The sequence below is a fragment of the Stenotrophomonas maltophilia genome, from assembly GCF_047782825.1.
Classification (GTDB): domain Bacteria; phylum Pseudomonadota; class Gammaproteobacteria; order Xanthomonadales; family Xanthomonadaceae; genus Stenotrophomonas.
In genome coordinates, this window is the sequence record NZ_CP180589.1 from 3,830,587 (window position 1) to 3,941,211 (window position 110,625).

The window sequence follows — 110,625 nt, forward strand, 5'->3', positions numbered from 1 at the left end:
CCGACACCGTCAGCGCCTCGCGCGCGGCCCTGCACCAGATCCTGCATGGCCGTGACGACCGCCTGGCCGTGGTGGTGGGCCCTTGCTCGATCCACGACCCGCACGCGGCCATCGAATACGCCCAGCGCCTGAAGCCCCTGCGCGATGCGCTGGCCGGCGAACTGGAGATCGTCATGCGCGTGTACTTCGAAAAGCCGCGCACCACGGTGGGCTGGAAGGGCCTGATCAACGACCCGGACCTGGATGGCAGCTTCAAGATCGACAAGGGCCTGCGCATCGCCCGCGGCCTGCTGCGCGACATCAACAAGCTGGGCCTGCCGGCCGGCGTCGAGTTCCTCGATGTGATCTCGCCGCAGTACATCGCCGATCTGGTCGCCTGGGGCGCCATCGGTGCGCGCACCACCGAAAGCCAGGTGCACCGCGAACTGGCCTCGGGCCTTTCCTGCCCGGTCGGCTTCAAGAACGGCACCGATGGCAACGTCAAGATCGCCGCCGATGCCGTGGGCGCAGCGTACAACCCGCATCATTTCCTGTCGGTGACCAAGCAGGGTGGTACCGCCATCGTGTCGACCACCGGCAACCCGGATTGCCATGTGATCCTGCGTGGCGGCAAGCAGCCGAACTACGACGCGGCCAGCGTCGGCGAGGCCTGCCAGGCACTGGCCAAGGCCAAGCTGCCGACGCGCCTGATGATCGATGCCAGCCACGCCAACAGCCTGAAGAATCCGGACAACCAGCCGAAGGTGATCGAGGACATCGCCACCCAGCTGGAAGACGGCGAGCAGCGCATCGTCGGCGTGATGGTGGAAAGCCATCTGGTCGGTGGCCGCCAGGAACTGGTGGATGGCCAGCCGCTGGTCTACGGCCAGAGCATCACCGATGGCTGCATTGATTGGGACACCACCGTGGACGTGCTGGAGCGCCTGGCCGCTGCCGTGCGCGCCCGTCGTGAAGTAAAGGTGTCCGAAGCCGCTTGATCGCGGCACGTGTGTGGATGGCGGCCAGCGCCTGCGGGGGTGCGGCCGCGATCAGGGTCGGTCGGAGTTGGAGACCGACCCGTCCGCACCGGCGATGCGCCTGGCGCTGCGTAAGTGCGACAGCGCCAGGTACATCGCCGGGGTGGTGATATTGGTTTTTGTAGAGTCGAGCCATGCTCGACTGACGCAGTAGATCCACGCCATGCGTGGATGAACCGCCCGCCCGCCAATGACGGCTACGACCCGTCGGCGGCCGCGCCAGCGCCGACAGCGCGCTCCCGGCTATCAATGATCCTGCGTCTGGCAGGCATTCATCGAAACCGTACCTCACTGATTCCACTGAAGAATCTGCAGGCTGCAGACGGGTCTCGACCGTGCCCGGCGCTGCCTGCCGCAAACGACCATTCCCCTTGCCCCACCTCCGCCCCACGGTAATCCGTCCGGGCGTCGCCACCCCAGGGCGGCAGGAGCGGAAGATCGGCCATGGACTTGACGAAACTTATCACGGTGATAAATTGAAGCCGATGCTGTGGAGGGTTGATCCAACACAGTTGCAGCGGCACAAGGACTCCGGGACGTCGCGCCGGGCGATCAATGTCCGCGGGTCAGCCTTGATTGATCTGTCGGCCTTGCAGCAGTGCGTCCGCACGGGTGCGTTGCGGCCTGATGACGTCTGGGTCGCTACCCACAAAGCACAACGGGATCTGGAAAACCTGCGCTGGACATTGGGTGATCTGCTGGACTGTCTGCTGTGCCTGCAGGCGGAGGACTACAAGGGATCAGAGTGGTGCAAGGATCAGCTGGGCACCTGGCATCCGTGCGACGCATACGCCGTCCGCTACGACGATGTGCGGAAGCGTCGGCTCCACCATTCGGACATCAACTACTACCTCAAATTTTCCATTGGCAAGAATGGAAGTCTGCGAATCGTTCTGCTCAGTTGCCATCTGTAGCTCGCCATACGTCTGACCGGAGCACGCCATGAATAAAGCCAACCCTCGGATGTGTCCCGCCTGCCAGCAAGCGCAACTGGTCGCATCCAAGCGCGAACGGCACTTCAGCCCGCGCGGAAATCCTGTGGTCGTCGAGCTGCTGGCGCTGGAGTGCCCCGCATGCGGCGCAACGGCAACCAGTGCCGAGCAGCAGATCGAGAACCTCAAGCGGCTTGCCGCGCGGCGCGAGCACTACGGCGGCCTGTTGCTCGGCGAAGACGTCCTGGCATTCCGCCGCCGCTATGGTTTGACCCAGCGCGCAGCGGCAACGCTGTTCGGAAAAGGCCCGATCGCATTCTCCCGCTACGAGAACGAGACGACCTATCCGGACGATGCCACCACGATGCTGCTGTCACTGGCCATCGAGAAACCCGAAGTCGTTCGCTGGCTCGCCGAGCGTACCGGCACGGCGGTCCCGCTGCTGGACAGGCCACAGGACGCTGCAGCCGCGTCCACCCGACGTGTGGCGCGCAGCCGTCGCGCCATGTCCGGCACGCCAGGTAGTCCAATCCGCTCCGCGCGCTGACCCGCCGTTCTGTAGAGTCGAGCCATGCTCGACTGACGCAAGAAGCAGCCGAGCATGGCTCGGCTCTACAGTAGATCCACGCCACGCGTGGATGATTACCCCGCCGCATTCACCGCTTCGCGCGAACTCTCGCCAGCGCCAGATACATCGCCGGCGTCGTGTACAGCGTCAGCCACTGGCTGACCAGCAACCCGCCCACAATCGCGATGCCCAGCGGCTGTCGCAGCTCCCAGCCTTCGCCATTGGCCAGCATCAGCGGCAGCGTGCCCAGCAGCGCCGCCAGCGAGGTCATCAGGATCGGCCGCAGGCGAAGCCGTGCCGCGTCCATCACCGCATCCTGCGCGCTCAAGCCACGCCGCTCACCGGCCAGGGCGAAATCCACCAGCAGGATGGTGTTCTTCATCACCACGCCCACCAGCAGGAACAAGCCAAGCAACGCGATCAGGTTCAGTTCGTTGCCGAACACCCACAGCGCCAGCAGCGCGCCGATGCCGGCCGAAGGCAGGGTGGACAGGATCACCAGCGGCTGCAGGAAACTCTCGTACAGGATGCCCAGCACCAGGTAGACCGCCAGCGTGGCGCCCAGCACCAGCCACAGCTGCCGCGCGCGCAGGCTGTCCAGGCCACCGGCTTCACCGGACAGCTTGGCCTGCACGGTGCGCGGCAGCATCAGCTTGGCCATCGCGGCGTTGATCGCCTGCGTGGCCTGTTCCAGGCCGACGCCCGGGGCCAGCGAGAACTGGATCCAGATCGAGGCGAACTGTTCGCTGTGGTAGATGCGGTCCGGTGCCATGCCATAGCGCCAGCTGGCGATGGTCGACAGCGGAATGCGCTGGCCGCTGCCGTCCACTACCTGCAGGCGCGCCAGCGTGCCCGGGTCCTGGGTGTGCTTCGGGTCCAGCTCCATCACCACGCGGTACTGGTTGAGGCTGTCGTAGAGCGTGGCGACCTGCCGCTGGCTGAAGGAGTTGTTGAGCATGTTGGCCACGGTCTTCAGGTCCACGCCATGGCGCGCGGCAGCCTCGCGGTCGATGTCCAGCACCACCTGGCGCATGCCGGCCTCGCCCTGTGCTTCCACGTCCACCAGCTCGGGCAGGGCGCGCAGCGCGGCGCCGACCTTCGGGGCCCACTCGCGCAGCGGTGCCATGTCCGCCGACAGCAGCTGGAACTCGTACTGGCCACTGCCGCCGCCTTCCAGGCGGATGTCCTGGTCCACCCACAGGTACAGGTTGCCGCCGGGCAGCTTGGGCAGGCGCGCGCGCAGGCGGTCGATCACTTCCTGGCTGGACACCTTGCGCTCGGCCAGCGGCTTCATCTTGATCATGATGAAGGCGTTGTTGACCCCGTTGCTGCCGCCGATATAGCCGATGATGTCCTCGATGGCGGGGTCGGACAGCAGCAGCTTGCGGTAGGCATCGATCTTCGGCTGCATGGCCTGGAACGAGAGACCATCGTCGCCACGGGCGAAGCCGCGCAGCTGTGCGGTGTCCTGCTTGGGCACCACGCCCTTGGGCACCTGCTGGAACAACCAGGCGTTGAGCGCGATGACCGCCACGAAGGCAAGCAGCGGCCAGCGCAGCCGGCGCAGGCAGGCCTGCAGCGTGCGCAGGTAGGCGGCGCGGACGCGCTCGAACAGCGCGTTGCTGCCACGCTGCCAGCGCGAGGCGTGCTGCGCGTCATCGACGAACAGACGCGCGCACAGCATCGGCACCAGGCTCAGCGCAACGACCACCGACACGCTCATCGCTGCCACCAGGGTCAGCGAGAATTCGCGGAACAGGCGCTCGACGAAATCATCCAGGAACAGGATGGAGACGAACACCACGGCCAGCGCCACGTTCATCGACAGCAGGGTGGCGCCCACTTCGGCCGCGCCGCGGACCGCAGCCTGCCAGCGGTCGGCGCCCAGTTCGCGGTGGCGGGCGATGTTCTCCAGCACCACGATGGCATCGTCCACCACCAGCACCGCAGCCACGATCAGCGCCATCAGCGAAAGCGTGTTGAGCGAGAAGCCCATCAGCGCCACCAGCGCCAGCGTGCCGAACAGCACCACCGGGATGGCCACGCTGGGCACCAGCGCCGCGCGCCAGTGGCCGAGGAAGCCCAGCACCACCAGCACCACCAGGGCGATGGCCAGCACCAGGGTCAGTTCGGCTTCGTGCAGGGTCGCGCGGATGACCGGCGAGCGGTCCATCACCAGCCGCATGTCTACGCTGCGTGGCAGCAGCGCATGCAGCTGCGGCAGCTGCGCCTGGATGGCATCGACGGTGGCGATGATGTTCGCGCCGGGCTGGCGGCTGACGATCAGCAGCACGGCCGGGCGCTCGTTGTGGAAGCCGCTGGCATAGCGGTCTTCCACCCCATCGGCCACCATGGCCACATCGCCCAGGCGCAGGGTGCGGTCGTCGCTCACCTTCACTGCCAGTTCGCGGTACTGCGCGGCCTGGCGGAGCTGCAACGGCGCTTCCAGCTGCCACTGCTGGCGATCATCACCCACCGCACCCAGCGGGCGCATGGCATTGGCGCGGCCGATGGCCTGGGCCACGTCTTCCAGCGCCAGTCCGGCGTGGTTCAGTGCATTCGGGTCCAACGACACACGCACTGCCGGCAATGCGCTGCCGCCCACCTGTACCTCCCCCACGCCCGGTACCTGCGACAGCTTCTGCGCCAGCACGGTGGAGGCCAGGTCGTACAGCTGGCCCGGTGGCAGCGTGTCCGAGGTCAGTGCCAGCGCCAGGATCGGCGCCTGCGAGGGATTCACCTTGCGGTACTGCGGCATGCCCGGCATGCCGCTGGGCAGCTGCCCGCGTGCGAGATTGATCGCCGCCTGTACCTCGCGCGCGGCCTCGTCGATATCGCGGCCGAGCACGAACTTCAGCTCCACCGACGTCTGGCCCTGGGTGCTGGCCGAATCGATGCGCGAGATGCCGGGCAGGCTGCCGAGGGCGCGTTCCAGTGGCGTGGCCACGGTGGCGGCCATCGACTCGGGCGAGGCACCGGGCAGGCTGGCGCTCACTTCGATGGCCGGGTAATCCACCTGTGGCAGCGGTGCCACAGGCAGCAGGCGCAGCGCCAGCACGCCGGCCAGCACCAGCGCCACCGCCAGCAGGATGGTCGCTACCGGTCTCTGCACGCAGGCCTGGGCCAGGCGTGCGATGGGGCTCATGCGCGCGCCTCTTCAGGCGTGGCGAGTGTGGCCGAGCGTCGGCGCTGCAGGCGGTCGAAGGCCAGGTAGATCACCGGCGTGGTGAACAGGGTCAGCACCTGGCTGACCAGCAGGCCGCCGACCATCACCCAGCCCAGCGGCTGCCGCAGCTCGGCGCCCGAGCCACTGGCCAGCATCAACGGCACCGCACCGAACAGCGCGGCCAGCGTGGTCATCAGGATCGGCCGGAAGCGCAGCAGCGCCGCCTGGTGGATCGCCTCGCGCGGGCTCATGCCGCGCGTGCGCTGCGCGTCCAGCGCGAAGTCGATCATCATGATCGCGTTCTTCTTCACCAGGCCGATCAGCAGCACGATGCCGATCACCGCGATCAGGTCCAGGCTGCGCCCGCTGACCCACAGCGCGGCCAACGCACCCACCGTGGCCGAGGGCAGGGTGGAGAGGATGGTGATCGGGTGCACGAAGCTCTCATAGAGCACGCCCAGCACGATGTACATCATCACCACCGCGGCCAGGATCAGCCACAGCGTGGACGACAGCGAGCTGCTGAACGCCGCCGCCGCGCCCTGCAGGCGCAGCTCGATGCTGGCCGGCAGAGCGACCTGCGTGCGTGCGGCCTGCACGGCGTCGATGGCTTCACCCAGCGACGCGCCCGGTGCCAGGTTGAACGACAGCGTGGCCGCCGGGAACTGGCCCACGTGATTGCGCAGCAGGGCCGCCGGCCCCAGTTCCACCCGTGCCACCGCGCCCAGCGGCACGGTCTGCCCGGCGCTGTTGCGCACGCGCAGGCCGCTGATCGCATCCGGCCCGGGCTGCCGTGACGGGTCGGCTTCCAGCACCACGCGGTACTGGCTGGCCTGGGTGAAGATGGTGGAGATCTGCCGCTGCCCGTACGCGTCGTACAGCGCATCGGCCACGGCTTCCACGCTGACATTCAGGCGCGCGGCGGCATCGCGGTCGATGTTCACCCGCGCCTGCCGGCCCTGCATCTGCAGGTCGCTGGCCACATCGCGCAGCGCCGGCTGCTGGCGCAGCGCCTGCAGCAGCTTCGGCGTCCACGCTTCCAGCATGTCCAGTTCCGGCGTGGTCAGGGTGAACTGGTACTGGGTGCGGCTGATGCGGTCTTCGATGCCCAGCTCCTGCACCGGTTGCAGGTACAGGGTGATGCCGGGAATCTTCGATACGCGCTGCTGCAGCCGTTCCATCACGACGGCGGCGCCGTCGCGGTCACCATGCGGCTTCAGTTCGATCAGCAGGCGGCCGGTGTTGAGCGTGGCGTTGTTGCCGTCCACGCCGATGTAGGACGACACGCTGGCCACCGCCTCGTCGGCTTCGATGGCCGCCGCCAGCGCCTGCTGGCGCTCGCGCATGGCCTGGAACGAGATGGCCTGCGGTGCTTCGCTGATGCCCTGCACCAGGCCGGCGTCCTGCACCGGGAAGAAGCCCTTGGGCACGGCGAAGTACAGCGCCACGGTCAGCGCCAGCGTGGCGACGGTGGCCAGCAGCATCAGTGGCTGGCGCTGCAGCACCCAGTGCAGCTGGCGGTCGTAGATGGCAATGATGCGGTCGAACAGATCTTGTTTTGGGGTCGGAGCCCCTTGGGGCTCTGACCCCTTTGCGTGCGGCTTGAGAAACCGCGCACACAGCATCGGCGTCAGGGTGAGCGACACCAGCAGCGAAATACCGATCGCCACCGCCAGCGTCACCGCGAACTCATGGAACAGCGCACCCACCAGGTCGGCCATGAACAGCAGCGGGATCAGCACCGCGATCAGCGACACGGTGAGCGAGACCAGCGTGAAGCCGATCTCGGCCGCGCCCTTCAGCGCTGCCTCGCGCGGGCTCTCGCCTTCTTCCAGATGGCGGGCGATGTTTTCCAGCATCACGATGGCATCGTCCACGACGAAGCCGGTGGCGATGGTCAGTGCCATCAGCGTGAGGTTGTTGAGCGAATAGCCGGCCAGCAGCATCACCGCGAAGGTGCCGATCAGCGAAAGCGGCACCGCCACACTGGGAATGAGCGTGGCCGGCAGGTTGCGCAGGAACACCCAGGTGACCAGCACCACCAGGCCGATGGCCAGCACCAGTTCCTTCTGCACGCCGCGCACGGAGGCGCGGATTGATTCGGTGCGGTCGCTCAGTACATTCATCTGCACGCCGGCCGGCAGCGTGGCCTGCAGCTGCGGCAGCAGCGTGCGCACCTGCTCGACCACGGCGATCACGTTCGCGCCGGGCTGGCGCTGGATGTTCACCAGCACCGCCGGCGTGGTGCCGCTCCAGGCGGCCAGCTGCCGGTTCTCGGCACCATCGGTGATGGTGGCCACATCGCCCAGGCGCAGCGGCGCGCCTTCGCGCCAGGCCAGCACCAGCGCGCGGTACTCATCGACGCTGCGCATCTGGTCGTTGGCATCGAGCATCACCGCGCGGATCGGGCCATCGAAACTGCCCTTGGGCAGGTTGACGTTGGCCGCGGCGATCGCGGTGCGGATGTGGTCCATGCCCAGGTTGTTGGCCGCCAGCGCAGCCGGGTTCACCTGGATGCGCACCGCGGGGCGCTGGCCACCGGCCAGGCTGACCAGGCCGACACCGGGCAGCTGCGCCAGGCGCTGCGCGATGCGCGTATCCACCAGGTCGTGCACCTGCGGCAGCGCCAGCGCCTGCGAGGTCACCGCCAGGGTGAGAATGGGCGTGTCGGCCGGGTTGACCTTGCGGTACACCGGCGGCACCGGCAGATCGCCGGGCAGGAAGCTGCTGGCGGCGTTGATGGCCGCCTGCACATCCTGCTCGGCCACGCCCAGCGACACGTCCAGGCCGAACTGCAGGGTGATGACCGAGGCGCCGCCGGAACTGGTGGATGACAGCTGCTTCAGGCCGGGAATCTGCCCCAGCTGGCGTTCCAGCGGCGCGGTGATGGTGCGCGTGGTCAGTTCCGGGCTGGCGCCCGGGTACAGCGTGGTGATCTGGATGATCGGGTAATCGACCTGCGGCAACGCCGCCACCGGCAGCAGGCGGTAAGCCAGCACGCCGGACAGCAGCAGTGCCACCATCAGCAGCGTTGTTGCGACCGGGCGCAGGATGAACGGGCGCGAAAGGTTCATGCGCCGGCCTTGGCCGCCTTCGCTGCAACAGCGGGCTGTTCGGCCACGATCTCCACGGCGGTGCCATCTTCCAGGCCGTCGATGCCTTCGATCACCACCTGGTCGCCGGCCTGCAGGCCGGAACGCACGGCGACGCGCCCATCATCGGCTGGCCCGAGCACCACGGTGCGGCGCTGTGCCTTGTTGTCCTTGTCGACGATGTGCACGTAGTTGCCTTGGCTGCCGAACTGCACGGCGGCATCGGGAATCAGCAGCGCTGGTTGTTCGCCCAGCTGCAGGCGCACGTTGACGAACTGGTTGGGGAACAGGGCCAGGCCGGCGTTGTCGAACTGCGCGCGCAGCTTCAGCGTGCCGGTGGCGGTATCGATGCGGTTGTCGACGCTGGACAGCGTCCCCTGCGCGAGCGCCTTGCCTTCGCTTCGGTCCCAGGCCTCCACGGCCAGCCTCGGCTGCGCCTGCACGGCGTCGAGCAACGCCGGCAGTTCCGGTTCGGGCACGGTAAACAGCACGCTGATCGGCGCGGTCTGGGCCAGGGTCACCAGGCCTTCGGTATCGCTGGCACGCACCAGGTTGCCGACATCCAGCCGGCGCAGGCCGACGCGGCCGCTGACCGGCGCGGTGATGCGGGTGTACTGCAGCTGCAGGCGCGCTTCATCCACCGAGGCCTGGTCGCTGATGCGGCGGCCCTGCAGCTGCCGCACCTTGCTCTGCTGGTCGCTCAGTTCCTGCCCGGACACGTAGTTCTGCTTCTGCAGTTCGCGGTAGCGCTGTAGCTGGCGTTCGGCGTTCTCGAGTTCCGCCAGGTTCTGCTGCTGGGTGCCCTGCGCCTGCGCCAGCTTCACTTCATACGGGCGCGGGTCGATCTGCGCGAGCAGGTCGCCGGCCTTCACCTGCTGGCCTTCCTGGAAGTGCAGGCGCAGCAGTTCGCCATCCACGCGGCTGCGCACCACCACGCTGTGCAGCGGGGTGACGGTGCCCACCGCCTTCAGGCGCAGCTGCAGCGGTTCGGCACTGGCACGGGCCACACGTACCGGCACCGTCTTGCCCGGGCCTTCGGCCACGGTCGCTTCGGCGCGCGGCCACGCCCACCATGCGATACCGGCCGCAAAGGCGATGGCGGCCACGACCAGCAGCGGGCGGGCACGACGGAAGCGGGAAGTTTCGGCGACAGACATGGGGCATCCTGCGCCCTGCGCGCGCAGGGACGTGCGGGCCCATCGGCGCCTTGTCAGCACCACGGGCAGCGGGGGAGGGGAGTGTCTGGCGGGGCCGCGGGCGCGGCGTGGCTGGATGCCGTCGCGCGTGCGACGGGGCGTCAATGGTAGCCAATCAGCCCGGCGATTGCCGCATGACCAAGGTCATGCCCGACTGCTCCTGTAGAGTCGAGCCATGCCCGACTGCTTCTGCCGGGAACAGTCGAGCATGGCTCGACTCTACAAAGAGCGATCAATGCACTTCGTCGTGGTACACGAACTTGGGCATTTCCCAGCGGTAATGGATCGCCAGCAGACGCAGCGCGAAGCCACCGCCCAGGCAGCACAGGATGGCCGTGGCATCGGCCACGCCCCAGCGCAGCAGCAGCAGGTACACCGCGCCGGTCAGCAGCGAGATGATCGCGTACAGCTCCTTCTGGAAGATCAGTGGCACCTCGTTGCAGAGGATATCGCGCAGCACGCCGCCGAAGGCGCCGGTGAGCATGCCCGCGATCAGCACGATCGGCAGTGCATGGCCGGCTTCGCGCGCGATCGAGCAGCCGATCAGGGTGAAGGCAATCAGGCCCAGCCCGTCCAGCACCAGGAAGGTGCGGCGGAAATGGTGCATCCAGCGCGCCACCCAGGTGGCAATCAGTGCCGCGCACACGGTGAAACCCAGGTACTCGGGGTGCTTCACCCAACCCAGCGGGTAGTGGCCGAGCAGGATGTCGCGCAGCGAGCCGCCACCGAGGGCGGTGACGCAGGCGATCATGACCACGCCGAACAGGTCCATGCGGCGGCGGCCTGCAGACAGGGCGCCGGTCATGGCTTCGGCGGAAATGGCGATCAGGTAGATGATGGACAACAGCATGGGCAGGCTCCGGGCGCGGTGGGGCCGGCCATGCGCGACCACCGCCACTGCCTGCGCAATGACGGGATGACGATGACCGGTGCCGCTCCCGCTGTCCTTTTGCCTGAGAGTTCAGCGGCGTGAGCCGCGTGCCCCTTCGGCGGATCGTCCCGGGCATGCCCGGTGACCTCTCTCCAGCTCGGCGAGTCGAATGCATGGTTGGTGGGATTCCAGTCCACCGGCCTGAGCGATCATGGGAGCCTGCGCCTTCGGCGGGCGCCAGCGCGGCGCCTCTCTCCTGCATTCGGGCGCCAGTATATCCGCTGCAGTGCAGCACGCCATAATCCCGCCCATGGCCCGTCCCTCCGCCCCGTGGTTCCTGTACCTGCTCGAATGCCGGGATGGCAGCTATTACGCCGGCATCAGCACCGACGTGGCCGCCCGTTTCGCCGCCCATCTGGCCGGCAAGGGCGCCCGCTACACCCGCGCCCGGCCGCCGCTGCGCATCCTCGCCGTGCGCGAATACCCGGATCGCTCGGCCGCCTCCCGCGCCGAATGGCAGCTCAAGCAGCAGCCGCGCGAACGCAAGCTGGCCTGGCTGCAGGCCCCGGTCCTGTAGATCCACGCCATGCGTGGATGGGGCACCCGGCCCATGCCATGATCGCCGCGCGCCCCAGAGCTGGAGACCCGGATGTCCACGCTTGCCCTGCTGTTCGCTGTTGCCGGTGCGACGAGCCCTCCCGCCGACCCGGCCACCATTGCGGCCATCGAGGCCACCTGTCATGACTATGTCGATGGCCAGCTGGAGCCCGACCCGCAGCGCGTCGCGCGCTCGCTGCACCCGGACCTGGCCAAACGCGCGGTACTTGGCGATACGCCCGACGAGCGCCTGGGCCTGCGCCGGATGTCGAAGGACGAACTGGTGGCACTGACGAAGCAGGGCGCGCTGAAGACGCCGGAGCAACAATGGGACCGCCGCTGCACGGTGCTGGATGTGACCGGCAATGCGGCCTCGGTACGGCTGGAGACGCCATGGTTCGTCGACTACTTCCACATGGGCCGTTTCGACCAGCGCTGGGTCATCGTCAATGCGCTGTGGTACCCGAAACCGAAGGCGAAGTGAGCGCGATGCGGGCTGCCGGCAAGGCATGGATCTCCGTCGTCGTATTGGTCGCCGGTATCGCGCTGCTGCCTGGCCTGCTGTATCTGCTCGGGCTGGCGCTGGTGGAGGGTCGGCCGAAGCCGGCCGACCGCGCGCCCAGCGGCGTGGCGGCATGCAGCAGTGAACCGCGGGCTGGATACCAGCCGATGAACCCCTGGCACTTCACCGCCCAGTTCTTCGACAAGGATGCGAGGAAAGCGAAGGTGCCCGTGGTCGAGCAGGAGGCCTACTGGGTTGCCCGCCGTCACCTGATGCAGCAGCCGCGGCACGGCATGCTGCGCTGGCAGTTGAGCAGCACGGCGCTGACGATCTGGATCACCCGGCATTGGAGTGCCGCGCAGATTGCCGACACCGCGAGGAGGGAAGACTTCTGCAGCAAGTGAGTGCGTGGCACGATTGTGTAGAGCCGAGCCCATGCTCGGCTGCTCTCCATGCGCCCCGCGCAGACATTCATCCACGCATGGCGTGGATCTACCGTACCGGTTTTCGAGGAGCCATTACTTCGGCCGGCGATCTTCCTGGTCATCACCAAAAATGATGCGCGCGCTGCGCTGGTAGCTCCAGTACGCCACCGCCCAGTTCAGCAGCACCACCACGCGGTTGCGGAAACCGATCAGGAAGAACACGTGCGCGGCCAGCCAGAACCACCAGGCCAGCACGCCGGACAACTGCAGCTTGCCCAGGTGCACGATGGCGGCCATGCGGCCGATGGTGGCAAGGTTGCCGTAGTCGGCGTACTTGAATGGCCCCGGTGCCGGCTTGCCATGCAGGCGCGCGCGGATGACATCGGCCACGTACTTGCCCATCTGCTTGGCGGCGGGCGCCACGCCGGGCACTGGCTTGCCGTTGGCCTGGTTCACCGCGGCCAGGTCGCCGGCGACGAACAGTTCGGGATGCCCGGGCAGGGTCAGGTCGGGCTGCACCTGCACGCGGCCGGCGCGGTCCAGTGGTACGTCCAGCGTGCGCGCCAGCGGCGAGGCGGCCACGCCGGCAGCCCATACCACGGTGCGTGCGGGCACGAACTGTTCGCCCAGCTTGAAGCCGAGGCTGTCGATGTCGCTCACCGGGGTGCCGGTCAGTACTTCCACGCCCAGCTTCTCCAGCTGCCGCCGTGCCTTCAGCGAAAGTACCTCGGGGAAGGAGGACAGCACACGCGGGCCGGCCTCGACCAGGCGCACCTTGGCGCTGGCCGGGTCGATGTGGCGGAACTCGTTGCGCAGGGTGTGGCGGGCGATCTCGGCCAGGGTGCCGGCCAGTTCGACGCCGGTGGGGCCGCCGCCGACGACCGCGAAGCTGAGCCATGCGGCCTTCTTCGCCGGGTCCGGTTCGGCCTCGGCGCGCTCGAACGCCAGCAGCAGCTTGCGGCGCAGGGCGATGGCATCGTCCAGGGTCTTCAGGCCCGGCGCATCCGCGGCCCAGTGGTCGTTGCCGAAGTAAGCGTGGGTGGCGCCGGTGGCCAGCAGCAGGCTGTCGTAGCCTACGGTGCTGCCATCGGCCAGCTGCACCTGGCGGGTGGCCTTGTCGATGGCCACGACCTCGCCCAGGCGCACTTCCACGTTGCGCTGGTGGCCAAGGATGTGGCGCAGTGGCGCGGCGATATCGGGGGCGGACAGGCCGGCGGTGGCGACCTGGTAGAGCAGGGGTTGGAACAGGTGGTGGTTGCGGCGGTCGAGCAGGGTGATCCTGATCTTCTCGCGGGCCAGGGCCCGGGTGGCCCAGAGGCCCGCAAAACCGCCGCCGATGATGACCAGGTGGGGGACTGGTTCGCGGCTCATCGACGTACTCCAGAGGGGGATGGATGTCGCCCTGCATCATCGCACGTCACATGGCTGCCAGTGGCCATGGGCGATACTCCGCTCAGCCTGCAGCCTGACGAGGAAATCATGTCTGAACCCGAAAAGCGCATCGCCCTGCTGATCGACGCCGACAATGCGCCGGCCTCGAAGATCGACGAAGTCCTGGCCGAGGTGGCCCGCTACGGCGTGGCCAACGTGCGCCGCGCGTACGGAAACTGGAAGAGCCCGCGGCTGAAGGGCTGGGAAGCGGTGCTGCACGAATACGCCATCCGCCCGATCCAGCAGTTCGCCTACAGCAAGGGCAAGAACGCGTCGGACATGGCCATGGTCATTGATGCCATGGACCTGCTGTACGCACGCAACCTGGATGGTTTCGCCATCGTGTCCAGTGATGCCGACTTCACCCCGATGGTGATGCGCCTGCTGACCGACGGCGTGAAAGTCTATGGCTTCGGCGAGAAGAAAACGCCCGAGCCCTTCGTCAACGCCTGTTCCAAGTTTACCTACCTGGAAGCACTGGGCCAGACCCATGCCAGCGTGCCGGACGTCGAGGCCGAAGCCGAGGTCGGGCAGGCACCGGGCGGGCAGGTGGCCAGCGATGAAGTGCGCCCGCGCAAGAACAGTGCGGAACTGCGCAACGACACGCGCCTGGTGAAGATGCTGCGCCGTGCAGTGTCGGCGGCCGAGGGCGAGGATGGCTGGTCACACCTGGGCCCGGTCGGCAGCCAGATCGGCAACCAGGCCTCGTTCGACCCGCGCAACTATGGCTACGGCAAGCTGAGCGATCTGCTGGCGGCGATCGGCCTGTTCGAGCTGAAGAAGGACGGCAAATCGTCCTACGTGCGCGCGCTGCCGAAGAAGAACCGGTAGTGCCGGCCGCTGGCCGGCATATCGACGCCGCGATTCAGATCACCCGCGCATCCGAACCCGCATAGCCGTCGGCAAACCCGGCGGCGAAATCCTCGACGCCATTGAAGGCCAGCAGCAACAGCCCGGCGCACAGCAGCTGGTTGCGGCTGGAACGGCGGTAGCCCAGCACCAGCATCACCAGCCCTGCTGCCAGCAGAACGTAGTTCAAAGCATCCCATGCAGTCACGTCGTCTCTCCCTGTGGATGGGCGTATCGTAGCGTTTCCGCGCCACCGTGGCGCACCGCTGCAGGCAGGGAAATCCGCAATGTTGAAGATCTGGGGCCGCCGCAATTCCAGCAATGTCCGCAAGGTGCTGTGGTGCGCCGAAGAAATCGGGCTGCCGTACGAATCCATCGAAGTGGGCGGCAGCCATGGCGGCACGCAGTCGGCCGAATACGTGGCGATGAATCCCAACAGCCTGGTGCCGGTGATCGAAGACCACGGCCTGCCGCTGTGGGAATCGAACACCATCGTGCGCTACCTGAGCGCGCGCTATTCGCTGGGCACGCTGTACGCCGAAGATGCGATGGAACGCGCGCAGGCCGAGAAGTGGATGGACTGGAGCACCTCGCGGATGGCCGCGCTGTACTCCGAACTGATCTGGGGCATCATGCGCACCGCGCCGGCCGACCGCGACGAAGCGCGCATCAACGCCGCCATCGTGCGTGCCGGTGACTACCTGAAGATGGCCGATGAGACCCTGGGCAGGCAGCCGTGGCTGTCGGGCGAGACGTTCGCGATGGGCGACATTCCGCTGGGCTCGTTGATCTACGCCTGGTTTGAACTGCCGATCCAGCGCCCCGAGCTGCCGCACCTGGCCGACTGGTATGCCCGCCTGCGCGAGCGCCCGGCCTACCAGCGCGGCGTGATGTCGCCGCTGACGTAAGTGGCAGGGCCGTTGGTAGAGTCGAGCTTGCTCGACTGCTTCTGCATGAGGCAGTCGAGCAAGCTCGACTCTACGCAGCATCGGGCAAGCCTCAATACAGATCCGTCGGATCCACATCCAGCGACCAGCGCACCTTGCGCGCCTCCGGCAGCGCGTACAGCTGCGGCACCAGCTGGGCCAGCACGCCATGCAGCGGCGGCCGCTGCAGCGCAGACAGCAGCAGCTGCGTGCGCTGGTAACCGGCGCGGCGTGGCATCGGCGCCGGCATCGGCCCATAGGCTTCCACCACGTTCTGCTCGCCCAGCAGCTGCCGCGCCGCCAGCAGGAAGGCGTTGGCATGTTCAAGCTGCTGCGCTTCGGCACGCATCAGCGCCAGGTGCGCGAACGGTGGGAAGCCGGCGGCCTGGCGCTGGTTCAATTCGGCCTGCGCGAACGGGTGGTAGCCACCGCTCACCAGGGTTTCCAGCAACGGGTGCCCCGGGTGGTGGGTCTGCAGCCAGACCTCGCCGGGATCGCGCGCGCGACCAGCGCGGCCGGCCACCTGGATCAGCTGCTGGGCCAGCTTCTCGCTGGCGCGGAAGTCGGCCGAAAACAGGCCTTCGTCGATGCCCACCACCACCACCAGGGTCAGCTTGGGCAGGTCGTGGCCCTTGGCCAGGATCTGCGTGCCGACCAGGATGCCGGGCTGGTCGCCCAGCTTCGCCAGCTGCTGTTCCAGCGCATCGCGGCGCGAGGTGGTGCCGCGGTCGATGCGCACCACCGGGTAATCGGCGAAGGCGCTGACCAGGTGCTCTTCCAGGCGCTCGGTGCCGATGCCCTGCGGCTGCAACGCGAGGCTGCCGCAGGCCGGGCAGGCCAGGGGCGCCGGCTGCCGCGCACCGCAGTGGTGGCACTGCAGGCGACGGCCGCCGCCATGCACGGTCATCGGCGCATCGCAGCGCTGGCATGGCGCGGTCCAGCCGCAGTCGTGGCAGAGCAGTACCGGCGCGTAGCCACGGCGGTTCTTGAACACCAACACCTGCTGGCCACGCTGCAGGTGTTCGCCGATCCCGGCCAGCACATCGGCGGAGAGGCCATCGTGCAGCGGCCGCTTGCGAACATCGAGGATGCGCACGCGTGGCGGCCGTGCATCACCGGCGCGCTGCTTCAGGCGCAGGTGGGTGTAGCGGCCGGCATAGGCGTTGTGCAGGGTTTCCAGCGAGGGCGTGGCGCTGCCCAGCAGCACCGGGATGCCCAGCGCCTTGGCCCGCACCAGGGCGAAATCGCGGGCGTGGTAACGGATGCCGTCCTGCTGCTTGTAGCTGCCGTCGTGTTCCTCGTCGACGATCAGCAGGCCGGCCTGCGGCAGCGGGGTGAACACCGCCGACCGGGTGCCGACGATCACCCGCGCTTCGCCGCGCGAGGCCGCGGCCCAGACGCGCGCGCGTTCGTTGTCGTTCAAGCCCGAATGCAGCGCATGCACCGCGATGCCGAGGCGGCCACGGAAGCGCGCCAGGGTCTGCGGGGTCAGGCCGATCTCCGGCACCAGCACCAGCGCCTGTTTCCCCTGCGCCAGGCAGTGGATGATGGCCTGCAGGTAGACCTCGGTCTTGCCGCTGCCGGTCACCCCGTCCAGCAGGAAGGCATGGAAGCCGTCGGCCGCGGTGATCGCGGCCACGGCCTCGGCCTGTTCCGGGTTGAGGGTGGGGCCGGGCAGGGGTTGCGCATGCTGCGGCGCCACGCTGAGGGCGACCCGCTCGGCCAGTTCGCGCTTGGCCAGGCTGCGCGCGGCGGTGCGCCAGTCGTCCATGCGCGAACCCAGCACGTCTTCATCCACGACGGCCTCGCCCAGCAGTTCAGCCAGTTGCCGCGGGCGGGTGCCGGCGCGCAGCTTTTCGCGTTGCGCCTGGCCGGCGGCGGTCAGCTGCCAGCCCCAATGGTGGGTGTCGGGCAGGGCCTCGCCGTGGCGCAGTGGGCCGGGCAGGGCGGTGTTCACCACTTCGCCCAATGGGGAATGCGTGTAGCGGGCCAGCCATTGCAGGCTTTGCCACAGTTCGCCCTGCAGCAGCGGCTGCGGGTCGCACCAGGCCAGCGCCTGGCGCAGGCCCTGGCCATCGTCCACCTGGCCGTGGCCAGCCACCACGCCCACCAGTTCACGGTTGCCGAAGGGCACCTTCAGCCGGCAGCCGACCGGATCGGCCGGGCCGTGCCCTTCCGGTGGCAGGTAATCGAACAGGCGCGGCAGGGGGACGGGCAGGGCGACCTGCAGGGTCGGGATGGGGTCGAGCATCGGGGCAGTGTAACGGTCCGTGCGGGGGCCGATGGCAGAGGCATTGGCGTCGCCACGGACGCCGGCTGAATCATAAATGTCACCTAAATATCGGTGTCCATTAGAGATTCAGTCTTATCCACATCTTCTGTGGATAACGTTGTGCGTTACCGGTCGACGGGAGCGCGTGAGGCCGATGGCGACAGCTTTACACTTGGGTTGGTCAAAAAATAGCCATACTTGAAATTCCATTATAATCAACAACTTGAGTGTGAAACATTGCTGAAACAGGGTGAATGCAGGCGCAGAGCCCGATTCACCGCCGCAGGCGCTTGATGCTGTGCACAACCTGCAGCACGAAGTGCCCGTGGGCGCAAGTCCTGCCGACTGCCGATGGGCTGCCGCTATCATGCCGGTAGACCTTTGGAGTGACCGATGACGGCTGTGCCCGCCCCTGTTTCCTCGACCGCGGCCGGCGCGCTGTCGGCGTTCCTGCGTGGCGTCGAGCGCCGTGCACTGGTGGTTGCCGAGCTGCAGTGCGGCGACCCCGCCCGCGCCGAGCAGACCCTGGTCGCGGTGATGCGCGCCTTCGCTGCCGTGGCCAGCGACCTGCCGATGGCGCAGTGGCCCGCCCGTTTCTGGTCCCTGCTGGGCCAGCGCCAGGCCCTGCGTGAACCGGCCGCCGGGCAATGGCCGCCGTCGCTGGCCGCCTTGGGCGGGATGCCGCCGCTGCCGCGCCTGGCTCTGTTGCTGCGGGTCGGTGGCAGCCTGGATGAGAGCATTGCCACCCGCGTACTGGATACCGATGAAGACGGCTACCAGCAACTGCTGGCCGCCGCCTGCCCGCGCGATGCACAGGGCCAGCCCGACGCCGCCGCCTGGCGCGGCCTGGCCGAGCAGGTGCAGCTGCGTATCCGCGACCTGCCGGCCAAGCGCCTGCAGCAGCTGCAGCAGCCGGCCGCCGCGGCGGCCAACAACCAGGCCCCGGCCAGCAGCTGGCGCACGCCCGAACGCGACGAGCGCAGCGCGCCCAAGCGCCGCCGTAGCGGCGGGGCACCGCGGTGGCGCGGCCCGGCCATCCTGCTGGCCACCGTGGCGGTGCTGCTGGCGGTCGCACTGGGCTGGCGGTACTGGCAGGGCCATTCGTTGGCCGGTGATGCGCCGCTGCCCGAAGGCGTGGTGGGCGAAGCCGGCCCGGTCACCGTGGAGGCACTGCCCGCCACCGATGTGAAGCCGGCCGCGGGCACCGATGCACAGGCCGCCGACGATGCCGCCATGCTGGCCGACCGCGACTTCCCGCTGGTGGCCGATGCCGACCTGTATGCCTGGAGCGCTGCCGGCGGCCCGCTGCCGGTGGACGAATCCGAACCCAAGCCGACCCGCCCCGAGCCGGTGGGCGCCGCGCTGGAAACCTCTGCCGCCGATGAATAAGTTCCTGCTTGCCAGCGTGCTGCTGGCCCTGCCGCTGGCACTGGCCGCCGCCCCGCAGCAGGTCAGCGTGCCGTTGCCACCGGCCGCCCCTGCGGCGGCGCCGGCCAGCGCGACCGCGACCGCGTCGCCCGCTGCCTTCGCCCAGTTGGACCCGCAGCAGCAGCGCCAGCGCCGTGCCGACTACGCCACCTGGAAGTCCTTGCCGGAGGGCGAGCGTGAGCGCATCCGCCAGGCAGCGGCCCGCTTCGCGGCGCTGCCGGCGGCACAGCAGCAGCATCTGCGCGAACAGTTCCAGGCCCAGGACCAGGCATTCCGCGACGGCTGGCGGCTGGGCCCGCAGCTGGGCATGGAATTCCCGAAACTGCATGGCCTGTTCGGGTTGGTGCCGCCGGAACAGCGCGAGGCGGCGCTGGCCGCGCTTCGCCAGCTCAGCGCCGCGCAGCTGACGCAACTGACCCTGGTCGCCCAGCGCACCCCGCCGCAGCAGCGCGATGCCGTGCGCAGCGCCTTCCTGGCCGTGCCCGCCGCCGAACGCGATGCCTGGCTGAAGCGACAGGCCGGCCAATAACCCCGAATGGGGGCGGAGGGGATGACGGCCACGCAACCCCACCATCCCCTTTTTAGGTGGCAGTCATGGGAATGCCGGGCCTGCGCGCGTAAGATGACCGGCCCCAACCCGGTGCCTGTGCCCTTCGCGCGCAACCGTAGTTGGCGTTCCGCATTTCCATGTCTACTGCAACCTCCACGCCGCGCTTCAGCAAGGAAGTCGGCGCGACCGGTCTGCTCGCCCTGCCGTTGGTGCTGGGCCATGTATCCACCGGTCTGATCTCCTTCGTCGACAACGTGATTGCCGGCCACCACGCCACGGCCACCCTGGCCGCGGTGACCATCGGTACGGCCCTGCTGTGGCTGCCGATGCTGATCCCGATCGGCACGCTCATCTCGCTCACCGCATCGGTGTCGCAGCTGCACGGCGCCGGCCGCGAGCGCGAGATCGGCCCGCTGTTCCGCCAGGCCTTGTGGCTGGCACTCGGCCTGGGCCTGATCATGTTCGCCTTCCTCACGGTGGTGCCGCCGCTGCTGCCGGCCTTCGGCATCGCCCCGGACATCGTGCCGGGTGCCACCGCGTTCCTGCATGCGGTGCGCTGGGGTGGCCCGGCGCTGACCCTGTACTTCTGCATGCGCTACCTGAGCGAGGGCATGCATTGGACGCTGCCGACCATGCTGCTCGGCTTTGGCGGCCTGCTGGTGCTGGCGCCGATGGGCTATGTGCTGGCCAACGGCAAGCTGGGCTTCCCGGAAATGGGCGCCGAGGGCCTGGGCATCGCCTCGGCGGTGATGATGTGGCTGCAGGCCATCGCCTTCGCCACCTATCTGTGGTTCACCAAGCGCTTTGCCCACCTGCAGCTGTTCTCGCACTTCGAAGGCCCGCGCGGGGCAGCCATCTGGGATCTGCTGCGCACCGGCCTGCCGATCGGCATCACCGTGCTGATGGAAGGCGGTCTGTTCATCGTCACCGCGCTGCTGATCGGCCGCCTGGGTGCCAACGAAGCGGCCGCGCACCAGATCGCGATCAACGTGGCGCAGTTGTGCTTCATGATCCCGATGGGCGTGGCCGAGGCCACCACCGTGCGCGTGGGCCATGCGGTGGGTCGTGGCGATGGCTTCGGCGTGCGCCGCGCGGCCTGGGCCGGCTACGCGATCATCATGGGCACGCAGACGCTGTCGGCGGCGGCGCTGCTGTTCGGCCACGATGCCATCGTCGGCGTCTACACCAACGATCTGGCGGTGGCCGGCCTGGCCTCGACCCTGCTGCTGTACGCGGCCACCTTCCAGTTCCCGGACGGCATCCAGGTGCTGTCGGCCGGTGCGCTGCGTGGGTTGAAGGACACCCGGGTGCCGATGTTCATCGCCATGTTCGCCTACTGGGGCCTGGGCATGCCGCTGGGCGCGGGGCTTGGCCTGGGCCTGGGCATGGGCCCGCAGGGCATGTGGATCGGCCTGATCGTGGGCCTGACCGCCGCCGCCATCCTGATGGGCTGGCGCCTGCGCCGCAGCAGCCTGCGTATCGGGCAGTCGGCTCTGTCCTGAACCTGGTGCCCGTCACGACACACCGTGACGGGCGATCCCCTGACTTGTGTCCGATGCCGCCTCACGCGGCACCGGCTATGCTGTTACCACGGCAAGAAGCCATCCGGAGCGCTCCATGAACCAACCCGTGCCCCCGCTGCCCCCGGCGCATCGTAATCCTGTCGCCAGTTTCTTCATCGGGCTGTGGGACGTGATGAATTTCACCCGCAGGCTGATCCTCAACCTGGTGTTCTTTGGCCTGCTGCTGTTCGTGGTGGTGATGTTCATCGTCGCTGCGGGCATGGGCGCCGGCGCCAGCAAGTCGCTGCAGGACCGCACCACCCTGGTGATCGCGCCGGAAGGCCGGCTGGTCGAGCAGTACAGCGCCGACCCGGTGAGCCGCGCGCTGGCCAAGGCGGTGGGCGACAACGGTGCCGAGGAAGTGCAGCTGCGCGACCTGCTGCGGGTGATCGAGTCGGCCAAGAACGACAAGAAGATCGAACGCGTGGTGCTGGAACTGGACAAGCTGCAGCCGTCCGGTTTTGCGTCGCTGCGTGAAATCGCCGGTGCGCTGCAGGACCTGCGCGCCTCTGGCAAGCAGGTGGTGTCCTTCAGCCAGAGCATGGGCCAGTCGCAGTACCTGCTGGCCGCGCAGGCCGACGAGGTCTACCTGGACCCGATGGGGTCGGTGGTGCTCGAGGGCCTGGGCCGCTACCGCCAGTATTTCCGCACCGGCCTGCAGGACAAGCTGGGCGTGGACGTGCACCTGTTCAAGGTGGGTGAGTACAAGTCCGCCGCCGAGCCGTACGTGCTGGACGCCGCCTCGCCGGCGTCCAAGGAAGCCGATCTGTTCTGGATGAACGATGTGTGGCAGCGCTACCTGGGCGACATCGCCAAGGCACGCCGCCTGGATCCGGCGCAGCTGGCCGCGGGCATCGATACGCTGCCCGAAGGCGTGGCTGCCGCCGGTGGCGACCTGGCCAAGTTCGCCCTGCAGCAGAAGCTGGTGACCGCGCTGAAGACCCGCGAGGAATTCGAGGATCTGATGATCGACCGCGGCGTGGCCGATGAGGACGCCGAGGGTGGTTTCCGCAACATCGACTTCGGCACCTACCTGGGCCAGCTCGATGCGCGCCGCAACCCGGTCGACAACCGTCCGCAGGTGGCCGTGGTGGTCGCGTCCGGTGAAATCAGCGGCGGCGATCTGCCGGCCGGCCGCATCGGCGGCGAGTCGACCTCGGCGCTGCTGCGCGCTGCGCGCGACGATGAACACGTCAAGGCCGTGGTGCTGCGTGTGAATTCGCCGGGTGGTGAAGTCTTCGCTTCCGAGCAGATCCGCCGCGAAGTGGTGGCCCTGCAGGCTGCCGGCAAGCCGGTGGTGGTGTCGATGGGTGACCTGGCGGCATCGGGTGGCTACTGGATCAGCATGAACGCCGACCGCATCTATGCCGATCCGTCGACCATCACCGGTTCGATCGGGATCTTCGGCATGATCCCCAACTTCAGCCGCGCGCTGGACAAGTTCGGCGTGCATACCGACGGCGTGGGCACCACCCGCTTCGCCGGTGCCTTCGACGTGACCCGCCCAATGGACCCGGCGGTGGGCCAGGTCATCCAGTCGGTGATCAACAAGGGCTATGCGGACTTCACCGGCCGTGTTGCCGAGGCCCGCAAGAAGCCGGTTGAAGCCATCGACGAAGTGGCCCGTGGCCGCGTCTGGAGTGGCGCGCAGGCCAAGGACCGCGGTCTGGTCGACGCCTTCGGCGGCCTGAAGGACGCCGTGGCCGACGCCGCCGGCCGCGCCAAGCTGGGCAACGCGGAAAAGTACCGCGTGCGCTACATCGAGAAGGCGGCAACCCCGTTCGCGCAGTTCGTCAGCGGCTTCGCCGGCAGCCGTGCCGGTGCCTGGATGCTGGCCGATTCGGGCATGGCACGGGTGATGCTGGCGCGCACGATGCCGGAAGTGGATACGCAGCTGCGCTTCGTCGAGAACGCTGCGCGCGAGAAGGGCAATGGCGCACCGGTGAAGGCGCTGGCGTACTGCTTCTGCGGGTTCTGACCAGGCATCGCCGCAACTGAAAACGCCCGGCTTCGGCCGGGCGTTTTTGTTTGTGCGGGGTCGGATCCCTTTGCAATGCAAAGGGCTCTGACCCCATGCATTACTGCGTCGCCTCAGCCTCGGCCTTGCGCTCGCGCTCGGTACCGTCATCCAGGGTCTGCTGTACGCCCTTGGCGCGGTCCAGCGGCTGGTTGATGGCCTTGGCCAGCGCCTGCGGTTCCGGCGGCTTTTCCGGGTTGGGCGGTGCCGGCTTCTGGCAACCGGCCAGCAGCGCGGCCGACAGGCAGAGCGGAATCAACAGGCGCATGGGGGTTCTCCGGAGCGGGCGTTGTGGCAGTGTCGCACTGTCTGCAACCGCCTGCTGTGACGCGTATCCTTGCCGCATCGAAATACAGCGGGCGCGGCCCGGGAGAACGCATGACCCAGCAACGGTGGCGCCTGGATGGGCAGACGGCCCTGATCACCGGCGCCAGCGCCGGCATCGGCCTTGCCATCGCGCATGAACTGGCCGGTCTCGGTGCGGACCTGATGATTGTCGGTCGTGACCTGGACATGCTGGAGAGCGCCCGCGACGAGCTGCTGGACGTGTATCCACAGCACGAGATCCATGCGCTGGCTGCCGATGTATCCGACGACGACGACCGCCGGCAGATCCTCGACTGGGTGGAGGACCACAGCGATGGCCTGCACATTCTGGTCAACAATGCCGGCGGCAACATCACCAAGCCGGCTACGGAGTATTCCGAGGACGAATGGCGGGGCATCTTTGAGACCAACCTGTTCTCGGCGTTCGAGCTGTCGCGCTATGCGCACCCGCTGCTGGCGCGGCATGCGTCCTCGGCCATCGTCAATGTCGGCAGCGTGTCCGGCCTGACCCATGTGCGCAGCGGCGTGGTGTACGGCATGACCAAGGCGGCGATGCACCAGATGACCCGCAACCTGGCCGTGGAATGGGCCGAGGATGGCATCCGGGTGAATGCGGTGGCGCCGTGGTACATCCGAACCCGGCGCACGTCGGGGCCGCTGTCCGATGCCGATTACTACGAAGAGGTGATCGCGCGCACGCCGATGCGGCGCATCGGTGAGCCGGAGGAAGTAGCGTCGGCGGTGGGCTTCCTGTGCCTGCCGGCATCGAGCTATGTCACCGGCGAATGCATCGCGGTGGATGGCGGATTCCTGCGCTACGGGTTCTGACCGTGGCCCGGGGTCGGATCACTTTCCGCAGGAAAGGGCTCTGACCCCATCGCCGCCGGTGGTCGGGCAACACCACGCGGGTAGTGCCGGCCGCTGGCCGGCAGCAACCGTGTGTGCAACGCCTACTCCGGTACCCGGCAGTTGCTGGCTGCCAGCACGCCCTGCAGGCGTTCGCGATCCCGCCGGGCGGCGTCGCGGTTTTCCGCTGAGGAGAAACGCTCGCGGCCGCGGGCATCGCGGAAATGCTGCTGCCAGCTGCCACAGCGCTGCGCTTCGGCCACTTCACTGCAGCGGTCGCTCACCACTTCGCAGCTGGCGGCGTTGACCGGGGTCGCCCCGCCCAGGCCGCTGACATTGAGCAGCTCGCACCGGCCGGGTGAGGGTTCGTACTCGTGCAGGTACTGGCTGCCCTGCGAATCCATGCACTGGTAGATCGGCGGCAGGGGCGGCCGGGGGGGAGCATTGGGATCGACCGCTGCCGAATCGCTGGGGCGGGCGAGCAGCGCACTGTCGAGTATCGCGTTGTCGCCTTCGCGCTCGACCATGCGCGCTTCGCTGATGATGCGTTCCTGTCCCGCCCGCGGGGACTCGGGCGCCGGCGGGGGAGCGCTGGTGCTGCGGCTGGGGGCGCTGGCAGCAGGCGCCGGGGGGGCGCTGTCCTGCACGGGCGCTGCAACCGGCACCGGGGTAGAGGCCGCAGGCGCGCGCACGCGCTGGATCTCCTGCCGGGTGCCTTCCGCGCAGGGGGTGCGCTGCAGGGTGGGCACATCGCTGCTGCTGCTTGTGCAGCGGTAGATCACCATGTCATCGGCCAGCGCGTAGCCCGGCAGCAGGCACACGGCCAGCCAGATCAGCTTCTTCATGCCAGCAGCCTACAGTGGAGGGCCAAACCCCGCCAACGGCACAGACCCGGCAGAGCGCGGTGCGCGCCATGGCGCCGACTCAGCGGCCGCCGCAATCCTGGGCCAGGCGGGCGTCGATGCCGCGCTGTTCGTTGCTGATCGCGGTGCGCTCGCTCTGCAGTGCGCTGTTGTAGCGCCGGTCCAGTTCCCAGCGGCGGTCGCGCAGGCGTGAGCACACTTCCTGGGCGGGCAGGGGGGCGCAGCTGTCGCGCACCAGCACGCTGCCGGCGGGGACCTCCACCGCGCGCCCGAACGAGGGGCCGCGATACACCGGCGGCGCCCCGCCAACCGAGCCACCGATGCCCGCATCACTGCCGGCCGGACGCGGGCCGGGCTGTGGCCGCGAGGGATACGGGTAGGGCCCACGATGGCCGCCGGGGTGCCAGAACGTGGTCCATACCTGCACCCAGCGCGGATTGCCTTCGTTGCTGTCGCTGGTGTAACGGCTGCCATCCTCGCGCACGCATTCGTACATCGGCTGCGGTGGCTGGATGTAGACGTGGCGTACCTCGCGCACGCCCATGTCCGGCGCGGCGGCTGCTGCGGGCAGGGTGTCGTCGCTGCTGACCACGCGCGGCGGATCGCGCGGGCGCTGCAGGTCGCGCACCTCCTGGCGGCCACTGCTGCAGGGCTTGTCCTGCAGCGCGACGGCACCATTGCTGCCTACGCAGCGGTAGACCCGCACGTCATCGGCAGCGAGCGCCGTCATCGACAGCAGCAGGGCCAGGCACGGCGCTAGACGCAGCAGGTTCATGGGCGCAGCCTGCGCGATTTGCCGGGGCGACGCAATCGCCGCTTCAGGAGCGCAGGATGCTGCCGCTGAGCGCGTCGCGGATGGGGGTTGGCTGGGCCAGGCCGCTGGTCTGGCCATCCAGCACGCCGTCCAGCAGGCGCAGCAGGCGCGGGTCCAGCTCCTCGCGGCTGCGTGCCGGGGGTTCGCCGGCCAGATTGGCGCTGGTGGAGACCAGCGGGCCACCCCAGGCGCGGCACAGCGCAGCGACCAGCGGGTGGGCACTGATCCGCACGGCGATGCCGCTGTGTTCGCCGGTGACCCAGCTGCGTGCACGCGGGCCGGCCGGCAGGATCCAGGTGTTGGCGCCCGGCCAGCTGGCCAGCACCGCACGCTGGCGTGCGTCGGGCAGGGCGTCCAGGCGTACCCAGCCTTCCAGCTGCGGCAGGTCGGCGGCGACCAGGATCATGCCCTTCTCGATGGGGCGCTGCTTCAGGCGCAGCACCATGTGCACCGCCGCCTCATGCGCAGGGTCGCAGCCCAGGCCCCAGACCGCTTCGGTCGGGTAGGCGATCACGCCGCCGGCGCGGAGCATGGCGACAGCGGTGTCCAGGGTGAGTTCTTTCATGGCGGCGACCGGCCCGGCGTGGGGCATCATTATCCCCCTGCCGCGTGCAGATGGGGTGGAACGGTGGCGCCCGGTCGTGCCGGCCAGCGGCCGGCACGATCCTCATCGACGCATGGCGTGGCAGATCATCCACGCATGGCGTGGATCTACTTCTTGGCTGCGGCCTTCTTTACTACTTTCTTCGCCGCTTTCTTCACCGCCTTCTTGGCGGCCTTCTTCGCCGGCGCCTTCTTGGCCGCGGCCTTCTTCGGCGCGGCTTCCTTCTTCACCGCCGCCTTCTTGGCCGGGGCCTTCTTCGCAGCGGCCTTCTTGGCGCCGAAGCCTTTGCGCACCGGCTTGCCGGTTTCTTCCATCAACTGCTGCACTTCGGCCAGGGTAAGCGAGGCCGGCTCGCGATCCTTTGGGATCTTGCCGTTCATCTTGCCGTCGCTGATGTACGGGCCGAAGCGGCCGTTCAACACCTGGATGTCGCTACCGTCGAATTCCTTGATAATCCGGTTGCGCGCGATCTCTTCCTTCTCTTCCACCAGGAACACGGCGCGGGCCAGGTCGATGGTGTACGGATCGTCTTCCTTCTTCAGCGAGGCATAGGTGCTGCCGCGCTTGGCGAACGGGCCGAAACGGCCGATGCCGACGCTGACCGGTTCGCCCTTGTCCTCACCCAGCGCGCGCGGCATCAGGAACAGTTCCAGCGCGTCTTCCAGGGAAATGGTGTGCATCGACTGGCCGGGGCGCAGCGAGGCGAACTTCGGCTTCTCCTCGGCATCCTCGGCGGTGCTGCCGATGGCGGCATACGGCCCGAAGCGGCCCAGGCGCACGCTGACCGGCTTGCCGGTCTTGGGGTCCGTACCCAGCTCGCGGGCACCGCTGGCTTCGGCGCGGTCGACCGATTCCTTCTTGTCTTCGACCAGTTCCTTGAACGGCTCCCAGAAGCGGGCCATCAGCGGGATCCACTCTTCCTCGCCGCGCGAGACGGCATCGAGCTCGTCCTCAAGCTTGGCGGTGAAGTCGTAATCGACGTACTGGGTGAAGTGGCTGGACAGGAACTTGGACACTGCGCGGCCGACATCGGACGGGCGGAAGCTGCGGCCTTCCATTTCCACGTACTTGCGGAACAGCAGGGTCTGGATGATCGAGGCGTAGGTCGAGGGACGGCCGATGCCGTACTCTTCCAGCGCCTTCACAAGCGCCGCTTCGGTGAAACGCGGCGGCGGCTGGGTGAAATGCTGTTCGGCCAGGATGCGTTCCAGCGGAATGCGGTCGCCGGGCTTCATGGCCGGCAGTTTGCGGCCTTCGTCCTCGTCTTCTGCGCTCTTGTTGTCCTTGCCTTCCTCGTACACGGCCAGGAAACCGGGCACGACCACGGTGGTGCCGCTGGCGCGGAACACGTGATCGCTGCCGGCCGACAGGTCGACGCTGACGGTGTTGAGCGTGGCCGGGATCATCTGGCAGGCCACCGCACGCTTCCAGATCAGCTCGTACAGGCGGCGCTCGTCGTCGGTGAGGAAGCGGGCGACCTGGGCCGGGGTGCGCAGGGCCGAGGTCGGGCGCACGGCTTCATGCGCTTCCTGGGCGTTCTTGGACTTGGTCTGGTAGGTATTGGGCTGGTCCGGCAGCGAGGCGATGCCGTAGTCGCGGGCGATCACGTCGCGGATTTCGGCCAGCGCGTCCTGCGACAGGTTCACCGAGTCGGTACGCATGTACGAGATCAGGCCGACGGTGCCTTCGTCGCCGATGTTCACGCCTTCATACAGCTTCTGCGCCACCTGCATGGTCTTGCGGGTGGTGAAGCCGAGTTTGCGCGAGGCTTCCTGCTGCAGGGTGGATGTGGTGAACGGCGGCGCCGGGCGACGCTTGCGCTCCTTGCTGGCCACGTCGGTGACATGCAGCGAGCCCTGCGCGGCCTGCTGGATGCGCAGGCGGGCGGCTTCGGCCGTGTCGCCGTCGGTGACGGTGAACTGTTCGAACTTCTGCCCGTCCAGCTTGATCAGCTTGGCGTTGAAGTGCTGGCTGGGGTGGGCGCACTCGGCAGCGATGGACCAGTATTCGCGGGCGATGAAGGCTTCGATCTCTTCCTCGCGCTCGACGATCATGCGCAGCGCCGGGCTCTGCACGCGGCCGGCGGACAGGCCGCGCTGCACCTTGCGCCACAGCACCGGCGACAGGTTGAAACCGACCAGGTAATCCAGCGCGCGGCGTGCCTGCTGGGCGTCCACCAGGTCGCTGGCGATGGCACGCGGCTGGTTGATCGCTTCCTTGATGGCGCGCGGGGTGATCTCGGTGAAGACCACGCGCTGCATCGGCTTGTCCTTGACCAGCCCGCGTTCCTTCAGGATCTCGGCGATATGCCAGCTGATCGCTTCACCCTCGCGATCCGGGTCGGTCGCCAGCAGGATGTCGTCGGCGCCCTTGGCGGCCTTTGCGATCGCATCGACGTGCTTTTCGTTCTTGTCGATCACGTCGTAGTGCATGGCGAACCCGTTGTCCGGGTCGACCGCGCCTTCCTTCGGGATCAGGTCGCGCACATGCCCATACGAGGCCAGGACGGTGTAGTCCTTGCCGAGGTATTTGTTGATCGTCTTGGCCTTGGCCGGCGATTCGACGATGAGCAGGTGCTTGGGCATGTCGGGAAAGGTCTGTGGGCGGACCGGGGGAAGGGGCCGCTAGGGTGGAGCAAACGGCCGCATTAGTGAAGCGGCCACGGGCAAATCCATAAACTGAACGCCCGGTAATGTGCCGGGCGTTCAGGTTTCCTTATTAGAGGAATCACGCCCGGCCAGCCCCTGTCAAGCAGCCAGACGTGATGATGGCCGTCCAGGACGGCCACCTGGCCCGATCAGGAGGCCATGTTGGCGATGACGCCAACGGCGAAGATCATCACCACGAAGCCGCCCAGGATCAGCAGGCCGCCGATCACCAGGACCACGGTGGTCACCGCGCCCAATTCCCGGCGCTGCAGCTGCGGCTGGTCGGTGAAGGCCCAGCGGTCGACCACCACGGTGTCGCAGATCAGGTCGTGCAGGGCCTGCTTGCGGTCGGTGAAGGCCGCCATCAGGTAGCCGATCAGCAGGGTCAGGCTGCTGAGGATGGTGGCGAAGTAGCGGCCGATGCTTCGGCCCAGGGTCAGGCGCTCGCCGTTGCCGCGCACGACCTTGATGCCGATGGCCATCTTGCCCAGGGTGGCGCCGCCGGCCGAGGCGTGGAACCAGCCGTAGTAGGCCAGGGAGATGACCAGGCCGGCCAGGCCGCTGACCACCTGGGCGATGACGCCCGCAGCGGTATCACCGCTGCCGGCTGCGCCCAGACCGGCGCCGATGCCGACACCGAGGATCGCGCCGACGATCCAGCTGGGGATCAGCAGCACGAAGTAGTCGATCAGGTAGGCGGCAAAGCGCTTCCAGAAGCCGGCGTAGACCACTTCGCCGCCCTGCACGGCCTGCGAGTAGTCACTGCTGGTCGTGCCCGGGGCGCTGTACGGCGAGCTGAGCGGGCCGGTGCCGGGCAGCGGTGCGGTGCCGTTGTCGATGGCCGCGTAGTCACCGCGCAGGTCGAAACCGCCGCTGGTGCTGCTGGCCGTGCTGGCATCGGCCAGGGTCTGCAGGCCCAGTTCGTCCACCACCTGGCGCAGGGCCGACCATTGCCCCATGCCTTCACGCCAGACCAGTGTGTCCAGGGTCAGCTGGCCGCGCTGGAAGCGCTCGCGGATCTCGGTGACGGCCAGCGGTCCCTGGCGTTGCTGTCCTTCGGCGTAGTACCACTCGGTCATTGCATTCCCCTGTTGGGTCGTCCTTGGTTGTCTTGCAGGCCAGGCGGCCGACGGCTCAGCCGTGGCACTGCGTGGGCAGGTATTTGTTGTCGCTTTCGCCGCTGCACTCCCAGCGGCCGCTGTCGCGGTCGTACTCCTGCCACAGCAGGTCGCCATCGATCGTCTTGCCAGGTACGGACAGGGTCGCTTCGATGCCGCAGTGGCCATTGTTGAAGCGGCCGATGTGCACGGCCGACAGGCCCTGGGCGGCAAAATCGCCCGCGGCGGGGAAGCCGGCGTCGTTGGCACCCGGGCAGCGGCCTTCGTTGTCGGCGAAGCGCTGGACCTGGTCCTTGATCGGCTGCAGGGCGGTGATGGCCGCGGCCACCTTGGCCTTGAGCGTGTAGTCGTTGTAGGCCGGCAGGGCGATGGCGGCCAGGATGGCCAGGATCGGCACCACCACCACCAGCGCCACGCCACCGATGATGGCGGTCAGCGCGCAGCCGGACAGGCCCTTCCTGGGCGGCGGCAGCGCGGTGCTGGCCGTTGCGCTGTAAGGCGCTTCGGGCGGCAGGATGGGCGGTTGCGGGGCAGCCGGGGGCGCAGGCGGCACGGTGGCCGGTGCGTCCATTGCCGGCACGATCAGGCCCAGCTCGTCGACCACGCTGCGCAGGGGCTGCCATTGCGGCAGCCCATCGCGCCAGACCAGGGTGTCCAGGGTGATCTCGTTGCTGCGGAAAAGCTCGATCAACTGTTCCGCTGGCAACGGGCCTTGCTGGCGGTTGCCTTGGGCGTGAAACCACTCACTCACGGGGACGCTCCTGAATGCGCACGGCCCCCAAGTGTACGGTCAGTGCAGGGGTTCTGGCTCGTCCATGAACATCTGGGTTTCCATCCAGGCGTAGGCCGCTTCAGCCCCCGGCTGATTGAACAGCACCATCAGCACGACCCACTTCAGGTCGTCCAGATCCAGTTCGTCCTGGTCCAGCGCCATGGCACGGTCCAGCACCAGCTCGCGCTGGTCGGCATCGAGGATGCCGTGTTGCTCCAGGTACAGCAGGAAACCACGGCATTCCACGTCCAGCTTGTCCAGCTCGGGGCCATGGAAAATGCGCACGGGACCATCGACCCGGGCCTGGGACACGCTCGGACGCTGGGCGGCCAGGGCATCGAGCCAGTCGAATGCCTTGTTGATTTCGGTTGGGCTGAACCCGGCCTGGATCAGGCCGTTCTGCAGCGAGTCGCGGTCACGGATCAGGTCCGCATCTTCGCTGAAATAGTGTTCAAACAGGTACAGCAGTACGTCCAGGATGCTCTCTTTCATTGCCCCTCGGCCTGCGTCGCGCGACGCTGTGGAGGTGAAGAAACTAGGGAGTTCGACAGTAGCGGCCGTGTACGCACACCACGATTCCCGCCAGTTCCATGGCCAGCAGCATGGAGGACACCTCAGGCGCCGTCAATCCACAGCGCGTGATCAATGAATCCATACCGCTTGGGTTGTGGTCCAGCGCCCGCCACAAGCTCTGGTAGTGAGCGTCGTTCGCCCAGCGTGCCGGCAAGGCTGCCGGCGATGCCTGTTCAGTGGGGGTGGCAAGGCGGCTTTGCAAGCCGGGCAGCTGATGGCGCAGGGCGGGGGCCAGCAGCTCCAGCATGTCCTCGGGGCGCTCGACCAGGGCCACCCCTTCACGGATCAGCCGGTGGCAGCCGGCCGCGCGCGGGTTCAGCACCGAACCGGGCACCGCGCCGACCTCGCGGCCGGCCTCGGCGGCCAGGCGGGCGGTGATCAGTGCGCCGGAGCGGTGTGCTGCCTCGATCACCACCGTGGCCAGGGCCAGCCCGGCCACCAGCCGGTTGCGTGCGGGGAACTGCCCGGGCCGCGCCGGCATGCCGGGCGGATATTCGCTGAGCAGGGCGCCTTCGGCGGCAATGCGGGCCTGCAGGCGGGTATTGCCGGGGGGATAGGCCTGGTCCGGGCCGGTGGCGATCACCGCCACGGTGCAGCCGCCGGCCTCCAGGGCCGCAGTGTGGGCAGCCGCATCGATACCGGCGGCCAGGCCGCTGGTCACTGCCAGACCCGCTTCGACGAAGCGGCTGGAAAAGCGCGCGGCCAGTGCGCGCCCGGTGGGGGTGGGCGAGCGGCTGCCGACCACGGCCACCGCCGGGTGCCAGGCGCGCATGGGGTCGCCTGCCACGAACAGGGCCAGTGGCGGCTGCGGCAGTTCCTGCAGCAGCGGCGGAAAGGCCGGGTCCAGGCAATCCAGCAACTGCTGGCCCGGTGCCTGCAGCCAGCGCAGGGTGGTGGCCAGCGCGCGGGCATCGGGCCGCAGCAGGGCGGCGCATTGTTCGGGCGTGCAGCCGTGGGCGCGCCAGCTGGCGGCGCCCTGGGCCAGCGCGGCGCTGGCGCTGCCAGCGGCCTGCAGCAGGGCGCGGCGGGGGGCGAGCGGTCCACCGGCCAGGACCAGCTGGGCAAGGGCATCGGGATCGGGCATCGGCCGACTATCGGCCAGAAGCAACGAAGGCGCCCTAGGGCGCCTTCGCGAATTGCTGTCAGGGTTGTCCGGCGTGTGCCGTGCGCCCTTACTTGGCGTCCGGGTGCTGCGCGCCGTAGCCCACGTGCACCGGCTTCACGCCCTGCATCACCAGCGCGTAGCTGACGTTGTCGAAGGTGCGGAACACCATCGCATGGGCAGCATACTCGTCCGGCAGGCTGACCCGGCCGGCGCCGGTGGACGGTGAATCGTCCATGCGCGAGGAACCCGGGTACTTCATGCGGTGGGCGACATGGCTGCCTTGGCGCCACAGCGAGAACACCGTGCCGTTGTCCACGCCCTGGTTGCGGCCGGCCGACAGGGCGACCACATCGCGCGGGCCGCCGGCGTTGAACATGTCGGCAATGGCCAGCACGCGGATGTCCAGGCCTTCCAGGCTGGCGGCCGGCACATGCGGGAAGAACTGCAGGTCGTACGGCTGGGCCTCGACCGGCACCAGGCGGTCGCCGGCGCGGATCTCGCGGCCGCTGGTGGACCCGTCCAGCACCAGGGTGGAGGCTTCGGTCTTGCCGCCGGCTACCTGGGTGATGGTGCCCAGGCCGACCTGGGCCAGTTCGTAGCCCAGCACGCCGCGGCGGTGGTTGGGGGCGTTGTAGGCCTTCCACAGGTTGCCGCTGCCGGGGGTGACATCGCCATTGGCGGTCAGGTCCTCGGTGGGCTTGGGCTGGCTGTAGCGCACGGTCGGGCGGACCACGGCCCAGCGCTGGCCGACCTGGGCATCGGCCAGGCGGACATAGGCGGTCTGGCCGGCGGTGGCACGCAGGCGGTTGTCTTCCAGGCCCACCACGTAGGGCAGCGCGTCGATGCTGTCGACCACGCTCAGCTGCTTCAGGAAGGGCTCGACCTGGGACAGCGGAACGCCGGTCACCGGGGCGTCCGTGCGCGGGCCCGGCTTGGCCGTCACGCGGTCAAGGTAAGCCAGGCTGAGCACGTCGCCGGGGTAGATGAGATGCGGGTTGGCGATCTGCGGGTTGGCCTGCCAGATCTCCGGCCACAGCCAGGGTTTCTGCAGGAACCGGCCTGCAATGTCCCACAGCGTGTCCCCTTTGCGGACCACATAGGTGTCCGGGTGCCCGCCATTCACTTCGACGGCGGTAGCATAGGCAGCCACGGTCAGCATCGCCGCAGCGACGACCGTACGAAAACGAAGCAACATAGGTGTGAAGCCCTGATTCCCCAACAGGTTCGCGCACTATAGTCCAGAAACCGGGGCGCAAGGCAAGCGTTGCAGATAGAATCTGCGACGTATGCCGGCGTACCCCGGCCCCCAACCCGGAAACAGCCATGGCCCTGCTCCCCATTCTTGAGTTCCCCGATCCGCGCCTGCGTACCAAGGCTGCGTTGATCGACGCTGCCGAGGTCACCACCCCGGCCTTCCAGACCCTGCTCGACGACATGTTCCAGACCATGTACGACGCACCGGGCATCGGCCTGGCCGCCAGCCAGGTGGACGTGCACAAGCGCTTCATGGTCATCGACGTGAGCGAAGAGAAGAACGAACCGCGGGTGTTCATCAACCCGGAAATCGTCGCCAAGGACGGGGGCCAGGTGTACCAGGAAGGCTGCCTGTCGGTGCCGGGCATCTTCGCCGACGTGACCCGCGCCGATTCCATCACGGTGAAGTTCCTGGACCGCCAGGGGCAGCCGCAGGAGCTGAGCACCGACGGCCTGCTGGCCGTGTGCGTGCAGCACGAGATGGACCACCTGGACGGCAAGCTGTTCATCGACTACCTGTCGCCGCTCAAGCGCGAGATGGTCCGCAAGAAGCTGGCCAAGCAGCGCAAGCACGTGGCCTGATCGCAAGCCAGGGTCGCCCTCCGGGGTGGCCCCTGCCTGCGCCCCTGGCGCGGGCTGTACGGCGCCGGCCGACGGCGCCTTTTTATTTCCTGCACGTTTTTTTCCTGCACGAATCCATCCTGCAAGTGGGGTAGCCATGAGGATTGTCTTTGCCGGTACGCCGGAATTCGCGGTGTCGTCGCTGCGCGCGGCTGCGCGCCATCACGAGGTCGTGGCCGTCTATACCCAGCCTGACCGCCCGGCCGGCCGTGGCCGCGGCCTGGCGCCGTCGCCGGTCAAGCTGGAGGCGGTGGCCCGTGGCATTCCCGTCTACCAGCCGGAAACGCTGAAGGACGAGGCGGCGCAGCAGCAGCTGCGCGACCTGCAGCCGGACCTGATGGTGGTGGTGGCCTATGGCCTGATCCTGCCGCGCGCGGTGTTGAACATCCCGACCCATGGCTGCTGGAACGTGCATGCTTCGCTGCTGCCGCGCTGGCGTGGCGCAGCGCCGATCCAGCGCGCGATCCAGGCCGGCGATGCCACCAGCGGCGTGTGCCTGATGCAGATGGAAGCCGGCCTGGATACCGGCCCGGTGCTCCTGCACCAGGAACTGCCGATTGCCGCCACCGATACCGGTGGCGATCTGCACGACAAGCTGGCCGAACTGGGCGCGCAGGTGCTGTCCGACGGCCTGGGCCTGCTGCGCGCAGGCATCAAGCCGATCGCGCGGCCGCAGCCGGAACAGGGCGTGACCTACGCGCACAAGCTGGATAAGGCCGAAGCGAAGCTGGACTGGGCGCAGGATGCACAGGCGCTGGCGCGCACCGTGCGTGCCTTCAACCCGTGGCCGATCGCCGAAGCGCAGCTGGCCGGCGAACGCGTGCGCATCCACGGCGCGGTGGCGCTGGACCTGGCCCACGGCCAGGCGCCGGGCACGGTGCTGGCGGCGGCCCGCGAAGGCATCGACATCGCCTGCGGCCAGGGCGCCCTGCGCCTGCGCGTGCTGCAGCGTGAGGGCGGCAAGGCGATCACCGCCGCCGACTACCTCAACGCCCGTCGCGACCTGCGCGTGGGAGCGTAAGCCGGTGTCGAAGCAGAACGATTTTTCCATCGCCAAGGCGGCGCCGGGCGCGGCCACCCGCATGCTGGCCGCGCGCGTGCTGGCCCAGGTGTTCACCCGTGGCCGCTCGCTGAAGGCCGAACTGGCCTGGGCCCTGCCCAAGCTTGCCGATACCCGCGACCGCGCGCTGCTGGAGGCGCTGTGCTTTGCGGTGCTGCGCCGTCGCAGCACCTACGATGCTGCCCTGCAGGCGTGGATGCAGAAGCCGCTGTCGGCGCGTGACGCCGACCTGCGCACGCTGTTGATGGTGGGTTTCGCCCAGCTGGACGTTCTGGAGCTGCCGGCCCATGCGGCGCTGTCGGCCACGGTCGATGCCGCGCGCGCGCTGGGCCGTGAGCGCCAGGCCGGCCTGGTCAACGCGATCCTGCGCCGCGCCCAGCGCGAAGGCTTCCCCGAACAACCGGCGCGCGATGCGTTCCCGGCCTGGCTGGCCGAGGCGGTCGAGCGCGACTGGCCGCAGCAGGCCGAGGCGATCTTCAGCGCCAGCCTGCAGCCGGCACCGCTGTGGCTGCGCGCCAACCGCCAGCATGGCGGCCGTGACAAGGCGCTGGCTGCGCTGGAAGCGGCGGGCATCGCCGCCGAGGCCAGCCCGCTCAGCGCCGATGCGCTGCGCCTGGCCGTGGCGACCCCGGTCAACCAGCTGCCGGGCTTCGCCGACGGTGCGCTGTCGGTGCAGGACCTGTCGGCGCAGTGCGCCGCCGATGCGCTGGCCCCGCCGGCGGGCGCGCGCGTGCTCGATGCCTGTGCCGCCCCCGGTGGCAAGTCCGCCCACCTGCTGGAACGTGACCCGAGCCTGCGCCTGCTGGCCCTGGACATCGATGCGCGGCGTCTGGCCCGGGCCAAGGACACCTATGCCCGCACCGGCGTGGGCGAGCGCGTGCAGACGCAGGTGGCCGATGCCAGCGATACGGCAGCCTGGTGGGATGGCACCCCGTTCGACGCGATCCTGCTGGACGCCCCGTGTTCGGCCACCGGGGTGATCCGCCGCCAGCCGGATGTGATGTTCCACCGCCGCGCCGAGGACATCGACGCGCTGGTGGGGGTACAGGCGCGCCTGCTGGAAGCCTGCTGGTCGATGCTGCGGCCCGGCGGCGTGCTGCTGTATGCGACCTGCTCGATCCTGCGTGCGGAAAACGTGGACCAGGTGCGTGCCTTCCTGAAGTGGCACCCGGACGCGAGCGCCGCGCCGCTGGGCGACGCCTTCGGTCTGGATTGCGAGGGTATCGCACGCCAGCGCCTGCCCGGTGCGGACGATGCTGACGGATTTTTCTACGCGCGTCTGCTAAAAACAGCCTGACCTTTCCGCTGTCCGAGTTCCCATGCTGAAAACCCGCGCGTCACGCGAGACGTGGTTGTTCGTAGTGATGGCCCTGTTGGTGCTCGGCGCCGGGCTTGGACTACGCGATCCGTGGCCGTCGGACGAGCCGCGCTTCGCCCTGGTCGCCAAGCAGATGGTGGACAGCGGGCAGTGGCTGTTCCCGCACCGCGGGCTGGAGCTGTATTCGGACAAGCCGCCCATGCTGATGTGGTGGCAGGCCACGCTGTACAGCGTGATCGGCCACTGGCGGGTGGCCTTCCTGCTGCCGTCGCTGATTGCCGCGCTGGGCACGCTGTGGTGCGTGGTGGACCTGGGCCGGCGGCTGTGGACGCGCCGGGTCGGCCTGTACGCCGGCTGGGCGCTGCTGTTCGCCCTGCAGTTCACCTTCCAGGCGAAGAAGGCACAGATCGACCCGCTGGTGGTGCTGTTCATCACCCTGGCCAACTATGGCCTGCTGCGGCACCTGCTGCTGGGCCCGGCCTGGCGCTGGTGGTGGGCCGGCTGGTTCTTCGCCGGCATCGGGGTGATCACCAAGGGCGTGGGGGTGATCGCCCTGCTGATGATCCTGCCGGCGGCCATCGCCTCGGCCCTGCAGTGGCCGCGGGTACGCCTGCACGCGCGTGACCTGCGCTTCTGGCTGGCCCCGCTGGCCTTCTTGCTGGCCGTCGCGCTGTGGCTGGCGCCGATGGTGCTGACCGCGGTGGCGACGAAATCGGGCGAATACCACGCCTACATGGACGACATCCTGTTCCGGCAGACCGCCAAGCGCTACGCGCAGTCCTGGGACCACCATCAGCCCTGGTGGTACTTCCTGGGCACCATGCCGTCGATGTGGATCCCGGCCTTCCTGCTGGTGCCGTGGGCGATTCCGGCGTGGCGGCGGCGCCTGCAGCGGCGCGATGCGCGCTACCTGCTGCTGCTGGGCTGGTGGCTGATGATCGTGCTGTTCTTCTCCATTCCCCACGGCAAGCGCGATGTCTACATCCTGCCGTCGCTGCCGATGTTCTGCCTGGCCCTGGCGCCGCTGCTGCCGGGCCTGCTGCGCCGGCGTGACGTGCAGTGGGTGCTGGGCGGCTTCACCCTGCTGCTGGCGCTGGGCACCTTGGCCGCCGGCGCGTCGGCGCTGCTGGGTACCCCCGGCTTCGAGGCGCGGCTGGTGCAGGAGCGCGGGCTGGCACCGGGGGTGATGGACTCGATGGCCTGGGCCGCCCTGGCGATGGGCGGGTGGGGCGTGGCCAGCCTGCTGCTGTGCGGGCCCGGGCGGCGCCACGTGGCGCTGGTATCCACCCTGACCGTGATCTGGGTGCTGTACAGCCTGGTCGGCTACCCGCTGCTGAACGATTCCAGTTCGGCGCGGGGCCTGATGCGGGATGTCGGCGCGCGCATCGGCGCAGACGCCGAACTGGGCCTGGTGGCGTGGAAGGAGCAGAACCTGCTGATGGCCGACCGCCCGGCGGCGACCTTCGGTTTCAACGTGCCCTGGCACGACCAGCTGGTGGCGGGCACGCAGTGGCAGCAGCTGGCGCCGCAGCGGCGTTGGCTGCTGGCCCATGAGGATGCGCTGCTGCCGTGCGTGGACCGCAGCCAGGCGATCCTGGCCGGTGTCGCCAACCGTCGCCGTTGGTGGTTGGTGCCGGCGGCGGCAGTACACGGGCCCTGCGTGGCCAGCGATGCCGAACTGAAACGTGAACGAAGCTTGCAGAACAATGAGTAACAACGCCGCCGGCGGCTTGTCCAGACTGCCCAAGCGCGGGCAAAGGCAGTAAAACATCAGCTGGGCGGCCGCAGACCGGGCCGACCGTACTTTCCGCAGGACCGCAGCGATCAATTCCCACGTGCCAGCGTCACCGGACAACCTGAAACCGACGGCCAGCGATCCGCTGCCCGCTCCCGTTGGCGGCCGTCACGGCGTGGCGCACTGGATTGCCCAGGTCGGGCTGTTCTGCATGCCGGCACTGGTGCTGACCGTGCCGATCAACCTGCTGCCCTATGCACTGACGCTGCTGGTCAGCACGCTGCTGGCGCCCGGGCTGCTGTGGCGCGCGCGGCCGATGGGCGGCGTGCCGGTGCGCGTGCTGACCTGGCTGATCCTGGCGGCGGTGGCATTGGGCCTGGTATCGGTGGTGCTGTTCGAGCAGGGCCTGCGCGATGTCGACAACCGATCGCGGTTCCTGGTCATTCCCTGGCTGGTGCTGTGGGTGTGCGCGCTGCGCCCGGACCTGCGCTGGCTCTGGCGCGGCGCACTGGCGGGGCTGATCGGTACCTTCGCGCTGTCGCTGCTGCAGGTGCTGCAGGGCGCACCGCGGGCCGAACTGTCCACCAATGCCATCGTGCTTGCCGATATCGTGGTCATGCTGATGGTGCTGCTGGTGTTCTGCCGGCCGTCCCGACGCTGGTCGCTGGTGATCGTGGGCATGGCCGCCGGCTGCGGCACCATCGTGCTGACCGGAAGCCGTGGCGTGTTCGCCGCGCTGCTGGCCCTGCTGGTGGTGCTGGCGCTGAGCCTGCGCTGGCGGACCGGCGTGGCCCGGCTGTCGGTGTTGGCCGGCATGCTGGCCATCGCCGCCACCCTGCTGCTGTCGGTGCCCGAGCTGCGCCACCAGGTGCGGCTGACCGAGCTGCACAGCGATGTGCAGAAGCTTGAACAGGGTGACGTTGACTCCTCGGCTGGCGCGCGCGTGGAGCGCATGCAGGTGGCCTGGGAGACCTTCCTGGACCATCCGTTGACCGGCGTGGGCATCGGCCACTTCGACAGCGCCATGCAGCGCGTGCCGGTCTGCCGTGCGGACCCGGAAGAACAGCGCTGCCACCTGGGGCATGCGCACAACGATGTGGCTGAATGGGCCGCGACCCAGGGCCTGCCGGGCCTGCTGATGCTGATTGCCGTGTATGGCGTGCCGCTGTGGGTGTTCGTCTACCTGCACCGGCGCAGCGGGCGCATCACCTTCCGTGGGCCGGCCGCGGCGGGGGTGATGATCGTCATTGCCTACGTGCTGTGCGGCCTGACCCAGTCGATGTTCGCCCACCAGATGACGGCCAGTTTCTACGTGACCATCGTGGGCCTGCTGACCGGCCTGTCATTGCTGGAAGGCGCGCGCCATCGGGCGATGGCCTGACGCAACTTGTGGCTGCCGACCCTTGCGCTCATCCACGCATGGCGTGGATCTACTGGTGGGTCAATCGTTGCGCGGGGGATAAGTAGATCCACGCCATGCGTGGATGGGCCATGCCCGGCGAATCAATCGTTGCGCGGGTCGGCCACCGCCTGGCCGTTGCCCAGCATCCACAACATGATGGTCTTCTGCCGCACGTAGTTGGCGCGCACATACGCATAGACCAGGCCATGCCAGCCATCGCGGAAGCCGCCGCGGAACAGGAAGCCGCGCCAGAACCGCCAGGCCGGGGCCAGTACCAGCTTGCCCAGGGTGGCCCGCTTGCCGCGTGCGAATTCGTGTTCGGCCATCATCCGCGCGTACTTCTCGGTCTTGGCCAGCTGCTGCCGCAATGAACGGTAGGGGTAGTGGATCAGGTCGCCGCGCAGGGTGCCTACGCTGCCATCGACGCTGGCGGCCTCGTGGATCTCGCGCTTGCCGCGCCAGCCCCCCTGGCGGCGGTCGAACAGGCGCATCACCCGGTCCGGGTAAGCGTTGCCGTGGCGCAGGAACCTGCCGAAGTACTCCGACAGGCGGGCGAAGCGATAGCCGGCGTGGCCGCTGAAGCCGCCGTTGCGGGCCTGCTCGATGGCCGCGCGCAGTTCCGGGCTGATGCGCTCGTCGGCATCCAGGCACAGCACCCAGTCGTGGCTGGCCTGCTCGACGCAGAACGCCTTCTGGCTGCGGAAACCCTCGAACGCACGCTGCAGCACGCGGGCACCGGCGGCCTCGGCGATGGCCACGGTGGCATCGGTGGAATACGAGTCCACCACCACGATCTCATCGCAGAAGGCCAGGGAGGCCAGGCAGTCGCCGATGCGTCCGGCCTCGTTGAACGCGATAATGCACGCCGAGATGCGAGGCCGTTCGATGGGAGCGGTCGTGGAGGACATGATGGCCGGGTACCTGTTGTTTGCGACGGAGCGTTATGCGCTGCCTATTCTCGCCCCGTTGGCGCAGGCCTTGCACGCCTCCGGGCAGGAGGTGGCGGCCTGGTTCGAGGGCGGCGCGGCCGGCGGCAGCCTTCCGGGGGTGCCCACGGTCGGCCTGAAACAGGCGCTGGCAATGCGTCCGCGCGCGGTGTTCAGCGCCGCCAACTGGGTGCCGACCTTCCTGTCTGGAGCCAAGGTACAGCTGTTCCATGGCTTCAACGTGGAGAAGCGCGACAGTGCGCGCGGCCACTTCCGGGTGCGCGGCATGTTCGACCTGTACTGCACGCAGGGGCCGGCCACCACCGCACCGTTCCGCCAGATCGCCGAGCAGCAGGGCCACTTCGCGGTGGCCGAAACCGGCTGGCCGAAGCTGGACCCGCTGTTCCGTGATGACGGTGGCGAGAGCGCCGCACTGCGCGCGCCGGCCGGCGACCGCCCGGTCATGCTGTTTGGTTCTACCTTCACCGAGCGGCTGAGCGCGGCCCCGCACCTGCTGGAACCGATTGCCGCCGACATCGCTGCCGGCGAGCGCTATTGGCTGCTGACCCTGCACCCGAAGTGCCCGCCGGAACTGTTCGAGCGCTACCGCGCGCTGGCCGGCGTCAATGCGCGCTTCATCGAACCCGAACAGGTGATGGCCGCGCAGCGCGCGGCCGACGTACTGGTGTCGGACACCTCGTCGATCGTTTCGGAGTTCATCGTCCAGCACAAGCCGGTGGTGACCTTCCGCAACCGCGTGCCGAAGCCGCACATGATCGACTTCGACGATGCCACGCAGCTGCCGGCGATGCTGCAGCGCGCGCTGCATCCGGATGCCGCGCTGCAGGCGGAAATCGTGCGTTATGCCGATGCGATCCACCCGTACCGCGATGGCCTGTCCAGCGAGCGTGTGATCACCGCCACCGAGGATTTCCTGTCTGGCGAAATGGGAGCATTGCGCCGCAAGCCGTTCGGCAGCTGGGTGCGTGACCTGCAGATCCGCAAGGATCTGGGCTACTGGGGCCCCTCGCAGCGGTGACGGGAGGCGCCAGGTCTACTGGGTGGCGCCGACTGGGTAGAGTCGACTGTCAGTCGACTGCACTTCCATTGGTCGCGGAAAACCCCGCGCTGCGCGCGACAGTCGACTGACAGTCGACTCTACCGTCGGGCGTCCACGCAGGCAGTGATGTCCAGTAGATCCACGCCATGCGTGGATGCCCGCCTCACCAGCGCAGCTTGCGCCGCGCCAGCGCTGCCGCCAGCTGCTCCATCACCTGCTGTGCCTGTGCCTGCGGAAGGTAATGCAGGGTCAGTGCCACGTCGCCATGCGCGCCGGCGGTATCCAGCTGCAGGCTGCTGGTGCCCAGCAGCTTGTCCAGCGGCGAGCGCTGCAGGCGCAGGCCCTGCACCTTGTCCAGTTCGGCCCAGCGCCACCAGCGCTTCCACCAGCCGCCGCGCACGGCCACGTAGTGGTCGTCCAGATACCAGCCCATGCGTGCCATCTGCCGTTGCGCGACCCACAGCGCCATCGGCAGCCAGGCCAGCACCAGCAGGCCCCACTGGCCCCAGCGCCAGTAGCCGGCGGCGGCCAGCAGCGGCACTACCACCAGCGCGCCCAGGCACAGCCGCCACCAGCCACGCTGCGGAATGGACTGCCATTGCGTTGGCGGCCAATGCAGCTGTGGCAGCAGATGCTGCACCAGCTGCGTGCAGCGCTCGCTCGACGCCAGCGGTGCGAGTTCGCGCAGGGCGCGGTCCTCATCGCGCGAGGGGCCACCCGCGGCGCTGTCGATGCGCAGCTGGCGCAGACCGAACCAGCGCTGCAGGGTGCCTTCGCGCAGCGTCCAGGCCTGGATGCGGCGACGTGCGACACTGCTGCGGGTACGGCTGAGCAGCCCGGCCGACACGGTCAACCGGCGTTCCTGCTCGCTGAGGGTGAAGCCGTGGTAACGCAGCAGGGTCAGCACCACCGACAGCACGCGCAGCCCCAGCCAGCCCAGCAGCAGCGCGCCGGCCAGCAGCAGGAACGCGCCGGTCATGCCCGGATGCAGGTGGCTGACATAGCCGAAAGCCTCGCGGCCGCCACGCTGCAGGGCATCGTCCATCACCGGCCGTGGCACGGTCTGGAACAGTACGCCGAAGGCGGCGATCGCCAGCGCCCAGCCACGGTTGGACAACAGGCCCATGCGCACCACGTCCCAGCTGGACAGGCGCAGCAGCACGTGTTCGCTGTCGACATCGGCAATGGGCGGCGCATCCACGGCGTCGACGGCCTGCGGCGCCTGCCCGCGCTGCCGCACAAGCCGTTCCAGTGCCAGCGCCTGGTCCAGCTTCAGCACCCGCATCTCCGCTTCAGGGCGCACACCGCCGGCCGATTCCAGGCGCAGCTCGGCCACGCCGAACAGCCGGTGCAGCGGGTTCTGCCGCACCTCGACGTTGTGGATGCGGGCGAACGGGATCTCGCGACGGTTGCGCGCCAGCAGGCCGCTGCGCACGGTGATCGCATCACGGCCGATGCGGTAACGGTAGCTGAGGTACTGCAGCACCGACACCAGTACCAGCGCCGCGATTGCGGTCAGCGGGATCAACTGTGCCCACATCGGGTCGCGGTCGCCGCGCTGGCCGAACACCAGCAGCGCGACCAGCGGCAGGAAGTAATGGCGCAGCTGCATCAGCAGCACGAACAGCCACGACCACGGGTGCAGACGTTGATCCTCGCCGCCGGCAGGCGACGGTGCAGGCAGGGGAGGCGGCAGGCTCACAGGGCGTCGGCGTCCTGGTCCAACTGGTGCGAGAGGGTGTCGCGCAGACGCTCGGCGTCGGCTTCGTCCAGGCCACTGACGGTGACCGCGCTCATGCGGGTGCCGGCGGTGTGCACGATCAGCGTGGCCAGGCCGGCGCGGCGCTCCAGCGGCCCCCGGCGCAGATCCAGGTGCTGCACGCGCGAAATGGGAATGCGCGTTTCCAGCTGCCACATCAGGTCGCGGCGCAGGCCCAGGCCCTGTGCGTCCAGCCGCCAACGGGTGCGGGTCAAACGCCGATGGCCGAGCCATGCACCGAAGGCGATGCCCAGCACCAGCCCGGCCGCAGCGGTCCACAGGCCGCCGGGCAGATCGAAGAACCATGCCGCTGCCGCCAGTGGCAGGCCCGGGACGAACAGGCCGCCAAGGGCGCCTTCCAGCGCGGCCAGGCGGGCGGCGCGTTGCGGCAGTGCCTGCCAGTCAGAGGGGGGCGGTGCAGGAATCGATGCGTCGGTCACGCGGGCTCCGTCAGGCGGCAGGGCGGGCTGGGGCGGCCGTGGCCACACCGCGCAGACGGTAGCAGGTCGGCTGCGTTACTGGGCAGCCTGGATCAGCGCATCGACATCCAGCATATGGCCGGCACGGTCGGCCTTGGTGCGCAGGTAGTGCTCGTTCTCGGCGGTGATCTCGCCGGTGACCGGAATGCAGTCCAGTACCTCGATGCCGGCATTGCGCAGGCGCTGCGCCTTGGTCGGGTTGTTGCTGAGCAGGGCCACGCGCGAAATGCCCAGGCCGTGCAGCATCGCCACCGCGCTGCCGTAGCGGCGCTCGTCGGCACCGAAGCCCAGCTGTGCGTCGGCGTCGATGGTGTCCAGGCCGTCGTGCTGGTAGCCGTAGGCGCGCATCTTGGCGGCGATGCCGGTGCCACGGCCTTCCTGGTCCAGGTACAGCAGCACGCCGCCGCCCAGTTCCTTCAGCTTGCGCAGGCCGCGCCGCAGCTGGTCGCCGCAGTCGCACTTGAGTGAACCGAACAGATCGCCGGTCAGGCACGAGGAGTGCACGCGTACCGGCACCACCGCCGACAGGTCCGGCTCGCCGACGATGATCGCCACCTGGTCGCGCTGCGCCACGCCGCCGCGGAACACCGCGAAGGTGGTCATGCCGACATCGCGCAGCGGCACCGGCGAACGCGCCACCAGTTCGTAGTCGTGGGCCGCATGTGCTGCGCCTTCGGCCAGGTCGCACAGCGCCACGTCTGCAGCGCCGTCGAAGGTGCGGTCATCGGCATCCAGGCGCACCGCAACCATGGCCGGCAGCAGCAGGCCCAGGCGGGCCAGCTCCACCGCGCCGGCATCGAAGGCGTCACCGGCGCTCCAGCCCTCCGGCATCGGGCCCGGTTCGCGCAGGTAGCCCAGCGAGGGCAGGGCATCGAAGGCGACGCCGGCCAGCGGCAGGCGCGCGCCCTCGGGAGACTCCACGCCGAGCACGCGGGCACGGGTGGCGGTCAGGAACAGGTAGTGGCGCTCGCGGGCGGCAGTGGCGAAGGCGGCGAAGCTGCTGGCCGTGGCGCTGTCCAGCGCGATCACTGCCAGGCGCTGGCCCTGGCCATCGTGGAGCAGCACCGGGCGACCGGCACGCAGTTCGGCCACCGCGCGCTCGCAGCGGATCGCGGCCGGATCGCCGAACAGGGAAGAAGCAGCAGACATGGCAGGACCGGGGGAGGCGGACATCGCAGTCTCTATGGGGGCGACGGCGTCGTATTCAACGTGGTGCGGCCGCGGGTCGCAGGGACCGGGCGGCCCTGGGTGGGCGGCCGTCAGTGGGGATGCTCGTCGGTCGCGTAGGGGTCTTCCTCGTCGCTGCCCGGTGGTCGCAGCGTATAGCGCTTGTAGGTCCACTGGTACTGCGCCGGGTCGCGGCGGGCGATGCGTTCGATGCCGGCGTTGAGGGCGGTGGCCGCCACCAGCGGGTCCGGATCGGCCACGGCCGGGTCGGTCGGCTCGATGTGCAGGGCGAACTCCATGTCCGGCCCGATGCGCTCGCACCAGCCATAGAGCACGGTGGCACCGGTGCGCTCGGCCAGGCGGTTGACCAGGGTCATGGTCAGCGCCTGCACGCCGAAGAACGGCACGAACACGCCGTCGCCGGCCTTGGGCTGCTGGTCGGGCAGGATGCCGGTGGCACCGCCCTCCTTGAGCACCTTGAACAACTGGCGCACGGCCGGGCCTTCGGCGCGCACCTGCTGCACGTTCTGGCCGCCGCGCACCAGCTGCAGGAAGGCATCGCTGGCCTCGTCCTCCGGCGGCTTGTAGACGATGGCGATCTGCCCGCGCGAGGCCAGCCACTGGTTCAACAGCTCCCAGTTGCCGAAGTGCGGGGCGGCCACGATCACGCCCTTGCCGCTGGCCAGCGCCGCGTCGTACAGGGCTTCGCCATGGCGCTGCTTCAGGTGCAGGCGCAGGTTGTCGGCCGGCCTCTGGCTCCACAGGCGCAGGGTCTCGATGGCCTGCAGGGCGGTGGAGCGCAGCAGTTCCCGGTGCAGGCGGTCGCGGGCAGCGCCGTCCAGCTCGGGGTAGGCCAGCTCCAGGTTGCGCCGGGTGACACGGCTCTCGCGGGCATTGAGGGCGATCCACGCCCACGCCAGGGCGCGCGCGAACGCCCGCAGCAGCGGCCAGGGCAGGCGGGCGAACAGGGTGGTGGCGCGGTAGACCAGCCGGGCTTTGCGTTGCGGATTCATCGGCGCCAGTTTAGCCAAGGGCGCTGCTATCGTGGCCGGCCCTGTTCATTGGAAGCCCACGATGCTCGTCCTGATCCAGCGTGTCAGCCAGGCCGCCGTCCATGTCGACGATGAGGCCGTGGGGCAGATCGGTCCCGGCCTGCTGGCCCTGGTCGGCATGGAGCCGGGCGATACCGAGGCCCAGCTGCGGCGGATGGCCGAGCGCCTGCTGGGCTACCGGGTATTCGCCGACGAGGCCGGGAAGATGAACCGGTCGCTGCGCGATACCGGCGGCGGCCTGCTGCTGGTCAGTCAGTTCACCCTGGCCGCCGACACCCGTTCGGGCATGCGGCCGAGCTTCACCACGGCCGCGCCGCCGGACGAGGCTGAACGCGGGTTCAATCGTTTTGTCGGGATCTGTCGTGAAAATCACGCGCCCGGGGTGGAAACGGGCCGATTTGGTGCCCATATGGTCGTCAGCCTGGTCAATGACGGTCCCGTGACCTTCCTTCTCAGGCCCTGAGCCTGCGGGACCACCGCCCGGCAGGCGGGGCCCCGGGCTGGTATAATGCTACGTTCCCTATTTCTCCCTAGCCGGTGGCGCGAGCACTACATGGCCAACGAACGTCCTGCCCAATCCGAAATCAAGCAACTGATCAGCAAGGGCCTGGAACAGGGCTACCTGACCTACGCCGAAGTCAATGACCATCTGCCGGACGACATGGTCGACCCGGAACAGATCGAAGACATCATCGGCATGATCAACGGCATGGGCATCGATGTCCATGAAGTTGCGCCGGATGTGGAAACCCTGCTTCTCAACGACGGCAACACCGGCAACCGCGAAGTCGATGACACCGCGGCCGAAGAAGCTGCCGCCGCGCTGAGCGCGCTCGACACCGAAGGTGGCCGTACCACCGACCCGGTGCGCATGTACATGCGCGAAATGGGCACCGTCGAGCTGCTGACCCGCGAAGGCGAAATCGCCATCGCCAAGCGCATCGAGGAAGGCCTTTCGCAGGTCCAGGCGGCCCTGGGCCAGTTCCCGGTCTCGGTCGAATCGCTGCTGTCCGACTACGAAGCCCACAAGGAAGGCAAGAAGCGCCTGGCCGAAGTGATCGTTGGCTTCAACGACCTCTCCGACGAAGTGCCGGCGCCCGCCGCTGCTGTGTCCGATGACAGTGACGACAGCGATGACGACGCCGACGAGGACGAGGACGATGATGTCGACGGCGGCGATGAAGAAGCCGCACCGACCGGTCCGGACCCGGAGGAAGTCGCCGCACGCATGCAGGCGCTGACCGACGCGTTCAATGCCTTCAAGAAGGCCGCCGCCAAGGGCGACAAGAAGAACCTGCCCAAGCTCCGCGAGGAGATGTCGGCGGTGTTCGTCACCCTGAAGCTGCCGCTGCCGCTGACCGACGTGCTGACCAAGCAGCTGCGCGACACCATGGCCGACATCAAGTCGCATGAGCGCCGCGTGCTGAACCTGGCCACCGTCACCGCCCGCATGCCGCGCAAGGACTTCATCCGTTCCTGGGAAGGCAACCAGACCAACCTGGAATGGGTGGAAGACGCACTGAAGCGCAAGCAGAAGTGGTCTTCGGCGCTGCGTGAAGTGAAGGACCAGATCGTGTCCGAGCAGCAGGCCACCATCGATATTGAAAAGCTGACCCTGCTGGACCTGGACGAGCTGAAGGAAATCAGCCGCGCCATGGCCTACGGCGAAGCCAAGGCCCGCAAGGCCAAGAAGGAAATGGTCGAGGCCAACCTGCGCCTGGTCATCTCCATCGCCAAGAAGTACACCAACCGCGGCCTGCAGTTCCTCGACCTGATCCAGGAAGGCAACATCGGCCTGATGAAGGCCGTGGACAAGTTCGAATACCGCCGCGGTTACAAGTTCTCGACCTACGCCACCTGGTGGATCCGCCAGGCGATCACCCGCTCGATTGCCGACCAGGCACGCACCATCCGTATTCCGGTGCACATGATCGAGACGATCAACAAGTTGAACCGCATTTCCCGCCAGATGCTCCAGCAGTACGGCCGCGAGGCCACGCCGGAGGAGCTGGCCAAGGAAATGGACATGCCGGAAGACAAGATCCGCAAGGTGATGAAGATCGCCAAGGAGCCGATCTCGATGGAAACCCCGATCGGCGACGACGAGGATTCCCATCTGGGCGACTTCATCGAGGACACCAACGTGGAGTCCCCGATCGAGAACACCACCAACATCAACTTGTCTGAAACCGTGCGCGACGTGCTGGCCGGCCTCACCCCGAGGGAAGCCAAGGTGCTGCGCATGCGCTTCGGCATCGACATGAACACCGACCACACGCTGGAAGAGGTCGGCAAGCAGTTCGACGTGACCCGCGAGCGCATCCGCCAGATCGAAGCGAAGGCCCTGCGCAAGCTGCGTCACCCGAGCCGCTCGGAGCAGCTGCGCAGCTTCCTGGATATCGACTGATACCCGGCGACGGCTGATGTGTTGAGAGAAACCCCGCTTCGGCGGGGTTTTTCTTTGGTAGCGGTGGGGCGTGGGCGGTGGATTCGTAACGGGATTCGTATTGGTTACGTAACACAATTCCGTCGGTCCAACGTCCGGGTGTGGATCTATTTCATTTCCAGACAATGGCTTGCGAAATGTCGCCACTGTGTCGCGCGGATGGGGTACTGGAAATTACGTAACACTATTCGTCCCGCGCCCCCGCCGGTAGCGCCGGGCCGTGCCCGGCGGACCGGCCCGATGTCGCATCTGCCATTTGTAGACGCGCAGCAGGCCACAAGCACGATGTGCGCACCGCTGCTCTGCTTCGTCATGTATGTGGCGCTACGCCATGAAGGATCAACATGCCTGATTCCCTGCAGGTCGATTTCCCAGCGCTGCTGGACGGGGATGAGGTGCTGAAGGAGGAGCGTTTCGCGGGGATTGCCGGGGGGCGACTGGAGCAGGTTGCCAGGTCACTGGCAGTTGATGCCTGAGTAGCCGGGCGGGGGTACGCTCCACTACACTGTGGCGCTGCGCAGGGCCTATAGCTCAACGGTTAGAGCAGGGGACTCATAATCCCTTGGTTCCAGGTTCGAATCCTGGTGGGCCCACCACAAAGAAGGATTGCGCATTACGCTCGCGTCCAGCGAATCATTCGTGCGCTCATCCCGCCGCGCGAGGCCAATCTCCGGAATTCATCCATCTGTGCCTGGGCGTTGAACCATGCCTTCGGGAATACCTCGAACATGACGTCCGAGTGGTAGAGGAGCAGCACTTCCTCGTTCTCCCGCAGCTTGATGTAATCCGACCATCTCCGTTTTGCCTGCACATGCTCGGACGCAACACTGAGCCACTCTTCGTCCCAGCTATACGTGTAGTGGGCGTGCAGACTCGCCTGTTGACGGTGGATCCTGGCCACCTGACGGGGCAGGGTCAGCCTGGACTGGCCGAACGCACCGAGCGCGCCGCCGACGCCGCCGCAGACCACGACAAGACCAGGGAAGTGATGGCCCGTGGCAACAGCGACAACGCCGATCACCGCACATGCCAGCAGGACCCCTACCAGCACCTTTACCGCCTTCCGCCGGTGCAGGCGAAGTGCGTGAAGATGCTGCTCTTGAGTAAGCGTGCCGGAGATCATCTGCCTTTCCCTGTGGTATCGCTCTGAATCGAGACATTCCGGAATCCTGCTGCTCCCCGTCGCAACATCGCTGCGATGAAGTGGCAAAACGGAGTAATTCCATTGTGCCATTCCGTTGATCCGCCGAAAATGAAACTGTTCCAAAAACCTGGATCGAACACGTACCGGACAAGTGTGCTCCGTATGCGCGGCATGTGAATCCCATGGCATCATCAGGCCTGCTTCCGCCGGGCGGTATGGAGTTGCTGGATGAACTATCTGGCTGTAATTTTCCTGGCGGTTTCCACTTTCGGTTTGAATGCTGCCGAGCGCGTTGATTCCGTACCCGCCCGTTTTCTCGGTGAGTGGAGCGCGGGGGGGGCAGAGCCTGCGGTGCCGATTGGGACGATTCCATGCTTGTCATCGAAGCCAGGCACATCACCTACTGGGGAAGCGCGGGTACCATCAAGGCTGTGGTGACCAGAGGACCGCGCGAGATCATGCTGATTTCGGAACTGTCCGGTGAGGGCGAGACCTGGCTGGGCAACAGATACTTCACGCTGAGTGCCGATGGAAATGCCCTGACCGCCGTTGATCAAGCCGACAAGCCATTTGTTCGATATCGGTGCCATGCCCGATAAGCGGGAAGCGTCGTCGGCCAGCCATCGCTGATTTATCAGTGAAGCAAACTTGACACCCGGCCCGCCGCAGTAGACCTTCCCCGCATGACTATCGATATCGAATCGCTCAGCCTTCGGGAGCTGGGCGCTCTGGTGGCTGCGGCTGAACAGCGCCAAGCCCTTATCACCAGCCGCCGCCCGGCTGCGGCCGTGCGCCGCCTGCTGAAGGCCGCCGCGGCCGAAGCCGGTTACACCATCGAGGAGCTCTTTGGCGACGACGCCGGGGAAGAACCCGCACCCGCGCGTAAACCCACCCGCCGCAAGTCCGGCAAGGTCGCGCCCAAATACCGCGATCCGGAATACAAGCGCCTGACCTGGACCGGCCGTGGGCGCATGCCACGCTGGCTGGCGGCCAAGGTGTCCAAGGGCCACAAGGTCACCGATTTCCTGATTCCGGGTCTGGCCAAGCCGACCGCCGGCAAGACCAGCAGCATCGGCAAGCGCACCGTCATCAAGAAGGCCTGAGGCCTGCGTCCCACTCCTGCGCATGGAGTGGGGCCGCCTTCGCATCCCGCATCTGAATCGATCTAATATGCTCCCATCTATCCAGCACGGGAGCGCACGGCATGGCGTTGGGCAAGTGGATGATGGCCGCCTGCATGGCAGCAGCACTGGCAACGGGCGCGCAGGCTGCGCCGCCGGCCACCTCGGGTAATCCGATCCTGAAGGGTTGGTATGCCGACCCCGAAGCGGCGGTATTCGCCAACCGCTACTGGATATTCCCGACCACCTCGGCGGACTACGATGCGCAGACGACGTTCGATGCGTTCTCGTCGTCCGATCTGGTGCAGTGGACCAGGCATGCCGACGTACTGAACGCCAGGAACGTGCCCTGGGCCAAGCGCGCGATGTGGGCACCGTCCGTGGTGGAAAACAACGGCAAGTACTACTTCTTCTTCGCCGCCAACGACATCAAGACCGATAGCGAACCGGGTGGCATCGGCGTGGCGGTGGCCGACCGCCCGGAAGGGCCGTACAAGGACCTGCTCGGCAAGCCGCTGGTGGGCGCTTTCCATAATGGCGCGCAGCCCATCGACCAGTTCGTGTTCAAGGATGACGACGGCGCCTGGTACATGATCTATGGCGGCTGGAAGCACGCGAACATCGTGCGCCTGAAGGATGATTTCACCGGCGTGCTGCCGCTGGCCGATGGCTCGCTGTTCAAGGAAATCACCCCGGCGCCGGAATACGTGGAGGGCCCGCTGATGTTCAAGCGCGGTGGGCATTATTACTTCATGTGGTCCGAAGGCGGCTGGGGTGGCCCGGATTACACGGTGGCCTATGCCATTGCCGATGCACCCACCGGCCCGTTCAAGCGCGTCGGCACGGTGCTGCAGCAGGATGAAGCCATCGCCACCAGCGCCGGCCACAACTCGGTCATCCAGGTGCCGGGCACCGACCGCTGGTACATCGTCTACCACCGTCGCCCGCACGGGGACACCGCCCGCGACCATCGCGAAACCGCCATCGAGCGCATGGAGTTCGATGCGCAGGGCCACATCCTGCCGGTGAAGATCACCCACGAAGGCGTGGCGCCCGACCCGCTGCGCTGAATACCGTGGGCGCGCTACGCTGTGCGCATCAGAACGTGAAGGGAGCACGGCATGGCAGGCAACGGCGGCGCGATGATTCCACGCAAGGCCCTGTACGCGGCAGGCGCGCTGGCGGTGGTGATCAGCCTGCTGGCATGGGCGGTGGAGTGGTCGGGCGTGGCGTATGTCTGCCCGTACTGCCGCGTGCAGCGCACGGTCATCGGCGTGTTGGGTGTACTGATGCTGTTCGCGCGTCCCGGTGGCATCGTCGTGCCCTGGCTGGCGTACACCAGCGGTGGCTTCGCGTTCGTGGTCGCGGCCATGCAGCACTTCAACGGCTGGAAGCGAATTTCCGCTGGTAGTTTCAGCTTCAATGCGCAGTGGTACATCGACCCCTGGCTGCTGTCCGGTTGCGCGATGCTGATCCTGGTCGCGCAGTTGATGCTGGTGCAGGTGGCCTGCCGCCGCAGCTGATCTGCACGCGGCAGGTCTACGCCACCCGGCACGACGCGGCGCTACGTGTTCTGGAACACGGCCAGTTGTGCGGCAAAGGCCCGCTGGTAGGCCGGCCGATCGGTCGCGTGCTGCACATAGGCCGCCAGCGCGGGGAACTCATCGACGATCCCGCTGCTCTTCAGGCGCAGAAGGACCGACACCATCAGCAGGTCGCCGGCACTGAACGCGCCATCCAGCCAGGGGCCATCGCCCAGCCGCGTGGAAAGCTCTTCCAGGCGCCGGCGCACGCGCTCATCCAGCATCACCAGCCGCTGCGCGTACCAGGGCTGTTCGCGCTCCAGCACCCAGGCCATCGAGCGCTCGACAATCGGCGGCTCCACGGTGTTCAAGGCGGCGAACATCCACACGATCGCGCGCATGCGGCCGTCCGCATCGGCGGGCAGCAGGCCCGGATGCTGCTCAGCCAGGTGCAGGATGATCGCGCCTGACTCGAACAGCACCAGCTCGCCATCTTCGTAGGTGGGGATCTGCCCGAACGGGTGGCGGGCGCGGTGCGCCGGTTCCTTCATTTCCGCGAAGGTCAGCAGCTGCACGTCGTAGGCCACGCCCAGTTCTTCCAGCGCCCAGCGCACGCGCATGTCGCGGGCCAGGCCCTGGCCGCGGTCGGGGGAGGTGGCGAAGGCGGTGAGGATCGGGTGCACGGGTTGGCTCCTGCAAGCCGAAGCGCTGCCTTTCCTGTTCCGACGAGTGACGGGGATGGGAATCGACATCTCCCTTCCATTGTCTGACCCTTGACCGAAACCGGTGCTGCTATCGGATACTTCAGACACGCTCCACTGAGGTCATGGAACCATGAAAGACGGTCGTCCCGCCCTCGTGCCGCTTCCTCCTCCCCGCGAGGATGGCGCATCGTATCTTGCGTTCGCGTGGTTCCGGGAGGAAGAGTACGCCATCTTCAAGGCGCTCCTGCCTGAGCGCGACTGGCACGATACGTTTGCCGAGTGGGAAAAAGATATTGAGCGTCACGTATGGCTCGCCAGAGTGAGTGGCGTTGGCACTGTCCGGGTGACAGTGGCGGTGGCCGATTTTGTGGAATGGTGCCTGGCAAATGATCTGCCCGTCGAGTCATCTTCGCTGTCGAAGTTTGCGTCAGCGCATGGCGCACTGCCGGATTGATGAGCGGACTCGAAAACGTTCTCTCCGTGTGAATCACATGCAAGAGGACGTGAACAGTCAGTTGCCGTTCGTGGCCGTGATTGCCGCATCAATCGCCACTCACCCGCAACGCACGCGCACTTCTCCACTGTGGACCTGCAGGCAACGGACACCACGTTGCCCCTATCCCGCAGACCCGATCAAGGAGACATGCCATGAGCACCCAGTCCACCATCGAACACCGCCTCAACGACCTGATCGAGATTGCCCGTGACGGCAAGTCGTTCTATGAAGAAGCCGCGACCAAGGTGAAGGACACCGAGCTGTCCGCGCTGTTCGTGCGCATCGCCGGGGTGAAGGCCCGTATCGTGTCCTCGCTGAGCAGTGCCGTGGCCGCCAGCGGCGGCAAGCCGGCCGAGCACGGCACGATGGTCGGTTCCATGCAGCAGTTCTACGGCAAGGTCCGCGCCGCCTTCGGCGATACCAACTACGGTTACGTGGCCGAGCTGGAAGAATCCGAAGACCGTCTGCTGGGCGCGTTCAAGGATGTGCTGAATGAAAACGACCTGCCGCCGGCCGTGCGCCAGGAAGTGACCCAGTGGCTGCCGGAAGTGCAGGACTGCCATCGCGTGATGCGCGACCGCAAGCATGCGATGAAGGCGGCCTGATCGCCGCATCTGCACGTCAGTCGATGTGCAGGAGGCCCCGCTTCTGGCGGGGCCTTTGCTTTTGTAAGCTCCACAATCGCTGCCCCGGCCCCGCCACCCTGAAGGAACATCCTGCATGGTCGTCAAACGCGTAGTTGCCAACATTGCCTGCCAGGACCCTGCCCAGGCCGAAGCCTTCTATGGCGGCATCCTGGGCATGGACAAGGTGATGGACCACGGCTGGATCGTGACCTGGGGTGGCCAGGGCAAGTCGCTGGCGCAGGTGAGTGTGGCCAGCGAAGGAGGGTCCGGCACGCCGGTGCCGGACCTGTCCATCGAGGTGGATGATCTGGATGAGGTGCTGGCACGGGTGAACCAGGCCGATATCGCGCTGGTCTACGGGCCTGCGTTGGAACCCTGGGGCGTGCGCCGCTTCTACGTGCGCGATCCGTTCGGGCGGCTGTTGAACATCCTCAGCCACACCTGATGCCGCAGGCCATTTTCAGCCCTGCTGCCCGCGTGGCGGCGGCACCGGGGCGGACGGCGATTCCTCGTGCTTCTCTGCCTGCATCTGCTGCTGTTGTTGCTGCGCATTGGCATGCCGCGCATGACCGCCTTCGCGGCCGATCGCGGCCATGTGCTGGCGGTTGCGGCTGATCGCCACGCCGCCCTTGCGGCCGGCCACGCGGGCTTCGGCGGAGCTGAACTCGTGCGCATTGCCGGATGCATGGGCAGCGCGGCCGCCCTTGGCGGCGATGGCGCGCTGTTTGTCTTCGTCCATCGAGGCGAAGCCGCGGTTCTGGGTGCCGGGGCGTGCATTGGCCATCGTGTGTCTCCGTTGCGGAAAGGGACGCCGCCAGCTTCGACGACCGGTTCCATGCTGCACAGCGGCGGCTAAACGAAGGTGGACGTGCCTGCGCATCCGTTCACATCGCGCATGCACGCACTCCACGGGGCGTTAGCGGGCGGGCAGCGACCTCACCCGCATGTCCGCGGCAGCCAGGTCATCCACTGCGAGCGCGCCCTGCGCGCCATCGACCGGCCAGGTCCTTCCGCACATCGCCTTCGAAGGCTATCGCCGCCGCCGCCGCGCATGCCTAGAATCGGGTCATCCCGGTAGCTCCCGGGCGCAGTCGAGTGAATGGACTCAATGAAGATCCTGTTGACCGGAAGTTCCGGGCGGATCGGGCGCGCGATCTTCGGCGCGCTGGCCGCCGAGCATGAAGTAGTGGGCCTGGACCGCAGTCCGTTCAACACCACCCGCATCATTGCCGATGTCACCCACCGCCAGGCGCTGGAGCGGGCAGTGCGCGGGGTGGATGCGGTGATCCACACCGCCGCCTTGCATGCCCCGCATGTTGGGCTGGTGCCGGATGAGGTGTTCCAGCAGATCAACGTGGAGGCCACCGCGCAGCTGCTGCAGCTGGCGCGCCAGGCCGGTGCACGGCGCTTCGTGCTGACCAGCACCACCGCGCTGTATGGCCATGCGGTGGTAGCCGGCGGCTGCCGCTGGATCGACGAGGCGACCGAGCCCCTGCCACGCACCGTCTACCACCGCACCAAGCTGCAGGCCGAGGCGCTGGCCGAAGCCGCAGCCCAGCCGGGTTTCGAGGTGCGCGTGCTGCGCATGGCGCGCTGCTTTCCCGAATCGCCTGAACGCATGGCGATGTTCCGCCTGCATCGCGGCATCGATGCGCGCGACGTGGCCAGTGCGCACGCGGCGCTGCTGCACGATGACGGCGGGGTGTTCCAGCGGTACATCGCCTGTGCGGCCACACCGTTCCAGCGCAGCGACTGCCTGGCGCTGGCCGCGAACCCGCGGCAGGTCCTGGCCCGCCGCGTCCCGCAGCTGCTGGCCGAGTTCGAGCGGCGCGGCTGGCCGCTGCCGCTCAGCATCGATCGCGTGTACGACAGCAGCCGCCTGCGCCAGGCTCTGGGCTGGCAGCCGCGCTTCGGCCCCGAGGGCGTGCTGCAGCAGTACGCCGCCGGCAGCATCGAAGTGCTGCCGCGCGCGCGGTGGATCGGCGACCGCGTAGTGGAATAGGGCCCTCTAGCGTCGAGCCATGCTCGACTGCTCCACCGCCCCTGTAAAGTCGAGCCATGCTCGACTGCTCTGCGCTCCAGGTCCTCCACCTGAGCGGGTTCAGCTTCGCGCAGGCGCTTCGCCTCAACCTCATCCGTCTGCGGCCGCTAACCCGGTGCGTGCCTGCCTGCGCCGGAATCGATCCCGGCATGGGCCGGCGGCGGCGCGAGGGATCGCGCATCCTGCGCGGTGCCGTCGTGGTGCCGGTTGTCTTGAACTGCCTGCGGATCCTTCCATGTCCTCTTCCCGCTCCGCCGCTGCCCGCCGTCCGGGCAGCATCGCCCACAAGCTGATGCTGGGCACCGCCACGATCGCGCTGCTGTGTTTCGGCGTGACTGCCTTCCTGATCTACCGCCAGGCCAGCGCCAGCCTGGTCAGCGCCTCGCGCCAGACCATGGCCAGTGAAGCCAATGCCGAGGCACGCAAGGTCTCGGCCGACCTGGGCACCGCCTTCGCCAGCAACGATGCCATGGTGGAAACCGTGCTGGCCCAGCGCGCCCGTGGCGATGTGCCCGACCGCGCCGCCCTGGCGGCGATCATCGGCGAGCAGCTGCATGCGCACCCGGAATGGCTGGGCAAGAGCACCATGTGGGAGGCCGACGCCTTCGACGGCAAGGATGCGGACTTCGTCAACACCGAGGCGCACGACGCCACCGGCCGCTTCATGAGCTACTGGGCCTGGCAGGACGGCAAGCCGCAGCAGTCGCCGATGACGGACTACACCGAAACCGCCAGCGGTTCGGGTGACTGGTACATGGGCCCCAGCCGCGACAAGCTGCCCAAGGTCAGCGAGCCGTATGCCTATGACATCGGCGGCCAGCGGGTGCTGATGAGCACCCTCAGCACGCCGATCGTGGAAAACGGCACCTTCCTGGGTGTGTTCACCGTCGATTTCTCGCTGGCCGCGCTGCAGAAGCACCTGGCAACGCTGGCCCCGATGGGCGCCGGCCGGGTAGAACTGCTGTCGCCCAAGGGCGTGGTGCTGGCCTCGGCCAACGCCGCCGAGATCGGCAAGCCGCGCAGCGACGCCTTCACCCGGCAGATGCTGGCGCAGGTGGCCGCTGACAAGCCTTTCGAGGCGTTCGAACCCGATGATGCGGGCAACGTGCGCCTGTACGTGCCGCTGCAGGTGGGCGATGCGCCGCAGCGCTTCGCCCTGGGCGTGGTGGTGCCGCATGCGGTGATCGTGGCCGAGGCACGCCAGCTGCTGTGGCTGACCCTGCTGGTGGGCGTGATCGCCGCGCTGACCCTGAGCGCGGGCGTGTACGTGCTGCTGCGCCGCCTGGCCATCCGCCCGCTGGCCGAAGCCGTGCGCATCGCTGGCGACGTCGCCGCCGGCAAGCTGGACACGGTGATGCCGGCGCGCAGCAACGATGAAGTGGGTCGCCTGCTGGAAGCGATGCAGGGCATGCGCGGAACGCTGCAGGCGGTGATGGCCGCGCAGGCGGAAATGGCGCAGCGCCATGACGGCGGCCAGATCAGCTACCGCATGGATGCATCGGTCTTCCCGGGCGAGTACGGCCGCATGGTGGCCGACAGCAACCAGCTGGTGGCCTCCAGCAACGCGGTCACCCAGCGCCTGGTGGACGTGATGCAGCGCTACGCCGTGGGCGACCTGAGCGTGGACATGGAAGCCCTGCCGGGCGAGAAGGCGGTATTCACCGCGGCCATGGCCACCACCAAGGCCAACCTGGGCGCGATCAACGACCAGATCCAGCAGCTGGCGGCTGCCGCGGCGGCCGGCGACTTCGCCGTGCGCGGTGATGCGCAGCGCTTTGAACACGACTTCCGCCGCATGGTGGAAACGCTCAACACCATGATGCAGGTGAGCGACCACAACCTGGCGGCACTGTCCACGCTGCTGCGTGCGATCGCCGCGGGCGACCTGAGCACGCGCATGCACGGTGATTTCCATGGCGTGTTCGCGGTGATGCGCGACGATGCCAACAGCACCGTGCAGCAGTTGACCCAGATCGTCGGCCAGATCCAGCAGTCGGCGGCGAGCATCCGCCTGGCTGCCGGCGAGATCGCCTCGGGCAACAGCGATCTGTCGCGCCGCACCGAACAGCAGGCGGCCAACCTGGAAGAAACCGCTGCGTCGATGGAGGAACTGACCTCCACCGTGCGCCAGAACGCCGAACACGCACAGCAGGCCAATACCCTGGCTGGATCGGCAGCCGGCGTGGCCAGCGAAGGCGGTCAGGTGGTCGGCCAGGTGGTGCAGACCATGGAGCAGATCGAGCGCTCCTCCCAGCGCATTGCCGAGATCATTTCGGTGATCGATGGCATTGCCTTCCAGACCAACATCCTGGCGCTGAACGCGGCCGTGGAAGCGGCGCGTGCCGGTGAGCAGGGCCGCGGCTTCGCCGTGGTGGCCAGCGAAGTGCGCGCGCTGGCCCAGCGCTCGGCGGGGGCGGCCAAGGAGATCAAGGAACTGATCGATGCGTCGGTGGCGCAGGTCGGTGCCGGTGCCCAGCTGGTGCATGGCGCCGGCCGCACGATGCAGGAGATCGTCGGCCAGGTCGGCCGGGTCAACGAGATCATGGCCGAGATCTCGGCCGCTTCGCGCGAGCAGTCGGCCGGCATCGAGCAGGTCAACCAGACCGTGGTGCAGATGGACGAGACCACCCAGCAGAATGCCGCGCTGGTGGAAGAAGCCACGGCGGCGGCGCGGGCGATGGAAGACCAGGCCGAGCAGCTGGCGGTGGCGGTATCGCGCTTCCGCCTGCAGGCCGAAACCGCACCGGTGGCGTTGCGCGCGGCCTGAGTGCTGAAACGACGACGCCCGGCTGGCCGGGCGTCGTCGGTACCGCGTTGGAGCATGCCTTTTTAGAGCATGCCTCTTTAGAACATGCCTTCGAACGGGTTCCAGCTGGTGTTGCCCTTCACCTGTTCCAGGTAATAGGCGTAGTTGGTGCTGGAGGCGACCAGGAAGTTCATTGCGATGAACAGTGCGCGGGCCACGATGTCCGGCAGCACCAGGCTGACGGCAACCAGCACGATGTTGATGCCGATCACCACCAGCGCCTTGCGCCACATGCCCAGGATGAACAGGTAGATCGCGCCGAAGAAGAAGGCGAAGAAGTTGAGGTTGACCTTCAGCCGGTCGCCGAAGGACAGGGCCTTCCAGGCCTGCTTGAAATCCGGCTCCTTGGGGGCGCCGTGCTGCTGGAAGAAGTTGAAGCGGAACTGCCACTTCTGGCTGAAGCGGGAAAGATCGACTGCATTCACGGAGGGGGACTTCCCTGTAAGAAAACGTTTTCATGATAAATGCGTCGCATTCAGCCAGCCAGCCCCGCGCGTCAAAAATGTGACGTCGCACCATCCTGGGGCTTGCGTCACGGCGCCGCACCGTCACCCACCCGCCTTCTTTTTAGGATAGGGTGCGCAGTTCCGCTGCCCCCCGGCCTTTGGCCCCCGGCGGTGGCGGGATGTCCATGGAGGTTGCATGACCACACCTGTTACACCGGAAAACGCACCCGGGCCGGTGCTCCTGCCGACACCCGAAGTGGTGCAGGCACAACAACTGCTCGCCCGCCAGCAGCTGGCGGTGGCGATGGACCGTGCACGCACGGCTGCCACCCGCGATGCGGCAGCGCCCGAGGCGATCTTGCCCAGGTAGGGTTGGCACGCTCCTGCGCGCATCATGGGTCGCCACCCAAGGGTGGCGTCTGCCAGGACAGCGGCCGCCACGTTCCGCAATCAAGAATCGTTATCATTTTGTTCGATCCAGCGTCCGCGCTGCCTGACTGCGCGCGGGTCTGGCGCTGCCCGCTGTCGCCTGCTGATGGCTGAATGGGGGAAATTCCCGGCGTAAACCTTCGCGCCCGGCTTACATTTGCCCCCATAGACTGAGCCGCATTTTCGATTCCGCCCCGTTGGAGATCGTGTGGGTTCCGGTAGTGACAGACATCGACTGCGCGGCGTGAAGCCGTTGCAGACAGGACAAGTGCGGGCGCCGGGAAAGCGCGCCGGGAACCTTGGTGCATGCAGCCCGGCCGGGATGGCCGGCCGTGCGGCCTGGGCGGAGTGATGGTGATGGAAGCTCACATCGCGCAGGCGGGGCCGGGCAACCCCGAGCTGGACGCCGGCTGGGCACTGCTGCCGCCGGAAGCGCCGCTGACCATGCCCGAGCAGACCCTGCGCGAGGGCAAGCTCAAGGTTCCTCGTCACCGCACCTCGCCGCGCATGATCAAGCTGCGCCGCCTGTATCTGTTCGGTGGTACGGCGGCGATGACCGCCGTGGCCACGCGGATGATGTGGCGGGTGCTGTCCACCAACGGGATCAGTGTGCTCGAGGCCTGCCTGCTGGTGCTGTTCGTCGGTCTGTTCGCCTGGATCGCGCTGTCCTTCGCCAGCGCCGTGGCCGGCTTCCTGACCGCCGTGTTCGACCGTGGCTACCGCTTGGGCATTGACCCGGACAAGCCGTTGCCGGTGGTGCACAGCCGCACCGCGCTGCTGATGCCCACCTACAACGAAGACCCGCGCCGGCTGCTGGCCGGCCTGCGCGCGATCTATGAGTCGGTGGCGGCCACCGGCCAGCTGGCGCGCTTCGATTTCTTCGTGCTCAGCGACACCCGCCGCGAGGACATCGCGCGCGCCGAGGAACAGGTCTTCAATGAACTGCGCGGGCTGGTGCCCGATGGCCAGGTGCGCCTGTTCTATCGCCGCCGCAGCGACAACAGCGCCCGCAAGGCCGGCAATATTGCCGACTGGGTACGCCGTTTCGGTGGCGCCTACCCGCAGATGTTGATCCTGGACGCCGACAGCCTGATGACCGGCGACAGCATCGTGCGCCTGGTGGCCGGCATGGAACACAACGCCGATGTGGGCCTGATCCAGACCCTGCCGTCGGTGATCGGTGGCCGCACGCTGTTCGCACGCATGCAGCAGTTCGGTGGCCGCGTGTACGGCCCGGTGATCGCCCGTGGCGTGGCCTGGTGGCATGGTGCCGAGAGCAACTACTGGGGCCACAACGCCATCATCCGTACCCGTGCCTTCGCCGACCACGCCGGCCTGCCGGCGCTGCCGGGGCGCAAGCCGTTCGGCGGCCACGTGCTCAGCCACGATTTCGTCGAAGCTGCGCTGATGCGCCGCGGTGGCTGGGCCGCGCACATGGTGCCTTACCTGGGCGGCAGCTACGAGGAAGGCCCGCCGACCCTGACCGACATGCTGGTGCGCGACCGCCGCTGGTGCCAGGGCAACCTGCAGCACGGCAAGGTGGTGGGCAGCCGCGGCCTGCACTGGATCAGCCGCGTGCACATGCTGATCGGCATCGGCCATTACTTCACCGCGCCGATGTGGGGCATGTTGATGCTGATCGGCATCGCCATCCCTCTGTTCCAGGAAGGCATCGATTTCAACGCCCTGCTGCATCTGTCGCCCAGCGTCTACTGGCGTGCGCAGGACGAAGAGCAGGTGGTGCGGCTGTTCGGCGCCACCATGGCCGTGCTGCTGCTGCCCAAGGTGCTGGGCTACCTGGCCATGCTGCTGGACCCGGTGGATCGTCGTGGCTGCGGTGGCGCGTTCCGCGCGTTCGTGTCGATGCTGGTGGAAACCGTGCTGGCGGCGCTGATGGCGCCGGTGGTGATGTACGTGCAGTCGCGTGGCGTGGCCGAAGTGCTGTCCGGCCGCGATTCGGGCTGGGACGCGCAGCAGCGCGACGATGGCGGCATTTCCTGGATGGCGCTGGTGCGTGGCTACGGTGGCCTGGGCGTGTTCGGTGCCTTCATGGGCATGCTGGCCTGGGCGGTGTCGCCGTCGCTGGCCGCCTGGATGGCACCGGTGGTGATCGGCATGGTGTTGGCCATTCCGGTGGTCGCGCTCACCTCCTCGCGCGGACCCGGTGCCTTCCTGCACCGCTGGGGGCTGCTGGACATTCCTGAGGAAAACACACCGCCGCCCGTTCTGGTGCGTGCCGCCGAACTGCGCCGCGAAGCCGCCGAGCAGCCGCCGCTGTACTGATCGCCCCATGGCGGCGGCATAATGCGGCTCGAACTTGAAGGAGCCGCATCATGCTGCAAACCGTGGAACAGGAAACCGGCGCCTCGCCGCAGTGGTCGGTGATCTGGCTGCATGGCCTGGGCGCCGATGGCCACGATTTCGCGCCGATCGTGCCCGAGCTGGTGCGGCCGCACTGGCCGGCGCTGCGCTTCGTGTTCCCGCACGCACCAGTGCGGCCGATCACGATCAACAACGGCGTGCCGATGCGCGGCTGGTACGACATCGTCGGCATGGATTTCCGCTCGCGCGCCGACATGGCCGGCGTGCGCGAATCGGTGGCGCAGCTGGATGCGCTGATCGCCCGCGAGATCGAGCGCGGCATCGCGGCCGACCACATCTTCCTGGCCGGCTTCTCGCAGGGCGGGGCGGTCATTCTCAGTGCTGCACTTGAGCGCACCGCCCCCCTGGCCGGACTGATCGCGCTGTCGACCTATCTGCCCGACGCGCAGGCGGCCACCCGCGCCGACGGTGCCGTGGACGTGCCGGTGTTCATGGCCCACGGCAGCAGCGATCCGGTAATTCCGCTGGCCGTGGCCGAACACAGCGCGCAGGTGCTGCGTGATCTGGGCCTGCAGATCCAGTGGCAGCGCTACCCGATGGCGCACCAGGTCTGCGCCGAGGAAATCCACGCCCTGGGCGATTGGCTGCAGGAACGGTTGGGCGTGGCCTGACCCATGGCCGCCAGCCCCAGCACCCCCTGGATGCCGGAACTGTGCCGCCTGCCGCGGCTGCTGGCGATGCTCGGCCTGGCCGAGCTGGTGGTGGTGGTGCTGGCACTGGCGCCTGATGGCAGCCGGCACTGGACGCTGGGCGAGCTGGCTTCGGCCAGCGGTTTCGCGATGTGGCTGGCGCTGGCGGTCACTGCCTGCCTGTGCCTGCTGCGGCAGGCACTGTCCCGCCTGCCCGAAGTGCTGGGGTCAGCCCTGGCCATTGGCCTTTCGGCCCTGATCGCGGTGGCCTGCGCCGGTATCATCCACGCCCTGTACGCGGTGCTGGGCGACAGCTTCACCCGCAGCATCAGCTTCTGGCGATTCACCCTGGGCAGCGCAGCGACCACCGCGCTGATCACCGCGCTGGCCCTGCGCTACTTCTACGTGAGCGACCGCTGGGCGGCGCAGGTGCAGGCCAATGCGCGTGCGCAGGCCGACGCACTGCAGGCGCGCATCCGCCCGCATTTTCTTTTCAACAGCATGAACCTGATCGCCAGCCTGCTGCATCGCGATCCGGCGGTGGCCGAACGCGCGGTGCTGGACCTGTCCGACCTGTTCCGTGCGGCGCTGGGAGCGGGCGAGGGGGATTCCACCCTGCAGGCCGAATGCGAGCTGGCCGAGCGCTATCTTTCGATCGAGTCGCTGCGCCTGGGCGATCGCCTGCAGGTGCGTTGGCAGCGCGACGAACCGCTGCCCTGGAATCTGCCGCTGCCGCGGCTGGTGCTGCAGCCGCTGGTGGAAAACGCCGTGCTGCATGGCATCTCGCGCCTGCCCGAAGGCGGCACCATCGAGTTGCTGTTGTCCTGCCACGGCAATGAGCTGCAGATCACAGTTCGCAATCCGGCCCCCGATCCGCAGGCGCCGGGACTGGCGCTGGCACGCGGCGCCGGCCATGCACAGCACAGCATCGGCCACCGCCTGGCCTGGCGCTTCGGCCGTGCCGCGCGGATGACGGCCGGCTGGAGCGAGGGCTACTATGCCTGTCAGGTGACAGTGCCGATCCAGTGAGGGAATGATCGTGAGGGTAGTCATCGCCGATGACGAACCGCTGGCACGCGAGCGCCTGCGCAGCCTGCTGGCCGCGCAGGAAGGCATCGACGTGGTGGCCGAAGCCGGCAACGGCGAACAGGCCCTGCACGCGTGCGCGGAACTGCAGCCGGACCTGGTCCTGCTGGATATCGCCATGCCCGGCCTGGACGGCCTGGAGGCTGCCCGCCACCTGGCCAGTTTCGAACCGCGCCCGGCGGTAGTGTTCTGCACCGCCTACGATGCGCACGCGCTGTCGGCGTTCGAAGCCGCCGCGATCGACTACCTGATGAAGCCGGTACGCGCCGAACGCCTGGCTGCGGCCATTGCCCGCGCACGCACCTTCCTGGCCGGTCGTGGCGCACCGCCGCCGCACAATGGCGGCCAGGCCCGCAGCATGCTGTGCGCACGCCTGCGTGGCAGCCTGCGGCTGATTCCGCTGGATGACATCCATTACCTGCAGGCCGAGGAAAAGTACGTGGTGGTGCACCACGCACGCGGCGAAGACCTGATCGAAGAGTCGCTGAAGTCGCTGGAAGAGGAATTCGCCAGCCGCTTCGTGCGCATCCACCGCAACTGCCTGGTCGCCCGCCACGAACTGGTGGAGCTGCGGCGTGGCGCCGGCGGCCAGGTGCAGGCGGTATTGCGGCATGGCAAGCAGCCGCTGGAAGTGAGCCGCCGGTGCGTGGCGACGCTGAAGCAGGAATTGCGGCATCTGTGAGGTTCCGCGCGGCCTGCGGCCGCGACTGCTTACAGATCAACATCAAGAGCAACGGAAACTGCAACGGTGGTTGGTCGGCTCGTTGTTTTTACGTGCTGGGTCGGGCCGGGGTGGGGTGGCGGGACACGCCGTAAACCCATCCTTGGGGGCTCGTAGGCGCCTTGCTCGTGTGCGCTGTCCTGCGCCCACGGCAAGACCGGGGTTGGGCGTCCTGCCCAACCCGCCCGAGGCATGCCTCGGGCCCATGGCGCCTGCGGTCCCGCCACCCCACCCCGGCCCGACCCTCTCGTTTTCCCTGCGTCGGACGGCAAGAGCAGAGCATTGTTGTTATCGGGTGGGGGAAGAGGGGTCAGATCCCTTTTCCTGCGGAAAAGGGATCTGACCCCGGAAGCCGCCGGCTGTTGCCTTTGCTTCTGCTCTTTTCTTTTGATCTTCCGTGGCTGGCGCGCAGGGAAACTGTCAAAGGCCGGGCGGGTTGGGTTCGCGGGACCGCAGGCGCCATGGATGGCGCCTACGAGCCTTATCTGATGGAGATCTGGCAGCTTAGGTGTCGAGAGCCGGCGTGGGCCGCCGTGCAAGCCTGGATCTCGACGATCGCCATGGAGCTTGGCGCCCACGCCGGAATCTCCCTTGATCCGCCCGAACAGTTGCTGGAGCTGACACTCGCAGTGATAAGACTGGGCAAGCGGGGGAGCTCTCGACCCTTCCAGACTATACGGAGTCCGGTGATGAACGGGATCGGGATTGATGTCAGCAAGCGCCAGCTGGATGTCGGCACGACCGACGGAGAGACCCTGCAGGTCAGCAACAGCCGCTCCGGCTTTTCTGAATTGGATACATGGTTGAAGAGACACGCGGCCAGCCAGATCGTGCTGGAAGCCACCGGTGGCTATGAGCAGCCGGTGCTGGATTTCCTGCACAAGGCCGGTCATCCGGTGGTCCGCGCCAACGCGTTTCGGGCCCGGAAGTTCGCTCAGGGGATGGGCCAGACGGCCAAGACTGATCGGCTGGATGCCTACGCGTTGGCACAGATGGCAGCCCTGGTGAAGCTGCACTCCTATCAGCCGTTGGAGCCTTGGCAACAGAGAATGCGGGAGTTCGTGCGGGCACGTCGGCAGGCGATGGAGGCATTGACCATCGCCCGCCAGCAGCAGGAAATGGTGAGTGATCGTGAGCTTCGTCGCCTGCTGCAGGCCAACATCATCCGGCAGCAGACGCTGGTGGAACGTCTGGGCAAGCAGATTGCCGAGCAGGTTGGTCAGCAGCCGCAACTGAAGATACTGAAGTCGATGAAGGGCGTAGGGCCGGCCCTGCAGGCCGTACTGGCCAGCTATCTGCCCGAACTGGGCAGGATCAGTGGCAAGCGCATCGCCAGCCTGGTCGGGGTGGCCCCGATGTCCCACGACAGCGGCACGATGCGAGGAAAACGAAGTATCAAGGGCGGTAGAGCAGAAATCCGCCAGGTGCTCTACATGGCGGCGATGTCGGCCATGCGCCATGAGCCTCGATTGAGGGATTTCTATCAGTCACTACGGGCCCGCGGCAAGGAAGGCAAAGTGGCCATCGTGGCGGTGATGCGGAAGATGCTGGTGATCCTCAACGCCCGCGTGCGAGACGCTGAAAGCGGAACGATCCCCGCCTGAAGCCAGCTTGCGCGTACGTTTACAGGCTGCCGGCCAGCGGCCGGCACTACCGTGCGCGTCTGCCGGAGGGGCCTGAGCCCCTCCAACAACACAGTTGCTCCATGGACGGATTCACGGCGTCCCCCGCTAACCCACCCCGCTCGGCCAAGCACGCCTTCCAACCGCAACCCGCACCCGCCACGAGGGGCTCCGCCGTTGGCCGTATCCCGCCGATAGGCGCGATAATGTCCGGATGGAAACCGTCCGCATCGCCACCCGCAAGAGCCCGCTCGCCCTCTGGCAGAGCGAACACGTCGCCGACCGCCTGCGCCAGGCCCATCCCGGCCTGCATGTGGAACTGGTGCCGATGAGCACCCGCGGCGATGAGGTGCTCGACCGCTCGCTGGCTGCCATTGGTGGCAAGGGCCTGTTCCTGAAGGAACTGGAGCTGGCCATGCTGCGCGGTGATGCCGATTGCGCGGTGCATTCGCTGAAGGATGTGCCGATGGAACTGGATGCGCCGTTCGCGCTGCCGGCCATGCTGACCCGCCACGATCCGGCCGATGGCTTCGTTTCCAACCTGTACGCCTCGCTGGATGCGCTGCCCATCGGTGCGCGGGTGGGTACCTCCTCGCTGCGCCGCCAGGCCCAGCTGCGCGCGCTGCGCCCGGACCTGCACCTGCTGGACCTGCGCGGCAACGTCAACACGCGCCTGGCCAAGCTCGACAACGGTGGCTACGACGCCATCGTGCTGGCCGTGGCCGGGCTGGAGCGGCTGGGCCTGGGCAATCGCATCGTGGCGCGCCTGCAGCCGCCGCAGTGGCTGCCGGCACCGGCGCAGGGCGCGGTGGCGGTGGAATGTGATGGCGGCAATGCAGCGCTGATGGCCCTGTTCGCTGGCCTGGACGATGCCGCCACGCGTGCCTGCGTGGAAGCCGAGCGGGCGATGAACCGTGCGCTGCATGGCAGCTGCCACGTGCCGGTGGCGGCCATCGCGCAGTGGCAGGGTGAGGATCTGCATCTGCAGGGCCTGGTCGGCAGCGCCAGCGATGGCCGCGCGGTGCGCGCCGAAGCCGTCGGCCCGGCCGGTAATCCGGAAGCGCTGGGCCAGCAGGTCGCGAAGATGCTGCTGGATGACGGCGCAGGCGAGCTGCTGAACGCCTGAACTGCGCCGTTGTGGAGTCGAGCATGGCTCGACCTCGCTTTTGTAGAGTCGAGCCATGCTCGACTGCATGGCCAACAGCAGTCGAGCATGGCTCGACTCTACAAAAGAAGACGGGCGCCCTCGGCGCCCGTTCTGCTTATTTGAACTTGTAGACCACGTTCATCGTGGTCAGGGTGTCGGTCTTGCGCTTGTCGTCGGCCACGTCGCTGTTGTAACGCGCCTGCCAGCCGGCCTTCAGCGCCAGATGCTCGTTCATGCTCACCGATACACCGAAGTCGTTCTGGCCGAAGGTGTTGTACGAACCCGATTCGACCAGCAGGGTGTTGATCAGGTCGGTGTTGTCGGTCAGCGAATACTTCAGGTCGAACTGGCCCTGGCCGATCAGGCCGGTGCGGGTGCGGTCATCTTCGGTGCTGTGGGTGCGGCTGACACCCGGGCCCAGCAGTGCGTCGAAGGAGAACCGGTCGGTGTTGAACAGGCGGGTACCGTAGCCCAGGCCGAACGAGCTGCGGCGGTCGTAGGTGGCGAAGTCGTCGCGCTCGAAACGCACCTTGGCAAACAGCTGGCGGTGCTCACCCAGCTGCAGCGCGCTGCCGGCACTGCCGGTGTAGCGGTTGGCGGTGGTGTTGTTGCGACGGGTGGTGGTGCCGTCGTCATTGGTTTCGACCACCTTGGAACTGGAGCGCAGGCCGAACAGGTCCATGCTGTGCACCCAGTCGCCATCGGTATACAGCAGGCGCAGGCGGCCGTTGAAGCTTTCGGTGCTGCTGTTGCCGCGCGCCGAGGCGAAGCCCAGTTCGCCGCCGCTGCCGCTCCATGGTGAGGTCATTGCCGCCAGTTCGGAAGCATCCTGCGCATACGCCAGCGGTGCGCACAGCAGCAGGGGGACCAACAGGGACACGCGCAGGGACATCGAGGCTTCTCCGAAGCGGTTAACAACCCGTGATGATACTGGAAGCGCCATGACCGTCAGAATCTGCCCGGGCCGGCGCTTCAGCAGGCGTTGTCGCCACCGCCCATTCAGGGTCGATCGATACGCAGCGTGGGGTCGTTGAAGCGGGAGTAGCGCAGGCGCAGCTGATAGCTGCGGCCATTGGCGCTGCCATTGCGCACGACCTGCCGCGGCAGGCCCTGGTCGTCCACCCAGTACTCCAGGCGCTCGCCGGTCGCGCCGCGCAGGCGGTAGTGGTGGGTGTCCACGCCGTCCACCGTCTGGCGGCCCAGATCTTCGGCCTGCAGGGCCGAAGCGTCGGCACCCTCGGGGAGCGGGCTGCGCCATTGGTCCATCAGCCCGGGCGGGGTCGGCAACTGGCGGATCGCGCCCTGGGCCTGCAGGAACATGGTGTCGCCGATGATCGTCTGCGTTCCGGCCGGGGTCTGCAGCCGGACGCGGTCCGGGGCGACGAAGTCCATGGCGCTGTGCACCGGCTGCTCTGCGCCCAGCACATCCAGTTCGGCGTGGAAGCTGTGCAGGGCGGTCAGGCGCTGGCCGGCATCCAGTACGGCCTGGGCCGGATCGGCTGCCGGAACCGGCGTGGGCGGTGGGGCCAGCGCAGGCGACGCCTGGCCGCTGGGCGCGGCCGCCGGGGCAGGGGCCGGGGCGCGGCCGCACGCCGCCAACAGCAGGCAGGCCAACAGGCAGCCAGGCAAAGACGGGGCAGGCAAGCGGCGCATCGGGTGCTCCGTGGGGCAGGGGGCGACCACGATAGCCCAAAGCCCCCACACAACGCCCGCGACTCGGACATAATCGGGGGTATGGACCGATACGAACGCATCACCGCCCTGCATCGTCTGCTCAAGTCCGCACGCTATCCGGTGACGGTGGCGACCCTGCAGGACAAGCTCGGTTGCTCCCGCGCCACTGTCTACCGCGATCTGGCCTTCCTGCGCGATGCGCTGATGGCCCCGATCGAGGGCGACGGCGAGGCCGGCTTCCGTTATCAAGCCGACGAGAGCGACCGCTTCGAGCTGCCCGGCCTGTGGCTCAGCTCCGAAGAGCTGCACGCCCTGCTGGCCTCGCAGCACCTGCTGGCGCGCACCGGCGGCGGCGTGCTGTCCTCGGTGCTGGCTCCGCTGCAGCAGCGCATCGAAAGCCTGCTGGCGGCCCAGGCCGGTGTCTCCAGCTGGCCGGTGGACCGGGTGCGGGTCATTCCGCACCGTGGCCGCAAGTTCGATGAGGGCAGCTTCCGCACCGTTGCTTCGGCGGTGCTGGAGCGCAAGCAGCTGGCGTTCGAATACCGCGCCCGCTCGACCGACGAACCCACGCGCCGCACCGTCTCGCCGCAGCGCCTGACCCATTACCGCGACAACTGGTACCTGGATGCCTGGGACCACGACCGCGAGGCCCTGCGCAGCTTCGCCGTGGATCGCATCCACAAGGCGCGGGTGGTCGACAACAGTGCCCGCGACGTGGCCGACAACGAGCTGGACGAACAGCTGGGCGCCAGCTACGGCATCTTCTCCGGGGCGCCCAAGGGCTGGGCGACCATCCTGTTCAGTGCCAAGGCCGCGCGCTGGGTGGCCGATGAACATTGGCATTCCAAGCAGCAGGGCCGTTTCCTGCCCGATGGCCGCTACGAACTGAAGCTGCCCTACAGCGTGTCGCGCGAACTGCTGATGGACGTGCTGCACTACGGTTCCGATGCCGAGATCGTCGAGCCGGTGATGCTGCGCGAGCAGGCCAAGGCGCTGCTGGGCCTGGCGCTGACCAACTACGAAAACTCCTGATCCTCCCCCCGAGAGACCCTTTGCCCCCATGAAGAAGACCCTGTTGCTGCCCCTGTTCGCCGCTGCGCTGGCCCTGACCGCCTGCGGCAAGTCCGGCGAACCCTCGCAGAAGCTGGTGGTGGCCGCCACGGCCGTGCCGCATGCCGAGATCCTCGAGGTGGTCAAGCCGATCCTCAAGCAGGAAGGCGTGGATCTGGACGTGCGCGTGTTCAACGACTACGTGCAGCCCAACGACCAGCTGGTGCAGAAGCAGGTGGATGCCAACTACTTCCAGACCGAACCGTACCTGGATGCCTACAACCGCGACCGCAAGACCGACCTGACCAAGGTGATCGGCGTGCACATCGAGCCTTTCGGTGCGTACTCGCGCAAGGTCAAGTCGCTGGCCGAACTGCGTGAAGGCGCCGACGTGGTCATTCCCAACGACCCCAGCAACAACAGCCGCGCGCTGATCCTGCTGCACAAGGCCGGTGTGATCGAGCTGAAGGACCCGAGCAACGCCCTGTCGACCCAGCGCGACATCATCGCCAACCCGAAGAACCTGAAGTTCCGCGAGCTGGATTCGGCCATGCTGCCGCGCGTGCTGGACCAGGTCGACCTGGCCCTGATCAACACCAACTACGCGCTCGATGCCGGCCTGAACCCGACCCAGGATGCACTGGCGATCGAGAGCAAGGATTCGCCGTACGTGAACTTCCTGGTGGCGCGCCCGGACAACAAGGACGACGCCCGCGTGCAGAAGCTGGCCAAGGCGCTGACCAGCCCGCAGGTGAAGGCCTTCATCGAGACCAAGTACAAGGGCGCGGTGCTGCCGGCGTTCTGACCTTCGGGCGCCGCTGCGTTGTCATGTAGAGCCGAGCCCATGCTCGGCTCTGCTTTTTACGGCGTGCCGCCAACAGCAGCCGAGCATGGCTCGGCTCTACAGTTTCAGTCGACGTGGAAGGCCAGGGTGGCGGCCACGGCCTGCTGCCAGCCGGCGTACAGCTTCTCGCGCCGTGCCACGTCCATCCGTGGCTCGAAGCGCCGGTCCAGGCCCCACTGCGCGGCGATCTGTTCGCGGCTTTCCCAGAACCCCACCGCCAGCCCGGCCAGATAGGCCGCCCCCAGCGCCGTGGTTTCGGTCAGCCGTGGCCGCAGCAGCGGCACGCCCAGGATGTCGGCCTGGAACCCGGCCAGGAAGTCGTTGCCGATCGCACCGCCGTCGGCGCGCAGTTCGCTCAGGGCAATGCCCGCATCGGACTGCATCGCATCCAGCACATCGCGGGTCTGGTAGGCCATCGCCTCCAGCGCGGCACGGACGAAGTGCGCCTTGCTGGTGCCACGGGTCAGGCCGAACATCGCCCCGCGCACATCGCTGCGCCAGTAGGGGGCGCCCAGGCCGACGAAGGCCGGCACCAGATAGGCGCCGCCGCTGTCTTCCACCTTTGCCGCCAGCGCCTGGCTGTCACTGGCGCGGTCGATCATGCGCAGCTCGTCGCGCAGCCACTGCACCACCGAGCCGGCGATGAAGATCGAGCCCTCCAGTGCATATTCCACGCGGCCGCCCACGCCCCAGGCGATAGTGGTCAGCAGGCCATTGCGTGAACGCACGGCCTGCGTGCCGGTATGCATCAGCATGAAACAGCCGGTGCCGTAGGTGTTCTTGACCATGCCGGGCTGGAAGCACGCCTGGCCGAACAATGCGGCCTGCTGGTCGCCGGCGATGCCGGCGATGGGAATCGGATGGTCGAAGAAGAACTGCGGCCGGGTGTGGGCATACACCGCGCTGGAATCGCGCACGCTGGGCAGCATCGCGCGCGGGATGTCCAGCAGCGCCAGCAGGTCGTCATCCCAGTCCAGGGTGTGGATGTTGAACAGCAGGGTGCGCGCGGCGTTGCTGTAGTCGGTCACATGCGCCTGGCCGCCGCTCAGGTTCCACACCAGCCAGCTGTCGATGGTGCCGAACAGCAGTTCGCCGCGCTCGGCGCGCTGCTGCGCACCCTCCACGTGGTCCAGGATCCAGCGCACCTTGGTGGCCGAGAAGTACGCATCGATCAGCAGGCCGGTGCGCTCGCGGATCAGCGCTTCGTGGCCGTCGCAGCGCAGTCGCTCGCAGATCGCCTGGCTCTGCCGCGATTGCCAGACGATGGCGTTGTGGATGGGCTGGCCGGTGGCACGGTCCCAGACCACGGTGGTTTCGCGCTGGTTGGTGATGCCCAGTGCGGCGATGTGCCGCGGGTCGATCTGCTCGCGGCTGAGCAGTTCGGTCAGGGTGGCGTAGACGCTGGTGAGGATCTCGCGCGGATCGTGTTCCACCCAGCCCGGTTGCGGGAACAGTTGGCTGAACTCGCGCTGCGCGCTGCCGACGATGTTGCCGCCGCGGTCGAACAGGATCGCGCGCGAGCTGGTGGTGCCCTGGTCGATGGCCAGCACGTAGCGGGGCGTCATGGGGCGTCTCCGGTGGCGACGGGGTTGGTGGGGTCGAGCTTGCTCGACTGCATTTCGTGCCGGTCGAGCAGGCTCGACTCTACCGTTTCTCCATCCACGCCTGCAGCCGCGCGACCTGACCCGTGTCCAGCCGCAGCCCCAGCTTGCTGCGCCGCCACAGCACGTCCTCGGCCGTCTGCGCCCATTCGTGCTGCTGCAGCCAGGCCACCTCGCGCGCATGCAGGCCGGCACCGAAGTCTTCGCCCAGATCGTCCATGCCGTCTGCGCATTCCAGCAGCGCGGCACTGCCGCTGCCGTAGGCTTCGGCCCAGCGCCGGGCCAGGGCCGCAGGCAGCCATGGCGCCAGGGACTGCAGCCGTGCCTGGGCCTGCCCGGCATCGCCCCAGTCACTGCCGGGCAGGGCATCGCCGCCAGCCGTCCAGGCCGGGCCCATGCCTGGCAGGTGGGGGCGCAGCAGGTCCAGCGCTTCCTCGGCCAGCACCCGGTAGGTGGTCAGCTTGCCGCCCAGTACGTGCACGGCCGGCGCACCGTCGTCCTGCAGCTGCAGCCGGTAGTCGCGGCTCAGCTTCGCCGCCTGCGGATCAGGATCGGCCAGCAGCGGGCGCACACCGGCGAACTGCCAGACCACCTGGGCCGGGCTGACCGGCTCGCGCAGGTAGCGGTTGGCCGCCGCGCACAGGTAGTCGATTTCCGATGGCAGCACGCTGCAGCGCGCCGGGTCGCCGCGATAGTCGGTATCGGTGGTTCCCACCAGCAGGTGGTCGTGGGCGAAGGGCAGCAGGAATACCACCCGTCCGTCGGGTTGCTGCAGCAGGCAGGCGCTGTCGTCGGGCCAGCGGCGGCGCAGCACGATGTGGCTGCCCTGCACCAGACGCAGGGCAGGGCCACTGCCGCGGGCCTGCACGCGCTCGAGCAGGCCGCCGGCCCATGGCCCGGCGGCGTTGACCAGCGCACGGGCCTGCACGGCATGTGTCTGGCCATCGGCCGTCTGCAGTGTGGCCCGCCAGTGCCCGTGTGCTCGCTGCAGGTCCACGCAGCGCGTGGCGGTACGGATCAGCGCACCCCGGCGGGCGGCATCCACGGCGTTCAGCACCACCAGCCGGGCATCGTCCACCTGCGCATCGGCGTAGCTGAAGGCCTGCTGCAGGTGCGGGGCCAGCAGCGGCCCCAGCGGGTCGGTGGCCAGCCGCAGCGAACGCGAAGCCGGGAAGGCGGGCCCGCGCCGGCCCAGATGGTCGTACAGCCACAGGCCCAGGCGCAGCATCCAGCGGGGGCGCAGGTGCGGCTCCCAGGGCAGTACGAAGCGCAGCGGGCGGACCAGGAACGGCGCCTGGCGGCGCACGGTTTCGCGCTCGCCCAGGGCTTTGCGGACCAGGCCGAATTCGCCGTGTTCCAGGTAGCGCAGGCCGCCGTGGATCAACTTGCTGCTGGCGCTGGAGGTATGTGCGGCCAGGTCGTGCTGTTCGCACAGCAGCACGCGCAGGCCGCGGCCGCTGGCATCGCGCGCGATACCCGCGCCGTTGATGCCGCCGCCGATCACCAGCAGGTCGTATTCGTGCATGGCGTCCCCCCCAACCGTCGGTAGAGTCGAGCTTGCTCGACTGCCCTGAAAAGCAGTCGAGCAAGCTCGACTCTACAGAAGGCAGTCGAGCATGGCTCGACTCTACAAAACAACGACGGGCCCCGCAGGGCCCGTCGTTTCAACACGGTGGAGCAGGCAACCGCTTAGAAGCGGGCACCGATACCGAAGCCCACGGTCCACGGGTCCAGCTTGGCTTCGCCCACCTTCTGGCCGGCAACCTTCAAGTCCGGGCGCGAGTGCATGTAGCGGGCATCGGCGCGGGCGAACCAGGTGGAGTTGATGTTCATGTCCACGCCAACCGTACCGATGGCACCCTTGGCATCCTTCAGGCGGATGTCATCGCCGCCGGCGAAGTTCTCATTGCTGAAGGCCGACTGGAAGTAACCCACGCCCACGAACGGTCGGAACACGTTGTCGGCCTGGCCGAAGTGGTACTGGCCGCTCAGCGCGACCGGCTGCTGCTCGACACTGCCCAGGCGGGCATTGCCCGGACCCTTCACGCGGTGGTCGAACTTGTCGGCAGCGCCCCACAGTTCAACGGCCCAGTTGTCGTTGACGTAGTAGCTGAAGCTGACGGTCGGCGCCGGGCCGCCATCAACCTTCTTGATGCCGTCGATGGGATCATTCTTCGGCTGCAGCAGCGACACGCCGCCAACCACGGCAAAATGCTTGCCCGAGGCGGTGTCGGTGCTGCTGCCGTCCTGCGCGAAGGCAGCAGGTGCGAAGGCAGCGGAGGTCAGCAGGGCAAGGCTGAGGATACGGATGGAGCGCATGGGGGGAATCTCCTGTCGTTTCTTGTTTTGGGCCCCCGGTTGCGGGGCGAGCTCACCGTAGTCGCCTCAACATGAATCGAATCCGACGCGCGTTAAAAATTAGTTCTCCTTGTTCAGCAGGCAGCGCGGAAACGCTGTTTTCATGGGCTTTTCGTCGTATGCCGACATTCATGCTGTTGGAGATGCCGTGAGTATCGATTCGTTGTGCATCGGCCTGCCCGCGCAGGTGAATGCGAATTGCAGGGTGTTGCTGCTGGGCTCGATGCCGGGCGTTGCATCGCTGCAGGAGCAGCAGTACTACGCACACCCGCGCAATCGTTTCTGGCCCCTGCTGGGTGACCTGTGTGGTTTCGATCCCGGCCTGCCCTATGCGGCACGGCTGCGCGCGCTGGGCGATGCCGGCGTTGGCCTGTGGGATGTGATCGGCCAGTGCCAGCGGCGCGGCAGCCTGGATGCCGACATCGTGCGCGGATCGGAGGTCGCCAATGCGCTGCCTGCACTTATCGCCGGTCTGCCGGCGCTACGCCTGGTGGCCTGCAACGGTGGCGCGGCGTGGCAGGCGCTGCAGCGCTGGGTTGTACCGGATCTGGCGGCAGCGCCGGCGCTGCTCGCACTGCCGTCCACCAGCCCGGCCAATGCCGCGTGGTCCCTGCCGCGGCTGCGCCAGGCCTGGCAGCCGGTGGCCGACGCACTGGCGACATGAAGCGGACATCAGCGGGACAATACGCTACCCACTGGAAGTGCCTGCAGGCCCGTGGCAACAGCGTGTCCCGGCAGCGTGCGTACTGAAAACAGCTGTAACGGTTGGCGCTGGACCCCGCTGGCCGCACAATAGACGTTTCCCTACACCAGATTGCCGGAGTTATCCCCATGGCCGAAATCAAGGAAGCACTTGTCCCCGATATCGGTGACTACAGCGATATCCCGGTAATCGAGGTGCTTGTCGCCGTCGGCGACACGGTCAAGAAGGACCAGGGCCTGGTGACGCTGGAAAGCGACAAGGCGACCATGGAAGTACCGTCCTCGGTGGCTGGCGTGGTCAAGGAACTCAAGGTCAAGGTCGGCGACAACCTGTCCGAGGGCAAGGTCGTGGCGCTGATCGAAGTGGCCGAAGGCGAAGCCGCCACGCCGGCCGCTGCTGCCCCGGCACCGGCCAAGGCCGCCGCCCCGGCCGCCGCCACCCAGAGCGCTCCGGCCCCGGCCGCTGCAGCGCCGGCCGCTCCGGCCGCCAGCGGCGGTGCCGTGGAAGCCCTGGTGCCGGACATCGGCGATTACACCGACATCCCGGTCATCGAAGTGCTGGTCGCCGTGGGCGACACGGTCAAGAAGGACCAGGGCCTGGTCACGCTGGAAAGCGACAAGGCCACCATGGAAGTACCGTCCTCGGTCGCTGGCGTGGTCAAGGAACTGAAGGTCAAGGTCGGCGACAACCTGTCGCAGGGTGCCGTGGTTGCCATCATCGAGGCCGAGGGCGCTGCTGCGCCGGCCCCGACCAAGGCCGCTGCTGCCGCCGCCCCGGCCGCTGCCGAGACCGCCACCAAGGTCGAGCCGGTCGCCGTTCCGGCGCAGCCGGACAAGCTGGCTGCCCGCGAGATCGCCTCGGCCGGTACCCCGGCCAGCCCGCCGGTGCAGTTCAACGCCGATGGCGTGCTGCCGGCCAAGGTGCCGTACGCCACCCCGGCCGTGCGCGTGTTCGCCCGCGAACTGGGCGTGGACCTGCTGCAGATCAGCGGCACCGAAAAGGGCGGCCGCATCACCAAGGGTGACGTGCAGAAGTTCGTCAAGGCCGCACTCAGCGGTGGCGTGCCGGCCGCTGCCGGTGCTGCCGTCGCCGCCGGCGGTGGCCTGAACCTGCTGCCGTGGCCGAAGGTCGACTTCAGCAAGTTCGGCGAAACCGAAGTGCAGCCGCTGTCGCGCATCAAGAAGATTTCCGGTGCGAACCTGGCCCGCAACTGGGCGATGATCCCGCACGTCACCCAGTTCGAGCAGGCCGACATCACCGACCTGGAAGGCCTGCGCGTGGCGCTGAACAAGGAGAACGAGAAGGCCGGCATCAAGCTGACCATGCTCGCCTTCCTGATCAAGGCCAGTGCCGCGGCGCTGAAGAAGTTCCCGGAATTCAACGCCTCGCTCGATGCCAGCGGTGAAAACCTGACCCTGAAGAAGTACTTCCACATCGGCTTCGCCGCCGATACGCCGAACGGCCTGGTCGTGCCGGTCATCCGCGACGTGGACAAGAAGGGCGTGGTGCAGATCGCGCAGGAAACCACCGAGCTGGCCAAGAAGGCCCGCGACGGCAAGCTGGGCCCGGCCGACATGAGCGGCGGCTGCTTCTCGATCAGCTCGCTGGGTGGCATCGGTGGCACCGCGTTCACCCCGATCGTCAATGCACCGGAAGTGGCCATCCTGGGCGTGTCCAAGTCCGCCATCCAGCCGGTCTGGAACGGCAAGGAATTCGCACCGAAGCTGATGCTGCCGTTGTCGCTGAGCTACGACCACCGCGTCATCGATGGCGCCTTGGCCGCACGCTTCACCACGTACCTGTCGCAGGTACTGGCCGACATGCGCCGCGTGCTGCTGTAAGGCACCGCTTCGCCCCCCACCGTGCGGCCGCAGCCCCTGGCGCGGCCGCGTGAACAGATGCAGTGACAGCCCGCCGGCCACGCCGGCCGGGCACGAGGAAAACCACCATGGCCACGATTGAAGTCAAGGTTCCCGACATCGGCGATTACAGCGATGTGCCGGTGATCGAAGTATTGGTCGCCGTCGGCGATACGGTGAAGAAGGACCAGGGTCTGGTGACCCTGGAATCGGACAAGGCCACCCTGGAAGTGCCGTCCTCGGCCGCCGGCGTGGTCAAGGAAATCAGGGTCAAGCTGGGTGACACCCTCTCCGAAGGCGCCGTGGTCGTGGTGCTGGACGCTGAAGGTGCCGCTGAAGCCCCGGCCAAGGCCGCTGCGCCGGCCCCGGCGGCCCCGGCGGCAGCCGCCCCGGCCAGCAAGCCGCCGGTGACCCCGTCGCACCGCGCCCCGGCCGAGCCGGCGGCACCGAAGCCGGCGCTGTCCAGCGGCAAGCCGGCCGACATCGAATGCGAAATGGTCGTGCTGGGCTCGGGCCCGGGCGGCTACACCGCTGCCTTCCGCGCTGCCGACGTCGGCCTGGACACCGTGCTGGTCGAGCGTTACGCCAGCCTCGGCGGCGTCTGCCTCAACGTGGGCTGCATTCCGTCCAAGGCCCTGCTGCACGCCGCAGCGGTCATCGACGAAGTGGCCCATGCCGGTGATTTCGGCGTCGAATTCGGCAAGCCGACTATCACCCTGGACAAGCTGCGCCAGTACAAGGAAAAGGTCGTCAACCAGCTGACCAAGGGCCTGGCCGGCATGGCCAAGCAGCGCAAGGTCCGCAGCGTGCAGGGCGTCGGCAAGTTCGTGTCGGCCAATGAACTGGAAATCACCGCGGCTGACGGCAGCACCCAGCTGCTGCGTTTCCAGAAGTGCATCATCGCCGCCGGTTCGCAGGCGGTGAAGCTGCCGAACTTCCCGTGGGACGACAAGCGCGTAATGGATTCCACCGACGCGCTGGAGCTGGCCGAAGTGCCGGGCTCGCTGCTGGTCGTCGGCGGCGGCATCATCGGCCTGGAAATGGCCACCGTGTATGGCGCGCTGGGCAGCAAGGTTACCGTGGTCGAGTTCATGGACCAGCTGATGCCGGGCGCCGACAAGGATCTGGTCAAGCCGCTGGCCGACCGCCTGAAGAAGCAGGGCATCGACGTCCACCTGAAGACCAAGGCGTCGGGCGTCACCGCCGATGCCAAGGGCATCACCGTGACCTTCGAAGCCGCCGAGGAAGGCCAGACGCCGGCCCTGGCGCAGGGCACCTTCGACCGCGTGCTGGTGGCCGTGGGCCGCTCGCCGAACGGCAGGAAGATCGATGCCGAGAAGGCCGGCGTGCAGGTCACCGATCGCGGCTTCATTCCGGTCGACCGGCAGATGCGCACCAACGTGCCGCACATCTTTGCCATCGGCGACATCGTCGGCAACCCGATGCTGGCCCACAAAGCCACGCACGAGGGCAAGCTGGCAGCCGAAGTGGCTGCCGGGCACAAGAAGGAGTGGGTGGCCCGCGTGATTCCGTCGGTGGCCTACACCAACCCGGAAATCGCCTGGGTCGGTGTCACCGAGACCGAAGCCAAGGCCAAGGGCCTGAAGGTTGGCGTGGCCAAGTTCCCGTGGGCCGCCAGCGGCCGCGCGATCGGCATCGGTCGTACCGAGGGCTTCACCAAGCTGATCTTCGACGAAGAGACCCACCGCATCATCGGTGGTGCCATCGTCGGTGTGCACGCCGGTGACCTGCTGGCCGAAATCGGCCTGGCCATCGAAATGGGTGCCGAAGCCGAAGACATCGGCCACACCATCCATGCCCACCCGACGCTGAGCGAGTCGGTGGCGATGGCCTCGGAAATCTACGACGGCACCATCACCGATCTGTACATGCCGAAGAAGAAATAACGCGCCTGCGCGTTGCACACGAAAAACCCGGCGAAAGCCGGGTTTTTTTGTGCCCGCAGCACGCGTGGCGGAACGAAAAACGCGGCGCCGGTTGCCCGGGCGCCGCGTTGGAGAGAGTGCGCGGAAACGCTTAGAAGCTGACGCTGATACCGGCCACCGGGCCCTTGAATTCCTGCTTCAGGCCGATGGTACCGTCGCTGCCCTTCTGGTCCACGTCCAGCTTGAACCAGTCGTAGCCGGCGAACACGCCGAAGTTGTCGGTGAAGCGGTAATCGACGATGGCATTGGCGCGGCTCAGGTCGCCCTTGTAGTCGTCGAAGCTGCCCCAGCGGGTATTCAGGTACTGGCCCTGCAGGGTGATCATCCACTTTTCCGACGGGGTGAAGCTCAGTCGTGCGCCGACCACCGGCGCCACGCCATCGGCCTTCTCGTCCAGGAAGCGGCCTTCGTACACGGTGCCCAGATCGGCGTAGCCCTTGGTGCTGACCTTGGCGTATTCGGCACCCAGCTGCAGGCCCAGATCGAACTTCTCGGTGTCCACCACCGAGTAGTCGTACACCAGGCTGGCCACCTGGTACTTCAGCTCGCCCTTGACGAAGCTGCCGGCCGGCACGTTCACATCACCGAAGGTGATGTCCTGGCCCAGCGTCTCGCGGCGGTCCTTGTCGTACTTGAAGTAGTTGAACAGCAGGCGCTGGCGGTTGCTGATGCGGAACATGCCGTCGATGCGCGGCTCCCATTCCTTGCCACCCAGCTTGAAGTCCTCGGAGAAGCCGACATCCTGGCCGGCGACGTTGGTCTGGCCGCGCAGGGTGTTGTCCGAATCGATGTTCATCGCACCCAGGCGCAGGGCGAAGCGGTCATCGCCATCGGCGGCGTGGGCGGCCGTGGCGAACGAGGCGCCAGCGGCGATCAGCGACAGGGCGAGCAGGGTGGGTACGGAGCGCATCGAGGAGTCCTTGCAGTGGTTCATTCGGGATGAAGGCCACTGTGCCGGACGCGCTCGTCCACCATGCGTGAAAGTATGGTCCACGCGATGTGGACGGTTCAGCGCTGTCACGCCCCTGAAAAGAACGCGCCCCCGAAGAGAAGGCCCCGCGAAAAGAAGATGGCCCCGGAGCGGACTACGGGGCCATCCTGGGACCTGCGGGGCGAAGCGTCGACGAGGTTGCTGCAGGCAGGTCGACAGGTAGGACCCGGCCCATCCGGGAAAGTTCCGCAGCCTGCGACCAAAGTTGAATGCGCTGCGCTGCAACATCATGCGGACGCCATTGTCCCCCCGGTGGTACGTAAAAATCCTGCCGATTCGGCAACTTGCGGCTCCCGGGATGAACAGGCACAGGTTGTCTCGCAAATTGTCCCATTGCTATAATTTGGCGGCTCGATGAGGCACCCCTGCTGTAGCGGCCTCAGTCATCCACTTGTAACCACGCGGGACGTCCTGTGCTGAACTCCGTTGAAACGGGTCGGCGACTGATGCTGCGCGCCGCGGTCTACCCGCTGGCCGCAGTGGCTGTCCTGGCTCTGGCCTTCCTTCTGGCAGGGCCGAAGTACGCCCTCGGCGCCCTGCTTTCCGGTGTCGCGGTTTCCGCCGGTGGCTGGGTGGCGGCACGGATGGCGCTGGGTGGGGGGGCTCTGGCCGCGGGATCGGCCATGGCACGCCTGATCATCGCCATCGTGGCGAAGTGGGCAGTCGTTTTCGGCGTCCTGCTGGCGGGGTTCCTGGTCTTCAAGCTGCCTGCATTGGCGCTGCTGGCCGGTATCTTCGTCGGACTGACGTTCCAGGTCCTGGCTCTGGCCAGGCGTTGACAGAATTCAATTAACTAAGGTTCCGGACACATGGCGGGCGAGGCTCTAACCCCTACCAGCTACATCCAGCATCACCTGCAGAACCTGACCGCACCGGTCGGCAAGGGCGAAGGGATGTTCTGGCATATCCACGTCGATACCTTCCTGACTGCCGTCCTGATGGGCCTGGTGATCGTGGTCGCGTTCTGGCTGGGTACCCGCAAGGCCACCGCCGGCGTGCCGGGCAAGTGGCAGGCCTTCGTGGAAATCTGCCTGGAGTTCGTTGACCGCCAGGCCAAGGACACCTACCACGGCAAGAGCAAGCTGGTCACGCCGATCGCCATCACCATCTTCTTCTGGATTCTGCTGATGAATCTGCTGAAGATGATCCCGGCCGATTTCATCGCCAAGCCGCTGGAAATGGCCGGTATCCACTACTGGAAGCCGGTGCCGACCGCTGACGTCAACGCCACCCTGGGCATGGCCTTCAGCGTGTTCTTCCTGATGCTGTTCTTCGCCCTGCGTGCGAAGGGCCTGGGCGGTTTCATCAAGGAATTCCTGACGGCGCCGTTCGGCAAGTGGATGATGCCGTTCAACCTGATCCTCAACATCGTCGAGTGGCTGAGTAAGCCGATCTCGCTGGCGATGCGACTGTTCGGCAACATGTTCGGCGGCGAAATCGTGTTCCTGCTGATCTGGGTGCTGGGTGGTGCCGGTTTCTTCGGTGCCATTGCCGGTGGTGCGTTCGGCCTTGGCTGGATGCTGTTCCACCTGCTGGTGATCCCGCTGCAGGCCTTCATCTTCATGATGCTGTCGATCGTGTACCTGAGCCTGTCGGAAGACGCTCACTAAAGTTCCAAGCTTCAACGCGTTTCAACCTTCATCCGTTTCATCACCCTTAGCAACTTAAGTTCCTGGAGATAACCATGTACTTCGCCGTCCTGACCAACTTCGCGCAGATTCAGAGCTCCACCGCCCTTGCCGTCGGCATCATGATCGGCCTGGCCGCGCTGGGCGCCGGTCTGGGTCTGGCCATCATGGCTGGTAAGTTCCTGGAGTCGGCCGCTCGCCAGCCGGAACTGATCCCGGTCCTGCAGGTCCGCATGTTCATCACCGCCGGCCTGATCGACGCCGCGTTCATCATCTCGGTCGCCGTCGGCCTGCTGCTGGCCTTCGCCAACCCGCTGTCGGCTGCCTTCGCTGGCGCCGTCACCAAGGCTCTGGCCGGCTGATACAGCGGTTTGAGACGACCGGGTGCTGATGCACCCGGTTTCGGATGAAGGCCGGATGCGCCGCTTCGGCGGCGCGTCCACCCCGAAACCAGCGATCGAGCTAACCATGAATATCAATTTCACCCTTCTTGCGCAGGCGCTCGCCTTCGCTGGTCTGATCTGGATCATCGCGACCAAGATCTGGCCGCCGCTGATGAACGCGATCGAAGAGCGCCAGCAGAAGATTGCTGAAGGCCTCGCTGCTGCCGACCGCAGCCAGAAAGATCTGGCCCAGGCGCAGGAGAAGGTCAACGAAGCACTGAAGGAAGCACGCACCAAGGCCAACGAGATCATCGACCAGGCCCACGCGCGTGCCAACCAGATCGTTGATGCTGCCCGTAACGAAGCGATCACCGAAGCCACCCGTCAGAAGGAACTGGCCCAGGCTGAGATCGACGCCGCCGCCAACCGTGCCCGTGAAGATCTGCGCAAGCAGGTGTCCGCGCTGGCCGTGACCGGTGCCGAAAAGCTGCTCAAGCGCGAAATCGACGCCAACGCCCACAAGGCGCTGCTCGACGAGCTGGCCTCGGAGATCTAAGGATGAGCCAGGCCCTCACGCTTGCCCGCCCGTACGCCCGCGCCGCCTTCGCGACCGCGCGCGACGAAGGCACGTTCGCGCCGTGGTCGGACGCCCTGGCGTTCTCCGCCCACGTCGCCGCCGACCCGCGCGTGGCGGCCCTGCTCGCCAACCCGGAGCTGGGTCGCGACGACGCCGTCGCACTGCTGGCGCCGGAAACCCACGGTGAGACCTACTCGCGTTTCCTCGCCGTGCTGGCCGAATCGCATCGTCTGCCGCTGCTGCCGGAAATCGCCGGCATGTTCGACGCCCTGCGCGCCGAAGCCGAGCACGTGGTCAAGGCCACGGTAACCTCGGCGGCCGAGCTGTCGGCCGGTGAGCTGGACGCGATCAAGGTCGCGCTGCGCAAGCGCTTCAACCGCGAGGTCGACGTGACCACCGCGGTCGATGCCTCGCTGATCGGCGGTGCCGTCATCGACGCCGGCGACGTGGTCATCGATGGTTCGCTGAAGGGCAAGCTGGCCCGTCTGCAGACCGCGCTCGCTAACTGAATTCATTTAACGTCCGGCCCCGCTGCCGGCACTAGGACTTGACGATGGCAACCACGCTCAACCCCTCCGAAATCAGCGAACTGATCAAGAACCGCATCGAGAAGGTCAAGCTGGCCGCGGAATCGCGCAACGAAGGCACCGTGACCAGCGTGTCCGACGGCATCGTGCGCATCTTCGGTCTGGCCGACGTGATGCAGGGCGAAATGATCGAACTGCCGAACAACACCTTCGCCCTGGCCCTGAACCTGGAGCGCGACTCGGTCGGCGCCGTGGTCCTGGGTGACTACGAGCACCTGCGCGAAGGCGACGTCGCCAAGACCACCGGCCGCATCCTGGAAGTGCCGGTCGGTCCGGAACTGCTGGGCCGCGTCGTGAACGCGCTCGGCGAGCCGATCGACGGCAAGGGCCCGCTGGGCACCGACCTGACCGCTCCGGTGGAGCGCGTTGCTCCGGGCGTGATCTGGCGCAAGTCGGTCGACCAGCCGGTGCAGACCGGTTACAAGTCGGTCGACTCGATGATCCCGATCGGCCGAGGCCAGCGCGAGCTGATCATCGGCGACCGCCAGACCGGCAAGACCGCGATGGCCATCGATGCGGTGATCAACCAGAAGGGCACCGGCATCAAGTGCGTGTACGTTGCGATCGGCCAGAAGGCTTCGACCATCGCCAACATCGTGCGCAAGCTGGAAGAGAACGGCGCCCTGGCCCACACCGTCGTGGTTGCTGCCACCGCATCCGAATCGGCTGCCATGCAGTACATCAGCGCCTACTCGGGCTGCACCATGGGTGAGTACTTCATGGACCGCGGCGAAGACGCGCTGATCGTGTACGACGATCTGTCCAAGCAGGCCGTGGCCTACCGCCAGATCTCGCTGCTGCTGAAGCGCCCGCCGGGCCGTGAAGCCTACCCGGGTGACGTGTTCTACCTGCACTCCCGTCTGCTCGAGCGCGCTGCCCGCGTGTCCGAGGAATACGTCGAGAAGTTCACCGAAGGCAAGGTCACCGGCAAGACCGGTTCGCTGACCGCGCTGCCGATCATCGAAACCCAGGCCGGCGACGTGTCCGCCTTCGTTCCGACCAACGTGATCTCGATCACCGACGGCCAGATCTTCCTGGAAACCGACCTGTTCAACGCCGGCATCCGCCCGGCCGTGAACGCCGGTATCTCGGTGTCGCGCGTCGGTGGCTCGGCCCAGACCAAGATCATCAAGAAGCTGTCGGGCGGCATCCGTATCTCGCTGGCCCAGTACCGTGAGCTGGCTGCGTTCGCGCAGTTCGCCTCGGACCTGGACGAAGCGACCCGCAAGCAGCTGGAGCGTGGCCAGCGCGTCACCGAGTTGATGAAGCAGAAGCAGTACGCGCCGATGTCGATCGCCAACCAGGCGCTGTCGATCTACGCCGTCAACGAGGGTTACCTCGACGACGTGCCGGTCAACAAGCTGCTGGCGTTCGAAGAAGGCCTGCACGCCCACTTCGCCAACACCCAGGGCGAACTGATCGGCAAGGTCAACGCCACCGGCGGTTGGGACAACGACATCGAAGGTGCCTTCAAGAAGGGCATCGCCGAGTTCAAGACCACCGGCAGCTGGTAAGACGAACGTGTGGCGGGGCCTGGCCCCGCTACACCGTTGAATGCAGCGGGGCATCGCCCCGCTCTACGGGAATCAAAGATGGCAAGCGGACGCGAAATCAAAACCAAGATCAAGAGCGTGCAGAACACCCGCAAGGTGACGCGCGCCCTGGAAATGGTCTCGGCCTCCAAGATCCGCAAGGCGCAGGATCGGATGAAGACCTCGCGTCCGTACGCGCAGGCGATGAAGCAGGTGATCGGCCACCTGGCCCAGGCCAGCACCGATTACCAGCATCCGTTCCTGGTCGAGCGCGAGCAGGTCAAGCGGGTCGGGTTCATCGTGATCTCCTCCGATCGCGGCCTGGCCGGCGGCCTGAACAACAACCTGTTCCGCAAGATGCTGGGCGAAGCCAAGGCATGGCAGGACAAGGGTGCTGAAGTGGACCTGGTGACCATCGGCCAGAAGGCATCGACCTTCTTCCGCCGCGTGAAGGTCAACATGGTCGGCAGCGTGACCCACATCGGCGACGTGCCGAAGCTGGAATCGCTGATCGGTGTGATCAAGGTCATGCTCGACGCCTTCACCGAAGGCAAGGTCGACCGCGTGTACCTGGTCTACAACCGCTTCGTGAACACCATGACGCAGAAGGCCAGCTTCGATCAGCTGCTGCCGCTGCCGCCGGCTGAGAAGCAGGTCGCTCACCACGACTGGGACTACCTGTACGAGCCCGATGCCGCGACCGTGCTGGAGCACGTGATGACGCGTTACATCGAGTCGCTGGTGTACCAGGCACTGCTGGAAAACGTCGCCTCCGAGCATGCCGCACGCATGGTTGCGATGAAGGCGGCGAGCGACAACGCCAACAAGCTGATCGGTACCCTCCAGCTCGTCTACAACAAGGCGCGCCAGGCAGCGATCACCCAGGAAATCTCCGAAATCGTCGGCGGCGCGGCAGCAGTCTGACCGCGTTCGTTCAAAGCACACATTTAGAGGATGCAGCAATGAGTCAGGGCAAGATCGTTCAGATCATCGGCGCGGTCGTCGACGTCGAATTCCCGCGTGAGTCGGTGCCGAAGGTGTACGACGCACTGAAGGTGGAAAACACCGAAATCACCCTCGAAGTCCAGCAGCAGCTGGGTGACGGCGTGGTGCGCACCATCGCCCTCGGTTCCACCGACGGCCTGAAGCGCAACCTGGTGGCCGTCAACACCGACCGCGGCATCTCCGTGCCGGTGGGCGCTGGCACCCTGGGCCGCATCATGGACGTGCTGGGCCGTCCGATCGACGAAGCCGGCCCGGTGGCCGCCAGCGACAGCTGGGAAATCCACCGTGCGGCCCCGTCGTACGAAGACCAGTCCCCGGCCACCGAGCTGCTGGAAACCGGCATCAAGGTCATCGACCTGATGTGCCCGTTCGCCAAGGGCGGCAAGGTCGGCCTGTTCGGCGGCGCCGGCGTCGGCAAGACCGTCAACATGATGGAACTGATCAACAACATCGCCAAGGCGCACAGCGGTCTGTCCGTGTTCGCCGGTGTGGGTGAGCGTACCCGTGAGGGCAACGACTTCTACCACGAAATGAAGGACTCCAACGTCCTGGACAAGGTGGCGATGGTGTACGGCCAGATGAACGAGCCGCCGGGCAACCGTCTGCGCGTCGCCCTGACCGGCCTGACCATGGCCGAGTACTTCCGCGACGAGAAGGACGAGAACGGCAAGGGTAAGGACGTCCTGCTGTTCGTCGACAACATCTACCGCTACACCCTGGCCGGTACCGAAGTGTCGGCACTGCTGGGTCGTATGCCGTCCGCCGTGGGTTACCAGCCGACCCTGGCCGAGGAAATGGGCGTCCTGCAGGAACGCATCACCTCGACCAAGAACGGTTCGATCACCTCGATCCAGGCCGTCTACGTTCCCGCGGATGACTTGACCGATCCGTCGCCGGCGACCACCTTCGCCCACCTGGACTCGACCGTCACCCTGTCGCGTTCGATCGCCTCGCTGGGTATCTACCCGGCCGTCGATCCGCTGGACTCCACCAGCCGCCAGATGGACCCGCTGGTCATCGGCCACGAGCACTACGACACCGCCCAGCGCGTCCAGCAGACCCTGCAGAAGTACAAGGAGCTGAAGGACATCATCGCCATCCTGGGCATGGACGAACTGTCCGAAGAAGACAAGCAGGCCGTGTCGCGCGCCCGCAAGATCGAGCGCTTCTTCAGCCAGCCGTTCCACGTGGCCGAAGTGTTCACCGGCTCGCCGGGCAAGTACGTGTCGCTGAAGGACACCATCCGTGGCTTCAAGGCCATCGTCGATGGCGAGTACGACCACCTGCCGGAGCAGGCGTTCTACATGGTCGGCAGCATCGAAGAAGCGGTCGAGAAGGCCAAGAAGATGGCTGAGAAGGCCTGATCATGAGCACCATCCGTTGCGACATCGTCAGCGCCGAGCAGGAAATCTTCCGTGGTGAAGCGACTCTGGTCGTGGCTACGGGTGAGCTCGGCGAACTGGGCATCGCGCCCAAACACGCACCGCTGATCACCCGCCTGAAGCCGGGCAAGGTGGTGGTGACCACGCCGAACGGCGAGCAGCTGGATTTCGCCATCTCCGGCGGCATCCTGGAAGTGCAGCCGCAGGTGGTGACCGTGCTGGCCGACACCGCCATCCGCGCGCAGGATATCGATGAAGCCTCGGTCCGCAAGGCCAAGGAAGAAGCCGAGCGCATCCTGGCCAACCGTGGTGAAGCCATGGAAATTGCCGAAGCCCAGCAGAAGCTGGCCGAGGCCGTGGTGCAGCTGCAGGCGCTGGAGCGCCTGCGCAAGACCCTCAAGCACTGAGGTTCGCGCCGCATCCGCAGAAACGCCGGCCTCGTGCCGGCGTTTTTGTTTGTGCCGTCAGCGATACACCACGTAGCGCATCAGCAGGAACGACACGCCGGCCAGCGCACCTTCCACCAGCGGCTTGGCCAGCCACGCGTACTGCAGGCCCAGGGCATGGTCGGCGGCGGCGACCAGCAACGTGCTGGCCGCAGTCAGCAGCAGCCACAGCGGCAGGAAGCGGGCGAAGCGGCGCCAGCCCAGGCGCTGGCGGCCCTGGGCGTCGGCAAAGGTGATCCGGCCGTTCAACCAGAAGCCCAGCAGCATGCCGGCCACGCGCCCGGCGATGTTGCCCGGTACCACCGGCAGGCCCGCCGCCGTGGCGGCGACGAACACCAGCCAGTCCAGCAGCAGCTGCAACAGGCCGATGACGATGTAGGCGCTTCCTTGGCGGAGCAGGCTCATGGCGGCAATGAAGGCGGGCAGGCCGCCATGTTAACGGCCGACGCTCTAGAATCACCGGCAACGAACCACGGACCGTTCCCCATGACCCAACCCCTGCACGTCATCATCCTGGCCGCCGGCGCCGGCAAGCGCATGAAATCGGTACTACCGAAGGTGCTGCAGCCGATCGCCGGCCAGCCGATGCTGGCGCACGTGATCGCAGCGGCGCGGGAACTGCAGCCGAGCGCCATCCACGTGGTGTACGGGCATGGTGGTGAAGCGGTCCGCCGGTATTTTGCCGACCAGCCGGACCTGCTATGGGCCGAACAGGCGCAGCAGCAGGGCACCGGCCACGCAGTGGCCCAGGCCATGCCGGAAGTGCCCGATGCCGCGCAGGTGCTGGTGCTGTACGGCGATGTGCCGCTCATCCGCGCGCAGACCCTGCGCGACCTGCTGGCCCAGCCGGGCCGGCTGGCGGTGCTGGTGGCCGAGGTTGAAGACCCCACCGGCTACGGTCGCGTGCTGCGCGATGCCGAAGGCCGGGTCGGCTCGATCGTCGAGCAGAAGGATGCCAACGATGACCAGCTGCGCGTGCGCACCATCAACACCGGCATCATCGCCGCCGAATCGACCGCGCTGCGCCGCTGGCTGTCGCAGCTGTCCAACAGCAACGCGCAGGGCGAGTACTACCTGACCGATGTGTTCGCCTTCGCCGCGCACGAGTACACCCCGGCCGAAATGGCGCTGGTGTCCGACGCGCAGGAAGCCGAAGGCGCGAACGATCCCTGGCAGCTGTCGCAGCTGGAACGCGCCTGGCAGCGCCGCGCGGTGCGTGCGCTGTGCGCGCAGGGTGCGCGCGTGCGTGATCCGGCGCGGCTGGATATCCGTGGCACGGTCACCGTCGGCAGCGACGTGCTGATCGATGTCGATGTCGTGCTGGAAGGCCATATCGTGCTTGGCGATGGCGTCACCGTGGGTCCGTTCAATCGCCTGAAGGACGTCACCCTGGGGCCGGGCACCGAAGTGCGCGCGCACTGCGATCTGGAAGGGGTGGTGACCGAAGGCGCCGCGCAGATCGGCCCGTTCGCGCGCCTGCGCCCGGGCACCGTGCTGGCCGATGGCGTGCACGTGGGCAACTTCGTGGAAACCAAGAAGGTCACCCTGGGCGTGGGCAGCAAGGCCAACCACCTCACCTACCTGGGCGATGCGGTGATCGGCAGCAAGGTCAACATCGGTGCCGGCACCATCACCTGCAACTACGACGGGGTGAACAAGTCGACAACGACCATCGGTGACCACGCCTTCATCGGCTCCAACAGCGCCCTGGTGGCGCCGGTGGTGATCGGCGAAGGCGCGACCATCGCGGCCGGCTCGGTCATCACCCGCAACGCACCGGACGGCAAGCTGACGCTGGCCCGTGCCCGGCAGGAAACCATCGATGGCTGGCACCGACCGGTCAAGAAGTCCTGAGCCGCGGCTGGCACGCGCCGATGAACTCGGCGTGCTGCCGGCCATCGAACAGCGTGCGGGCGAACTGCTGCGTGGGCATCCGGCATATCCGGTTTTTGCCGGGCATGGCCTGGATCAGGCCAGCCTGAGCGCAGGCCTGCAACGCGGGCAGCTGTGGGTGGTGGAGGCGCCAGACGGTGCCATTGCCGGCTATCTGCTGGGCGGCCGTCTTGATGATGCATTCCACATCCTGCAGATGGACGTGGACCCGGCGCACGCGCGACGTGGGCACGGCCGGGCACTGCTGCGGCATGCATTGGCCGAGGCCCGGGCGAGTGGGCTGTCCGCGGCGGTACTGACCACGCTGTCCGATGTGCCGTGGAATGCGGACTTCTATGCCAGCGAGGGGTTTGTGGTGGTGCCGCCCCCGCACTGGAGCACCGGCCTGCGGGCGGTGATGGCCGAAGAAGCCGCGCTGGGTTTCCCGATGCACCTGCGGGTGGCGATGCGGTGTGTCGGGTAGCGGCCGACCTCGGGCGGCCTATCCACGCATGGCGTGGATCTACCGGGAAGGGCATCCACGCATGGCGTGGATCTACCGGGAAGGGCATCCACGCATGGCGTGGATCTACCGGGAGGGCATCCACGCATGGCGTGGATCTACCGGGAGGGGCATCCACGCATGGCGTGGATCTACCGGGAAAGGCATCCACCCATGGCGTGGATCTACCGGGTGGGCGCGGTCCAGTAGATCCACGCCATGCGTGGATAGGGCTTTCGTCAGCTGACCGGCAGCAGGATCGACACGCACAAACCGCCATCCCCGCGGTTCTGCAACGACACCCGGCCGCCGTGTGCCTCGACGATCTCGCGCGTCAACGCCAGCCCCAGCCCGGTGCCGTTGCGCTTGGTGGAGTAGAACGGCATCAGCGCGTTCTGCAGCACCTGTTCGTTCATGCCCTTGCCGCGGTCCAGCACGTCCAGCCGCAGCCACTGCGGCAGGCGGGTCAGCTGCACCTGCACATCGTCATTGGGCGGGTCGGCTTCGGCGCAGGCCTCGTGTGCGTTCTTCAGCAGGTTCAACAGCGCCTGGCCGAACTGGGCGATGTCGATGCGGCTGCTCAGCGTCTCGTCCGGCTCGTGGTCCATGGTGAACGGAATCTGCTGGCGCAGGCTGGACAGGAACGGTGCCCAGTGCACGGTCTGCAGTTGCGGCTGCGGCAGCTTGGCAAAGCGGGCATAGCCGCGGATGAAGCCTTCCAGGTGGCGCGCGCGGTCTTCGATGGTGGTGAAGATTTCCGGCAGGCGGTCGAAGCGCTCGCGCCGCACCAGTTCACCGCCGGAATGGGCCAGCGACGCAATGGGAGCCAGCGAATTGTTCAACTCGTGGCTGATCACCCGGATCACCTTCTTCCAGGTCTGCACTTCCTGCCGGCGCAGTTCTGCAGTCAACTGGCGCACCAGCAGCAGGTCGTGCGGGCGGCCGTTCAGATGGAAGGCGCGGCGCGAAAGGTGATAGACCTGCTCGTCGTCCTCGTCCGGCTCCACGCCCTCCTCGGTTTCCGCGCGCACCGCAAACAGGCTGTCGCCGCCGCGGGCGATCGCATCGCGCAGCTCCACCGGCAACTGCTCCAGCACATCTTCCATGCGCTGGCCTTCCAGCTTCCAGCCGCCGTGCAGCAGCTTGCGTGCGGCCAGGTTGGAAAACACCACGCGGGAAATGCCATCGCCACCGGCGGCGATCAGCAGCATCGCCACCGGGGTGTTCTGCACCATGGTGTCCAGCAACAGCTCGCGCTGCACCAGCCCCTGGCGCTGCTCACGCAGCACATCGCCCAGTTCGCGGTGTGCTTCCACCAGATCGCCCAGTTCGTCGTTGCCGGGCCAGTACACGCCGAAATTGAACTCCCCATCGCGATAGCTGCTGGTGGTGCCGGCCAGTGCACGCATCAGCGAACGCACCGGTGCGGTGGCCCGCCGCAGCGACCACCACATCAGTGCCAGCAGCACCACGGTGGAGATTCCCGTCACCCACCAGCCATGGTTCATCCAGTACGCCAGCAGCCACGGCAGCGCGGCAGCCAGCGCCAGCACCGGCAGCAGGCGCAGGAACAGGCGGAAGGTGAACGAGCGGCGTTTCATTCGCGTGGGATGCCGTGGCGGTCCATGCGCCGGTACAGCGCCTGGCGGCTCAGGCCGAGCTCGGCCGCGGCCTGGGCAATGACGCCGTGGTTGCGCGCCAGCACGTCTTCGATGCGGGCGCGATCGGGGTCATTGCCCGCACTCGGTGCCGGGCGCGGCGCAGCTGCCGTGCGCGGCAGGTTCAGGTCGGCTACTTCAATGCGGTTGCCGCTGGCCAGTAGTTCGGCGCGCTGGATCACATTACGCAGCTCGCGCACGTTGCCCGGCCACGGGTGCCGCTGCAGCGCCGCTGCCGCTGCCGTGGACAACGGCTTGCCCGCAGCGAGAAAACGTTCGGCCAGCGGCACGATGTCACCGGGGCGCTCTGCCAGCGGCGGCAGCACCAGTTCCACGGTATTGAGGCGGTAGTAGAGATCTTCGCGGAAGCTGCCATCGCGGATCATCGCGGGCAGGTCGGCGTTGGTGGCGCTCACCACCCGCACCTTGACCTGGCGTTCGCGGTTGGACCCCAACCGCTCGAAGCGGCCGGTCTCCAGCACGCGCAGCAGCTTCATCTGTCCGCCCAGCGACAGGTTGCCGATCTCGTCCAGGAACAGCGTGCCGCCGTCGGCGGCTTCGAACTTGCCTTCGCGTGCCTTGTTGGCGCCGGTATAGGCGCCGGCCTCGGCACCGAACAGTTCGGCTTCGATCAGTTCGGAAGGCAGGGCGCCGCAGTTCACCGCCACGAACGGGCCCTTGGCCACCAGCGAATTGGCCTGGATGATCTGCGCGATCTTCTCCTTGCCGGCACCGTTGGGGCCGGTGATCAGCACCGGCAGTTCGGAGCGGGCGACCTGGCAGGCCAGGGCGATGACGCGCTCGCTGGCGGGGTCGGCGAACACCGCGCCGCACAGCGCATACTTCTCTTCCAGGGCATTGCGTTGGCGCTGCTCGCGGGCGCGACGCTGGTCCAGCTCGCGGCGGGCTTCGGACAGTTCCAGCAGATTGTTGACCGTGGTCAGCAGCTTGCGGTCATCCCAGGGCTTGGCCAGGTAATCGGCGGCGCCGGCCTTGACCAGGTCCACCGCACTGCTCAGGTGCGTCCATGCGGTCAGTAGAATCACCGGCAGGTCCGGATGGCGCGCACGGATCTGCGCGAACAGCGCTTCGCCTTCCTCACCCGAGGTGGTGTCTTCGGTGAAGTTCATGTCCTGGATGACCAGGTCGACCGGTTGCGATTCCAGCAGTGCCAGCCCTTCGGCCGGGCTCTGCGCCTGCAGGGTGTCGATGTCGTGCAGGGAGAACAGCACATCCAGCGCGGTGCCCACGCTGGCGTTGTCGTCGATGATCAGGATCGCGGGCATGGTTCGCAGATAGGTAGCGCCGGGCCAGGCCCGGCGGAATCAGGTGCAAGGGGCGGGTGCAGGCGCCGGGCATGGCCCGGCGCAAGCGCACCCCCGCCAATATAGCCAAACCGGCAGCCTCTCAGGGGCCGGGCAGGCTCAGCGCTGCGGCGGAGGCGGAGGCGGGGGAGGCGGTGCCGGCGGGGGCACCAGCACCGCCCGCCAGGTGGGCACGGCCACCGGTACGCTGAGCGTGCGGCCATCGCGACGCAGCAGCAGGTATGCCTGTGCCTTGTCTGCCTTGCGCAGGGCTGCGGCAAGCTGGTCGATCTGGCGCACGGGGGTGTCGTCCACGCGCAGGATGCGGTCGCCCCGGCGCACGCCGAAGCGCGCTTCGGGGCGGGCCGCATCGACCTGTACCTGGCCTTCGGTGGAGCGCAGCGTCAGCCGCGCGCCATCCTGCTCCCAGTCCATCGTCTGCGTGGTGCTGCTGCCCGCGAGCGCCGGCAGCGGCAGGGCCAATGCCATCAACAGGGCCAAGGCGCGCATCTCATGCCCCCCGGGTGGCGACGGCAGGCGGCACGGCGGCCGCGCGGCGGGCCGGACCGAACACCGCGATCTGGCCCAACACCCACAGCAGCACCGCACCCAGCGGCAGGTACAGCAGCGGCATGCGCGGCAGCTCGTACATGTTCATCAGGGCCAGGTTGATGGCGTACGCGGCCAGCATGCCCAGCACGATGCCCAGCGTGGCCAGCAGGAAGTTCTCGGTCTGGAAGTAGCGCAGGATCTGCCCACGGGTGGCGCCCAGCGCACGGCGGATGCCGATCTGCTTGCTGCGCTGCTGCACCCAGAAGCTGGCCAGGCCGATGATGCCCAGCGCGGTGACCACCAGCAGGGCGATGCACACGGTCACCAGCAGGCCGACCATGGCGCGGTCGTTCTTGAAGTAGTCGTTGCGCTGGTCCTCGTAGGTTTTCTTGTCGCGCATCAGGCGATTGGCATCGTTGCGTTCCAGCGCAGCGACGGCGGCCTTGAGCACTTCATCGCGGCGCTCCGGTGCGGTGCGCAGCATGTAGGTGCCACCTTCATCGAAGCCGCGGCGCAACGGCATCAGCATCGATTCATTCCAGTTGTCGTCCCAGCCGGTGGGCGTGGTCAGGGTGTCGACGATGCCGACCACGTGCAGCGGCTGCTTGCCCATGTAGTAGGTCTTGCCCAGGGCACTGCCGTTTGGCTCCATCTTTGCCGCGGTGGCCTGGCTGAAGATCACCGGGACCGCCTTGTCCTTGGAACCGGCCTTGCTGACCACGGCGTAGTCCATGTACTCGTCGGGCAGGAAGTCACGCCCGGCGATGACATTGATGCCCATCGTGCGGATGCCATCCTCGGACATCGTGTACATCGAGGCCTCGGTGGTCGGCCGCTCCTGGTCCTGCTGGCGCTGGATGCTGCTGCTGGACGAGCCGCTGCGGAACGGCACCTGGTTGATGATGGTGGCGCTGGTGACACCGGGGATGGCGCGCAGCGAGGCCAGATCCTCGCGGGTGCGCGCCATGCCGTTGGTCTGCTTGCCGATGCCGCTGACACGTACCATGACCAGTTCATTCTCGGCGATGCCGCTGGGCATGCTGATCTTTTCCACGCGTTGGCTGACCAGGAACAGCGCGTTGCAGACGATGGCGCAGGTCAGGGCGACTTCCAGCACGATCAGGGCGGCAGCAGTCTTGTGCCGGCGCAGGGTGCTGAGGATGGGGCGGATGTCCATGGGAGTCCTCGTTCCGGTACTTACTGCGACTTGAGCTGGATGGCCGGGGTGACCTGCATCGCGCGCCAGGCGGGCAGGAAACCGGCGGCAAGGCTGGCAAACAGGGTCAGGCCGATGGCCAGCAGCAACATGCTGCCGTCCAGATGGGCCAGCTTGGCGTAGTCCACCGGCTGTTGGCGCACGGCGAACAGGCCAAGCAAGGCCACGCCGATGCCGAGCACGCCGCCGACCACGCCCACCGCACCGGCTTCCACCAGGCACTGCAGGAAGATCTGGCCGCGGCTGGCACCGAGCGCGCGACGCACGCCGATTTCACCGCTGCGGCGCAGGAACTTGGCCAGCAGCAGGCCAACGGTGTTGACCAGGCACACGCCCAGGAAGCCCAGCGCCAGCCACAGCTGCAGGCGCACATCGCTGGGCACTGCACCGTTGAAGTCCAGCCACTCCATCACGTTGCGCAGGCGCACGTTCGGCGGGCGCTCGAAGCGGCCGGCCTCACGCTGCTGGCTGGAATAGTTTTCCAGGTAGCGGCGGTAGTCATCGGCCTTGCCCGGGTCCATCTCGGCCCAGTACTGCAGCCAGGTGCAGGGGGCGTTCACCGAATAGCTGTCGCCGTCGGGGTTCTCGCCGAAGCAGTTCATGTTGCCGTTGCTGCCCAGCTTCAGGTCCATCGAGGTCGACATCGGCAGCAGCAGATCCTCGTCCTTGCCGAAGCTGCCGGTGGTGAGGTCGAAGAACTGCGGTTCGGGATTCCATTCCTTCATCACGCCGACGATGCGGAAGCTCTGGCCATCCATGCGGATGTCCTTGCCCACGCTGTTGCCGCCCTGGTACAGCTTGTCGTTCAGGGTCTTGGAGATGACCACCACGCGTGCGCGGCCGTCGTCGTCCTGGCGCGTCCACGCACGGCCGTACTGCATCGGAACGTTGAACATCGGGAAGAAATCAGCCGAGGTCCAGCGCGTATCGATCGAGAACGGCTGCAGGGTGCTGCCGTCCGGTTCGATGGTGCCGCCACCGCCGCTCATCAGCGCCTGGCGCTCGGCCTTGGCTTCGCGCAGCAGGGCTTCGCCATCGAAGCGGGTCATCTGGCTGTTGGGCTCCTCGCCGGGCACGTAGCCCCCGCGCGGACCCGGGTCCAGCTGCACGTAGAACAGGCGATCACTCTTGTCCGGGATCGGATCACCGGAGAGCACGTGGAAGACGGTCAGGGTGGTCATCGAGGCGCCGATGCCCAGCGCGATGGCAACCACCATCAGCGCGGTCAGGACCTTGTTGCGGCGGAAGCTGCGCGCCGCCAGTCGGGCGTAGTAGGCGAACATGGTCGGGCCCTCACTCGTTGACGGCGACGATGCGGCGCGGGGTGGCCAGCACCGGCTCACGCACCAGGTCGGTCACCTGGCCATCGACGATGTGCACGTTGCGCTGCGCGCGTGCGGCCAGTTCCGGGTCATGGGTGACCATGACGATGGTGGTGCCGGCGGCATTGATCTCTTCCAGCAGTTCCATCACGCCACGCGCCATCTGCGTGTCCAGGTTGCCGGTCGGTTCGTCGGCCAGCAGCAGGCGCGGGCTGCCGGCCAGGGCGCGGGCAATTGCCGCGCGCTGCTGCTGGCCGCCGGACAGTTCATTGGGGTAGTGCTTCATGCGCGAACCCAGGCCCACCTGGCTCAGCGCCTTCTCGATGCGCTCGCGGCGTTCGCCGGCGCCCATCCTGCGGTAGCGCAGCGGCACGTCCACGTTGTCGAAAAGGTTCAGGTCGGGAATCAGGTTGAAGCCCTGGAAGATGAAGCCGATCTTCTGGTTGCGCATGCGGCTGCGTGCATCATCGCCCAGCGTGCTCACGTCCTGGCCGTCGAGCATGTAGGTGCCGCTGGTGAAGGTTTCCAGCAGGCCGGCGATGTTGAGGAAGGTGGTCTTGCCGGAACCCGACGGGCCGGTGACGGCGACGAACTCGCCTTCCTTGACCTGCAGTTCCAGCGAGCGCAGTGCATGGGTTTCCACCTGTTCGGTACGGAAGACCTTGGCGACCGAACGCATTTCGAGCATGTACATGGGGTGTCCTCTCTCCAGGATTCAGGTATCAGGTATCAGGTATCAGGTATCAGTTGACGGAGACGCGTTCGGCGTCCTTGAACAGGTCGCTGCCGGAGACCACGATGCGGTCGCCCGGCTGCACACCCGACTTGATTTCCACTTCGCCCAGGCTGCTGACGCCCAGTTCCACCGGACGGCGCACCGCGGTGCGGCCGTCCATCACGTAGGCCACGCCGTTGCCCTGTTCGACGAACGGGCCGCGCTCGACCTTCATCACGTTGCGGCGCGTATCCAGCAGCACGCGCACCGACATGCGCTGGCTCTGGCGCAGGCCTTCAGGCTGGGCGGCGGCGAAGCGCACGCGGGCGTTGACCTCGCCGTTGACCACTTCCGGCGACACCGCGCTGATCTCACCCGGGAACGGCTTGCCGTTGCCGCCGGTCAGCTGCGCCGGCATGCCGATCGCCAGGTCGCGGGCGAAGCTTTCGGGCACCTTGATCTCCACCTCGAACTTGGACAGGTCGACCACGCCCAGCACCGGCGCGTTGGCCGCCAGGTTGGTGGCCTGGGTGGCCTGCACCTGGCCGACCTGGCCGTCGAACGGCGCGCGCAGGGTCAGTGCATCGACCTGGCGCTGCACCTCGGCCACCACGGCCTTCTGGCGGTCGGCCAGCAGGCGCTTGTTGCGGGCATCCAGGTCGGCGCCCTGGCTCTGCAGGCGCGCATCGGTGGTGGCATTGGCCAGGGTGATGTCCGCCTTCTTCAGGCTGTCCTGGGCCTTGGCCAGGTCGATCTGCGGCACTGCGCCACCGTCGTAGCCGCGCTGGTAGCGCTGCAGGTCACGGTCGGCGGCCTGCCGTTCGATGCTGGCCTGGTCGGTTTCCTTGCGCGACTTGGCGCGGGCCAGAGTGGCGTCCAGCGCGGCGCGGCTGGCTTCGGCCTCCAGGCCGGCCAGGGTGGCCTGTTCCTGGGCCAGCTTGCTGCGCAGTTCGGGGCTGTCGATGATCGCCAGTTCCTGGCCCTTTTTGACCACGTCACCGGCCACTACCTTCAGGTCCACCGTGCCGGCGGAGATGGCGTACAGGGTGGGGCTGTTGGCGGCAATGACGCGGCCGTCGGCGGCGATGTCGCGCACCAGGTCGCCACGCTGCACTTCAGCGATGCGCACGCGGCTGCTGTCGAAGGAGCGGCTGGCGTTGGACCAGGCATGCACGGCCCAGCCGATGGCGGCCAGCAGGGCGATCCCGCCCAGGGCCGGCCAGCGGTAGCGGTGCCAGGCCGCACGCGGGGCGCTGGCGGGGGCGGCGGAAACGATCTGGTCCTGGGCAGAGGTGTCGCGGATCATCGGGTGCATGCCTTTCGGTGGTGAAAGCGATAAAGCACGCACCGTGCCAACTTTATTTCCTTTTCCATCAATGGCTTGCAATTTGGCCGGCAGTGTCCGGGTGTCCGCGGACACCTTTCCGGACACTTTCATTAAGCGGACAGGAGGGGGAGCGTGGGCACCCACGCTAGAATGCGCCGATCGTTTTCAAGGAAATGCGCGACATGTGTGGAATCGTGGGTGCGATCGCCGATCGCGATGTGGTGCCGGTGCTGATCGAAGGACTGAAGCGGCTGGAGTATCGCGGTTACGATTCCTCCGGCATCGCGGTGATCGACCAGGCCGAGCGCCCGGATGTGCGCCGCGTGCGCCGCACCGGCCGCGTCTCGGAAATGGCCACTGCGGCCGAGGCCGAAGGCTTCAACGCCAGTCTGGGCATCGGCCACACGCGCTGGGCCACCCATGGCGGCGTGACCGAAGCCAATGCGCACCCGCACATCAGTGCCGGCGTGGCGCTGGTGCACAACGGCATCATCGAGAACCATGAAGAGCAGCGCGAGAAGCTGCGCGCGCTGGGCTACACCTTCGAATCGCAGACCGATACCGAGGTGATCGCCCACCTGATGCACCACCACCTGAAGGGCGGCGACGACCTGCTGGTGGCGCTGCAGCACACCGTGAAGGAACTCACCGGCGCCTACGCGCTGGCCGTGGTCAGCCGCGCCGAGCCGGATCGTTTTGTCTGCGCGCGCATGGGCTGCCCGCTGCTGGTCGGCCTGGGCGAGGGCGAGAACTTCGTTGCCTCGGACGTGTCGGCCGTGATCTCGGCCACCCGCAAGGTCATCTTCCTGGAAGAGGGCGACACCGCCGAAGTGCGCCGCGATGGCGTGCGCATCTTCGATGGCAACGACCAGCCGATCGAGCGCGAGGTGCACCTGTCCGATGTCTCGCTGGCCTCGCTGGAGCTGGGCCCGTACCGCCACTTCATGCAGAAGGAAATCCACGAGCAGCCGCGCGCGCTGGGCGACACCATCGAAGCGGCGATCGACGCCGGTGGTTTCCCGGCCGAGCTGTTCGGCAAGAATGCGGCGGCGGTACTGTCGGGCATCGAAGGCGTGCAGATCCTGGCCTGCGGCACCAGCTACTACTCGGGCCTGACCGCGCGCTACTGGATCGAGGCCATTGCCGGCCTGCCGTGCAGCGTGGAAATCGCCAGCGAGTACCGCTACCGCGCCGCGTATGCCAACCCGAAGCACCTGATCGTGACCATTTCCCAGTCCGGCGAAACGCTGGATACGATGGAAGCGCTGAAGTACGCCAAGTCGCTGGGCCACAAGCACACGCTGTCGATCTGCAACGTGCCGGAAAGCGCGATCCCGCGCGCCAGCGAGCTGGTCTGCTACACCCGTGCCGGCGCCGAGATCGGCGTGGCCTCGACCAAGGCCTTCACCACCCAGCTGGCCGCGCTGTTCCAGCTGACCGTGGTGCTGGGCAAGCTGCACGGTCGCATCGATGCCGCCCAGGAAGCCGATTACCTGGAGCAGCTGCGCTTCCTGCCGGGCAGCGTGCAGCACGCGCTGAACATGGAGCCGCAGATCGCCGCCTGGGCCGAGCGTTTCGCCCGCAAGAGCAGCGCGCTGTTCCTGGGCCGTGGTCTGCATTACCCGATCGCGCTGGAAGGCGCGCTCAAGCTGAAGGAAATCTCCTACATCCACGCCGAGGCCTACCCGGCCGGTGAACTGAAGCACGGCCCGCTGGCGCTGGTGGACGAGGACATGCCGGTGGTGGTGATTGCACCCAACGACAGCCTGCTGGAAAAGGTGAAGTCGAACATGCAGGAAGTGCGCGCCCGTGGCGGCGAGCTGTTCGTGTTCGCCGACCAGGACAGCAACTTCCACGAATCCGAAGGCGTGCACGTGATCCGCACCCCGCGCCACGCCGGCGTCCTCAGCCCGGTGGTGCACACCATCCCCGTGCAGCTGCTGGCCTACCACACCGCGCTGGCACGCGGCACCGACGTGGACAAGCCGCGCAATCTGGCCAAGAGCGTGACGGTGGAGTAACACCCGTTGCGGTGGCGCGCGCCTGGCAACCGGCGCGCGCCCCTGCGCTGCACCACATCCCGACGTTCCCGCACCGGCATCAAGGATCGATCCCGCATGCACACTCCCTGGCTCCGCGCTGTCCTCGCGGGTCTTGCCTGCCTGGCGCTGCTGCTGGCCTGCAGCGCGCCCGCACCGGCACAGACCGCACGCAAACCCTCGGCCTACGAGCACCGCCCGGAGGGCGAAGCCGCGCAGCTGCCACCTGCCGAGGGCCCGGATTTCCTGTCGCGCATCGACAACCGTGCGCAGTTCATGCAGCTGGCACGCGTCTACAACGCCGGCACCGCACTGGAAATGCCGCACCTGATCTTCGTGATTGACCGGCACGAGAACGGGCGCGTCTACTACATCAATACGCGCCGGCACGCCCTGCACGAGTCGTTCGTGCGCCAGCAGCGGCTGGTGCGGTCGATGGACAAGGCCACGCTCAACGCGCAGTACCGTGATCCACAACGCCGCTTCCTGTTCGGTACCGTGGCCTGGCAGCAGGACCTGCCGGGCTACACCTACGAATTCTGGGAGGGTGACCGGCTGACGGCGCCGCTGCTGCGGCAGGCACAGGACGTGCTGCAGGCGTCCTTCGCCGATCCCATCCGCTTCAAGACCAATTCCACCGGCCATGAACAACTGGCCCGCGACATGAAACTGGCCCATGTCAGCCAGGAGCAACTGCTGCGCGAGCAGCGCTTCCTGCCGCTCAATACCGGGCGTGCGGAAGGGCGGCTGCGCATCGTGCGTTCGGAGGCGCAGCTGCGCGACGTATCGCCGCGCGACATCCCGGTGCTGGACGAGGTGCCGATCGCGCTGTCCCCGGTGGCCGGCCTGGTGACCCAGCGGCCCTCGACGCTGTTGTCGCACGTCAATCTGCTGGCCAAGGGCTGGGGCATTCCCAACGCCTACGTGCGCGACGCGCAGGCCGTGCTGCGCCAGTACGACGGGCGCTGGGTGGCCCTGGAGGTCACCGCCAGCGGCTACCGGATCACTCCGCTGGCACGCCCGGCGCGTACGCCGTCGGCGGCCGTTGCGGCACGTCCGTTGCAGCGCGACCTGCCACGCCCGGATCTGCGCGTGGTCGCCTTGAAGCCGCTGGCCGCCCTGCGTGCGAGTGACAGTGCCCACTGCGGGGTGAAGGCCGCCAACCTGGGCACGCTGCGCGCGGTGCTGCCGCCGGCTGCACGGGTGCCCGATGGCTTCTGCATTCCGTTCGCCTACTACGCAGCGATGCGGGAGCGGCTGCAGATTCCGCAGCGCCTGCGCGCGCTGCAGCAGCGCCCGGGTTTCAGCAGCGACCCGGCGGTCCGCCGCGAAGCGCTGGCTGCGCTGCGTGCGCAGATCGAAAGCGCGGCGCCCGACGCCACCTTCCAGCGTGAACTGGAGCGGCAGTGGCAAGGGCAGCTGAAGGGCGCGCCGGTGTTCGTGCGCAGCTCCTCCAACTCCGAGGATCTGCCGGGTTTCAGCGGGGCAGGGCTGTACACCACGGTTCCCAACGTGACCCGCATGGATGCGGTGGCCAGGGCCGTGCAGACGGTGTGGGCATCGGTCTACAACTTCGAAGCCTACGAGGCGCGTGCGGCGGCCGGCCTGCCGCAGGACGCCGTGGCGATGGCGGTGCTGGTGCAGGTGGCCGCACCGTCGGACAGTTCCGGGGTGATGATCACCCGCGATCCGTTCGATGCCGCCCGTCGCCATGTCACCTACATTTCGGCCAAGCGCGGGCTGGGCATCCGCGTGGTCGAAGGCAAGCGCCAGGCCGAGCAGGTGATGTACTCATCCTGGTCCAGGGCCGTGCAGGTGCTGAGCCGGTCGGCCGAGGACACCCAGTTGGTGGCGCGTGCCGGTGGCGGCGTGCGGGAAGTGCCGATCACCGGCTCGCGGCAGGTGCTGACCGATGCGCTGATCGCGCGGCTGGCGCGCATTGGCACCCGCACCAGGCAGGCGTTGGGCGGGGCCGACCAGGACATCGAGTGGGCCGTGGTCGGCGATGAGGTACTGATCCTGCAGTCGCGCCCGTATGTGGATGGGAGCGCGCGCTAGCGCGCCATGGCGTGCGGGGCGCAGGGCCGCTCCCCCCATGAACAACGCCATATTGCAGCGCAACATCGAAAGCGTACAATCCGCCTCGGCCAGTCGGCTGCTGTAACCCGCCTCCCGCCGTACCCCCCTGCAACGCACAGTGCCGGGGCGTTCCGGGGACGACGCTACGGACCAGCGTACTCCCCAGGACCCACGCGTCCGCATGACCTGCCTGTCCCGCTGTCGGGGCCGGGCGCCTCGCTGCGCGTGCCTTTCAACCGAATGCCTTTTGTTGTCGTCGCCCCCATGTACGGCTTCCGCGCCCTGCGCGCCTATGCGTCACCCCATCTTCCGACCCTGATCGGCGCCAGCGCCGTGCTGCTGTGGAGCCCGACGCTGGGCATGCTGCGCACCATCACCGAGATCTTCGGTGCGGTCGGTGGTGCGGCGCTGATCTTCACGGCTGCGGCGCTGTTCTCGGCGCTGATCCTTGGCGTGCCGCGCCCCTCGCAGCTGCCGCGTCGCTACCTGCTGATCGGCGGCGCCTTGTTCATCGGGACCGAGATCTCGCTGTCGCTGTCCATCGGCCTGGCCCATCACCGTGGGCAGGCGCTGGAACTGGTGATGATCAATTACCTGTGGCCGTGCCTGACCGTGCTGCTGACCGTGCTCACCCGCATGCAGCGCGGCAGCTGGCTGCTGCTGCCGGCCACCGTGCTGTGCCTGCTGGGAGTGGTGCTGGTGATCACCGGCGAAGGGGCATGGTCGCCGGCGATGCTGCTGGCCAACCTGCGCAGCAATCCGCTGGCCTATGCGCTGGCGCTGGCGGCGTCGTGCATGTGGGCGACCTACTCGCTGGTGACCAAGCGCATCGGCGGCACCCGCAATGCGGTGCCGTTGTTCATGATCGCCACCGCCGCCGTGCTGTGGCTGAAGTACGCGCTGGGCGATGTGCCGCCGCTGCACCTGCACTGGGGTGGCCTGGCCCAGGTAGCCGTGTTCGGTCTGCTCACGGCCACCGCCTATTCGTGCTGGAACCACGGCCTGCAGCACGGCAACGTCACTTCGATGGCGATCTTTTCTTATTTCGCACCGGTGTTGTCGGTGCTGTGGAGCAGTGTGTGGCTGTCGCTGCAGCCGGGCATGGGCTTCGTGCAGGGCGTGGCCTGCGTGACTGGCGGTTCTCTGCTGTGCTGGTGGGCCACGCGTGCGCCGCGGCGCGCGGCGGCCACCGTGCCGCCAAGTTCGGCAATGTCCTGAGCCAAGTGCGCAGCGACCCCCGGTCGTTGCCGGCGGAACTTTAGCCGGTGTGGCCGGCGGCATTCAGCGGCGGTTCCAACCGTGGTGCCATTCTCTGGGTCGTCGGAAGGTTCCCACGACGAACTGTCCCATCGATGCCGCTAGTGACCGATCGACGCAGTCGTAGAATCGATTTGACCGAGGTTCGGGTTCAACGTTTGATCCCACCTCGTTCGCGTTGCAGCACCCAGCCGGTGCGGCGGTGAAAAACCGGATTCGGCAAAGTGCGCCAGACGTGCGCTGAAAGGTCTGTTCCCGGGGAGGGGGCGAATCGGAAGAGCACACTTTTTTGACTTCAGTGACCTGCACCAGGAAACAAGAATGAACGTCCGCGAACTCCTGCAATCCAAGAAAGAAGCTGTCATCACCATCGATTCGGAAGACACCATCGGTGCCGCCGCCCACAAGATGAGCGCGAATAAAATCGCTGCCCTGGTGGTGATCAAGGACGGGGTGCCGGTCGGCATCATCTCCGAGAAGGACATCGTGCGCAGCCTGGCCGACGACGGCCCGCAGGCCGGCCGCCGGGTGATCTCCACCGTGCCGACCACCGGTCTGGAAGGCATTGCGCCGGAGGCTACCCTCAAGCAGGCCATGTCGCTGATGACGTACTCGCGTCGCCGCCACCTGATGGTCACCGATGGCAACACGCTGGTCGGCATTCTCAGCCTGGGCGATATCGTGAAGAACCTGCTGGGCGAGCTGGAGCTGGAAAAGGCCGTACTGCAGGACATCTACATGGCCGCCCACTGAGGCGGCCGTGCAGGACGAACGAAGCCGGGCATCGCCCGGCTTCTTCGTTGGTAGCGTCGGGCCACGCCTGGCTTATCTATTAGTAGCGCCGGGCCATGCCCGGCGAGCGCGCAGCGCAGGAATCAGAACGTGACCTTCACCGAATCGGCGCTGTAGGTCGCTGGGCCGTGGTAGACCACTTCGATGTTGTTGCCATCCGGGTCGAGCACGAAGGCGCCGTAGTAGCCCGGGTGGTAAGGGCGTTCGCCCGGTGCGCCGTTGTCGGTGCCGCCGGCGGCGATCGCAGCGGCGTGGAAGGCATCGACGGTGGCCGCGTCGCGTGCCTGGAAGGCCAGATGGTGGCGACCGGTCAGCTGGCCGGCCGCGGCCTCGCTGCTGGCGGTGGAAATGAACAGTTCGTCGGCCCAGAAATAGTCCGGGCCTTCGCCGGCAACGGGAATGCCGATGCAGTCGAACACCGCCTGGTAGAAGCGGCGGCTGGCGGCCAGGTCACGCACCACCAGCTGCAGATGATCGATCAGGCGCCCGCGATGCAGTTCCATCGTTTCCATGCATACCTCTACAAGAAGGGGACCGCTCTGGTAACGCCGGGCCATGCCCGGCGAGCGCCTGGCGCGGCCGGTCAGGCGTTGGCGATGATCTCGACCCAGTAACCGTCCGGGTCCTTGATGAAGGCGATGTTCTTCATGCGGCCATCGGTCAGGCGCTTCTGGAACGGCACGCCCAGATCTTCGAAACGCTGGCAGGCCGATTCCAGTTCCGGCACCGACACGCAGATGTGGCCGAAGCCGCGCGGGTCGCTGTTGCCGTCGTGGTAGACCGGGCCGTCCTGGGTTTCGGTACCGTGGTTGTGGGTCAGCTCCAGCACGCCCGGCAGGCCGGCCATCCACACCCGGCGGGTGGCATCGTCTTCGGGCACGGCCACGCCGGCCGGCACGTAGGCCAGGAAGTACAGGCTGAACTGGGCTTCGGCGAAGTCGCGCTTGTCGATCAGCTGGTAGCCCAGCACGCGGGTGTAGAAGTCCAGCGAAGCGGTGATGTCCTTGACCCGCAGCATGGTGTGGTTGAACACGAAGCCGTGGGTTTCGGCCGGGGCCTGGGCAGCCACGCCGGGGATATCGCGCAGGGCGGGAAGGGTCATGGGGGAAGGTCCTTCAGACGGGGCCGTGTTGGCCGGATGGGGCCATTCTACCGGCCGCCACCTGACGGCACCGCGACGTACAATGGACGGATCGCACCGTTCCGTCCTGACAACGATTGCCCGCCATGTCGCAGCGTGAATGGGTGGCCGCCGCCATCCGCAAGATCGAAGCCGATTTCAACCGTTCCGCCGATACCCACCTGATCCCGCTGGCACTGCCCGGGTTCGAAGGCATCGACGTGTACCTCAAGGATGAATCGAGCCACCCCACCGGCAGCCTCAAGCACCGGCTGGCGCGCTCGCTGTTCCTCTATGCGCTGGCCAATGGCTGGCTGCGCGAGGGCCGGCCGGTGATCGAGGCGTCCAGCGGCTCCACGGCGGTGTCCGAAGCCTATTTCGCGCGCCTGCTGGGCCTGCCGTTCATCGCGGTGATGCCGGCCACGACCTCGCCGGAAAAGATCGCCGCGATCGAATTCCATGGCGGCCGTTGCCACCTGGTCGAGCGCGCCTGCGACCTCAACTGTGATTCGGAACGGCTGGCGCGCGAGACCGGCGGCCACTTCATGGACCAGTTCACCTACGCCGAGCGGGCCACCGACTGGCGCGCCAACAACAACATTGCCGAATCCATCTTCAAGCAGATGGCCGAGGAGCCCAGCCCGATTCCGGAATGGATCGTCTGCAGCCCCGGCACCGGCGGTACGGCCGCCACCCTCGGTCGCTATGTCAGCTACCGCCGCCACGACACGCGCATCCTGTGTGCGGACCCGGAAGTGTCGGTGTTTTTCGACGGCTACCAGGCGGCCGTGGCTGGCGAGCCCGACTGGCGCGGGCTGACCTGCAGCGGCGGTTCGCGGGTGGAAGGCATCGGCCGGCCGCGGGTGGAATCGAGCTTCATCCCGACCAGCGTAGATGCCATGGTGAAGGTGCCCGATGCACTCAGCCTGGCGGCGATGCGCCATGTCAGCCGCCAGATCGGCCGCCGTGTCGGCGGTTCCACCGGCACCAATTTCATCGGTGTGCTGCAGGCGGCGCAGTGGATGCGCGAGGCCGGCCACCAGGGCAGCATCGTCAGCATCCTGTGCGATGCCGGCGAGCGCTACGCGCACAGCTATTACGACCCGGCGTGGTATGGCCGGCAGGGTATCGATGTGGACGGCGCCGATGCACAGCTGGCCGCAGCGGTGGCCGGGCAGGGCCTGCCCGTGCTGCCGTGGTGCAGCCTGGAAGCGCTGTAACGGGTCTGGCATTGCCGCCGGGCATGGCCCGGCGCTACCGGGTAGACCGGTCAGGTAGCGCCGGGCCATGCCCGGCGAGCGCAGTGGCGCTTCACGCGCCGCTCAGTACCCCGCGGCCATGAACGCATCCAGCACCGCATCGCGCAGCGCATCGGGCAACGCCTCGATGTCCATCGCACGGTCGTCCAGGTGAAGGTGCGGGTCCAGCACGCTGGCGCGGCCCTGGGCCAGCGCCTGCAGCCACAGCAGCACGCAGATCACGAACTCGCGCTCGTGCCCCAGCTGCAGCTGGCTGGCACCGCGTTCGATCACTTCGAACGGGTACCACTCCTGGGTCTCGCTCAGGCGGCCACCCTGGTGCTGCAGAGCCTGCAGCTGGGCAAGATGGCGCGGCGCATCGTCGCCCGCGTCGCAAAGCGCGGCGATCCAGGCCAGCTCGTCCGGGCTGGCCGACAGCGCCAGCGACCGGGTGGATGAAGCGGTGGGGCTTGGAGCCAGACCTTCCATGTGGGGTCTCCTCGTTGCGTACTACTGCGGTTTCCCCCGCAGTGCCAGCTTCGGCGGGCGACCGTCAGGCCGACGTGAATGCCGGGGTTCCGTGGAAAGCGCCATCCACGCATGGCGTGGTTGATGTTGCTCCTGCTCCAGCGGGTGCAGGGCCGCAGGCCCTGCGATGCCTCCCCCTTGTCTGCAGGCCCGGCCAGCGCCATATCGACAGGGCTGCCCGCCCGCCGGGCCCGTACCTGGAGACCTGCCGTGACCGTTGCCAACCCCCTGCTCGATTTTTCCGGCCTGCCGCGCTTCGAGGCGATCCGCCCCGAGCACGTGGCGCCGGCGCTGGACGTACTGCTGGCCGATGCCGAAGCCGCCGTCAGCGCAGCCGAGCAGGTGCAGCCGGTCCGCTGGGAGACCTTCGTGGCCCCGCTGGACGATGCCACCGAACGCCTGTGGCGCGCCTGGGGCCTGGTCGGCCACCTGCAGGGCGTGGTCAACACCCCCGAGCTGCGTGAGGCCTACAACAGCAACCTGCCGCGGGTGACCCGCTTCGCCAGCGCACTGGGCCAGAACCTGGCGCTGTACCGCCAGTACCAGGCGCTGGCCGCCAGCACCGAAGCGGCCGGCTTCGATGACGCCCGGCGCAAGGTGCTGGACAACACCCTGCGTGACTTCCGCCTGGGCGGTGCCGAGCTGGCGCCCGAGGCGCAGCAGCGCTTCGCCGCGATCAAGGAAGAACTGTCGGCGCTGTCGGCGAAGTTCTCGCAGAACGTGCTCGACGCCACCGATGCCTGGTCGCTGATCGTGGAGGACGAAGCGCGCCTGGCCGGCATGCCGGACGACGTCAAGGCCGCTGCCCGTGCCGCCGCCGAAAAGGACGGCAAGCCCGGCTGGAAACTGACCCTGCAGATGCCGTGCTACCTGCCGGTGCAGACCTGGGGCGAGGACCGCGACCTGCGCGAGATCCTGTACCGCGCCAGCGCCCAGCGTGCCTCCGAATTCGGCGATGACGCGCTGGACAACGGTGGCAACATCGACCGCATCCTGGCCTTGCGTGCGGAACTGGCGGCGCTGCTGGGCTTCGGCTCGTACGGCGATTATTCGGTGGCCACCAAGATGGCGCAGGACCCGGCCGAAGTGCTGGCCTTCCTGCGCGACCTGGCCACGCGGGCCAAGCCGTTCGCGGCCAAGGACCGCGCCGAACTGGAAGCGTTCGCCCGCGAGCAGCTGGGTATCGACAGCCTGCAGGCCTGGGATCTGGCATTCGCTGCCGACCGCCTGAAGCAGGCGCGCTACAGCTATTCCGAGCAGGAAGTGAAGCAGTATTTCACCGAGCCGAAGGTGCTCGGCGGCCTGTTCTCGGTGATCGAGCAGCTGTATGGCCTGCGTGTGCAGGAAGACAGCGCGCCGGTGTGGCATGAGGACGTGCGCTTCTTCCGCCTGGTCGATGCGCAGGGCGCGCTGGTCGGCCAGTTCTACCTGGACCTGTACGCGCGCGAAGGCAAGCGCGGTGGTGCGTGGATGGATGATTGCCGCAACCGTCGCGAGCGTACCGATGGCAGCGTGCAGACGCCGCTGGTCTACCTGGTGTGCAACTTCGGCCGCGGCGCCAACGGCAAGCCGGCCACCTTCAGCCACGACGAAGTGACCACGCTGTTCCATGAAATGGGCCATGGCCTGCACCAGCTGCTGACCCGCATCGGCGAGCTGGGCGTGGCCGGCATCAACGGCGTGGAATGGGATGCGGTGGAGCTGCCCAGCCAGTTCATGGAGAACTTCTGCTGGGAATGGGACCACCTGCAGGGCATGACCGCGCACGTGGACAGCGGCGAGCCGCTGCCGCGCGCGCTGTACGAGCGCATGCTGGCCGCGCGCAATTTCCACAGTGGCATGGCCACCGTGCGCCAGCTGGAATTCGGCCTGTTCGACATGCTGCTGCACAGCCAGTTCGAACCGGCGCAGGACAGCGTGCTGGCGCTGCTGGACCGCGTGCGCAGCGAAGTGGCGGTGAACCACCCGCCGGCCTGGAATCGCTTCCCGCATCAGTTCAGCCACATCTTTGCGGGTGGTTACGCAGCCGGTTACTACAGCTACAAGTGGGCCGAGGTGCTCAGCGCCGATGCCTATGCGGCGTTCGAGGAAGCCCCGCAGGCGCTGGCTGAAACCGGTGCGCGCTTCCGCGATGAAGTCCTCTCGCGTGGCGGCAGCCGCCCGGCGGCGGAGAACTTCAAGGCGTTTCGTGGGCGTGCGCCGCAGATCGACGCGTTGCTGCGCCATTCGGGCATGGCGTAACTGCTCTGGTGTCATCCACGCATGG

General features: G+C 67.4%; 103 protein-coding genes, 1 tRNA gene and 2 riboswitches (1 of these 106 only partly in view). Of the genes, 61 read left to right on the top strand and 43 right to left on the bottom strand.

What is annotated here, in order from left to right; genetic code table 11:
• The 3 genes from ACM2ZB_RS17715 to ACM2ZB_RS17725 all read left to right on the top strand — a co-directional run.
• On the top strand, positions 1-977 hold the 3' portion of the coding sequence (locus ACM2ZB_RS17715; protein ID WP_416056417.1) for a 3-deoxy-7-phosphoheptulonate synthase. 97 nt of this gene lie to the left of the window's left edge; only the last 977 of its 1,074 coding nucleotides appear in the window; the start codon falls outside the window, past its left edge; it ends in the stop codon at positions 975-977.
• A gap of 410 nt (positions 978-1,387) precedes the next feature.
• Complete coding sequence (locus ACM2ZB_RS17720) at positions 1,388-1,930, top strand: hypothetical protein (protein ID WP_416056418.1); 543 nt, start codon at positions 1,388-1,390, stop codon at positions 1,928-1,930.
• 28 nt (positions 1,931-1,958) lie between these two features.
• Positions 1,959-2,495, top strand: a complete 537-nt coding sequence (locus ACM2ZB_RS17725; protein WP_416056419.1) for a type II TA system antitoxin MqsA family protein — start codon at positions 1,959-1,961, stop codon at positions 2,493-2,495.
• 109 nt (positions 2,496-2,604) lie between these two features.
• Here ACM2ZB_RS17725 and ACM2ZB_RS17730 read toward each other — a convergent pair whose 3' ends face one another.
• From ACM2ZB_RS17730 to ACM2ZB_RS17745, 4 genes are all read right to left on the bottom strand, one after another.
• On the bottom strand, positions 2,605-5,661 hold the full coding sequence (locus ACM2ZB_RS17730) for an efflux RND transporter permease subunit (protein WP_416056420.1): 3,057 nt from the start codon (positions 5,659-5,661) through the stop codon (positions 2,605-2,607).
• Positions 5,658-8,756: a multidrug efflux RND transporter permease subunit gene (locus tag ACM2ZB_RS17735; protein WP_416056421.1), complete on the bottom strand. Its 3,099-nt coding sequence runs from the start codon at positions 8,754-8,756 to the stop codon at positions 5,658-5,660. The genes ACM2ZB_RS17730 and ACM2ZB_RS17735 overlap by 4 nt, the downstream gene beginning before the upstream one ends.
• The gene (locus ACM2ZB_RS17740; RefSeq protein WP_416056422.1) at positions 8,753-9,931 is read right to left on the bottom strand and encodes an MdtA/MuxA family multidrug efflux RND transporter periplasmic adaptor subunit; all 1,179 of its coding nucleotides are present in this window, start codon (positions 9,929-9,931) and stop codon (positions 8,753-8,755) included. Before ACM2ZB_RS17740 ends, ACM2ZB_RS17735 begins: the two co-directional genes overlap by 4 nt.
• A gap of 271 nt (positions 9,932-10,202) precedes the next feature.
• Positions 10,203-10,820 carry a trimeric intracellular cation channel family protein gene (locus ACM2ZB_RS17745; RefSeq protein WP_416056423.1) on the bottom strand — a complete coding sequence of 206 codons (618 nt, stop codon included), beginning with the start codon at positions 10,818-10,820 and terminating at the stop codon, positions 10,203-10,205.
• Between the two features lie 83 nt (positions 10,821-10,903).
• Positions 10,904-11,007, bottom strand: a riboswitch (glycine riboswitch).
• A 13-nt stretch (positions 11,008-11,020) separates the two neighbouring features.
• A riboswitch (glycine riboswitch) is annotated at positions 11,021-11,110 on the bottom strand.
• 41 nt (positions 11,111-11,151) lie between these two features.
• On the opposite strand from ACM2ZB_RS17745, the gene ACM2ZB_RS17750 reads away from it, so the two are divergent.
• From ACM2ZB_RS17750 to ACM2ZB_RS17760, 3 genes are all read left to right on the top strand, one after another.
• Positions 11,152-11,418 carry a GIY-YIG nuclease family protein gene (locus ACM2ZB_RS17750; protein WP_416056424.1) on the top strand — a complete coding sequence of 89 codons (267 nt, stop codon included), beginning with the start codon at positions 11,152-11,154 and terminating at the stop codon, positions 11,416-11,418.
• Between the two features lie 72 nt (positions 11,419-11,490).
• A complete protein-coding gene (locus ACM2ZB_RS17755; protein WP_416056425.1) occupies positions 11,491-11,922 on the top strand; it encodes a nuclear transport factor 2 family protein in 432 nt (143 codons plus the stop codon).
• Positions 11,923-11,927: 5 nt separating this feature from the next.
• A complete protein-coding gene (locus ACM2ZB_RS17760) occupies positions 11,928-12,344 on the top strand; it encodes a hypothetical protein (protein WP_416058574.1) in 417 nt (138 codons plus the stop codon).
• A 114-nt stretch (positions 12,345-12,458) separates the two neighbouring features.
• On the opposite strand, the gene ACM2ZB_RS17765 is transcribed toward ACM2ZB_RS17760, so the two are convergent.
• Complete coding sequence (locus tag ACM2ZB_RS17765) at positions 12,459-13,736, bottom strand: NAD(P)/FAD-dependent oxidoreductase (RefSeq protein WP_416056426.1); 1,278 nt, start codon at positions 13,734-13,736, stop codon at positions 12,459-12,461.
• Between the two features lie 108 nt (positions 13,737-13,844).
• Between ACM2ZB_RS17765 and ACM2ZB_RS17770 the strand changes: the two genes are divergently transcribed.
• Positions 13,845-14,627, top strand: coding sequence for an NYN domain-containing protein (locus ACM2ZB_RS17770; RefSeq protein ID WP_313440721.1), 783 nt, complete (start codon positions 13,845-13,847; stop codon positions 14,625-14,627).
• A gap of 34 nt (positions 14,628-14,661) precedes the next feature.
• Here ACM2ZB_RS17770 and ACM2ZB_RS17775 read toward each other — a convergent pair whose 3' ends face one another.
• The gene (locus ACM2ZB_RS17775; protein WP_159097564.1) at positions 14,662-14,853 is read right to left on the bottom strand and encodes a hypothetical protein; all 192 of its coding nucleotides are present in this window, start codon (positions 14,851-14,853) and stop codon (positions 14,662-14,664) included.
• Positions 14,854-14,932: 79 nt separating this feature from the next.
• On the opposite strand from ACM2ZB_RS17775, the gene ACM2ZB_RS17780 reads away from it, so the two are divergent.
• Positions 14,933-15,553 (top strand): glutathione S-transferase family protein, encoded by a 621-nt coding sequence (locus tag ACM2ZB_RS17780; RefSeq protein ID WP_416056427.1) that lies wholly within the window; start codon positions 14,933-14,935, stop codon positions 15,551-15,553.
• A gap of 91 nt (positions 15,554-15,644) precedes the next feature.
• On the opposite strand, the gene ACM2ZB_RS17785 is transcribed toward ACM2ZB_RS17780, so the two are convergent.
• The gene (locus tag ACM2ZB_RS17785; RefSeq protein WP_416056428.1) at positions 15,645-17,822 is read right to left on the bottom strand and encodes a primosomal protein N'; all 2,178 of its coding nucleotides are present in this window, start codon (positions 17,820-17,822) and stop codon (positions 15,645-15,647) included.
• A 414-nt stretch (positions 17,823-18,236) separates the two neighbouring features.
• On the opposite strand from ACM2ZB_RS17785, the gene ACM2ZB_RS17790 reads away from it, so the two are divergent.
• From ACM2ZB_RS17790 to sppA, 4 genes are all read left to right on the top strand, one after another.
• The gene (locus ACM2ZB_RS17790) at positions 18,237-19,232 is read left to right on the top strand and encodes a hypothetical protein (RefSeq protein ID WP_416056429.1); all 996 of its coding nucleotides are present in this window, start codon (positions 18,237-18,239) and stop codon (positions 19,230-19,232) included.
• Positions 19,225-19,800 (top strand): DUF3106 domain-containing protein, encoded by a 576-nt coding sequence (locus ACM2ZB_RS17795; protein ID WP_416056430.1) that lies wholly within the window; start codon positions 19,225-19,227, stop codon positions 19,798-19,800. Before ACM2ZB_RS17790 ends, ACM2ZB_RS17795 begins: the two co-directional genes overlap by 8 nt.
• 158 nt (positions 19,801-19,958) lie before the next feature.
• Positions 19,959-21,323 (top strand): MATE family efflux transporter, encoded by a 1,365-nt coding sequence (locus ACM2ZB_RS17800; RefSeq protein ID WP_416056431.1) that lies wholly within the window; start codon positions 19,959-19,961, stop codon positions 21,321-21,323.
• Between the two features lie 115 nt (positions 21,324-21,438).
• Positions 21,439-23,361: a signal peptide peptidase SppA gene (gene sppA / locus ACM2ZB_RS17805; protein ID WP_416056432.1), complete on the top strand. Its 1,923-nt coding sequence runs from the start codon at positions 21,439-21,441 to the stop codon at positions 23,359-23,361.
• Between the two features lie 100 nt (positions 23,362-23,461).
• Here the strand turns inward: sppA and ACM2ZB_RS17810 are convergent, their stop codons facing one another.
• On the bottom strand, positions 23,462-23,668 hold the full coding sequence (locus tag ACM2ZB_RS17810) for a hypothetical protein (protein ID WP_313440705.1): 207 nt from the start codon (positions 23,666-23,668) through the stop codon (positions 23,462-23,464).
• A 110-nt stretch (positions 23,669-23,778) separates the two neighbouring features.
• Between ACM2ZB_RS17810 and ACM2ZB_RS17815 the strand changes: the two genes are divergently transcribed.
• Positions 23,779-24,555, top strand: a complete 777-nt coding sequence (locus ACM2ZB_RS17815) for an SDR family oxidoreductase (RefSeq protein ID WP_313440703.1) — start codon at positions 23,779-23,781, stop codon at positions 24,553-24,555.
• Positions 24,556-24,677: 122 nt separating this feature from the next.
• Here ACM2ZB_RS17815 and ACM2ZB_RS17820 read toward each other — a convergent pair whose 3' ends face one another.
• The 9 genes from ACM2ZB_RS17820 to ACM2ZB_RS17860 form a co-directional block, all read right to left on the bottom strand.
• Positions 24,678-25,418, bottom strand: a complete 741-nt coding sequence (locus ACM2ZB_RS17820; RefSeq protein ID WP_416056433.1) for a hypothetical protein — start codon at positions 25,416-25,418, stop codon at positions 24,678-24,680.
• Between the two features lie 79 nt (positions 25,419-25,497).
• Positions 25,498-26,211 carry a DUF4124 domain-containing protein gene (locus ACM2ZB_RS17825; RefSeq protein WP_416056434.1) on the bottom strand — a complete coding sequence of 238 codons (714 nt, stop codon included), beginning with the start codon at positions 26,209-26,211 and terminating at the stop codon, positions 25,498-25,500.
• Positions 26,212-26,254: 43 nt separating this feature from the next.
• Complete coding sequence (locus tag ACM2ZB_RS17830; protein WP_416056435.1) at positions 26,255-26,845, bottom strand: Sua5/YciO/YrdC/YwlC family protein; 591 nt, start codon at positions 26,843-26,845, stop codon at positions 26,255-26,257.
• A 116-nt stretch (positions 26,846-26,961) separates the two neighbouring features.
• Positions 26,962-29,439 carry a DNA topoisomerase I gene (locus ACM2ZB_RS17835; RefSeq protein WP_313440695.1) on the bottom strand — a complete coding sequence of 826 codons (2,478 nt, stop codon included), beginning with the start codon at positions 29,437-29,439 and terminating at the stop codon, positions 26,962-26,964.
• Between the two features lie 212 nt (positions 29,440-29,651).
• Entirely contained in the window at positions 29,652-30,581 is a 930-nt protein-coding gene (locus ACM2ZB_RS17840; protein WP_416056436.1) for an RDD family protein, read from the bottom strand.
• Between the two features lie 55 nt (positions 30,582-30,636).
• Entirely contained in the window at positions 30,637-31,371 is a 735-nt protein-coding gene (locus ACM2ZB_RS17845) for a pilin (RefSeq protein ID WP_416056437.1), read from the bottom strand.
• Between the two features lie 39 nt (positions 31,372-31,410).
• Positions 31,411-31,884 carry a DUF494 family protein gene (locus ACM2ZB_RS17850; protein WP_313440689.1) on the bottom strand — a complete coding sequence of 158 codons (474 nt, stop codon included), beginning with the start codon at positions 31,882-31,884 and terminating at the stop codon, positions 31,411-31,413.
• 43 nt (positions 31,885-31,927) lie between these two features.
• Positions 31,928-33,049 carry a DNA-processing protein DprA gene (gene dprA / locus ACM2ZB_RS17855; protein ID WP_416056438.1) on the bottom strand — a complete coding sequence of 374 codons (1,122 nt, stop codon included), beginning with the start codon at positions 33,047-33,049 and terminating at the stop codon, positions 31,928-31,930.
• 88 nt (positions 33,050-33,137) lie between these two features.
• A complete protein-coding gene (locus ACM2ZB_RS17860) occupies positions 33,138-34,265 on the bottom strand; it encodes a LysM peptidoglycan-binding domain-containing protein (RefSeq protein WP_416056439.1) in 1,128 nt (375 codons plus the stop codon).
• 128 nt (positions 34,266-34,393) lie between these two features.
• Here ACM2ZB_RS17860 and def point away from each other — a divergent pair, with 128 nt between their 5' ends.
• The 5 genes from def to ACM2ZB_RS17885 all read left to right on the top strand — a co-directional run bounded on the left by def (position 34,394) and on the right by ACM2ZB_RS17885 (position 40,439).
• Positions 34,394-34,906 (top strand): peptide deformylase, encoded by a 513-nt coding sequence (gene def, locus ACM2ZB_RS17865; RefSeq protein ID WP_313440683.1) that lies wholly within the window; start codon positions 34,394-34,396, stop codon positions 34,904-34,906.
• A gap of 136 nt (positions 34,907-35,042) precedes the next feature.
• The gene (gene fmt / locus ACM2ZB_RS17870) at positions 35,043-35,966 is read left to right on the top strand and encodes a methionyl-tRNA formyltransferase (protein ID WP_313440681.1); all 924 of its coding nucleotides are present in this window, start codon (positions 35,043-35,045) and stop codon (positions 35,964-35,966) included.
• A 4-nt stretch (positions 35,967-35,970) separates the two neighbouring features.
• Complete coding sequence (gene rsmB, locus ACM2ZB_RS17875; RefSeq protein ID WP_416056440.1) at positions 35,971-37,302, top strand: 16S rRNA (cytosine(967)-C(5))-methyltransferase RsmB; 1,332 nt, start codon at positions 35,971-35,973, stop codon at positions 37,300-37,302.
• A 22-nt stretch (positions 37,303-37,324) separates the two neighbouring features.
• Positions 37,325-39,037, top strand: coding sequence for an ArnT family glycosyltransferase (locus ACM2ZB_RS17880; RefSeq protein WP_416056441.1), 1,713 nt, complete (start codon positions 37,325-37,327; stop codon positions 39,035-39,037).
• Between the two features lie 196 nt (positions 39,038-39,233).
• The gene (locus ACM2ZB_RS17885; RefSeq protein WP_416058575.1) at positions 39,234-40,439 is read left to right on the top strand and encodes an O-antigen ligase family protein; all 1,206 of its coding nucleotides are present in this window, start codon (positions 39,234-39,236) and stop codon (positions 40,437-40,439) included.
• Positions 40,440-40,561: 122 nt separating this feature from the next.
• On the opposite strand, the gene ACM2ZB_RS17890 is transcribed toward ACM2ZB_RS17885, so the two are convergent.
• The gene (locus ACM2ZB_RS17890; RefSeq protein WP_416056442.1) at positions 40,562-41,368 is read right to left on the bottom strand and encodes a glycosyltransferase family 2 protein; all 807 of its coding nucleotides are present in this window, start codon (positions 41,366-41,368) and stop codon (positions 40,562-40,564) included.
• Here ACM2ZB_RS17890 and ACM2ZB_RS17895 point away from each other — a divergent pair.
• Positions 41,367-42,425 carry a CDP-glycerol glycerophosphotransferase family protein gene (locus tag ACM2ZB_RS17895; protein ID WP_416058576.1) on the top strand — a complete coding sequence of 353 codons (1,059 nt, stop codon included), beginning with the start codon at positions 41,367-41,369 and terminating at the stop codon, positions 42,423-42,425. The genes ACM2ZB_RS17890 and ACM2ZB_RS17895 overlap by 2 nt on opposite strands.
• Positions 42,426-42,609: 184 nt before the next feature.
• Here the strand turns inward: ACM2ZB_RS17895 and ACM2ZB_RS17900 are convergent, their stop codons facing one another.
• From ACM2ZB_RS17900 to ACM2ZB_RS17915, 4 genes are all read right to left on the bottom strand, one after another.
• Positions 42,610-44,148: a PH domain-containing protein gene (locus ACM2ZB_RS17900; protein ID WP_416056443.1), complete on the bottom strand. Its 1,539-nt coding sequence runs from the start codon at positions 44,146-44,148 to the stop codon at positions 42,610-42,612.
• On the bottom strand, positions 44,145-44,645 hold the full coding sequence (locus ACM2ZB_RS17905) for a PH domain-containing protein (RefSeq protein WP_416056444.1): 501 nt from the start codon (positions 44,643-44,645) through the stop codon (positions 44,145-44,147). Before ACM2ZB_RS17905 ends, ACM2ZB_RS17900 begins: the two co-directional genes overlap by 4 nt.
• Positions 44,646-44,720: 75 nt before the next feature.
• Positions 44,721-45,857 carry a GTP cyclohydrolase II RibA gene (ribA, locus tag ACM2ZB_RS17910; RefSeq protein WP_416056445.1) on the bottom strand — a complete coding sequence of 379 codons (1,137 nt, stop codon included), beginning with the start codon at positions 45,855-45,857 and terminating at the stop codon, positions 44,721-44,723.
• A gap of 86 nt (positions 45,858-45,943) precedes the next feature.
• Positions 45,944-46,864 carry a lauroyl acyltransferase gene (locus tag ACM2ZB_RS17915; RefSeq protein WP_416056446.1) on the bottom strand — a complete coding sequence of 307 codons (921 nt, stop codon included), beginning with the start codon at positions 46,862-46,864 and terminating at the stop codon, positions 45,944-45,946.
• 61 nt (positions 46,865-46,925) lie between these two features.
• Between ACM2ZB_RS17915 and dtd the strand changes: the two genes are divergently transcribed.
• The 4 genes from dtd to ACM2ZB_RS17935 all read left to right on the top strand — a co-directional run bounded on the left by dtd (position 46,926) and on the right by ACM2ZB_RS17935 (position 49,945).
• The gene (gene dtd, locus ACM2ZB_RS17920; RefSeq protein ID WP_416056447.1) at positions 46,926-47,366 is read left to right on the top strand and encodes a D-aminoacyl-tRNA deacylase; all 441 of its coding nucleotides are present in this window, start codon (positions 46,926-46,928) and stop codon (positions 47,364-47,366) included.
• 90 nt (positions 47,367-47,456) lie between these two features.
• Positions 47,457-49,310 carry an RNA polymerase sigma factor RpoD gene (gene rpoD, locus ACM2ZB_RS17925; RefSeq protein WP_416056448.1) on the top strand — a complete coding sequence of 618 codons (1,854 nt, stop codon included), beginning with the start codon at positions 47,457-47,459 and terminating at the stop codon, positions 49,308-49,310.
• Between the two features lie 383 nt (positions 49,311-49,693).
• Entirely contained in the window at positions 49,694-49,825 is a 132-nt protein-coding gene (locus tag ACM2ZB_RS17930; RefSeq protein WP_416056449.1) for a hypothetical protein, read from the top strand.
• A 44-nt stretch (positions 49,826-49,869) separates the two neighbouring features.
• Positions 49,870-49,945 (top strand) — tRNA-Ile (locus ACM2ZB_RS17935).
• Positions 49,946-49,962: 17 nt separating this feature from the next.
• On the opposite strand, the gene ACM2ZB_RS17940 is transcribed toward ACM2ZB_RS17935, so the two are convergent.
• On the bottom strand, positions 49,963-50,472 hold the full coding sequence (locus ACM2ZB_RS17940) for a YcxB family protein (protein WP_416056450.1): 510 nt from the start codon (positions 50,470-50,472) through the stop codon (positions 49,963-49,965).
• 392 nt (positions 50,473-50,864) lie between these two features.
• Between ACM2ZB_RS17940 and ACM2ZB_RS17945 the strand changes: the two genes are divergently transcribed.
• The 4 genes from ACM2ZB_RS17945 (at position 50,865) to ACM2ZB_RS17960 (ending at position 53,137) form a co-directional block, all read left to right on the top strand.
• Entirely contained in the window at positions 50,865-51,092 is a 228-nt protein-coding gene (locus tag ACM2ZB_RS17945) for a hypothetical protein (RefSeq protein WP_416056451.1), read from the top strand.
• A gap of 84 nt (positions 51,093-51,176) precedes the next feature.
• Entirely contained in the window at positions 51,177-51,596 is a 420-nt protein-coding gene (locus ACM2ZB_RS17950; protein ID WP_416056452.1) for an H-NS family nucleoid-associated regulatory protein, read from the top strand.
• Positions 51,597-51,697: 101 nt separating this feature from the next.
• Positions 51,698-52,684 (top strand): glycoside hydrolase family 43 protein, encoded by a 987-nt coding sequence (locus ACM2ZB_RS17955; protein WP_416056453.1) that lies wholly within the window; start codon positions 51,698-51,700, stop codon positions 52,682-52,684.
• Positions 52,685-52,735: 51 nt separating this feature from the next.
• The gene (locus tag ACM2ZB_RS17960; protein WP_416056454.1) at positions 52,736-53,137 is read left to right on the top strand and encodes a hypothetical protein; all 402 of its coding nucleotides are present in this window, start codon (positions 52,736-52,738) and stop codon (positions 53,135-53,137) included.
• Between the two features lie 41 nt (positions 53,138-53,178).
• Here the strand turns inward: ACM2ZB_RS17960 and ACM2ZB_RS17965 are convergent, their stop codons facing one another.
• Entirely contained in the window at positions 53,179-53,820 is a 642-nt protein-coding gene (locus tag ACM2ZB_RS17965; protein WP_416056455.1) for a glutathione S-transferase family protein, read from the bottom strand.
• A gap of 151 nt (positions 53,821-53,971) precedes the next feature.
• On the opposite strand from ACM2ZB_RS17965, the gene ACM2ZB_RS17970 reads away from it, so the two are divergent.
• The 3 genes from ACM2ZB_RS17970 (at position 53,972) to ACM2ZB_RS17980 (ending at position 55,408) form a co-directional block, all read left to right on the top strand.
• Positions 53,972-54,295, top strand: coding sequence for a hypothetical protein (locus ACM2ZB_RS17970; RefSeq protein WP_416056456.1), 324 nt, complete (start codon positions 53,972-53,974; stop codon positions 54,293-54,295).
• A gap of 194 nt (positions 54,296-54,489) precedes the next feature.
• Complete coding sequence (locus ACM2ZB_RS17975; protein WP_313440632.1) at positions 54,490-54,942, top strand: PA2169 family four-helix-bundle protein; 453 nt, start codon at positions 54,490-54,492, stop codon at positions 54,940-54,942.
• 115 nt (positions 54,943-55,057) lie between these two features.
• Positions 55,058-55,408: a VOC family protein gene (locus ACM2ZB_RS17980; RefSeq protein ID WP_416056457.1), complete on the top strand. Its 351-nt coding sequence runs from the start codon at positions 55,058-55,060 to the stop codon at positions 55,406-55,408.
• A 15-nt stretch (positions 55,409-55,423) separates the two neighbouring features.
• Here the strand turns inward: ACM2ZB_RS17980 and ACM2ZB_RS17985 are convergent, their stop codons facing one another.
• Positions 55,424-55,747, bottom strand: coding sequence for a KGG domain-containing protein (locus ACM2ZB_RS17985; RefSeq protein ID WP_416056458.1), 324 nt, complete (start codon positions 55,745-55,747; stop codon positions 55,424-55,426).
• Positions 55,748-56,071: 324 nt separating this feature from the next.
• On the opposite strand from ACM2ZB_RS17985, the gene ACM2ZB_RS17990 reads away from it, so the two are divergent.
• The gene (locus tag ACM2ZB_RS17990) at positions 56,072-56,965 is read left to right on the top strand and encodes an NAD(P)-dependent oxidoreductase (protein WP_313440626.1); all 894 of its coding nucleotides are present in this window, start codon (positions 56,072-56,074) and stop codon (positions 56,963-56,965) included.
• 274 nt (positions 56,966-57,239) lie between these two features.
• Positions 57,240-59,771 (top strand): methyl-accepting chemotaxis protein, encoded by a 2,532-nt coding sequence (locus ACM2ZB_RS17995; protein ID WP_416056459.1) that lies wholly within the window; start codon positions 57,240-57,242, stop codon positions 59,769-59,771.
• Positions 59,772-59,848: 77 nt separating this feature from the next.
• Here ACM2ZB_RS17995 and ACM2ZB_RS18000 read toward each other — a convergent pair whose 3' ends face one another.
• Positions 59,849-60,235, bottom strand: coding sequence for a DUF2628 domain-containing protein (locus ACM2ZB_RS18000; RefSeq protein ID WP_416056460.1), 387 nt, complete (start codon positions 60,233-60,235; stop codon positions 59,849-59,851).
• A 217-nt stretch (positions 60,236-60,452) separates the two neighbouring features.
• Between ACM2ZB_RS18000 and ACM2ZB_RS18005 the strand changes: the two genes are divergently transcribed.
• The 7 genes from ACM2ZB_RS18005 to hemC all read left to right on the top strand — a co-directional run bounded on the left by ACM2ZB_RS18005 (position 60,453) and on the right by hemC (position 68,251).
• On the top strand, positions 60,453-60,626 hold the full coding sequence (locus tag ACM2ZB_RS18005; protein ID WP_313440620.1) for a hypothetical protein: 174 nt from the start codon (positions 60,453-60,455) through the stop codon (positions 60,624-60,626).
• Positions 60,627-61,036: 410 nt separating this feature from the next.
• On the top strand, positions 61,037-62,968 hold the full coding sequence (gene mdoH, locus ACM2ZB_RS18010; RefSeq protein WP_416058577.1) for a glucans biosynthesis glucosyltransferase MdoH: 1,932 nt from the start codon (positions 61,037-61,039) through the stop codon (positions 62,966-62,968).
• A gap of 50 nt (positions 62,969-63,018) precedes the next feature.
• Positions 63,019-63,678, top strand: a complete 660-nt coding sequence (locus tag ACM2ZB_RS18015) for an alpha/beta hydrolase (RefSeq protein WP_416056461.1) — start codon at positions 63,019-63,021, stop codon at positions 63,676-63,678.
• Between the two features lie 30 nt (positions 63,679-63,708).
• Positions 63,709-64,725, top strand: a complete 1,017-nt coding sequence (locus tag ACM2ZB_RS18020; protein WP_416058578.1) for a sensor histidine kinase — start codon at positions 63,709-63,711, stop codon at positions 64,723-64,725.
• Between the two features lie 4 nt (positions 64,726-64,729).
• Positions 64,730-65,464 (top strand): LytR/AlgR family response regulator transcription factor, encoded by a 735-nt coding sequence (locus ACM2ZB_RS18025; protein WP_416056462.1) that lies wholly within the window; start codon positions 64,730-64,732, stop codon positions 65,462-65,464.
• Between the two features lie 728 nt (positions 65,465-66,192).
• On the top strand, positions 66,193-67,107 hold the full coding sequence (locus ACM2ZB_RS18030; protein ID WP_416058579.1) for an IS110 family transposase: 915 nt from the start codon (positions 66,193-66,195) through the stop codon (positions 67,105-67,107).
• A gap of 232 nt (positions 67,108-67,339) precedes the next feature.
• Positions 67,340-68,251 carry a hydroxymethylbilane synthase gene (gene hemC / locus ACM2ZB_RS18035; RefSeq protein ID WP_416056463.1) on the top strand — a complete coding sequence of 304 codons (912 nt, stop codon included), beginning with the start codon at positions 67,340-67,342 and terminating at the stop codon, positions 68,249-68,251.
• Between the two features lie 136 nt (positions 68,252-68,387).
• Here hemC and ACM2ZB_RS18040 read toward each other — a convergent pair whose 3' ends face one another.
• Positions 68,388-69,164 (bottom strand): YdiY family protein, encoded by a 777-nt coding sequence (locus ACM2ZB_RS18040; protein ID WP_313440608.1) that lies wholly within the window; start codon positions 69,162-69,164, stop codon positions 68,388-68,390.
• A 107-nt stretch (positions 69,165-69,271) separates the two neighbouring features.
• Positions 69,272-69,925, bottom strand: coding sequence for a hypothetical protein (locus ACM2ZB_RS18045; protein WP_416056464.1), 654 nt, complete (start codon positions 69,923-69,925; stop codon positions 69,272-69,274).
• An 81-nt stretch (positions 69,926-70,006) separates the two neighbouring features.
• On the opposite strand from ACM2ZB_RS18045, the gene ACM2ZB_RS18050 reads away from it, so the two are divergent.
• Both ACM2ZB_RS18050 and ACM2ZB_RS18055 read left to right on the top strand, forming a co-directional pair.
• Entirely contained in the window at positions 70,007-70,978 is a 972-nt protein-coding gene (locus tag ACM2ZB_RS18050) for a YafY family protein (protein WP_313440604.1), read from the top strand.
• A 28-nt stretch (positions 70,979-71,006) separates the two neighbouring features.
• Complete coding sequence (locus ACM2ZB_RS18055) at positions 71,007-71,801, top strand: MetQ/NlpA family ABC transporter substrate-binding protein (RefSeq protein ID WP_313440602.1); 795 nt, start codon at positions 71,007-71,009, stop codon at positions 71,799-71,801.
• A gap of 104 nt (positions 71,802-71,905) precedes the next feature.
• Here the strand turns inward: ACM2ZB_RS18055 and glpK are convergent, their stop codons facing one another.
• The 3 genes from glpK to ACM2ZB_RS18070 form a co-directional block, all read right to left on the bottom strand.
• Positions 71,906-73,405, bottom strand: coding sequence for a glycerol kinase GlpK (gene glpK / locus ACM2ZB_RS18060; RefSeq protein WP_416056465.1), 1,500 nt, complete (start codon positions 73,403-73,405; stop codon positions 71,906-71,908).
• 79 nt (positions 73,406-73,484) lie between these two features.
• The gene (glpD, locus tag ACM2ZB_RS18065) at positions 73,485-74,966 is read right to left on the bottom strand and encodes a glycerol-3-phosphate dehydrogenase (protein ID WP_416056466.1); all 1,482 of its coding nucleotides are present in this window, start codon (positions 74,964-74,966) and stop codon (positions 73,485-73,487) included.
• Positions 74,967-75,130: 164 nt separating this feature from the next.
• A complete protein-coding gene (locus ACM2ZB_RS18070) occupies positions 75,131-75,760 on the bottom strand; it encodes an OmpW/AlkL family protein (RefSeq protein ID WP_313440597.1) in 630 nt (209 codons plus the stop codon).
• Between the two features lie 187 nt (positions 75,761-75,947).
• Between ACM2ZB_RS18070 and ACM2ZB_RS18075 the strand changes: the two genes are divergently transcribed.
• The 3 genes from ACM2ZB_RS18075 to lpdA all read left to right on the top strand — a co-directional run bounded on the left by ACM2ZB_RS18075 (position 75,948) and on the right by lpdA (position 80,268).
• Complete coding sequence (locus ACM2ZB_RS18075; protein ID WP_313440595.1) at positions 75,948-76,463, top strand: DNA-deoxyinosine glycosylase; 516 nt, start codon at positions 75,948-75,950, stop codon at positions 76,461-76,463.
• Positions 76,464-76,630: 167 nt separating this feature from the next.
• Positions 76,631-78,343, top strand: coding sequence for a dihydrolipoyllysine-residue acetyltransferase (gene aceF / locus ACM2ZB_RS18080; RefSeq protein WP_416056467.1), 1,713 nt, complete (start codon positions 76,631-76,633; stop codon positions 78,341-78,343).
• 107 nt (positions 78,344-78,450) lie between these two features.
• Positions 78,451-80,268, top strand: a complete 1,818-nt coding sequence (gene lpdA, locus ACM2ZB_RS18085) for a dihydrolipoyl dehydrogenase (protein WP_416056468.1) — start codon at positions 78,451-78,453, stop codon at positions 80,266-80,268.
• A 130-nt stretch (positions 80,269-80,398) separates the two neighbouring features.
• On the opposite strand, the gene ACM2ZB_RS18090 is transcribed toward lpdA, so the two are convergent.
• Positions 80,399-81,217, bottom strand: coding sequence for a hypothetical protein (locus ACM2ZB_RS18090; RefSeq protein WP_313440589.1), 819 nt, complete (start codon positions 81,215-81,217; stop codon positions 80,399-80,401).
• A 527-nt stretch (positions 81,218-81,744) separates the two neighbouring features.
• Between ACM2ZB_RS18090 and ACM2ZB_RS18095 the strand changes: the two genes are divergently transcribed.
• The 9 genes from ACM2ZB_RS18095 (at position 81,745) to ACM2ZB_RS18135 (ending at position 88,799) form a co-directional block, all read left to right on the top strand.
• Positions 81,745-82,077 carry a hypothetical protein gene (locus ACM2ZB_RS18095; RefSeq protein ID WP_313440587.1) on the top strand — a complete coding sequence of 111 codons (333 nt, stop codon included), beginning with the start codon at positions 81,745-81,747 and terminating at the stop codon, positions 82,075-82,077.
• Between the two features lie 30 nt (positions 82,078-82,107).
• Entirely contained in the window at positions 82,108-82,908 is an 801-nt protein-coding gene (gene atpB / locus ACM2ZB_RS18100) for a F0F1 ATP synthase subunit A (RefSeq protein ID WP_057496519.1), read from the top strand.
• A gap of 74 nt (positions 82,909-82,982) precedes the next feature.
• Entirely contained in the window at positions 82,983-83,288 is a 306-nt protein-coding gene (gene atpE / locus ACM2ZB_RS18105; protein WP_005411133.1) for a F0F1 ATP synthase subunit C, read from the top strand.
• A gap of 106 nt (positions 83,289-83,394) precedes the next feature.
• Entirely contained in the window at positions 83,395-83,865 is a 471-nt protein-coding gene (locus ACM2ZB_RS18110) for a F0F1 ATP synthase subunit B (protein ID WP_005419512.1), read from the top strand.
• A gap of 2 nt (positions 83,866-83,867) precedes the next feature.
• Positions 83,868-84,395: a F0F1 ATP synthase subunit delta gene (locus tag ACM2ZB_RS18115; protein WP_313440581.1), complete on the top strand. Its 528-nt coding sequence runs from the start codon at positions 83,868-83,870 to the stop codon at positions 84,393-84,395.
• Positions 84,396-84,439: 44 nt separating this feature from the next.
• On the top strand, positions 84,440-85,987 hold the full coding sequence (gene atpA / locus ACM2ZB_RS18120; protein WP_079223558.1) for a F0F1 ATP synthase subunit alpha: 1,548 nt from the start codon (positions 84,440-84,442) through the stop codon (positions 85,985-85,987).
• Positions 85,988-86,065: 78 nt separating this feature from the next.
• A complete protein-coding gene (gene atpG, locus ACM2ZB_RS18125; protein WP_006471334.1) occupies positions 86,066-86,929 on the top strand; it encodes a F0F1 ATP synthase subunit gamma in 864 nt (287 codons plus the stop codon).
• A gap of 38 nt (positions 86,930-86,967) precedes the next feature.
• Positions 86,968-88,374 (top strand): F0F1 ATP synthase subunit beta, encoded by a 1,407-nt coding sequence (gene atpD, locus ACM2ZB_RS18130; protein WP_079223556.1) that lies wholly within the window; start codon positions 86,968-86,970, stop codon positions 88,372-88,374.
• 2 nt (positions 88,375-88,376) lie between these two features.
• The gene (locus tag ACM2ZB_RS18135; protein ID WP_006471332.1) at positions 88,377-88,799 is read left to right on the top strand and encodes a F0F1 ATP synthase subunit epsilon; all 423 of its coding nucleotides are present in this window, start codon (positions 88,377-88,379) and stop codon (positions 88,797-88,799) included.
• A 57-nt stretch (positions 88,800-88,856) separates the two neighbouring features.
• On the opposite strand, the gene ACM2ZB_RS18140 is transcribed toward ACM2ZB_RS18135, so the two are convergent.
• Positions 88,857-89,243, bottom strand: a complete 387-nt coding sequence (locus tag ACM2ZB_RS18140; RefSeq protein ID WP_416056469.1) for a GtrA family protein — start codon at positions 89,241-89,243, stop codon at positions 88,857-88,859.
• An 81-nt stretch (positions 89,244-89,324) separates the two neighbouring features.
• Here ACM2ZB_RS18140 and glmU point away from each other — a divergent pair, with 81 nt between their 5' ends.
• Both glmU and ACM2ZB_RS18150 read left to right on the top strand, forming a co-directional pair.
• Complete coding sequence (gene glmU, locus ACM2ZB_RS18145; RefSeq protein ID WP_416056470.1) at positions 89,325-90,692, top strand: bifunctional UDP-N-acetylglucosamine diphosphorylase/glucosamine-1-phosphate N-acetyltransferase GlmU; 1,368 nt, start codon at positions 89,325-89,327, stop codon at positions 90,690-90,692.
• Positions 90,661-91,194, top strand: a complete 534-nt coding sequence (locus ACM2ZB_RS18150) for a GNAT family N-acetyltransferase (RefSeq protein ID WP_416056471.1) — start codon at positions 90,661-90,663, stop codon at positions 91,192-91,194. The genes glmU and ACM2ZB_RS18150 overlap by 32 nt, the downstream gene beginning before the upstream one ends.
• 257 nt (positions 91,195-91,451) lie before the next feature.
• On the opposite strand, the gene ACM2ZB_RS18155 is transcribed toward ACM2ZB_RS18150, so the two are convergent.
• From ACM2ZB_RS18155 to ACM2ZB_RS18185, 7 genes are all read right to left on the bottom strand, one after another.
• Positions 91,452-92,813: a HAMP domain-containing sensor histidine kinase gene (locus ACM2ZB_RS18155; RefSeq protein WP_313440570.1), complete on the bottom strand. Its 1,362-nt coding sequence runs from the start codon at positions 92,811-92,813 to the stop codon at positions 91,452-91,454.
• The gene (locus ACM2ZB_RS18160; protein WP_416056472.1) at positions 92,810-94,156 is read right to left on the bottom strand and encodes a sigma-54-dependent transcriptional regulator; all 1,347 of its coding nucleotides are present in this window, start codon (positions 94,154-94,156) and stop codon (positions 92,810-92,812) included. The genes ACM2ZB_RS18155 and ACM2ZB_RS18160 overlap by 4 nt, the downstream gene beginning before the upstream one ends.
• Positions 94,157-94,294: 138 nt before the next feature.
• Entirely contained in the window at positions 94,295-94,684 is a 390-nt protein-coding gene (locus ACM2ZB_RS18165; RefSeq protein WP_313440566.1) for a PDZ domain-containing protein, read from the bottom strand.
• A 1-nt stretch (position 94,685) separates the two neighbouring features.
• Complete coding sequence (locus ACM2ZB_RS18170; RefSeq protein ID WP_313440564.1) at positions 94,686-95,903, bottom strand: ABC transporter permease; 1,218 nt, start codon at positions 95,901-95,903, stop codon at positions 94,686-94,688.
• Positions 95,904-95,923: 20 nt separating this feature from the next.
• Positions 95,924-97,225 (bottom strand): ABC transporter permease, encoded by a 1,302-nt coding sequence (locus tag ACM2ZB_RS18175; RefSeq protein ID WP_416056473.1) that lies wholly within the window; start codon positions 97,223-97,225, stop codon positions 95,924-95,926.
• A gap of 10 nt (positions 97,226-97,235) precedes the next feature.
• A complete protein-coding gene (locus tag ACM2ZB_RS18180; RefSeq protein WP_313053126.1) occupies positions 97,236-97,958 on the bottom strand; it encodes an ABC transporter ATP-binding protein in 723 nt (240 codons plus the stop codon).
• 49 nt (positions 97,959-98,007) lie between these two features.
• Positions 98,008-99,285, bottom strand: coding sequence for an efflux RND transporter periplasmic adaptor subunit (locus ACM2ZB_RS18185; RefSeq protein WP_313440559.1), 1,278 nt, complete (start codon positions 99,283-99,285; stop codon positions 98,008-98,010).
• A 203-nt stretch (positions 99,286-99,488) separates the two neighbouring features.
• On the opposite strand from ACM2ZB_RS18185, the gene glmS reads away from it, so the two are divergent.
• The 4 genes from glmS (at position 99,489) to ACM2ZB_RS18205 (ending at position 105,434) form a co-directional block, all read left to right on the top strand.
• Positions 99,489-101,327 carry a glutamine--fructose-6-phosphate transaminase (isomerizing) gene (gene glmS, locus ACM2ZB_RS18190; protein ID WP_416056474.1) on the top strand — a complete coding sequence of 613 codons (1,839 nt, stop codon included), beginning with the start codon at positions 99,489-99,491 and terminating at the stop codon, positions 101,325-101,327.
• Between the two features lie 96 nt (positions 101,328-101,423).
• Positions 101,424-103,403, top strand: a complete 1,980-nt coding sequence (locus tag ACM2ZB_RS18195) for a PEP/pyruvate-binding domain-containing protein (protein WP_416056475.1) — start codon at positions 101,424-101,426, stop codon at positions 103,401-103,403.
• A gap of 285 nt (positions 103,404-103,688) precedes the next feature.
• On the top strand, positions 103,689-104,642 hold the full coding sequence (gene yddG, locus ACM2ZB_RS18200; RefSeq protein WP_416056476.1) for an aromatic amino acid DMT transporter YddG: 954 nt from the start codon (positions 103,689-103,691) through the stop codon (positions 104,640-104,642).
• Between the two features lie 360 nt (positions 104,643-105,002).
• On the top strand, positions 105,003-105,434 hold the full coding sequence (locus ACM2ZB_RS18205; protein WP_053461435.1) for a CBS domain-containing protein: 432 nt from the start codon (positions 105,003-105,005) through the stop codon (positions 105,432-105,434).
• Between the two features lie 122 nt (positions 105,435-105,556).
• Here ACM2ZB_RS18205 and ACM2ZB_RS18210 read toward each other — a convergent pair whose 3' ends face one another.
• Complete coding sequence (locus ACM2ZB_RS18210) at positions 105,557-105,985, bottom strand: VOC family protein (protein ID WP_416056477.1); 429 nt, start codon at positions 105,983-105,985, stop codon at positions 105,557-105,559.
• Between the two features lie 71 nt (positions 105,986-106,056).
• Positions 106,057-106,575 carry a lactoylglutathione lyase gene (gloA, locus tag ACM2ZB_RS18215; protein ID WP_108770072.1) on the bottom strand — a complete coding sequence of 173 codons (519 nt, stop codon included), beginning with the start codon at positions 106,573-106,575 and terminating at the stop codon, positions 106,057-106,059.
• Between the two features lie 125 nt (positions 106,576-106,700).
• On the opposite strand from gloA, the gene ACM2ZB_RS18220 reads away from it, so the two are divergent.
• Positions 106,701-107,813 (top strand): PLP-dependent cysteine synthase family protein, encoded by a 1,113-nt coding sequence (locus ACM2ZB_RS18220; RefSeq protein ID WP_416056478.1) that lies wholly within the window; start codon positions 106,701-106,703, stop codon positions 107,811-107,813.
• Between the two features lie 102 nt (positions 107,814-107,915).
• On the opposite strand, the gene ACM2ZB_RS18225 is transcribed toward ACM2ZB_RS18220, so the two are convergent.
• On the bottom strand, positions 107,916-108,320 hold the full coding sequence (locus tag ACM2ZB_RS18225; protein ID WP_313440547.1) for a hypothetical protein: 405 nt from the start codon (positions 108,318-108,320) through the stop codon (positions 107,916-107,918).
• Positions 108,321-108,569: 249 nt separating this feature from the next.
• Here ACM2ZB_RS18225 and ACM2ZB_RS18230 point away from each other — a divergent pair, with 249 nt between their 5' ends.
• Complete coding sequence (locus ACM2ZB_RS18230) at positions 108,570-110,600, top strand: M3 family metallopeptidase (protein WP_416056479.1); 2,031 nt, start codon at positions 108,570-108,572, stop codon at positions 110,598-110,600.
• Positions 110,601-110,625: the final 25 nt, after the last annotated feature.

What these genes read in the sequence shown, in the direction of transcription:
- ACM2ZB_RS17725 (WP_416056419.1), top strand. Translation starts at nt 1,959, where the DNA reads ATGAATAAAGCCAACCCTCGGATGTGTCCCGCCTGCCAGCAAGCGCAA.
- ACM2ZB_RS17730 (WP_416056420.1), bottom strand. Translation starts at nt 5,661, where the DNA reads ATGAGCCCCATCGCACGCCTGGCCCAGGCCTGCGTGCAGAGACCGGTA.
- ACM2ZB_RS17735 (WP_416056421.1), bottom strand. Translation starts at nt 8,756, where the DNA reads ATGAACCTTTCGCGCCCGTTCATCCTGCGCCCGGTCGCAACAACGCTG.
- ACM2ZB_RS17740 (WP_416056422.1), bottom strand. Translation starts at nt 9,931, where the DNA reads ATGTCTGTCGCCGAAACTTCCCGCTTCCGTCGTGCCCGCCCGCTGCTG.
- ACM2ZB_RS17745 (WP_416056423.1), bottom strand. Translation starts at nt 10,820, where the DNA reads ATGCTGTTGTCCATCATCTACCTGATCGCCATTTCCGCCGAAGCCATG.
- ACM2ZB_RS17750 (WP_416056424.1), top strand. Translation starts at nt 11,152, where the DNA reads ATGGCCCGTCCCTCCGCCCCGTGGTTCCTGTACCTGCTCGAATGCCGG.
- ACM2ZB_RS17755 (WP_416056425.1), top strand. Translation starts at nt 11,491, where the DNA reads ATGTCCACGCTTGCCCTGCTGTTCGCTGTTGCCGGTGCGACGAGCCCT.
- ACM2ZB_RS17760 (WP_416058574.1), top strand. Translation starts at nt 11,928, where the DNA reads ATGCGGGCTGCCGGCAAGGCATGGATCTCCGTCGTCGTATTGGTCGCC.
- ACM2ZB_RS17765 (WP_416056426.1), bottom strand. Translation starts at nt 13,736, where the DNA reads ATGAGCCGCGAACCAGTCCCCCACCTGGTCATCATCGGCGGCGGTTTT.
- ACM2ZB_RS17770 (WP_313440721.1), top strand. Translation starts at nt 13,845, where the DNA reads ATGTCTGAACCCGAAAAGCGCATCGCCCTGCTGATCGACGCCGACAAT.
- ACM2ZB_RS17780 (WP_416056427.1), top strand. Translation starts at nt 14,933, where the DNA reads ATGTTGAAGATCTGGGGCCGCCGCAATTCCAGCAATGTCCGCAAGGTG.
- ACM2ZB_RS17785 (WP_416056428.1), bottom strand. Translation starts at nt 17,822, where the DNA reads ATGCTCGACCCCATCCCGACCCTGCAGGTCGCCCTGCCCGTCCCCCTG.
- ACM2ZB_RS17790 (WP_416056429.1), top strand. Translation starts at nt 18,237, where the DNA reads ATGACGGCTGTGCCCGCCCCTGTTTCCTCGACCGCGGCCGGCGCGCTG.
- ACM2ZB_RS17795 (WP_416056430.1), top strand. Translation starts at nt 19,225, where the DNA reads ATGAATAAGTTCCTGCTTGCCAGCGTGCTGCTGGCCCTGCCGCTGGCA.
- ACM2ZB_RS17800 (WP_416056431.1), top strand. Translation starts at nt 19,959, where the DNA reads ATGTCTACTGCAACCTCCACGCCGCGCTTCAGCAAGGAAGTCGGCGCG.
- sppA (WP_416056432.1), top strand. Translation starts at nt 21,439, where the DNA reads ATGAACCAACCCGTGCCCCCGCTGCCCCCGGCGCATCGTAATCCTGTC.
- ACM2ZB_RS17810 (WP_313440705.1), bottom strand. Translation starts at nt 23,668, where the DNA reads ATGCGCCTGTTGATTCCGCTCTGCCTGTCGGCCGCGCTGCTGGCCGGT.
- ACM2ZB_RS17815 (WP_313440703.1), top strand. Translation starts at nt 23,779, where the DNA reads ATGACCCAGCAACGGTGGCGCCTGGATGGGCAGACGGCCCTGATCACC.
- ACM2ZB_RS17820 (WP_416056433.1), bottom strand. Translation starts at nt 25,418, where the DNA reads ATGAAGAAGCTGATCTGGCTGGCCGTGTGCCTGCTGCCGGGCTACGCG.
- ACM2ZB_RS17825 (WP_416056434.1), bottom strand. Translation starts at nt 26,211, where the DNA reads ATGAACCTGCTGCGTCTAGCGCCGTGCCTGGCCCTGCTGCTGTCGATG.
- ACM2ZB_RS17830 (WP_416056435.1), bottom strand. Translation starts at nt 26,845, where the DNA reads ATGATGCCCCACGCCGGGCCGGTCGCCGCCATGAAAGAACTCACCCTG.
- ACM2ZB_RS17835 (WP_313440695.1), bottom strand. Translation starts at nt 29,439, where the DNA reads ATGCCCAAGCACCTGCTCATCGTCGAATCGCCGGCCAAGGCCAAGACG.
- ACM2ZB_RS17840 (WP_416056436.1), bottom strand. Translation starts at nt 30,581, where the DNA reads ATGACCGAGTGGTACTACGCCGAAGGACAGCAACGCCAGGGACCGCTG.
- ACM2ZB_RS17850 (WP_313440689.1), bottom strand. Translation starts at nt 31,884, where the DNA reads ATGAAAGAGAGCATCCTGGACGTACTGCTGTACCTGTTTGAACACTAT.
- dprA (WP_416056438.1), bottom strand. Translation starts at nt 33,049, where the DNA reads ATGCCCGATCCCGATGCCCTTGCCCAGCTGGTCCTGGCCGGTGGACCG.
- ACM2ZB_RS17860 (WP_416056439.1), bottom strand. Translation starts at nt 34,265, where the DNA reads ATGTTGCTTCGTTTTCGTACGGTCGTCGCTGCGGCGATGCTGACCGTG.
- def (WP_313440683.1), top strand. Translation starts at nt 34,394, where the DNA reads ATGGCCCTGCTCCCCATTCTTGAGTTCCCCGATCCGCGCCTGCGTACC.
- fmt (WP_313440681.1), top strand. Translation starts at nt 35,043, where the DNA reads ATGAGGATTGTCTTTGCCGGTACGCCGGAATTCGCGGTGTCGTCGCTG.
- ACM2ZB_RS17880 (WP_416056441.1), top strand. Translation starts at nt 37,325, where the DNA reads ATGCTGAAAACCCGCGCGTCACGCGAGACGTGGTTGTTCGTAGTGATG.
- ACM2ZB_RS17895 (WP_416058576.1), top strand. Translation starts at nt 41,367, where the DNA reads ATGATGGCCGGGTACCTGTTGTTTGCGACGGAGCGTTATGCGCTGCCT.
- ACM2ZB_RS17890 (WP_416056442.1), bottom strand. Translation starts at nt 41,368, where the DNA reads ATGTCCTCCACGACCGCTCCCATCGAACGGCCTCGCATCTCGGCGTGC.
- ribA (WP_416056445.1), bottom strand. Translation starts at nt 45,857, where the DNA reads ATGTCCGCCTCCCCCGGTCCTGCCATGTCTGCTGCTTCTTCCCTGTTC.
- ACM2ZB_RS17915 (WP_416056446.1), bottom strand. Translation starts at nt 46,864, where the DNA reads ATGAATCCGCAACGCAAAGCCCGGCTGGTCTACCGCGCCACCACCCTG.
- dtd (WP_416056447.1), top strand. Translation starts at nt 46,926, where the DNA reads ATGCTCGTCCTGATCCAGCGTGTCAGCCAGGCCGCCGTCCATGTCGAC.
- rpoD (WP_416056448.1), top strand. Translation starts at nt 47,457, where the DNA reads ATGGCCAACGAACGTCCTGCCCAATCCGAAATCAAGCAACTGATCAGC.
- ACM2ZB_RS17930 (WP_416056449.1), top strand. Translation starts at nt 49,694, where the DNA reads ATGCCTGATTCCCTGCAGGTCGATTTCCCAGCGCTGCTGGACGGGGAT.
- ACM2ZB_RS17940 (WP_416056450.1), bottom strand. Translation starts at nt 50,472, where the DNA reads ATGATCTCCGGCACGCTTACTCAAGAGCAGCATCTTCACGCACTTCGC.
- ACM2ZB_RS17945 (WP_416056451.1), top strand. Translation starts at nt 50,865, where the DNA reads ATGCTTGTCATCGAAGCCAGGCACATCACCTACTGGGGAAGCGCGGGT.
- ACM2ZB_RS17950 (WP_416056452.1), top strand. Translation starts at nt 51,177, where the DNA reads ATGACTATCGATATCGAATCGCTCAGCCTTCGGGAGCTGGGCGCTCTG.
- ACM2ZB_RS17955 (WP_416056453.1), top strand. Translation starts at nt 51,698, where the DNA reads ATGGCGTTGGGCAAGTGGATGATGGCCGCCTGCATGGCAGCAGCACTG.
- ACM2ZB_RS17960 (WP_416056454.1), top strand. Translation starts at nt 52,736, where the DNA reads ATGGCAGGCAACGGCGGCGCGATGATTCCACGCAAGGCCCTGTACGCG.
- ACM2ZB_RS17970 (WP_416056456.1), top strand. Translation starts at nt 53,972, where the DNA reads ATGAAAGACGGTCGTCCCGCCCTCGTGCCGCTTCCTCCTCCCCGCGAG.
- ACM2ZB_RS17975 (WP_313440632.1), top strand. Translation starts at nt 54,490, where the DNA reads ATGAGCACCCAGTCCACCATCGAACACCGCCTCAACGACCTGATCGAG.
- ACM2ZB_RS17980 (WP_416056457.1), top strand. Translation starts at nt 55,058, where the DNA reads ATGGTCGTCAAACGCGTAGTTGCCAACATTGCCTGCCAGGACCCTGCC.
- ACM2ZB_RS17985 (WP_416056458.1), bottom strand. Translation starts at nt 55,747, where the DNA reads ATGGCCAATGCACGCCCCGGCACCCAGAACCGCGGCTTCGCCTCGATG.
- ACM2ZB_RS17990 (WP_313440626.1), top strand. Translation starts at nt 56,072, where the DNA reads ATGAAGATCCTGTTGACCGGAAGTTCCGGGCGGATCGGGCGCGCGATC.
- ACM2ZB_RS17995 (WP_416056459.1), top strand. Translation starts at nt 57,240, where the DNA reads ATGTCCTCTTCCCGCTCCGCCGCTGCCCGCCGTCCGGGCAGCATCGCC.
- ACM2ZB_RS18005 (WP_313440620.1), top strand. Translation starts at nt 60,453, where the DNA reads ATGACCACACCTGTTACACCGGAAAACGCACCCGGGCCGGTGCTCCTG.
- mdoH (WP_416058577.1), top strand. Translation starts at nt 61,037, where the DNA reads ATGGTGATGGAAGCTCACATCGCGCAGGCGGGGCCGGGCAACCCCGAG.
- ACM2ZB_RS18015 (WP_416056461.1), top strand. Translation starts at nt 63,019, where the DNA reads ATGCTGCAAACCGTGGAACAGGAAACCGGCGCCTCGCCGCAGTGGTCG.
- ACM2ZB_RS18020 (WP_416058578.1), top strand. Translation starts at nt 63,709, where the DNA reads ATGCCGGAACTGTGCCGCCTGCCGCGGCTGCTGGCGATGCTCGGCCTG.
- ACM2ZB_RS18025 (WP_416056462.1), top strand. Translation starts at nt 64,730, where the DNA reads ATGATCGTGAGGGTAGTCATCGCCGATGACGAACCGCTGGCACGCGAG.
- ACM2ZB_RS18030 (WP_416058579.1), top strand. Translation starts at nt 66,193, where the DNA reads ATGAACGGGATCGGGATTGATGTCAGCAAGCGCCAGCTGGATGTCGGC.
- hemC (WP_416056463.1), top strand. Translation starts at nt 67,340, where the DNA reads ATGGAAACCGTCCGCATCGCCACCCGCAAGAGCCCGCTCGCCCTCTGG.
- ACM2ZB_RS18040 (WP_313440608.1), bottom strand. Translation starts at nt 69,164, where the DNA reads ATGTCCCTGCGCGTGTCCCTGTTGGTCCCCCTGCTGCTGTGCGCACCG.
- ACM2ZB_RS18045 (WP_416056464.1), bottom strand. Translation starts at nt 69,925, where the DNA reads ATGCGCCGCTTGCCTGCCCCGTCTTTGCCTGGCTGCCTGTTGGCCTGC.
- ACM2ZB_RS18050 (WP_313440604.1), top strand. Translation starts at nt 70,007, where the DNA reads ATGGACCGATACGAACGCATCACCGCCCTGCATCGTCTGCTCAAGTCC.
- ACM2ZB_RS18055 (WP_313440602.1), top strand. Translation starts at nt 71,007, where the DNA reads ATGAAGAAGACCCTGTTGCTGCCCCTGTTCGCCGCTGCGCTGGCCCTG.
- glpK (WP_416056465.1), bottom strand. Translation starts at nt 73,405, where the DNA reads ATGACGCCCCGCTACGTGCTGGCCATCGACCAGGGCACCACCAGCTCG.
- glpD (WP_416056466.1), bottom strand. Translation starts at nt 74,966, where the DNA reads ATGCACGAATACGACCTGCTGGTGATCGGCGGCGGCATCAACGGCGCG.
- ACM2ZB_RS18070 (WP_313440597.1), bottom strand. Translation starts at nt 75,760, where the DNA reads ATGCGCTCCATCCGTATCCTCAGCCTTGCCCTGCTGACCTCCGCTGCC.
- aceF (WP_416056467.1), top strand. Translation starts at nt 76,631, where the DNA reads ATGGCCGAAATCAAGGAAGCACTTGTCCCCGATATCGGTGACTACAGC.
- lpdA (WP_416056468.1), top strand. Translation starts at nt 78,451, where the DNA reads ATGGCCACGATTGAAGTCAAGGTTCCCGACATCGGCGATTACAGCGAT.
- ACM2ZB_RS18090 (WP_313440589.1), bottom strand. Translation starts at nt 81,217, where the DNA reads ATGCGCTCCGTACCCACCCTGCTCGCCCTGTCGCTGATCGCCGCTGGC.
- ACM2ZB_RS18095 (WP_313440587.1), top strand. Translation starts at nt 81,745, where the DNA reads ATGCTGCGCGCCGCGGTCTACCCGCTGGCCGCAGTGGCTGTCCTGGCT.
- atpB (WP_057496519.1), top strand. Translation starts at nt 82,108, where the DNA reads ATGGCGGGCGAGGCTCTAACCCCTACCAGCTACATCCAGCATCACCTG.
- atpE (WP_005411133.1), top strand. Translation starts at nt 82,983, where the DNA reads ATGTACTTCGCCGTCCTGACCAACTTCGCGCAGATTCAGAGCTCCACC.
- ACM2ZB_RS18110 (WP_005419512.1), top strand. Translation starts at nt 83,395, where the DNA reads ATGAATATCAATTTCACCCTTCTTGCGCAGGCGCTCGCCTTCGCTGGT.
- ACM2ZB_RS18115 (WP_313440581.1), top strand. Translation starts at nt 83,868, where the DNA reads ATGAGCCAGGCCCTCACGCTTGCCCGCCCGTACGCCCGCGCCGCCTTC.
- atpA (WP_079223558.1), top strand. Translation starts at nt 84,440, where the DNA reads ATGGCAACCACGCTCAACCCCTCCGAAATCAGCGAACTGATCAAGAAC.
- atpG (WP_006471334.1), top strand. Translation starts at nt 86,066, where the DNA reads ATGGCAAGCGGACGCGAAATCAAAACCAAGATCAAGAGCGTGCAGAAC.
- atpD (WP_079223556.1), top strand. Translation starts at nt 86,968, where the DNA reads ATGAGTCAGGGCAAGATCGTTCAGATCATCGGCGCGGTCGTCGACGTC.
- ACM2ZB_RS18135 (WP_006471332.1), top strand. Translation starts at nt 88,377, where the DNA reads ATGAGCACCATCCGTTGCGACATCGTCAGCGCCGAGCAGGAAATCTTC.
- ACM2ZB_RS18140 (WP_416056469.1), bottom strand. Translation starts at nt 89,243, where the DNA reads ATGAGCCTGCTCCGCCAAGGAAGCGCCTACATCGTCATCGGCCTGTTG.
- glmU (WP_416056470.1), top strand. Translation starts at nt 89,325, where the DNA reads ATGACCCAACCCCTGCACGTCATCATCCTGGCCGCCGGCGCCGGCAAG.
- ACM2ZB_RS18150 (WP_416056471.1), top strand. Translation starts at nt 90,661, where the DNA reads ATGGCTGGCACCGACCGGTCAAGAAGTCCTGAGCCGCGGCTGGCACGC.
- ACM2ZB_RS18155 (WP_313440570.1), bottom strand. Translation starts at nt 92,813, where the DNA reads ATGAAACGCCGCTCGTTCACCTTCCGCCTGTTCCTGCGCCTGCTGCCG.
- ACM2ZB_RS18160 (WP_416056472.1), bottom strand. Translation starts at nt 94,156, where the DNA reads ATGCCCGCGATCCTGATCATCGACGACAACGCCAGCGTGGGCACCGCG.
- ACM2ZB_RS18165 (WP_313440566.1), bottom strand. Translation starts at nt 94,684, where the DNA reads ATGCGCGCCTTGGCCCTGTTGATGGCATTGGCCCTGCCGCTGCCGGCG.
- ACM2ZB_RS18170 (WP_313440564.1), bottom strand. Translation starts at nt 95,903, where the DNA reads ATGGACATCCGCCCCATCCTCAGCACCCTGCGCCGGCACAAGACTGCT.
- ACM2ZB_RS18175 (WP_416056473.1), bottom strand. Translation starts at nt 97,225, where the DNA reads ATGTTCGCCTACTACGCCCGACTGGCGGCGCGCAGCTTCCGCCGCAAC.
- ACM2ZB_RS18180 (WP_313053126.1), bottom strand. Translation starts at nt 97,958, where the DNA reads ATGTACATGCTCGAAATGCGTTCGGTCGCCAAGGTCTTCCGTACCGAA.
- ACM2ZB_RS18185 (WP_313440559.1), bottom strand. Translation starts at nt 99,285, where the DNA reads ATGATCCGCGACACCTCTGCCCAGGACCAGATCGTTTCCGCCGCCCCC.
- glmS (WP_416056474.1), top strand. Translation starts at nt 99,489, where the DNA reads ATGTGTGGAATCGTGGGTGCGATCGCCGATCGCGATGTGGTGCCGGTG.
- ACM2ZB_RS18195 (WP_416056475.1), top strand. Translation starts at nt 101,424, where the DNA reads ATGCACACTCCCTGGCTCCGCGCTGTCCTCGCGGGTCTTGCCTGCCTG.
- yddG (WP_416056476.1), top strand. Translation starts at nt 103,689, where the DNA reads ATGTACGGCTTCCGCGCCCTGCGCGCCTATGCGTCACCCCATCTTCCG.
- ACM2ZB_RS18205 (WP_053461435.1), top strand. Translation starts at nt 105,003, where the DNA reads ATGAACGTCCGCGAACTCCTGCAATCCAAGAAAGAAGCTGTCATCACC.
- ACM2ZB_RS18210 (WP_416056477.1), bottom strand. Translation starts at nt 105,985, where the DNA reads ATGGAAACGATGGAACTGCATCGCGGGCGCCTGATCGATCATCTGCAG.
- gloA (WP_108770072.1), bottom strand. Translation starts at nt 106,575, where the DNA reads ATGACCCTTCCCGCCCTGCGCGATATCCCCGGCGTGGCTGCCCAGGCC.
- ACM2ZB_RS18220 (WP_416056478.1), top strand. Translation starts at nt 106,701, where the DNA reads ATGTCGCAGCGTGAATGGGTGGCCGCCGCCATCCGCAAGATCGAAGCC.
- ACM2ZB_RS18225 (WP_313440547.1), bottom strand. Translation starts at nt 108,320, where the DNA reads ATGGAAGGTCTGGCTCCAAGCCCCACCGCTTCATCCACCCGGTCGCTG.